This window comes from Flavobacteriales bacterium (assembly GCA_016700415.1).
Lineage (GTDB): Bacteria > Bacteroidota > Bacteroidia > Flavobacteriales_F > PHOS-HE28 > PHOS-HE28.
In genome coordinates, this window is sequence record CP065018.1 from 1,910,687 (window position 1) to 2,026,029 (window position 115,343).

Genomic DNA, 115,343 nt, shown 5'->3' on the forward strand with positions numbered 1-115,343 from the left:
GCGAGCAGCAACGCCTCGGAGCTGAACGGGAGAATGGTGGCGGCGAGAAAGCAGGCCAGAAAAAGTGCCGGCAGACCCGCATCAGCCCAACCCGTGAAAAGCTCCATCTGGCGCGAAGATGCGAAGATCGGCACGGGATCCGTTATGGAGGAGGGAAACACCACCGACATGCGCGCACTTCAACTCTTCTTCTTGGCCTCGTTCGTGCCGACATGCGCGATCGCACAAGGCAGCGGCTATCAGGGCAACCTCGGCGGCACCGTCGGGATCAGTGTGCCTACGGGCGAGTTCGCCGATACCTGGGGCAAGAACACCTTTACGTTCGGCGGTCAGTTGGCTTTTCCACTAGGTCGGCTTCCCTTCCAAGGCGGCTTCGCGTTCGACTATGGCATCATGGGCAAGAGCCTCGCCACAGTCCCTGTTTCCGACCCGGCCCTTACTGCGACCGAAGGTTCGCTCGCGGTGAGGGCCAAGATGATCAGCTACCATCCCTTGCTGCGCTTCAGCCCGTTCAAGGGAAAGGTGAGGCCCTATGTGGACGGAATGGTGGGCATGAGGCAGTTCACCACTACAAGTAAAGTCACCGTGGAAGGCCTGGAAGATCCGATCTCGCGCGAGCGCAATGCCAACGACTTCGCCTTCAGCGCCGGATGGGCGGCCGGCCTGATGGTGGGCTTGGGCGGGATCGGTTATATCGAAGCACGGGTGGAGCGTTTCAACAGTGGGAAAGCCACCTACGTCGACCCGAATTCCATCGCCGTTGACGCTGCCGGGAACATCCAATACAACACGCTGAACAGCAATACGGACGCGGTGAACGTGTTGTTGGGGATCGGGCTCAGGTTCTGACATCCGCGTTGTTCCGAAAGGCCCTCCTCAGCCTGAACTGGAGATCGATGAAGTAGTAAGACTTTGCGATCATGCCCCGTCCGGCGACATCAAACTGTTGGTAACACTGCTGAAAAGCCTTGGCCCAGCGCTCATTTCCTACCGGTGATCACTGGTAAACTTGCGCAACCAAAGCCGGGCATGGTCGACCACTCCAAGCGCATCGAGAGCGCATTGATCTCCGTATTCCACAAGGACGGCCTCGAGCCGATCGTGCGGGAACTGCACCGGCTGGACGTGCATTTGTACAGCACGGGCGGCACCCGTGCGTTCATCGAGGGCCTCGGCATTCCGGTCACTCCCGTGGAGTCCCTCACGACTTTCCCGAGCATTTTGGGAGGTCGCGTGAAGACCTTGCACCCCAAAGTCTTTGGCGGCATCCTGGCGCGACGCGGCCTAACGGCGGACGTGGCGCAGATGGAGGAGCATGCCATCCCGCCGATCGACCTGGTTATCGTGGACCTCTACCCCTTCGAGGCCACGGTGGCCGCTGGCGGAAGCGAGGAGGAGATCATCGAGAAGATCGACATCGGTGGTATTTCGTTGATCCGTGCAGCGGCGAAGAATTTTGACGACGTACTGATCGTACCTGCACAACGGCACTACGCAGAAACGCTGCGGATCCTCACCGGACAAAAAGGCGCCACCACTTTGGCCCAACGCAAGGCCTTCGCAACGCATGCCTTCGCCGAAAGCGCCCACTACGACCGGGCCATCCACGCTTGGTTCACCGGTGAAAAGGCCGATGGCCCCGCAGTCTCCGGCCAGCCCGAGCATGTGTTGCGCTACGGCGAAAACCCGCACCAACCGGCCAGTTTCATCGGCGACCTGGACGGCCTTTTCGGGCGGCTCAACGGCAAGGAGCTCAGCTACAACAACCTTTTGGACCTGGACGCCGCAGTGGAATTGGTGGACGACCTGGCCACGGTGGAAGGCGTCCCCTTCTGCATCCTGAAGCACAACAATGCGTGCGGCGCGGCCATCCGGCCCACGTTGAAGGAAGCTTGGGAAGCGGCCTTGGCGGGCGATCCCGTGAGCGCTTTCGGCGGTGTGCTCATCACCAACGTCACCATTGATCTTGCAACAGCAATAGCCATTGATGCGCTGTTCTTCGAGATCATCTGCGCACCGGATTATAAGGCAGCTGCGTTGGAGGTTCTCCGCAAGAAGAAGAACCGGATCATCTTGAAGCGGAGCGCAGCACCAAAGCCGGAGCGGAAGTTCCGCACCGCATTGAACGGAACCCTTTCCCAGGCACCGGACCGCGTGATCGACCGGGCGGAGGGCATGCAGGCGACCACCAAGAAGGTCCCCACGGCACCGGAACTCGCAGACCTCGTCTTCGCGAACATCTTGGTGAAGCACACCAAGAGCAATGCGATCGTACTGGCGAAAGGCACGCAATTGCTGGGCAGCGGCACCGGCCAGACCAGCCGGGTGGACGCACTGGAGCAGGCCATCGCCAAAGCGGGCAAATTCAATTTCGACCTGCACGGGGCGGTGATGGCGAGCGACGCCTTCTTCCCCTTCCCGGACTGCGTGGCCATCGCAGCAAATTCGGGCATTACGGCCATTGTACAACCCGGGGGCAGCATCCGTGACCAGGACAGCATCGACGTGTGCAACGAGCTTGGCATCGCCATGTGCATCACCGGCAACAGACACTTCAAACACTAACTCCCCCATGGGCTGGTTCTCCGGATTTTTCACTCAAGAGATCGCGATCGACCTCGGCACCGCCAACACCCTCATCATCCACAACGACAAGGTGGTGGTGGACGAACCGAGCATCGTGGCGAAGGACCGCACCACCGGCAAGGTGATCGCCATCGGCAGGCAGGCCCAGCAGATGCACGGGAAGACCCATGAGAACATCAAGACCGTGCGCCCGCTGAAGGACGGTGTGATCGCCGACTTCCAGGCCGCGGAGGACATGATCAAGGGCATGATCAAAATGATCAACCCGAACCGGCAGCTCTTCACGCCGAACATCCGCATGGTGATCTGCATCCCCAGCGGCATCACCGAAGTGGAAAAGCGCGCGGTGAAGGACAGTGCGGAACATGCGGGCGCCAAGGAGGTCTACCTGATCCACGAGCCCATGGCGGCGGCGATCGGCATCGGCATCGATGTGGAGGAACCGATGGGCAACATGATCATCGACATCGGCGGCGGCACCTCGGAGATCGCGGTGATCGCGCTGGGGGGCATCGTTTGCGACAAGAACATCCGCGTGGCGGGGGACGAGTTCACCAGCGACATCGAGGAGTACATGCGCCGCCAGCACAACATCCTGGTAGGCGAGCGCACGGCGGAGCAGATCAAGATCGAAGTGGGCAGCGCCCTGGTGGAGCTGGAAGATCCCCCACCGGACTACGCCGTACGCGGTCGCGACCTGATGACGGGCATCCCCAAGGAGATCACGGTGACCTATTCCGAGATCGCCCAAGCATTGGACAAGTCCATCAGCAAGATCGAGGAGGCCATCCTCAGCGCCTTGGAGAGCACGCCCCCGGAACTGAGCGCTGACATCTACCGCACGGGCATCTACCTCGCCGGCGGCGGCGCCCTGCTCCGCGGCTTGGACAAACGGATCAGCATCAAAACGAAATTGCCGGTCCACGTCAGCGAAGATCCCCTACGTGCGGTGGCGCGCGGCACCGGCATCGCGCTGCGCAACATCGACAGGTTCCAGTTCCTCATGCGGGAATAACGGCGATGCACGCATCGCCGATACCCTGCGTTACCAGCGCGGACAGGGCGATGCGAACCCCCTGAGAGCACCATGCGCGACCTTTTCCGCTTCCTCTTCCGTCAGCGCAACAACTTGCTTTTCCTGGCCCTGATGGGGATCTCCATCTCCTTGTTGATCAATGGGAACATGCATCAGCGCGCCCAGGCGATCAGCAGCAGCAATGCGGCCGTGGGCCAGATCTATGCGTGGAGGAACGAGATCACTGAATACGCGGACCTGCGTGCCGTGAACCAACAGTTGGCCCAAGCCTTGGCTTCCGAGCGCAACAAGGCCCACGATGTGCCCGCACACCCGGACAGTTCCCGAGCGGTGAGCGATAGCGCGCGGGCACAGCATTACCGGTTCATCACCGCACAGGTGATCAACAGCACCACGCAGAAGGAACGGAACTACATCACCTTGGGCAGCGGCGCATTGGCGGGGATCAGACCGGACATGGGCGTGGTGGGCATGAACGGGCTGGTCGGCATCGTCCGGGACGTCAGCCCGCATTTCGCGCTCGTCACCAGCGTGCTCGGCAATGAGTTCCGCACCAGCGTTCAGCTGAAGAACACGGGCCATTTCGGCCTGCTCGCCTGGGACACCAGCGATCCCGCCACGGCCTCGCTGACGGATGTGGCCAACCACGTGCCGGTGGCACCGGGCGACACGGTGGTGACCCGCGGCGGTGATGGCATCTTCCCGACGGGCATGCCCGTGGGCACTGTGACGGAGGTGGAGGACGACCCCGGAAGCAACTACCACGACATCAAGATCCACCTGAGCGAGGACCTCACGCGCACGGCCTATGTCCACGTGGTGACCGACCTGCTGAAGGCCGAGCGCGACACCCTACAAGCCAAGGTCATGCAGCCATGATCAACATCGTCACCCGGAATATCACGCGTTTCGTGCTGCTGATCCTCTTGCAGGCACTGGTGATCGATCATTTGGACCTGGCCCACGGCTGGGTGGTGCCCTACCTGTATGTGTTGTTCATCATCTCACTGCCGTTCGACACACCGCCTTGGGCCACCTTGGTCCTTGGCTTCGTGCTCGGCATGGTGATGGACTTCTTCAGCAGCACACCGGGCATGCATGCAAGTGCGTGCGTGCTGATGGCCTTCACCCGCCTGCTGATGCTGCGGATCCTCGTTCCCCGAGATGGGTACGACCCCGGAAAACGGCCTATCGTCCAGCACATGGGCCTCACGTGGTGGATCACTTTCGCCGGCGTGCTGATCCTCGTACACCATCTGTGGCTTTTCTTCGTTGAAGTGTACCGCTTCGATGATTTCTTCACCACTCTTCTCAGAGCCCTGATGAGTGCTATCGCCACGCTCGTGCTGTGCCTTCTGGCCCAAGCGCTCACCTCGCGCGAGATCCGGCCGCGATGAATTTCGATGAACGCAAGTATGTGCTGATCGCGGCGGTGGTCTTCATCTGCATTGTCTTCATACTTCGCCTGTTCTGGATCCAGGTGGTGGACGATAGTTGGACGGCCCGTGCAGCGGACATCAGTGAGCGCAAAGTCACCGTGTTCCCCTCCCGGGGTCTCATCTACGACCGCCATGGCGAATTGCTGGTCGCCAACACGCCGGTATATGACATCATGGTGGTCCCCCGCGAGGTGAAGGACCTGGACACACTGGGGCTTTCCACCTTGCTCAACGTCCCGATGGACCAAGTGCGTGAACGGCTTCACAAGGCGCGGGATTACTCGGTATGGAAACCCAGTGAGTTCGAGCGGCAGATCACCTCCAAGCAATATGCGGCGGTCTCGGTCCATCTCTATAAATACCCGGGCTTCTACGGGCAAAGCCGGACCTTGCGCACCTATCCGCCACACCTCGGGGCCCACATGTTGGGCTATCTCAGCGAGGTGAACGCCCGCAAAGTGGAGCAGGACCCCTACTACAAGCCCGGCGACGTGATCGGCGTAGGCGGGCTGGAGAGCTATTACGAGGAGGATCTGCGTGGAAAACGCGGCGTCAAATACGTGGTCGTGGATGTGCACAACAACGTCCAAGGACCATTTAAAGGCGGCCAGTTCGACACCTTGGCCTATGCTGGAAAGAACCTGTATACGAGCATTGATGCGAAAATGCAGGCGCTGGGCGAGCGGTTGATGCGGAATAAAAAGGGCAGCATCGTCGCATTGGACCCCAAGACCGGAGAGGTGCTGGCCTTGGTAAGCTCTCCCTCCTACGACCCGGAGCTGCTTGTGGGCCGTGTGCGGAACACCAACTACCGCATGTTGCAGAAGGATTCCCTGGTCCCCTTGTTCGACCGGGCGTTGCAGGCCCAATATCCGCCCGGCTCCATCTTCAAGCTAGTGCAGTCGGCCATCGCCTTGCAGGAAGGCGTGATCACCCTGAACACCGGCTTTCCCTGCAACAAGGCGCTGGTGGGTTGCCACAACCATCCCAATGCCCGCAATATCGAAGAGGCGGTACAAATGTCCTGCAACCCATACTTCTACCAAGTGTTCAAGCGGGAGGTCGAACAAGGGAAAAGCCCGGACCGGTTCAAGGATGCCGCTATGGGCATGGCTGAATGGAAACCCTTCATGGAGAGCTTCGGGCTGGGCCATCCCCTCGCTTTGGACCTTCCTGCCGTGAAGGGGGGCAGCATCCCGGGGGTGGCCTACTACAACAAGATGTACGGCGAGCTGGGCTGGGCGTTCAGCACCATTTATTCGCTCAGCATCGGGCAGGGCGAAGTGCTGGTGGTGCCGATGCAGATGGCCAACATTGCGTCGATATTCGCCAACCGGGGCTTCTACTACGACCCGCACGTGGTCCGTGCCATCGGCCGCTTGGACAGCCTGAAGACCGGGATCGAGCGCCATCACACCATGGTCGACGACAAATGGTTCCCACCGATCGTGGAGGGCATGCGGCGTGTGGTGAACGAAGCCGGTGGAACGGCGAGATCGGCACGCATCCCCGGCATCACCGTGTGCGGCAAGACCGGCACCGCGCAGAACCCGCACGGCAAGGACCATGCGGTCTTCATCGCTTTCGCCCCGATGGACGACCCGAAGATCGCGATCGCCGTGTACGTGGAAAATTCAGGCTTCGGCGGCACTTGGGCCGCTCCGATAGCGAGCCTCTGCATGGAGCAGTACCTCACCGATACCATCACACGGCCTGACGTGATGCAACGGATGCTCGATGCCGACCTTATCGCCACCGAGGGTAATTACAAGAAATTCGTGAGCAAGCGCCGCAAGCAATGAACCGCCGGGAGAACGTCGTGCGCAACATCGATCTCCCCTTGGTGGTGATCTATTTAGTGCTGATGGTGCTGGGCTGGGCCAACATCTACAGCGCGGCTTATGATCCGGCGCACGCCAACCTCTTCGACCGTTCCCGGGAATACGGTGCCCAGAGCGTGTGGATCTGCATCTCCCTGCTGATCGGGGCCGGCATGCTGATGGTGCGCGGGGATTTCATCCGTGGCCTGGCCTACCCCGTCTATGGTTTTGTGCTGTTGCTCCTGATCCTTGTGCTGCTGGTGGGCAGGGAGGTCAACGGGGCGAAGGCCTGGTTCGGGGTTGGCGGCTTCGGCATTCAGCCTGCCGAGTTCAGCAAATTCGCCACCTCATTGGCCCTGTCCAAGTACTTAAGCGGGCTGAAAACCTTGAAGGAGATGCGCTCCCGCGTGATCGCGGCGGCGCTCATTCTGCTCCCCGTGGCCTTCATCATGTTGCAGCCGGACACCGGTACCGCCTTGGTGAGCGGCGCCTTCGTTCTCGTGCTCTACCGCGAGGGGCTGTCCGGCAACATCCTGCTGATCGCCATCATGGCGGCCATACTCGCCATGCTCTCCCTGATCATGAAGGAAAGCACGTATGCCATCCCATTCACGCAGAACGTTCTGCACGGCCAATATTTCCTCGTGTTGCTCATCGCCGTGTTCTGCCTGCTGGCTTTCTTCGTTGTCCGCAAATTCGTCCTCAAGCACCGCAGGAAACGGATCCATGCCTATCTCCTTTTCATTTTCCTGGGTTCCGCGGCCTTTATCAGCAGCGTGGACCAGATCATTGACCACATGCCCCAGCACCAACAGACCCGGATCAAAGTGTTGTTAGGCCTGGAATATGACCCGAGAGGATATGGCTACAACGTGGAGCAGAGCAAAACAGCGATAGGAAGCGGAGGCCTGCTGGGCAAAGGCTATCTGGAGGGGACTTTTACGAAGTACAAGTACGTGCCCATGCAGAGCACGGATTTCATTTTCTGCACGGTCGGCGAGGAATGGGGCTTCGTGGGGACCACCCTGCTGGTGATCCTGTTCGGCGCGCTCATACTGCGTTGCATCCAGCTCGCGGACAGGCAGCGGTCGAAGTTCACACGCATCTACGCCTATTGCGTGGCCAGCATCTTCTTCCTGCACCTGATGATCAATGTGGGCATGGCCATCGGCCTCGCGCCGGTGATCGGCATCCCCTTGCCATTCTTTAGCTATGGTGGCAGCTCCTTGATCGGCTTCACACTGCTATTGTCCACTCTTGTACGATTGGACGCGGAACGGCTGGTGCAGTTGCGTTGAACACATTTTGGTCCGCTATTCAACAGGAAGGGGGAGCCGCAGCTCCCCCTTCCTCGAACCGGTCAAGACCGGTATCAATAGAACTTCGAGCGGTTGTCCTTCACATCCGCAGCCTCCTTCAACGCATTGAAGACCTGGCCCGCGGCCCGGTTCCGCACCCGGTCCGTGAGCGCCTTGGGATCTTCCGCGCCTTCCGGCATCGCGCCTGCGGCCGTCAGCTTGTTCATGTGCGCGACATAGACGGCCATGTCGCCTTTCAATGGAGCACTGGTGGCTGCGCTGTCCAAACCGAAGATCTCGCCTATCACCGCGATATCGCTGTATCCTCCGGAAATGGTGTTCGAACTGAAGGGCATGTCCCCTGAGCTCTGCACACTGCCGTTCAATTCCGTTGCCAAAGCCTGCAGATCGGTCTTGCCCTTCATCTTCTCCGCGATCGCGTCCGCCTTTTTCTCTTTCCGCACTTCCGTTGTGAAGGTTTCCCGGACATCGTTCAGTTTCGGCGCGCCTTCCTCGCGGATCCCGGTGAGGGAGCAGATCACATAGCTATCCCCACTGGTGAGGGGTTCGCTGCTCTTTGCGTCCGCGGCGGCATGGTCCACCCAACGCACTACCTCGTCAGCCTCCTGCAGGCCGGGCACGAAACGCTGGTCCGCGCGCAGCTCGGGCACCGGAGTGTAGGTATGGCCATTCTCCTCTGCCGCCTTGCGGAAAGAGGTCGTATCGGGGTTGTTCAGGGAGAACTCGTTCGCGGTCTTCCAAGCGGCCTTCATCGCCTGGATCGGGGCGATCTTCCGGTCGATGGTCAACACTCGGCGCTCCTTGCGGCTGCGTTGCCCCAGCACCTCCACGATGTGGTAGCCATAATCCGTCTTGGCAATGGTGATGGCACCGGACTTCTCATCGAAGCTGGCCTTGGTGAACTGCGGCACCATGCGGGTCCGGTCAAACCACTCATAGACACCGCCGGTGCTCTTGCTTCCGGGGTCGTCGGAGAATTTGGTGACCAGGGTCTCGAACTTGCTGCGATCTTTTTTCACTACGGCCAAAATGCTGTCCGCCCGTTGCTTGATGGTGGCCTCGTCCTCGGGGCTCTTGCCTTGGGTACTGAGCAGGATGTGGCGTACACGGGCCTCTTCCACGTCCGCCAGCTCAGCCACCTTCACCAACTTCCACATGTTTCCTTCCCTGAACGGACCCACGACCACACCGGTATCGGCATGGATGATGAGCGAATCGTTCAACGGGTCGGCCGTGCCGTCCTTGTACGGTGCGGGTACAGGATTCTTGGAATCGGCATAGGCCATCACCAAAGTACTGTCGGCCTTGGTGCCGAGCGTGGCCACGAAGTCCGCCTTCAGGTCCATCATGCCCGCACGGGCATTGTCAATGTCCTCCTGTTCGGGGGTGGCATTGAAGCGCACATAGCCGAAGCTGCGTGATGCCGTCTGGCGGTATTTACGCTCGTCCTTGTGCGCATCGTAGAAACGACGGAGCTCCGTATCGCTCACGGGATACAGGCTGTCCGGCTCACTCTCCAGGCGTTGGGCCACGAACTGGAAATCCGCCTTGGTGTTCTTCGCTGCCCAGTCATCCTGCACCTGCGCACTGTTCACAAAGCAGCTCTTCTTCACCAGATCGTTATACTTGGCATAGATGCGCTGGGGCACGAAGGTGCGCTTCTGCATATCGAACAAGGCGAGGTTGTTCTCCTGCACATACTTGAAGTATTGCCGCAGACGGTCTTTGTCCAATTCGCCGGTCTGCGGGTCCTTGAAGCTCTGGTTGTTCTTGAAATCGGGCAGGACGTTATTGCCGAAGCGGATATCGTCGTATTCCTCCCGGCTGATGGAATTGCCGAATCCGGCCCCCTGCGCCTCCACCATCAAGGTGTGCTCGCGGAGAATGTCGTTCCAAACCCCGTTACGGACCTGCTCCTGCAGTTGGTTGTCCACCGTGGTCCCGTTCTGGCGATAAAGGTCGATCTGCTGGTCCACCCGGGTGGAGAACTCCTGCATGCTCACCTCATTCCCGGCGACGCTTCCCACGTTGCGTTCTTGCCCGCCGGAGCGGTTGCCGATGAAATCACCGACCACGAACAGCACCAACGCACCGCCCACAATGATCCCCAGAAGCGTTCCACGCTCACGGATCTTTCCAATTACTGCCATTTACTTGATCTTAAAAGGGTGGCAAATATAGGCGGGTGGGCGCTTCGCCGGGCGATAAGGCCCGGAATCCCCGGAAGGAGGCCGGTTCCGGGACGGGGCCCTTTCACGGGATCCCGCACTTCAACTGCATTTCCTCCTGTTCGCCGAACCTGAAGAAGTGCGTTATACACCGTTGGAGGTGGACACCTCATCGGCGATCGGAATAGGAGGTTATTGCTTTTGTTCCTCCTTGGGCGGCGCACCCTCCGTGAAGCCTTCCTCCACGTCCTTCACCAGCAGGTTCACCAGGTCGATCCGGCCGTGTGATACGTTCGTGACAGTGAAACGGAAGGGCCCGTCGTCCACGATCTCACCCGGCTCGGGCACGGTGCCGGTGCGGTGCATGATGTAGCCCGCCAGCGTGTCGTATTCCTCGCTTTCCGGCAGGTTGAGCCCGTACTCCTCGGCCAGGTGCTCCACCTCCAAGCGCGCACTGAACACGAATTCAGTGGGACCTATGCGTTCCTCCACTGAATCCTCATCGTCGTGCTCATCCTCAATGTCCCCCACGATGGTCTCCACCACGTCCTCGATGGTGAGCATGCCTGCCGTGCCGCCGAATTCGTCCACGACCACCGCGATGTGGGTTCGTTCCTTCGTGAAAAGCTTAAGCACCTCGTCGGCCGGCATAGTGCCGGGAATGAAGTTCACCGGGCGCAGCACCGCGCGGATGCTGCGAGGCCTTTTGAACATCTCATAGCTGTGTACATAGCCGATGATGTTGTCGATGCCGTCCTTATGGATGAGCAGCTTAGTGAGCCCCGTGGCCAGAAATCGCTTGCTCAGTTCCGCGATCGGCTCCTCCACGTCCAGTGCTTCGATCTCCGCACGGGGCACCATCACATCGCGCACCTTGGTGTTGCTCAGCTCCAGCGTATTGCGGAAATATTCCACCTCGGCGTCCACCTCCTTGTCCGAGGACGTGGGCTCGCTCACCTCCTGTAGAAAGGCATCGAGGTCGATGCGCCCAAAGCCTGCCTTGCCCAAATTGGGCTTCACCCCGAAAAGGCGCAGGATCCCTTCGCTGATCGTGGTAAGCAGCACCGTGGGCAGCCAGAGGACCATATAAATGAGCCCGAGGGGCAACGCAAAAACGCTGAGCACGCCGTTGGGATCGAGGCGGAAGAGGGCTTTGGGCAGGAATTCGCTCACCACCAAAATAAGCAGGGTGCTCAGGATCGTCTGCATCACCAGTACAAAGCCTTCATGCGGATATAGCGCACGCAGGCCGGGTTCCAGCAGATGGGCCATCACGATACCGTAGGCCACCAATGCGATGGTATTGCCCACGAGCAACGCACTGATCACCCGGGCGGGCTTTTCCATCAAGGAAGCGACGATCTTGGCCCAGAGCGCGCCTTGTTTCCGCTGTAGCTCGATGTAGAGCTTGTTGCTGCTCACCAACGCGATCTCCAAGCCGGAGCACAGGGCGGATGTGACCATGGCCAATAGCAACATGGTCAGGTCAGGGGCGTTCAACATCGGGCCCCTGAACTTAGAAACAATTCCGCGGTGCGACCGCGCCAACTATCACCGTCCATCAGGCTCCTCTTCGATGCGTCGCTGCTCCGTCCAACGGGCCATCCTGCCGCGCATGAAGCGCCTATAACCGAACATGGCGGAGCACACGGCCGGGAAGAGCAGCCAGACCTTGCCGGCCTCCCAACCATGGACATATAGCACATATGCCGCCCAGCCTGCGGTGAGCACCGCCAAGACCAGCCAGAACATCTCCATGAAACGCGCGATCCTTTCCATCAATTGGTCTGGTTCATTGGTGCCAAGGTATCGCTCCGGTCGATGAAAAGCGTACCGGTGATCTTCCGGATGGTGTACCGGCTGAAATCCTGTGCCGCGTCCAAGCCTTGCCCATAGATGATATCCCGCGCCCGGGTGACCTTCACGGGCCGGTCCGTGTACACCCGGCCACTGTCCCGGCTCCAGATCAATTGCTCGGTTTCGAGCCTTTCTCCCTTCGCATTGATGAAGACCACCTGTTCCTCCACCACCATGCGGTTCCGTTCCTGCTGGATCTCGCCCCGGCGCGCCGTCAGTTGGCTACCCGCATTCCCTGTAGTATCGAAGAAGGTGAGTTCAACGCCATCGGTCATCTCCGTGCGGGGGTGTTCACCGTTGAATTCGGAGATGGTGCCCGCCCTCACCCGGTTACGCACGACCCCGCTGTCGGAGTAGAGGTATTCCGCACCGGTGGTGATCCGGTCCGGGCCATTGGCCGGCACTTCTATGGCGGCCACGCGGTCCAGATCGTTCTTGCAGGCCAGGAACAAGCAAGTTGTCGCGCAAAGCAGGAGTCCCCTCCAAGGCGTCATTGGATCTTGGGGGCCGTGAACCAACGTTCGCCCCGCCACGGGGTGAACGCCAATCCGACCCAGAGCGCGGCATAGCGTTCTTGGACCAGACCATTGTCCGTGGAACCGCGTTTTCCGAATTCCCCTCCCACATGCACCCAACTGTTCGTTTGCATCGCGTTCAGGGGAAAGGAGATGCCGACCGTTGCGGCATCTCCGGACAAGCCCAGCCCGCGGACCTCCTGCGGTGCATCGGTATGCCGATAGCCCATGCGGTACACCGCACGGTGCAGGATATTCCCCTCCACGGCAGGTTGAAAGCGCACCGCGGCGGCGGAGGTGAGCGCACTTCGCAAGGCAGCGGGCAGACCGTACCCCGGAACATCAACTCGTACAGCGCTCCAGTCCTGTTGCTTCACTTCCGCGGTGAAGGCCCATCGTGCGTTCTGAACGCCAAAGCCGAGGCCGAACGCAACCGGAAGGTCAACTTGGCCTTTTACCCCTTGATCATTGGCGGTGGTATCGCGCACATGCTCGATGTTCGAGTTCACGGTATATGTGGTGACCAAGTTTGTATACCTGGCCGAGAAATTGGTCGGCAGGTTGACGGAGGCACCGACCGACCAACGCCAATTATCCGCATCCTTCACCTTCTTCTTGGTGAGGTCGCCCTGCCAGAGCAGGCTGGCATCCGCCGTGGGTGCGCGCAGGACCAGGGAGGTGAAAGCCCTTGTGTTGTAATACCCCGCGTTCGGGTCATACACGGCATCCCGGGTCTGTTCAATGCTTCCGAAGACGAAGTTGAAATCGGCGCCAAAGCGGACTTGCATGCCCCTATTACCCACGGAATCGGCCCGCTGGCCATGGAGGGTGCGCCCGAGTCCGACGAAAGCACGGTCGAGCCCACCGCTTCCCTTGTATTCATATTTCACGTCCCCACCGTCGAAGGCCACCTCACGGGCGGTGGAATAGCTCACGTCGCTGAAGGGTGTTAGCCCCATGGCCAGACCCCATTTCCCATTTGCAAAAGGAACGCCGATGCTGAACCCCGTGAAATTCGCGTCATTGCCGGAAGCGCTTTTCACCGAAGAGGAGGAACGGGTGGAACGAAAGGCGATGCCGGCCTCGAAGACCGGTCTCGCGAGCGCCGAATAGCTTGCCGGGTTTCCCAGCAACACGCTATACGGCTCGGTAATGGCAAGACCGGTCCCGGCCATCAGAGCCTGCGAGACCTGTCCTGTCGGCAGGAGGTCTCCGAACCCATAGGCGCTGTATGGGGAATCACCGTTACCCTGAGCGGAAGCCGTGGCAAGGCCGAGGTCAAGGACCAACAACAGGGCTGCGGTCCGGATGAAAGTGCGAAAGTGCATGTAGGCCGATAAGTGTCAACGTAGGGTGCGCAAAGATGCCGCTTTTCAGCGCCCTGGCGAACCGAAGTGCGTCACCACCGGTGAGCACAACGGCCAAGCCGGGGTGTTGTTGCCTGAGAACAGCGATGTGGCCCTGCAATTCCATGAGCAGGCCATGATGAACGCCTGCTGCAAGGCTGGATGCGGTATCCGTGCCCAAAAGTGGCGGATCCTCCTCCGGTCCCACCTCGGGAAGCCTTGCGCTGTACGTATGCATGGCCCGTGCCCTCATGCGCATGCCCGGGGAGATGATGCCGCCTTGGTGCACGGCCAGTTCGTCCACCAGGTCGTAGGTGATACAGGTGCCGAGGTCGATGACCACTACGGACCGCCGGGGAAAGAGCAAGGCCGCACCGGCAATATTCGCCAAGCGGTCCACACCTATGGCAGCAGCTGCGGCGTACAGGCTTCGAACGGGTGACGGGGAGTTGCCGGCGATCTCCACGACGGGTGCTATGCGGCTGAGTGCTGCCAAGAACTTTTCATCCGGGGCCGCGACCGATCCGATCGCGATCTGGCCGGGCGGCCCTTCCGTTATGAACCGTTCCACTGCAGCGATATCGCCATGAGAGGCCACGGTCCGGGCAGTGACCTTCCCGGCCGCAAAAAGTCCCATCTTCATGCGGGAGTTCCCCACATCGATCACCAGTTCGTACGGCAGATGCTTGACCATGGGTCCGACCAGCTATATTTGCCGCCCCTCAGCGCGGTTCCAGCCCGCAAAGATGGCAACGATCTCCTTGGTGCCTTAGCTCAGCTGGTAGAGCAATGGATTGAAAATCCATGTGTCCCCAGTTCGATTCTGGGAGGCACCACAGACGCGAAGCCCCCGGCCCCCCGGGGGCTTCGCCCGTTTTTTGACCTATGGATTGTCCCGCAACCATTGCCGGACCCACTCCAAGTGCTCCTGCTTCGTCGGCTCACGCAGAGCGCGTGATGTTTTGGTGAAGTAGGAGTGCTTGGAGATGAACTCCTCCTGAAGAAGGTTCCACTCCCTTCTTGTGGAAAGTGTTCCGTGGGCTTTCATCTCATTGAACAGCAGATCACCCACGAAGAAAAAATCCCTGCGACCGAGATAGTCCAGATCTGCATCGCAAAGGATCTCGCTCAACCGGCCCATTGGTTTCTGAGGGATCTTCGTGGCCATGATCATCGCGCAGATCTCCTTGATCTGATGCGCATTGTATCCGTAACCGGGCAAGTTTTCCTGTGCGACCACGCATCCACCGTGCTCATGGCTTTCCGGCTCAACAAGAAAACCCGAATCATGGTACAAAGCTGCGGTCTTCAGCAGCTCCAAGGACTCCCCCCCGACCCCTTCTTCCTCAGCGATCGTGATGGTCGAGGCGTACACATCCAAGGTGTGCTCAAACGAATGGTATGTGCGATCGATCGGCAGCCCGACACGCAATTCCGCGAGAATGAAGGCCTTAGCCGCTTGGTGGTCCATCAATAAAACCTGAGTGCAATGTAAGTCCCTCCGAAGAATCTCATTAAAATACCTTCAATGGATCATTTTCATCCTTCTGATCGACCCCAAGTGGATCATATGGATCGTTCGGAGATCGAAGATCCGGTCCTAATGTAGCGCATAGAAAGGGGACCGGGGCCGGGACGGGGTTCCTGTGTGGACTTCGGGGAGTTCAGGTCGGAAACCATTCGCGCGGCCAACACATATTTTTGGCCCATGGCCCGCCACGCCCCCCGCACGCCGGTGCTGCTCTTCGGATTTCTGGCCTTCTACATCCTGTTGCAGTCGGTCTGGTGGATGTGGCTCCTACTGAGCAAGGACAGGGACATCATCGCCCTTCAGCAGCAATTGATCTCTGAGGGGATGATCCCACATTTACCGGTGCGGTTGCCAAAGCATACGCTGATGATGGTGATGGGCGAAGGACTGGTCTTCCTGATCCTCTTGTTGCTGGCCCTGTGGGTCACTTTCCGCACCCTGCGCCAAGAGCTGTCGCTCGCCCGTCAACAGCGCGATTTTCTCATGTCGGCAAGCCACGAACTGCGTACCCCAATCGCTGCGCTGAAACTGCATCTCCAGACCCTTCAACGACAGGACCTGGACGCCGGGCGGCGCGAGACGCTTTCACACAATGCACGCCATGACGTTGAGCGCCTTCACCTGCTCGCCGAACGGATCCTGTTGGCCAGCCGTTTGGAGGAACATGCGGTGCAGCCTCAACTGGACCTGGTGGACCTGGCCAAGGAATCACGCCTGTTGATCGAAGAGGCCCGGGCGACGTATGGCCGCGACCATCCGATCGAAGCACGGCTTCCGGATGCGGCAGTATTGCGTACCGATGCCGCTGCCTTCCGATCCGTATTGGACAACCTTTTGGAGAACGCCTGCAAATATGCCCCCCATGGCTCACCGGTGACCGTGGAAATAAAATCCTTGGACCATGCCACACAGCTTCGAGTAAGCGATGGGGGTCCGGGGATCGCCGATGTGGACCGGCAGCGCATCTTCCAGAAATTTGTCCGTGGCGGCAATGAGGAGGTCCGCGCGACCAAGGGCACGGGTTTAGGACTGTTCATCGTTGGCCGCCTGATGAAGGGGCTTGGCGGTCACGTGGAATTCGCTCCCGTCCTTCCGCACGGATCTACCTTCACGGCCACATTCCCGAACCGCGCATGACCGAGAGCAAGGCCGCATTGATCATTCTGGACGGCTGGGGCATCGGTGCCGGGGACGGTACCGACGCCATTGCACAGGCCGACACACCGTTCATCGACAGTCTCTTTCGCACAGCGCCCCACGCCCGCCTGCGCACCGATGGTGAACATGTGGGACTCCCTCCCGGCCAGATGGGGAACAGCGAAGTAGGGCACCTGAACATCGGCGCGGGCCGGGTGGTGTACCAGGACCTGGTCCGGATCGATCTCTCGATCGCCGATGGATCTCTGGGGAAAAATGCCGTGCTCCAAGAGGCGTTCACTGCTGCTTCGGCACCCGGCAGGAGACTCCATCTGCTTGGGCTGGTCGGCAACGGCGGGGTACATGCATCAAGCGCTCATCTGGTCGCGCTCTGCAAACTGGCGGCTACCGCCGGACTGAAGGACATCTTCATCCATGCCATCACGGACGGGCGCGACACGGATCCCCGGAGCGGCCTTGGCTTCATCCAACAGTTGGAGCAGGATATTGCCGGCACACCGGCACGGATAGCGTCGATCTGCGGCCGCTACTATGCCATGGACCGTGACAAGCGCTGGGAGCGCATCAAAAAAGCCTACGACCTGTTGGTGCAAGGCCGGGGCGATCGTGCGCCGAGCGCCAGCTGGGCCATCGAAGCGAGCTACGCAAAAGGCATCACCGACGAGTTCATCGAGCCGTGCGCGATCGTAGGCACGGACCAGCGGCCGTTGACGCACATCCACCCGGACGATGTGGTGATCTGCTTCAACTTCCGGACCGACAGGTGCCGTGAGATCACGGAAGCACTGACCCAACAGGCTTTCCCGGAACAGGACATGAGCCCCTTGCCGCTTCACTATGTGACCATGACCCAATATGACCACCGCTTCAAGGGGGTGAAGGTGCTCTTCAGAAAGGATGACCTGGCGATGACCCTGGGAGAAGTGGTCTCAAAGGCCGGGGGTGCCCAGGTACGTCTAGCGGAGACCGAGAAGTATCCGCACGTCACGTTCTTTTTCAGCGGAGGGCGCGAGCAGCCTTTCATTGGTGAACGCCGGACCGTGGTGCCCTCGCCCAAGGTGGCCACCTATGACCTACAGCCTGAGATGAGCGCTGAAGGCGTGACCCAGGCCGCCGTGGCCGAAGTGAAGGCCGGCGATGCACGCCTGATGGTGTTGAATTTTGCCAACCCGGACATGGTGGGCCATACCGGCGTGTTCCCTGCGATCGTGAAAGCCGTTGAGACCGCCGATAGCTGTACCCAACGTGTGGTGGAGGCCGGTCGGGCCAAGGGCTGGTCCTTCGTCATCATCGCCGATCATGGCAATGCGGACAAGGCCGTGAACCCGGACGGGTCGCCGAACACAGCGCACACGCTCAATCCGGTCCCTGTCTTCGTGCTCACCGACCGGACGGTCCAGGTACACGACGGCATCCTGGCCGATGTGGCGCCCACATTACTGGATCTGATGGAGATCGAGCAGCCCAAGGAAATGACCGGGCGGAGCTTGATCGGGTAGAGCCTTCGTCCGATCAATTCCTCTGTTTTCAGCGGTTCCTTCAAAAGAGGCCCGGCAACGGAGGTCTACTTGCTCCCCAGCACTTGCAGGTGTCCGTGGTAATCCTTGTCCAATACGCGGATGGCATAAAAGTAGACGCCGTCGTTCAGGTCGGTCGCGGAGAAATTGTTCCGATAGTTGTGGGTGTTCAGCACTTGCTTGCCCCAGCGGTCCCAGATCTGCACCTGATTATCCCGTCCCTCTATGCCCTCCACCACGAACTTGTCATTGTGCCCATCTCCGTTCGGGGTGATCACATTGGGGATAATGACCTGACAGCCATCATCCACATGGATATCCATACTTACGGTCTTGGGGCATTGATCGGTGGCTGACACCGTGTACGTACCGCTTTCCATGCCTGGCACATAGATGTGGTCGGAGTACAAGGCATCACCCCATACCATGGATGTGCTTCCAAAACCACCGCTCACGCTGGCGTAAATGGGAACCGAATCCTGATCGCAGTGCAGCAGGACGGGTGATGGGCTATTGATCTCCATGGGCGTGTAATCCAGAATCGCCAAGATCACGGAGTTGATGAGCGAATCACCACAAGCATTCACCATGAACACGTTCATGATGACGGTCTCCACGCCTTCGGTGATACCGTCCTCCATGGCTTCAAAAGGAAGCACGACCGAATCCTGACCGGCGGGTATGACCGCAGGGTTGGGCATTGGACCAAAATCCACGCCGGGCGTGGCGGTGCCGGTAAAGAAATAGTCAATGGTAAAAGTACTGTCCGTGCCGGCCGGGCGATAGATGGTGAAATGGCCGCCCAAGCATCCCTCCGCAGCTGTGCCATCCCCGTTGAGGGTGCTGGCGGTCAACGTTGGGAGCACATTGGACTGGAAGCTTCCGGCCTGAAGGAACACGGCGGAGTTATAACCGCTGTCGCCGGCATCCCCGATGGCCAGCTTGATGTGGTATGTCTCCCCACAGGTCACCCCTGCTTCGGCCCGCAGCACGGTGGTGAAACCGTTGAGGGCGATCGTGGTCCCATTGGCATTGCTAACATAATAGGCTTGGTTTGCCGGTGTGCAGCTCGCGTTCTCGGACCCGTGGATGTTGGCGATGCTCACCGGAAGAGCGGTCCCCGGGACCAAGGCGATGTTGACGGCATTGTCGGTGTACGGTCCAGTAATCCCGGGGCCGCTCAGGAAGAAGCCGAAGACATCATTAAAGTTAGGGCTGCAATTGAAGTTGGGGTATTCTTCTGAACCGAAAACGTAGTTGAATTTCAGCGAATCGCCGCTGGGAATGAAATCGAATTCGAGCACGGCCTTATCATAGATGGTGTTGCCCGGGCTTGTGATCGCCAAGAGGTCCGGATCGGAGCCTGTGTCCAAAGGATCACTACCGAAATCGGAAGCCGGACCCGGTACGGAGGTGGCCAACCCCGAAGAAAGGATCAAGCCTGCGTTCAACCCAAGGTTCGTTGAATTCCCGTTGGTGAATGAACCGGAGCCGTCCTGTGGCACGGTCACGGCCACACCGTTGTACGTGACATTGGAAATGACCACGCCCCCCCCTACCAAGACGTTCTGAACAAGCGCGGCCGGGGTCATGGCCGTGTTCACGTTCAGCTGTGCCATTGCCGGAACCACAGCAGTTCCGGCCAGGAATAGGACCAGGTCACGCATCATGAAGGATCGATCGAATGTCATCTGCCGTTGGTACCGCGCACCAAGGTAACATATCCGTACTTCTCGTTGGCTTCGTAATAGTGGCCCTTTGCCCGGTATTTGTACACGTACACACCGGTTGTCGCATCCGTGCCCCCGTTGACCTTTCCGTCCCATGGTGTGTTGATGTCCTCAGTTTCGAACACCACATGGCCCCATCGGTCAAAGATGGTCATCTGGAATTCGCTTACCGAGGAGTATACCGGGAAGAAGACATCATTGATCCCATCACCGTCCGGCGTGAAGGCATTTGGGAAGAAGAGCGTTCCCGGAGGCTTGATCAGCAGGCTGTCCACCGCTTTGCACCCTTCCTCGCTCACCGTGTGCAGGGTGACCCAGTGGTCCTCCAGGTCGGTGTAACTGTGGGTCACCGAGGTGGCCTTCACATGGGTGCCGTCCCCCAGGTCCCAGATCATCACGGGCACGAAGTACGGGTAGGTGGAGGCTTGGAACAGCCAATCGTCCTGGCCTAGGTTAGAGATCAGGATCTGCGCCGTGGGGTGTTGAACGGTCACGTTGGTGACCGCACTGATGAACTCCCCGCAACGATCGAACACGTCCACCGTGAAGGTGGCGTCCTGATCGCCGGTGTACTTCAGTTGGGGGTCGCTCCATCCCCAGCCCTCCCAATCAATGGTATGCACTCCGGATCCGCCGGTGATATTGGCCCACAGGGTGATGGAATCCCCGGCACAAATGGTGCTGTCCGGGGTGAGGTCGACCAAGAACGGCGCATAGTGTGGGATGAAGGTGGTGAACAAGCTGTCCGCTACATAGCCGCACTGATCATGCACGCTCAGGGTGTATGAGGCATTCGCGGGCACGCCCACCAACAGGGTGTCCGCCGTGCTCAAGACCGCGCCGGTGTCATTCGCCCAAGAGAAGCTGTACACCCCGTTGCCGCCGGTTACATCCCGTGGGAACAGCAGAACCGAATCGCCGGTACAGAACACGGTGCTGTCCCAGGACAGGATCTGGATATCTGGTAAAGGTGCAGTGCTCACCAGCACGGAATCAGAGGCCAAATGCAAGCAGCCGTCAATCGCGGTGACCACATACCAGATGGGATCGCTGGCAGGGACGTTGAGGGTCGTCCCGATCCCGGCCAATGTGCCGTTCTGGGTCCAGGCATAGTTGTAGGCCCCGTTGCCACCGACGGTATTTACCACGCTGATATCCGCGTTGCCTAGGCAAGGTATGGCGGTGTCCGGGCTAGCAGTGACGACTATCGGCGCATACGCCGGAATGAACACGGTTATGCTGTCCTGCACCGGCAACACACTGCACGTATCGGTCACCGTCACGTAAAAGGTCGTAGTGGTTTCCACGGAGACATTGATCGTCGGGGTGATCTCCCCGGTGTTCCAGAGATAGTGGTACTCACCTGCGCCGGCGGAAACCACCGGGCCGATGTCATAGGATTGGCCACAAGCGCCGTTCACATCATTGGTGACCACTTGCAAGGGAGGATATTGATCAATATAGAAAACGTAGTTGTTGACCACTTGGGTCCCGCTGCAAACGATGTTCTGGGTAATGTTGATCGTCAGCGTCTCGATACCGTCGGCATCATAGGGTACGGTAAGCGGAATAGTGATCACCGTGTCCCCGGGCTGGTAGATGAGCTGTGTGGGGATGGGCGGGTAGTAGTCCACCCCGGAGGTCGCCGTACCGCCGATCACGACATCCACGGTGTCCACGTTAGTGGTATCCCCCATCCGGAAGAAATTGAAGGGAATGATGCCGCAGCCCTCGAACATGGTGGTATCGTTCACGCCGATAATTACATTGCCGGTGGTCAGTGACGGCACGATCTGACCGGTGCTCGTAAAGCTGCCCGCTTCCAGGAACACCCCGGAATCGAAACCCGAATCCCCTGCATCGCAAATAGCCAATTTGATGTGGTAGGACTGTCCGCATTGCACCTGCGCCCGTGCCTGCAGGATCGTGGTAAAACCATTATAAACCACCGTGGTACCGCTCTGGTTGTCCACATAGTATTGGGCATTGGCCGGAGCGCAGCTTGCATTCTGGTCCCCATGGATGTTCGCGATGCTGACGGGAAGTGTCGTTCCCGGCACCACCGCGATATTCATGGCATTGTTGGTAAAGGGCCCGGTAATTCCGGGACCGCTGATGAAGAACCCGAACACATCGTTGTACTGGGGCGAGCAGTTGAAGGAGGAATACTCCTCCGATCCGAACACGTAGTTGAATTTCACCGAATCGCCGGTGGGGATGAAGTCGAACTCCAACACGGCGCGGTCGTTGCTCTCCGGGAAGGTGGGGTTGAGCGCGGAAATGATGGACAACAGGTCGGGATCGGACCCCGTGCCGTTGTCGTCGCTGGAAAAGTCGCTGGCGGGCGCGGCTATGCTGCTGGCGAGACCGGACGACAGGATGATCCCGGCATCAAGGCCCAGATTGGAACTTACCGTGGTGAAGGAGCCACTACCGTCCTGCGCGGTGCCTACCGCGACCCCGTTGTAGGTGATGTTGCTCACGGACACACCTCCCCCCAGCAGGACATTCTGGACCAGCTGCGTCGGGGTCATGCTGGAACTCACGTTCAATTGGGCCTGCACTAGACCGAAGGACAGTGATAGGGCGGCGAAAAAGGCGGCACGTATGTTCATAGCTGGATGGTCGTGTTGGGCAAGATAAGGCTGCTTCCGTGATGACCCGAAAGCAGCCCCACCGGTTGCCTCAGTCCCGTTCCGGGGCAACATTTCTTCACGGAAAGGCCCAATAGCCGCCTCCTATCTTTGGCGCGATCATTAAAATCCATCAGCACTATGGCATCCGTGGAAGAGCATATCGAGACCAACAAGGACCGATTCCTCAATGAACTCCTCGACCTGCTAAGGATACCGAGCGTGAGCGCCGACCCCAAGTACAAGGCCGACGTGGCCCGGTGTGCCGAGAAGGTGAAGACGCGCATGGAGGAGGCCGGGCTGGAGAAAGTGGAGGTCTGCCCCACCAAGGGCCACCCCATCGTCTATGGTGAAAAGATCATCGACCCGGCCAAGCCCACCGTGCTGGTCTACGGCCATTATGATGTGCAACCGCCCGACCCGTTGGACCTGTGGGACAGCCCGCCCTTCGAGCCGGTGGTGAAGGACGGCGTGATCTACGCCCGCGGCAGCGCTGATGACAAGGGCCAGTTCTACATGCACGTGAAGGCGGTGGAGGCCATGGTAAAGACCGGCAACCTGCCCTGCAACGTGAAGATGATGATCGAGGGCGAGGAGGAGGTGGGATCGAGCAACCTCGGCACTTTCGTGAAGGAGAACAAGGAGAAATTGGCCGCGGACGTGGTGTTGATCAGTGACACATCGATGATCGCCAACGACGTGCCCAGCATCAACACGGGCCTGCGTGGACTGGCCTACCTGGAAGTGGAAGTGGTCGGCCCGAACAGGGACCTGCACAGCGGCGTTTACGGCGGCGCGGTGGCCAATCCCATCCATGTGCTCTGCGAAATGATCGCCAGCCTGCACGATGAGGACCAACGCATCAACATTCCGGGTTTTTATGAAGCGGTGCAGGAACTCAGCGACGCTGAGCGGAAGGAACTGGCCAAAGCGCCCTTCGACGAAAAGGAATACATGAATGAACTTGGCGTGAAGGCGGTCCGCGGTGAGAAAGGCTACACCACGGCAGAGCGCTGCACCATACGGCCCACGCTGGACGTGAACGGCATCTGGGGCGGCTACATCGGTGAGGGCGCCAAGACCGTGCTCGCCTCCAAGGCCAGCGCCAAGATCAGTATGCGCTTGGTGCCAAACCAGAAGAGCGCCGCCATCACCAAGCTCTTCAGCGACCATTTCAAGAAGATCGCACCGCCCTACGTCACCGTCACCGTGAACCCCCACCACGGCGGCGAAGCGGCGGTAACGCCCACCGACAGCATCGCTTACAAAGCGGCGAGCAAGGCCATGGAGGAGGCCTTTGGCAAAAAGCCGATCCCCACGCGCGGCGGCGGCAGCATCCCCATCGTGGCGCTCTTCGAGGAGGAACTGGGGCTGAAGACCATCCTCTTCGGCTTCGGCCTGGACAGCGACAACATCCACAGCCCGAACGAGCATTACGGTGTGTTCAACTACATGAAGGGCATTACCACCATTCCGAAGTTCTACCGGAATTTCGCGGAAATGAGCAAGTGAAGGGAAGAGAAACCACAGAGACACCGAGGCACAGAGGCATTGGGTGACTGATAGGCCGCTGAGGCGCAGAGACGCGGAGAACTGTGATCAGTGATCGGACGGCGCCAACTGCTACTGCCAACTGCAACACTGTTGCTCTCGTTTCAGCTTTCAGGTTTCCACTTTCAAGTTCCGGCTCTCAAGTTTTCAAAATGGCAAACCATCTTCTCGCCCTCCTCTCCATAGCTCTCCTCACCGGCTGCGTGCGTTACAGCGAAGTGGAGATCGTAGGCGTTCAGGATGTACAGGTCACCCGCTTTGATGCGACCGGCCTGTCGGCCACCGTCACCGTGGAGGTCAACAACCCGAACAATTACCGCATCTCGGTGACGGACCCCGACGTTGACCTGTACATCAATGATGTCGCCATGGGCAAGGCCACCTTGGACAGCATGGTCACATTGGACCCAGCTAGCACCCGTACCTATGTCCTCCCGCTGCATGCCGCCTTCACCAATGGGCAAGCTGGCATGCTCCCCCTGCTAATGACGGTCGCGCTCACCGGCTCCGTGAAGTTGGGCCTCAAAGGCACGGCCGTTGGCAAGGCAGGAATGCTGCGGAAGCGCTTTCCTGTCGAGGTGGAACAGCGGGTCGACTTTCGCTGATCGCGGTCACTTCAGTTCACCTCCAAGCGCGACTCGTTCCACGGAGGTGATCACCATGTACCCGAACATTCCTTCGGCAAGCCCATAGACAACGTCCCCATGGCCTGAGGTAGCCATTGCAACGCGGTCTTTTTCCGGATCGTTCCCGAAGTCGTCAGGCCAGGGCGAATGCGGCGGTAGCGCCCGGTGCTCCTGCCAGAACGCGTGCAGGTCGAAGCCCCGTCCGGCATGCACAAGCATTTTCTGTTCCGGGCCGTGAACAAAGAAGTTCAACATCAGGCAGCCACAAAAGAGCATCGGCCCTACAGCCAGCAGGTTCAGCCAGAACCAGTCCAAGCGGTCCATCCCGAAGCGCTTTACCACCCAGCGCCGTGGCAGGAGGTTGCCCGCAAAGGCGAAGAGGGCAAGCCAACGAAAAAGCTCGGTGAAGGAGATCAGCGTGCGCTGGCCGACGGTCCAGAACAGCACGATCAATGTGAGCACGCCCACGGCCATCATCGTCGACGGCCATTGCGGCTCCGGCGGCCCGGCATCAACGGTACGTTGTTGACGAGCACGCGCGCCCGGCGGCCTCAATCGCCATCCTTCCCCGCTACTTTTATCCATTCATGCGCATCCTGATACGGGCATCGCGCGCCCTACCGTTCTACTTATACCTGCTTCCGGGCTGCGGCACCGGGCAATCACCCGTGAAAGATACCATGCACGCCCATACCAACCGGCTGATCCACGAGACCAGCCCCTACCTGCTTCAGCATGCGCACAATCCCGTGGACTGGTTCCCTTGGGGCGATGAGGCGTTCGCCAAGGCCAAGGCGGAGAACAAACCGGTACTGGTGAGCATCGGATACAGCAGTTGCCACTGGTGCCACGTGATGGAGCACGAGAGCTTCGAGGATGAAAGCGTTGCGAAACTGATGAATGACCGCTTCGTCTGCATCAAGGTGGACCGCGAGGAGCGCCCGGACATCGACCAGGTGTACATGGCCGCCGTGCAGCTGATGACCGGCAAAGGCGGCTGGCCATTGAACTGCTTCACCCTGCCGGACGGACGGCCCATGTACGGCGGCACTTATTTCCCGAAAGAGCAATGGGCACAAGTGCTCGATCAGCTCGCCGACACGTGGAAGAGCGACCCTGAAAAAGTGAAGGAGTACGCCGAAAAGCTCCATGCCGGCGTGCAGCAGAGCGAGCTGGTGGCCTTGAACACGGCACCACCGGACTTCACGCGCAAGGACGCCGAAGACCTTGCGGCGGGGTTCGCCCAGCACTTTGACACCACCTGGGGCGGCCCGGACCGTGCGCCGAAATTCCCGCTGCCCAACAACTACGAGTTCCTCTTGCGCTACGCGATCACCACCGGCGACAAGGCCATCACCAAGCAAGTGCGCCTCACCTTGGACAAAATGACCGAGGGCGGCATCTTCGACCAAGCGGGCGGCGGCTTTGCGCGCTACAGCACGGACGAACGCTGGAAGGCGCCGCACTTCGAGAAGATGCTGTATGACAACGCGCAGCTCATTTCGCTATACAGCCATGCGTACCAAGCATTTCATGAAGAGGCCTACCGCGACATCGTGGAGCGCACCATCGCCTGGGCGGAGCGGGAGATGCGATCGCCGGACGGGGCGTTCTACAGCGCATTGGACGCGGATTCCGAAGGCGAGGAAGGGCGCTACTACGTATGGACGAAGGAGGAGCTGGCCACAGCGCTGGGCGATGACACGGACTTCGCCACGGACTACTACAACGTGGGCGGCGACGGGCTTTGGGAGCACGGCCGCAACATCCTGCTGCGCAATGAAAGCGACGCGGAATTCGCGGACCGGAAAGGGATGACCTTCGGGGAATTGCGTGCAACGGTGGAACGCGTGAACTCGAAGCTGCTGGCCGCACGGGAGAAGCGCGTGCATCCAGGGCTTGATGACAAGGCGCTCACCTCTTGGAACGCGATGATGGTGACCGGCCTCTGTGATGCCTACAATGCCTTCGGCGATAGCGCGCACCTTCAACAGGCCGAACAGACCATGCGCCTGCTGCTGAAGCAATGCCGTCGCGAGGACGGCGGGCTTTGGCACAGCTTCACCAAAGGCAAGGCCAGCATCAACGGCTACTTGGAGGATTACAGCTTCACCATAGAAGCCTTGACAACGCTCTACCAGACCACCTTCGATGAAACATGGCTGAAGGAGGCGCACACCTTGGCGGAATACGCCATCGCGCACTTCCACGACGGCACGAGCGGCATGTTCTGGTTCACCAGCAACATCGACCCGCCATTGATCACGCGGCGCATGGAGGTGAACGACAATGTGATCCCCGCATCCAACTCCAGCATGGCCAAGGCGCTCTTCACCTTGGGGCACCTGTATGACGACCAGCGCATGCTCGCCACCAGCAAGCAACAACTGAACAACGTCCTGGATGCGATGGCGAGCTATCCCGGCGGCTATTCCAACTGGGCGCTGCTGTTGATGTAACATGTGTACCCGTGGTACGAGATCGCCATCACCGGGCCTGAGGCCTTGGCCCGCAGGCGGGAATTCGCAGCGCACTACATCTCAGGCCGGGTCTTCTTAGGCGGCACGGGAAAGAGCGATCTGCCGCTGCTGGAGGACAAATTCATGGGCGATGCCACCACCATCTTCGTCTGCGAGAACAAGGTGTGCCAATTGCCGGTGACCACGGTTGAACAAGCGCTCGAACAGGTGCGATGAAGAGAGTCCTTCTGCTTTCCTGCGCCGTTCTCACCGCAGTGATCGTACACGCCCAGATGCTCTTGGTGGAACCCGGTGCCGATGACCCCATGCTGCTGCGGTTCAATCCGGAGTTCATCGCGCGCAACCATGTCACAAGCGTGAAAGGCCAACTGTGGACCAAGCGGGACGGACGGCCGATGATGCCGCAGGACCGCTTCTTCCTTTACCGGTTCGGCGATGGCGGACGGCTCGGCTACTCGAACAACTCCTTCGGCAAGCCGGGTTCCGGCATCGACACGGCCAGTGTGATGTACAGTTACGGTACGAAGGGCGACCTGCTACAGGAACTGCACAACGACATCAATGGCTACTATGCCTTGCGCATGGAATACGACGGGAAGGGGCTTCCTGTGCATGTGACGAACGTGCGGATGGAGAACCTCAGCAGCGACCGGTATCGCTTCGTGGAAGGGACAAGCACCGTCATCAGCGACGAGCACTATGAATACGCCACGCTCAACGACACGACGTGGCGCAAAACCTACCTCAACGACCGCGGCCGGCCTTATCAGGAAGAGGCATTCACCAAGGACAAGCTCGGCTACCTGCGGGAGATCGAGATGCACAACCTCATCACCCAGCGGCGCGGGCGCACCACCTTTACCTATGACGGCAAGGGCAGGCTGGCGGAACGGGCGGAGCAGCCGGACCTCGGCCAGCAGTATTGGACCACCTGGACCTGGACCTATGACACCGCCGGCAACCCGCTTACGCGGGACCTTGTCCGAAATGGCGTCCTGATGCGGCACAGCGAATACCTCTACGCCGAGGGCACGCTCTTCATGAAGGCGATCATCACGAAGAACAATGAGACCGGCTTGATCGACATCGTGCGGTATGTGACGGAAAGGTGATGGAACTTTGTTCCGGCCACGAAGAACTTGCGACCATGAAATTCAATCCTTGGCACGATGTGGAACTCGGTGCGGACGCGCCGGACATAGTCAACGCTATCATCGAGATCCCGAAAGGCAGCAAGGCGAAATACGAGCTGGACAAGGCCAGCGGCATGCTGCGCCTGGACCGTGTGCTGTACTCCTCCGTCCACTATCCGGCGAACTACGGCTTCATACCGCGCACCTTAGGCGACGACCACGACCCGCTGGACATCCATGTGCTCTCACAGATCGACATCGAGCCTTTGTGCATCGTGCGCGCCAAGGTGATCGGCGTGATGCGCATGCTGGACAACGGTGAAGGCGACGACAAGCTGATCGCCGTGGCGGCGGATGACATCAGCGTGTCGCACATCACGGGCATCGCCGACCTTCCCGAACACCTCGGCTCGGAGATCATCCAGTTCTTCCGCGAGTACAAGCGCTTGGAGAACAAGACCGTGGAGGTGGACGAACTACAGGATGCGGGAATGGCGAAGACGATCCTGCGGAAAGCCATCGACGATTACAAGGCGGCCTATCCGCAAACCGCATGAGCGCCATTGGAACGGTGCGATGAAGGCCCTCACACGCACCGTCTGGGCATTGTCGCTCATCAGCCTGTTCACGGACACGGCCAGCGAGATGCTCTATCCGGTGATGCCGCTTTACCTGCGGCAGATCGGATTCTCCGTGGTCCTCATCGGCGTGCTCGAAGGCTTGGCCGAAGCCACCGCCGGCTTGAGCAAGGGCTATTTCGGGAAGCGCTCCGACCTGATGGGAAAGCGCGCTCCCTTCGTGCAATGGGGCTATGCGCTCAGCGCGGTGAGCAAGCCGATGATGGCGCTCTTTATCCTGCCGATGTGGGTGTTCTTCGCACGGACGTTGGACCGCCTCGGCAAAGGGATCCGCACCGGTGCGCGCGATGCCATGCTGAACGATGCCTCCACACCGGCCACCAAGGGCACGGTATTCGGTTTCCACCGCGGCATGGACACCTTGGGCGCAGCGATCGGACCCGCGCTGGCCTTGGTCTTCCTGCACTATCACCCGGATGATTATCTGCCGCTCTTCTTCATCGCTTTCATCCCGGGCGTGATCGCGGTGATCCTCTCGCTCACCTTGCGCGACCGTGCATGGAAGCCGAAAGCCATTTCCACAAAGGGCGGCTTCCTCTCCTTCCTCGGCTATTGGAAGACCGCGCCAGTTGCCTATCGCAAACTGGTGATCGGCCTGTTGTTTTTCGCGCTCTTCAACAGCACGGACATGTTCCTGATCCTGCGCGCGAAAACCGCCGGGCTCAGTGACAGCGGCACCATCGGCGTGTACATCTTCTACAATCTGGTGTATGCGCTGGCCGCGTTGCCGTTGGGCATGCTGGCGGACCGGATCGGGCTGAAGCGCATTTATATCTTGGGCCTTGCGCTGTTCGCTGCGGTGTATTTCGGCATGGCGCACGAGGCCGGGCTGATCTGGTACGGCGCGCTCTTCCTGCTCTACGGCCTCTACGCTGCGGCTACGGAAGGCATCTCGAAGGCGTGGATCGTCACGGTCGTTGACCCGTCGGACGGTGCCACGGCGATCGGCTTCTTCGCGGGCTTCCAGAGCCTCTGTGCGTTACTTGCAAGCTCGTTGACCGGATTGGTGTGGTATGCGTTCGGTGCGCAGGTCGCGTTCATCGCCACGGGAGGCATGGCAGTGCTGGTGCTGGTGTACATGGCTGTGTGGGTGCCTCCTGCACTCACGGTACGCGAGCGTTGAAGAACGGAGGCACTCGCGACCATGCCTACGGCAGGCTGGCACGCAAGCGCTGGCCGGTGGCGAATGGATCCCACAGAGCTCAGCCAAGCGCTTACTTTCGCCGCCCTTTTTCAGTTGGCGTTCATTTCCTGTTCTTCGGATCTGTGATGCTTTTGCAATATCATCCATGCGCCCCTACATCCGTCTCTTCGACTTCCAGCAGAAGGTGAATTACCGCACCGAGGTGCTTTCCGGCCTCACCGTGGCGCTGGCGTTGATCCCGGAGGCGGTGGCCTTCGCGTTGATCGCCGGCCTCTCGCCGCTCACCGGCCTGTACGCAGCCTTCGTGATGGGCCTGGTCACCAGCATCCTGGGTGGCAGGCCCGGCATGATCTCCGGGGCCACCGGCGCAGTGGCCGTTGTGATCGTGGCATTGGCGGCGAGGCATGGCGTGGAATACGTCTTCGCCGCCGTGGTGCTGGCGGGCGTACTGCAGATGCTCGCGGGACTGTTCAAGCTCGGAAAATTCATCCGGCTGGTACCGCAACCGGTGATGTACGGCTTTGTGAACGGCTTGGCGATCGTGATCTTCATGGCGCAACTCGCACAGTTCAAGACCATGGACGGTGCTTGGCTCGGCGGCTCCTCGATATGGGTAATGCTCGGACTTACCGCGCTCACCATGGGCATCATCTGGGGCCTTCCGAAGTTGACCCGGGCAGTGCCATCGTCCTTAGTTGCGATCGTAACGGTCGCGGCGCTGGTGATCGGCTTCGGCATCCACACGCGCTCCGTCGGCGACATCTCCTCCATCAGTGGCGCCTTCCCGCCTTTCCATATCGCCTCCGTGCCGTTCACATGGGAAACGTTGATGATCGTGCTTCCCTACGCGGTCATCGTCGCGGGCGTGGGCCTGATCGAAAGCCTGCTCACGTTGAACCTGATCGATGAGATCACCGGCACGCGCGGCCGCAGCAACAAGGAGTGCGTGGCTCAGGGCGCGGCCAACATGCTCAGCGGCTTCTTCAGCGGCATGGGCGGCTGCGCGATGATCGGCCAGAGCCTGATCAACATCAGCAGCGGTGCTCGGGCAAGGCTGAGCGGGATCACGGCATCGGTGATGCTCCTGGTGTTCGTGATGTTCGGCGCACCCTTGATCGAACGCCTGCCCATGGCGGCATTGGTTGGCGTAATGTTCATGGTGGCCATCGGCACCTTCGAGTGGACCAGCCTGCGCACTTTCGGCCGTATGCCGCGGCACGACGTCTTTGTGATGGTGACCGTGGCCGCCATCACCGTGGTGTTCCACAACCTTGCCGTCGCGGTACTGATCGGCGTGGTGATCTCCGCGCTGGTGTTCGCGTGGGAGAACGCCAAACGCATCCGCGCCCGCAAGCATGTGGACGAGCATGGCGTGAAGCACTATGCCATCTATGGGCCGCTCTTCTTCGGCAGCATACAAGCGTTCAATGAAAAATTCGATGTGCCGAACGACCCGGATGAGGTGGTGATCGACTTCGCCGAGAGCCGCGTGGCGGACATGAGCGCGATCGAGGCGCTGAACCGCATCACCGAGCGCTACCGTTCCGCAGGGAAGAAGGTCCACCTGCGCCACCTGAGCGATGACTGCAAGCAATTGTTGCGCAACGCCGGGGACGTGATCGACGTGAACATTGTAGAGGACCCGCGCTACAAAGTGGCGGTGGACCGGCTTGGTTGAGGTGACTTTTCCAGTAGATCCCGTCCGGCCCAGGACATTCTTATGGCGCTGTCGCCCCTGGCAAAGAGGACATAACCCTCAGTGCGTAAGACCGTTATCGGGAACCATTGCCCGCGCAGAGGCATCTTGACCTCATCGGCAGCGCGCACCAGCAAGTGCGTCACGTCGTACTTGGCCAACAAGGCGCCTTGATCGGCACGTTCCGTCCTCAGGCCGTCCATCATGGCATCCCGGTCCGCCACACGGGGAGGAAGGTCCACGTACGGGTTCGCCATGGTGCAGACCGTGGCCACGGCCTTACGCGCGGAAGGCATCAGGGGAAAGACGCTGAGGTCGTCGTCACACAGCACCACATCGTCCCATGCCAAGTCATCCTGCAGGCAATAGAACATGGCCACCAGGTCCGCGTCCTCACTGATCTTCAGGCTGAGCGCCCGCATACCATAGAGGTCCATGCGCCCTGAGTACCCGGGATAGACAATGGCGATGGGCAATACCCAGACCAGCATGGCGAACGCACGAGCACGTCCGGGGGCCATGGGTAATTTTTGTGCCATCCAAGCAATGGCCGCCCCAGCTTGCAGGACCAAGGCGGCCTTCATGTAGAAGAAGTAATGGAAGGACGGTGCGGTCCCCGGCAAATGGACACCTAGATACGCGTTCAGTATACTGACCAAATAGGCGTACAGGAACAGCGCCAGGCAGATCAGGAACCACCACAGTTCGATCCTGGGCCGGAGGATGCTCCTCCTCCACACTTCGTTCATCAGGAGTGCGACGCCGGCAAGCCCGGCGACCGTTACCCAGGTGATGTTGTAAAAGAGGAAGAGGCGTATGTGGTGCAGGGTGAGCAGCTCGTAGGTATAGAGGAACGGTGCCCGGTTGATCATTCGCATGCCGTAATCGCCGACGATATAGCGGAGCAGCGGTAGAGCGAACAGCATGAACATCACGGCAGCTCCCAGACTTAGACCCGAAACCCTCCGCACCTGTCGCCAATTCCCTTGGAGCAGAGGGATCCACAGAGCGTCCACCGTCAATATCGCGATGATCGCCACCAGGATCAAAGCGGGCGCAGCATGGGTCATGAAGATCACTCCCGACAGCGCCCCCATGCCCAGATATGCGGCCAATCGGCCGCCACGGAACGCCCTGTGGACGGCGATCAAGCCGAGGTAGAAGAAGCCCTGGACCAACGAGATGGGGATCAGCCAGGGTGTATAGGTGGGCACCGCCCATGCCGGCTCGTCACCGATCAGGAAGAACAGGTAGATCGCTGTGGCGGCCACAGCGGTCACGCCCCCCCGGAAGTACCACGCCATGATGAAGAAGCACACGGGTGCCAAGAGGTTCAACCAAGGACCTGCCTGAACGAGGAGTGTTTGCACCGGAAGACCGGTGACCTTGACCAACAGGGCCTCCAGCCCGAAGATCAGCGGTGTGTACCAAAGGTGTTCACCCTTGAACTGGGGGTCCTGTCCGTAGTGTCCCTCCAAGATGCTGTGGACATAGGAACCGTCGCGATAAAAATCCATCACGGGTCCCCATTCCAACCCATGTACGGCACGGAAGGCGGGAACTGCGGAAAGCACCAGCATGAAAAGCAGCATCAATATGGCCACGCTGCTCTCGGCCTTGCCTTGGCCTCCAAGCCTTTCGCTGATCCCTTTTGGCAGGTCGCTCATTCCATGCGCTTGAATGTGAGGACCTGGAACAGGCCCTTTCCCACCGGTGAGGCCACTTCCAGCACGGGTCCTCCCCAACCATGCACCCACCGCACCCGCCGGTCCCAAGCCGGATCGTCGAGCCGGAGTGCATGTACCTTTTCGTCCCAATGCCAAGGTCCTTCAAAACGGACGGTACCATCACTGTCCTCCAATCTCACTTGGTGGTGGGGCAGGAACCGGATCTCATCGGGCCAATCACCATGCCTTGGGAAAATTTCCGGCACGTACTCATAGTTTCCGGTGGCCTCCGCCTCCGTAATGGGCTTCGACGCCTTTGCGATAAGCAACGTCGCCACCAGCGCCAGCCCAAATGCCACAGCGACCAGACCCTTTGGACGGATGGACGCCTTTGCGGCACCTTCCTGTGCCAATAACGGCTCCGTCCTGTCATGGTCTATCTGGTGGAACGGTTTATACCGTGGGTTTGTGGCCAACGCCAGCATCGGCCGGTCCGAAGGCGTGTCGCCATAGGCGTAAATGTGTTCGTACCGTGCCGGGTCCAGGATCTTGCGCAAGCGACGCACTTTCTCCTCGCCATTGCAATTGGAGGTGGACAATTCACCGGTGTAGCGGCCGCCCCTCTCCTCCAGCCCGGTGGCGATCAGTTCCAATGCTTCCGCAGCGCACCACGGCACCAGCCAGACGTCACATGAAGCGCTGACAATGATGGTGCGATGGCCTTCCGCCACGTGCCAACGCAGGCATTCCATCGCCCCTTCACGGATCAAGACCGGCATTTTATCCTTGGCAAATCGTTCGGCGTCCCGTACCACATCGCCCGTTGCCACCCCCGCGAAAGCCGCCCTCATCAATCGCCTCTTGCCCGCGTCGGCAGGCAGTATGCGGATCCGCCCCAGCGCATGGACGACCGCTGCGGGTATCAGCATCCACAGGTACTTCCAAGGCCCCGATCGGGCCCGGATGAACGCCAGCATGGTGTCACCACGTGTTAAGGTGCCGTCCAGATCGAAGAGCGCCAGTGTGCTCACAGTTTGGTCCGTTTGAAGATGAACTCGGGCAGGTTGCGCACCACGGCCATCACGCAACGCCAGCGTCCCAACACGTACACCGTGTTCCGCTTGCGGCGCATCGCCTTGATGATGGCTGCAGCGGCCTGGTCGGCGGTGGCCGTCAACGGCGCGGGCAGGGGAAGGCCCTCGGTCATTCGCGTTCGCACAAAGCCCGGTTTTACCGTAAGCACCTGAACGCCCGACTTGAACAGGCGGTGGCGCAGTCCGCTGAGATAGGTCGTGAAGCCTGCCTTGGCGCTGCCATAGATGTAATTGCTCGCCCGCCCACGGTCGCCCGCCACGGAGGAAATGCCAACGACATGTCCTGTGCCACGGCCTTCAAGATCGGCCGCGGCAAGCTCCAGAATGCTCACCGCGCCGGCATAGTTCACCATGATGGACCGCAAGGCAAGCGCGGGGTCTTCTTGGGCTTTTATTTGGTCCGGCAGCTCACCGAAGGCGCATACCACCGACCCCGGTCTGGGGTCCAGGCCTTCGTAAAATGCGCGATGCCCCTCCGTCCGTGTGGCGTCGAACGCCAAAGGCACACACACGGCGCCGTGTTTTCGGCCGAGTTCTTCGGCCATGCCGCGCAGGCGGTCCATGTCTCGGCCGGCGAGGATCAGCATCCGGCCCTCGCGGGCGAACCGGTCGGCCATGGCGGCGGCGATGTCCGATGTGGCACCCAGGATCAGCACCGCTTTGGGATCGAAGTGGGGGGTTTCCATCTGGTTACTTTGCAAGGCCATGCGCTCGGCAAGGGAGGAGGTGAAGTGTCCCTGCCCCTCTTTGGCCACTGTACGCTGGAAACCGGATAGCCCGGCATAGGTAGCACGAAGTGTGCTGCCGGACATGCGGGCGTCCTTGGCCAAGTAGATCCGCCCGCCCGCTTCCGCTACCATCGCATCGATGCGGTCCAGCACGGCGAATACCCGCGCCGAACGCGGGATGTCCAACGCCAAAGTATAGCCTTCCATGGGGAAGCTCATGGGCGACCTGTCATTGCCGGGGCCAAAGCGCTTCAGCACTGCGAGAAAGCTGGCCACGCGCGCATTGGACAGCTCCTCGATGATCGTTCGCATGTGTGCCTCGCCCCCTTTCAGCGGGACCACTACTTGGTATTGCAGGAATCCCCGCCTGCCATAGATCCGGTTCCATTGGCCGACGGCATCAAGCGGATGGAAGTAGGGGCCGTAATGCACCATGCTTTCCCGCGCGCCGCTACCGTGCTTGCCATAGAACAGTTCGTTAAAGACCCGCACAGTTAAGTTCGAGAGCGCAAAAGCCGGGAAAAAAAAAGGTACGCCCACTTTTGCCTTTGAATGCACTTTTAATGGATCGCGCCGCAGCTTGGCGGGAAGGCGCTCCACGGGTTCGTGCTCCCCGAGCAGCAGGACGCCCCGTCCCAGCTTTTTGCCCCGGGCCAGCAGGTCGATCCAGGCCACGCTATAGGTTGCATCCGCGTGTTCCTCGAAAGCCGCGAAGAGGTCCGACAGGTTTTTGCACTTGATGCTGCGCTGGCGGATGTAGGCCGAGGTGATGCGCTTGAGGGCAATGGTGGCACTGACGATCATGCCCGTCAATCCCATCCCGCCGATCGTGGCCCAATACAATTCCCCGTTCCGCTCCGATGAGCAGATGACCATTTCACCATCGCCGGTGACGATGTGCATTTCCAGCACATGGGCGGAGAAACTTCCGTCGCAATGGTGGTTCTTGCCGTGTATGTCCGCCGCGATGGCCCCGCCCACGGTGATCAGCCGTGTGCCCGGCGAGACCGGAAGGAAAAAGCCCTCGGGCACGATCCGTAGCAGCAGCTCGTCCAACAACATGCCGGCGCCGCAGTTCACCGTGCCCCTGTCGGCGTCCAGTTCGAAGACGGGAGGCAGGGATCGCCCGTCCAACATGCGTGCGCCCAAGGAGGCGTCGCCATAACTGCGGCCGTTGCCGCGCGGGGTCCACTGGCCACCTTCCCGCAGCAGGGCCTGCACTTCCTCGGCGCTCTCCACCGCGTAGGAAGTGCTGGTGCGCACGGGATAATTGCCCCAATTGCTGAAACGTCCGTTCTCAATGTGCATAGATGATGATAGCGAATGAGATCAGCCAACCGCCGATCACCGCCTGCAATGGCCAGTCCTCAAGGACCAGTTGCGTGGGTGAACCGGTCCGATGCTTCACCAGCGCCAATTGCAGGTATCGCAGCATGCCCATGAGCACGAAGAAACCAGTGTAGTAAAGATAGGGGCTGCCGATGCGGGCCATTACTTCCGGGCTGACGGTGTACATGACATAAGCCACCAAGGTCACGGAGGCGATCAAGGACATGCTGCTGTTCACCATCTCCAGGTTATACCCTTGAATGTTCCGCCGGGTCCCGTTGCCGGCCACTGCGGCCACGATCACCTCGTCACGACGCTTGCCGAAGGCAATGAACAAGGCCAGAAGGAAGGTGAGGATCTCCAGCCACATACTGATCGGCACGTTCGCCATGGCGCCTCCCGCATGAATGCGAAAGAGGAAGCCCAAAGCGATGATCATCACGTCCAGGATCGCCCACCTCTTCAGGTACAGGCTGTAAGCCAGGTTCATCACACCATATCCCAAGGTGATCAGGCCGAACATCGGTTCCAACAGGTAGGCGCCTGCAAGACCCATGATGGCCACCACGCATGCGATCACGATCGCGGTGGAAGGTTTGATCAAGCCCGCTGCGATAGGGCGCTTGCACTTTCGAGGATGCAGTCTGTCCGCTTGCACGTCCCGCAGGTCGTTCACGATATAGATCCCGGAGGCTACCAAGGAAAATGCGGCCATGCCCAGGATCACACGTAGGAAGACGCCGGGTTCCAGGATATTCCCCGCGAAAAAGCCGGGAAGAAGCAGAAAGCCGTTCTTCACCCATTGCTTGGCGCGCAGAAGATCACGAAGAGTGCCCCATTTCATTTTTCACGGATCGAGCCGGGATACGGGCGAACAACGGGAATAGTTGCTTTTACCCAACGAGGAGGTGTTGAAGGTAGCATAAATGGCTTCCTAATGATAAAAATGCCCCGGCCGAGCCGGTGTCTCGGGCCAAGACCCGGCATAAAAGCCGTCATCTTACCTGAGGTCGGGCTCAGATCACCCCGAGTTCCTTCCCCACCTTTTCGAATGCGGCGAGCGCCTTATCGATGTGCGCGTCCGTTTGGGCCGCGTTCAATTGCACGCGGATTCGGGCGGTGTCTTTCGGGACCACGGGGAAGAAGAAGCCGATGACATAGATGCCCTCATCCAGCAGTTTGTCCGCCATCACTTGGCTGAGTTTGGCGTCGCCGAGCATCACGGGCACGATCGCCGCGCCGGAACCGCGGGTCTTGAACCCGAGCTTTTCAATGCCTGTGCGGAAGCGGTCCACGTTCTTCTCCAAGCGGTCGCGCAGATCGGTGGAACCGCTCAGCAGATCGATCACCTTGATGGACGCGCCGACAATGGCAGGTGTAAGTGAATTGCTGAAGAGATACGGACGCGAGCGTTGGCGCAGCATTTCGATGATCTCCTTCCGACCCGTGGTATAACCCCCCATGGCCCCGCCAAGCGCCTTGCCCAAGGTGCCCGTGATGATGTCCACGCGACCGGTGACACCACAATGCTCAACACTCCCGCGCCCCGTTTTGCCGATGAAGCCCGCCGCATGGCATTCGTCCACCATCACCAAGGCCTCATACTTGTCCGCTAGATCACAGATGCCTTTGAGGTCCGCGACAATGCCGTCCATGCTGAACACACCGTCAGTGACGATCACGATATGGCCGGCACCATCGGCACGGGCCATTTTCAGCTGCACTTCCAGGTCGGCCATGTCGTTGTTCGCATAACGGTAGCGCATGGCCTTGCACAGGCGCACCCCGTCGATGATGCTGGCGTGGTTCAGGGAATCGCTGATGATGGCGTCCTCCTGCCCCAGTAGTGGCTCGAACACGCCCCCGTTGGCATCAAAGCAGGCGGCGTAAAGTATTGTATCGTCGGTGCTGTGGTACTTGGCCAGCTTCTCCTCCAGTTCCTTGTGTATGTCCTGCGTACCGCAGATGAAGCGTACACTGCTCATGCCATAACCATGGGAATCCAATGTGTCGTGCGCCGCCTTCACCACCTCGGGGTCCGAGCTCAGACCGAGGTAATTGTTGGCGCAGAAGTTCAGCACTTTGCGGGAGTCCGCACCGGCCCCAGAGCCGGTGTTCACGGTGATCTCCGCGCCCTGCTCGCTGGTGATGATACGCTCACGCTTGTACAGGCCGGCCTCTTCGATGGCGGCCAGTTCCTTGATCAAATGGTCCTTCAGTTTTCCGTACATAGTGCTTTGGGTTATGGGCACCAAGAGGCAGCACCCCGTTGCGCAATGGCCGCGCGGCGAAGGTAATTCGTGGGTGGTGCGCGTCCGGCGCTTGTAACAAATGGTATTGACGAGCATCCGGCTTTCCCATTATCATTGCACCGCTTGATAAGGCTGATGCGCGCTTTCATCACCCGTTTCCCCGTGCTCTCGTTCACGGTACTGACGTTGGGCTACCAGTTCTTGATGGTTGGCTTCATGTCCTACAGGCTGCATGATGGCCTACGGATGGAGGACGACCCCGTGGCGCACATGGTGTTCCGCTTCCGAGTGTTCGGGCCGCTCGGTTTTGCCATGTTGATCTCCTATTACCTTCAAGGGTCGGACGGGCTGAAGACGCTTTTCGGCTCCTATTTCAGATGGAAGGCACCGACCCGGTTCTATGCGCTCGCAATCTCCTGGAAGTTCCTCTATTTCTACGCGGGGATCATCGTGATCACACTGCTCGGGCTTGCACCTTGGCCCGGTTGGGTCATCGAGGATTTTTTCGGCGGAACGAAGCAGGCGGCGATCAACCTGATGCACAATTTCGCCTTCATCGTCGGCATCGCATTCGTGGAGGAGACCGCCTGGATGAAGTTCTCCGTGACCCGCCTCCAAGGCCGCTTTTCCGCCTTGGCCTCCTGTGCCATCGTGGGTGTTTCATGGGGCTTGTGGTACCTGCCCATGCTGCTCTTGGGCGAAGGTGTCCCGGACGGTTTCCCCGTTCCGGTTTTCATGGCCAGCATGTTCTCGCTCACCATCCTGCTGGGCTGGATCTTCAACATGACGCGTAGCGGCACGACCCTGATGATCGCACAGATCGTGAGCAATTGCGCCTTCTTCATTGTTCCCGTGTTCCCCGCGAACGGCGGCCTGGACCCGATCTACATCAACGGCTTCGTGGTGGCCAACTGCATCGGGTCCGCACTGCTCGTGCTGATCTATGGCTGGCGCGAGCTGGGTACGCGGAAACGCGCGGTATGGGGCGAGGAACGATCGACGGCCCCCCTGCCAGTGCTTCAGCCGTTGCCCATCACCCGGGGCACCTTGAAGTAATCACTGTCCTTGAGCGGAGCGTTCCCGAGGGCTTCCTCCTTGGAGATCTCCAAGGCCGGCGTATCGGCACGCAATACATCCAGCTCCTCGTTCAGGAAGACCAGAGGCTCCACGCCCGTAGTGTCCACTTGGTTGAGGGCTTCCACAAAATCGATCACGCGCTGCATGTCGCCGAGCAAGGTGGCGCGGACGGCAGGGTCGCTCATGTCCAACCGTGCCAATTCGGCGATGCGGTCCAAGGTGGCTTCGTCGATCTTCATGATCCGGGATATTCCGCACGCAAAGGTGCCTCAATGATGTCGAACACGTGCCGGCGCAAGGCATCGATATCGGATACGGCCAGCCCCTTTGTGGGCACCGGTGGGTGGACCACCGCCCGCGCAATGCCCGGATGCCCCCTGCTCGACCACTTTTCAGGATCGCCCAGGAGCCGCCAATTATCAAGAAAGGTGATGGGCACGATGGGCACCTGCTTTTCAATGGCCAAGCGGAACGCTCCGTCCTTGAAGGTCTTCATGCGGGGCGAGCTCTGCGGTATGGTGGCCTCGGGGAAAATGCTAACGCTCACGCCAAGGTCGATGGCGCGTCCGGCCTTCATCAAGGCCCGCGCGGCTTCCGTGCGGCTGCCACGGTTCACCGCGATGTGCATGTCCTTGAAGAAGATATTGAACAAGGGCCACTTCAGGAGCTCATACTTCCCCATGAAAAGGAAATAGTCCGGTACCACATTGAAGGTATGGACGATGTCCAAATAACTGCTGTGATTGATACAGACGACGTACGGCGGCGGGGGCAACATGCCTTCCCGTTTCACGCGTATCGGCATCAGCATGAAAAAACCGAGGAAGCCGCCCCAGAAGCGCATCAACATAAAGGCCCGCGGATAACGCGATGGTTTGCGCAATAGGACCCGGAAAGGGATATAGAGCAGCACCAACGAGAGGGCGAACACGAGCATGAACCACAGCTTGAAGATCAGCCGGGGCAGGAGGAAGAGCCACTTCAGCAAGGGCCGCCGCAGGCGCTCGCCATCGGCCACCATGGGCCGGGATCGCTGTTCTTGGGAAAAGGACACGTTGAGGGCTGGCAAAAAGAAGGGCGAAGCTACCCTCTATATTCGTGCCCTCACCGTTGACATCCCCGTTTTGGGGTCGATCGTGGCCAACATGCGCGTTCTCACTGGAATACAAAGCACCGGGGTACCCCATCTGGGCAATCTTCTCGGAGCGATCCTGCCGGCCATCTCCATGGGCCGGTCGGCGGGCAATGATGCCTTCCTCTTCATCGCCGACATGCACTCCTTCACCGCGGTGCGGGACCCTCAGGTATTACGGGAGAACACATATGCCGTAGCTGCGGCCTGGTTGGCCTGCGGGCTGGACGTGGAGAACGTGACCTTCTACCGGCAAAGTGATGTGCCGGAGGTGACCGAGCTCACGTGGTACTTGGGGTGCCTCACACCCTACCCCATGCTGGCGAACGCCCACTCCTTCAAGGACAAGAGCGCCAATGTCAGCCAGGTGAACGCCGGGCTGTTCTACTATCCCGTGCTGATGGCAGCGGACATCCTGCTGTACGATACCAACATGGTGCCCGTGGGCAAAGACCAGAAACAGCACCTGGAGATCACCCGAGACATCGCCAGCACGTTCAACCGGGCGTATGGTGACGACACCTTCGTGATGCCGGAATCCCGGATCGACGAGCAGCTAATGACCGTTCCGGGCACCGACGGCCGGAAGATGAGCAAGAGCTACGGCAACACCATCAACATCTTCCTGCCTGAAAAAGAGCTGAAGAAACAGGTGATGGGGATCGTGACGGACAGCAAGGCCCTGGAGGATCCCAAGGACCCGGCTACGGACAATGTTTTTCAACTCTTCAAGATGGTGGCGGAGCCAGCGGACGTGGAGGCCATGCGTGAACAGTATTTGCGCGGCGGTTTTGGCTATGGTCACGCTAAAAAGGCACTATTGGAGGTGCTCCTCACAAGGTTTGTGAGCGAGCGCACCTCATTTCAAGAGCTAATGACGGACAAGGGACAGCTCGATGATCGATTGCGGATCGGGGCTGAAAAAGCACGGACCGTGGCCAATGCCACGTTGGATCGGGTGCGGATACGCGCAGGCTACGGATCAAAGGGATAAGGTGCTTTCACCGATCGTTGCACGGGTATTGTTGATAACACGCTCCGGCACTTGCCTGTAGTGCATGTAGCCCGGTTATTACATTGCACTGAACCCTCCGGATGCTTTTGTCCGGAACTAAAAACCCAATACCATGGCAGCAGCAGTTGAAGCCTATTGCGTGAAGTGCAAGGCAAAGCGCAACATGAAGGACGCCGAAGAAGTGACAATGGCGAACGGTCGCAGGGCCATGAAAGGCAAGTGCCCCGAGTGCGGCACGGGCATGTTCAAGATCTTGGGGAAGGCCTGATCATTCGGCGCCGCCCCTGGACCGGGGCGGCGCCAACCTTTCCTGCCAAAGCCCCATAGCCGCTTGCGATCCACCATGCACGGTATCGTTCTCGATCCCAAGCGCACCACGCGGACCCTGTTCACGGTGCTGGCCATCTTGGTGGCCCTCAGTCTGTTCACATCCTTCTGCCACCTCGTGCTGCATTGGCGCGTGGAGGCCTTGACCATGTTGGCGGACCTCGACACGGAGGCCAATTTGCCGACCCTTTATAACGTACTGCTCTTTTTCCTCGGTGCGGTGCTGTTCCTTTTGCATGGTCGCGAGGTCCCTGCAAAAGCCGCGCGCGGGTGGAAGACCATGGCCGGGGTGTTCCTCTTCCTTGGTGTTGACGAAGGATCGCAGATACATGAGAAGTTCATGCAATTCACCAAGCGCCTTCTTGCGGGTTCCGGAGGGAACACCTTGGGAGGATGGTTCCACTATGCCTGGGTGATCCCCTATGGACTGGCCGCCATCGTCTTGGCCGTGGTGCTCCTGCGTTGGATCATGGGCCTCTCGCCTTCGTTGCGGAAACGGCTCGTGGCAAGCGGCATCCTCTATGTTTTCGGGGCAGTGTTCATGGAAATGGCCGGTGGAAAGCTCATCGAAGGCCTTACCCCGGTCGATCCCGCCAATTACCCATGGATGCCCTGCCGCGTTTTCGGTGACGTGAGCGATTGCTGGATCTTCATGGACCCGCGCTACATCGCCATGTACACGGTGGAAGAAACCTGTGAAATGGCCGGATTGATCCTGTGCATCCGCGCATTGCTGATCGAACTGGCCGACCGCCGCAAGCAGCTTGTTCTGGCCATCTTGCCCACCGAAGAAGCAGCCCGCTGAACAGTGGGCTTGCAAAGCCCTGATGTCGCCTATACTGGTCCGGTCCGCATGAATTGCCTCGCTGCAATTGTGCAACGGGACCGTTCAAGCTTGATCGCGACGTGCGTGTTCAGTTCATCGCCAATGCGTAACCTTGAGAATGCCGTCTTTCGTTACATGGCCCCATTGTACGGGGCAGTTCTGAAAAAGGTAAACCGTCCCCACCAACCCACACACCTTGATGTATTCGATCGAATTCAGTTCACGAAAAGCGGCCCGTCTATTATTCACGGTGCTGGGCATTCTTGTGGTGCTTCATTTGACCGTGGCCTTCTGCCATTTGGTGTTGCACTGGAAGGTGGCAGCCTTGACCCAGCTCGTGGATCTGGACTTGGAGTCGAACGTGCCCACATTCTTCAACGCCCTTCTCTTTTTCATCGCGGCGGCCTTGTTCTATATGCATGGGAATGCCGCATTGCCCAAGATGAGAATGGGCTGGTATGTGATGACCGGCGTATTTGTTTTCCTCGGTTTCGATGAGGGTTCGCAGATCCATGAGAAATTCATGTTGTTCACTCTCCGTCTGCTCAATAATGGCAAACAGACCGGCGGCGACCTTGGTTGGTTCTACTATGCCTGGGTGATCCCGTATGGCTTGGCCGTGATCGGCCTCGGACTGGTCCTGTCCCGCTGGCTCTTCGGGCTCCGACCAGCGGTGCGGAGGAGCCTCATCCTAAGTGGCGCGGTCTATGTTTTCGGGGCCGTGTTCATGGAAATGGCGGGGGCCAAACTGGTGCGGACATTGCCCTTCCAAGATGCATCGCTTTTCCCGTGGATACCTTGTGAGGTCTATGAGGACCCCACCAGCTGCTGGATGTACATGAATGTGCGTTATATCTCCCTTTATACCTTGGAGGAAACGCTCGAAATGACGGGCTTGATCCTCTGCATCCACTATCTGTTAAAGGCCTTCGAAACAAACCGCATGAAGGTTTCCGTTCTTCTGTCACCACGGGACGAAGGAAATAGCGCTTCAGATTAGGGCACCAAGCGCCTCACGACCTTACCGGAACCCGTTCGCAGAAAAGATCGCAACGCCGTCACCCGGCGGGGAAGCTCATGTTCCGATAGTACGCTGAAAAGTGCCTGCAACACCTCATCCAGCACTTCTTCCGAGCCCCGTTCCGTCTCCAATACCAAAGCCACGGCCTCGCCCAAGCGTTCGTCCGGACAGGCCATGAAGAAGTGTGGCCAAGGGATCACCCCGGCGGTCTTCGCCTCCAACTGTTCCGGATAGATCTTCTTGCCTCCGCTGAGGATCACGTTGTCGATACGGCCTAACCAACGGAGGTGCGTGTCGTCGATCAAGTCCACCAGGTCGTTGGTGACATGCTCCTTTGTAATCAAATGCGGTGTGCGGACCACGAGGCAGCCGCGTTCATCCATGCCAAAGGTCACGCGTCCGATGGCGGTGTAGCGATCGCTCCTCTCCTTTCCGTTCAACTTCCGCAAAGCCACGTGCGTCACCGTCTCGGTGCTTCCATACCCTTGGTATACAGCGGTCTTCAAGCCTTGCAGATCTTCTTCCAACGCAGCGCTTACCGGCCCACCGCCAAGGAGGATGGTGTCGAATTGCCTTTCAACGCGGGCATGGTCCTCTTGAATGGCGCGGTGCAGTTGCAGTGGCACCATCGCTGTAAAGCGGAAGCGGTCCTTGATATCGCCGAGATTGCCCAGCACGCTGCCGCGCGGGTCCATCACATGCAGGTCGAGGCCAAGGGCCATCGCACGCACGAACATCATCTTACCGGCGATGTAGGCGCAGGGAAGGCACAACAAGGCGCGGTCTCCTTCCTTCAGGTCGAACGCTTCGGCCGTGAGACGTGCGCTGTGTACCAGATCACGGCGTGGGATGCGCATGGCCTTCGGCGTACCTGTAGTACCACTGGTACTTGCGCTGATGGACTTACCGCCCAACAAGATGAGTTCCAAGACCAAATGGTAGACCTCGTCCTTCCACGTTTCCGCCTTGCGCCGTTTGTTATTCAATTGATCGAAATACTTGTACACGCCGAGATGCTCCAACTGCTTCCCGTCCAATGTCAACGATCCGAACGCGTCTTTGATGGTCCTCGTGTGCTTTCTACGGGCGGTCATAGGGCGAGCCGTTCAAGATCCCAGGCCACTTCGGGAAGGTAGCGCAACTCGCCGCCTTTCACGGTCAACGGGGACGGGATATTGTCCGCGTAGACGCTGCCCGTGCCCAAGCCTTGTGGAACGGTCACGCCCAAAGTGGCTGTCCATTGCGCGATGGCGTTCAGTCCGATGCTGCTTTCCAGCGCCGAGGTGATCCACCAGCCGATGCTGCGTTCCTGCGCGAGGTCGATCCATTCCTGCGCTGCGGCCCATCCGCCCACCATGCTTGGCTTGATGACGATGTGTTGGGGCTTCACATGGTCCAACAGGTCTTTCTTGGCCTCGGTCGTATTCATGCCGATGAGGTCCTCGTCCAACGCGATCGGCAGCGGACTGCTCGCGCACAGCTCGGCCATCACTTCGTACAGCCCGGAAGGCACCGGTTGCTCGATGCTTTCCACTTCCAATTCCGCGAGGCGCTCCAGCACGGGCATCACCGTGCTGTTGGTGAACGCGCCATTCGCATCCACGCGTAAGGTCAGTTCCTTCGCACTGAACTCGCGGCGCACATCGGTCAGCAATCCCAATTCTTCATCGATGCCGATCGCGCCGATCTTCATCTTCATGCAGCGGTTGCCGCCGTCGATCTGCGCCTTGAACCGTTCGCGCATCGTGTCCTTGTCGCCCATCCACACCAGGCCATTGATCGGGATGCCCGCGCGCCCCAATGTGAACTCGGACGGAAACAGCACTTTGCTACCGCTCACTTGCAGGTCGCGCAGGCATTGCTCCACGGCGAAGCGCACGCTGGGCACATGGACAAGATCATCGTGCAAGCGTTGCTCCCAGTTGGACGTATCCGCGCAGAGCTCCAACAACTTGGTGCGCACATCCGCCGGGAATTCCTTGCTGTGGCCGGGGAAGAGCGCCGCTTCACCAATGCCGCGCACTTGCGGACGGTCCGTGTCCCATGCGATCAGGTACCAAACCGTGCGCACGTTGATCACACCCTTGCTAGTACCCAGCGGAAAGCGCGGGGTGAGGGTGAGTTCGTTCCAAGTAGCTTGGATCATAATAGTTGGCTGCGGCGGCGATGAGACGCGGAGCAACGAGGTTCTCCGGGTTGCTCCTATGCTGCCAAGACCAACCCCAAAGAAAAGAGCAATGCGGTTACGAGCGTCGTTAGGGCAAGGATCTTCATATGTGGATCCAATGCCCGTGGCTCCTTGTTCTTCAGCACGAAGCGCAAGTGGCGGTCCAGCGCGATGAAGGAGATGACGAACAGGTACTGCCACCACGTGTGGAAATGCGTGGCGTTGAAGAGCACCAAGCAGGCAAAACCGATCAGAACCAAGGCCGCATGATATCCCTTCGCGCGTTCCGCACCCATCCGCACGGCCAACGTTCGCTTTCCGTTGGCCGCATCTCCATGGATGTCGCGCATGTTGTTGAGGTTGAGCATAGCGGTGGACAATAGCCCGATGCCGAATGCCGGCAGGAGGACCGACGGCGCAAATGATCCCGTGTGCAGGTAGAAGGTACCGACCACGCCCACGATGCCGAAGAAGAGCAGCACGCTGATATCACCGAAGCCCGCATAGCCGTACGGATTGCTGCCGAAGGTGTACTTCACCGCCGCACCGATGGCCAGCAGGCCGATCAATAAAAAAACCAGTGTTGTGACCGAAAGTCCCAAGGCTATAACGATCAACGCGATACCTGAAACGAATGCCAGCAGCCCGCAGATCCACATGGCTCGTTTCATGGCAGCAGTGGAGATCGCACCGCTTTGCACCGCGCGCTGCGGGCCTACGCGCACCTCGTTGTCGGTGCCGTGCAGGTGATCCCCGAGGTCGTTCGCCAAATTGCTCAGCACCTGCAACAACACCGCAGTGACCAGCGCAAGAGCGAACACCGGCCAGCGGAAAGCGTGATGGAATGCGGCCAACGCACTGCCCGTGATGATGCTGCTCATTGCCAAGGGCAAGGTTCGCAAGCGGAAGGCGTGGAGCCAGTACTTCATCGCTTATACCCTTTCAATTTGGAAGGAATGGCCGAAAGCTACATGGTAGGCTGTAATTCGATCGAAGTCATGATCGTCCGTTATTACGTAACTTCACATTCCAATACGTGATTCCATGACAGTCAAGCTCACCCTTTCCGTTCCGCCGAAGTTCAAGCGGACCGCAACGATGCTCAGCCGACGGCGCAAGAAGAGCATTTCCGCCCTCTTTGTGGAATTGCTCGAACGAGAGGCCGAAAAGGACAAGGACCAATATGCCGAGATCCGGGGCATTTGGAAGGATCGCGACATCACTGCCGAAGAGATCCGCGAGCGCGCATGGAAACGGTCCTGATCGACACCAGCATCCTTGTCGGCCTTGCCCGGAATGAAGCAAAAGCTGATGCCGCGCTCTCTCGTGTGAATGATGCCCTCCAAGTGATCTGCGACGTGGTGCTCTCCGAAATGCTGGATGGCGCACGGAACGAGGCTGAGCACGACCGGATCTTTTTGTATCTCAACAAAAATTTCGAGATCCTTCCGTTGACGATGGAAGTGTCCGTCCGCTTTCGGGAAATTCTCAGATCAAAGGGCAAGGACAGAGGCAAGAACCTTGCAGACTACCTCATCGCCGCTATCGCGATCGCACACGATATTCCTCTCCTCACTTTGAACACGAAGCACTTCAAGGGCATCAAGGGGCTACAACTCGCCTAAGCGCAATACAAATTCTTATCGCACCAAGGCTTCTTTGTGCTCTTCGTGTCCTTTGTGGTAGAAATCCTCACGGAAACTTCGGGAACTTCTTGAAATCCGGTTCGCGCTTTTCCATGAAGGCGTTTCGTCCCTCCTGCGCCTCGTCCATCAGATAGTACATCAGCGTGGCGTCGCCGGCGAATTCCATCAATCCGCGTTGGCCGTCGAGCTCGGCGTTGAGGCCGCGCTTGATCATCCGCAGGGCCATCGGGCTGCGCTGCATCATGATCCGGCACCATTCCACCGTGGTGTCCTCCAACTCGGCGAGCGGCACCACCTTGTTCACCATGCCCATGTCCTCGGCCTCCTTGGCGGTGTATTGGTTGCAGAGGAACCAGATCTCGCGGGCCTTCTTCTGGCCGACGTGCCGCGCGAGGTAACTGCTGCCGAAGCCGGCGTCAAAGCTGCCCACCTTCGGGCCGGTCTGCCCGAAGCGCGCATTGTCCGAAGCGATGGTGAGGTCGCACACCACGTGCAGCACATGCCCGCCACCGATGGCATAGCCGTTCACCATGGCCACCACGGGCTTGGGGATCTCGCGGATGCGGCGGTGCATGTCGAGGATGTTCAGGCGCGGCACGCCGTCAGCACCGATGTAGCCGCCGCGCCCCTTCACATTCTGGTCACCGCCGCTACAGAAAGCCTTGTCACCTTCCCCGGTGAGCACCACCACGCCCACCTCGTTCATTTCGCGGCAGATATCCATGGCCTCGAGCATCTCCATGGTGGTCTCCGGGCGGAAGGCGTTGTAGACCTCGGGCCTGTTGATGGTGATCTTGGCGATGCCTGCGAAGAACTCGAAGCGGATGTCGGTGTATTCTTTTATCGGGGTCCAAGTACGGGACATGATTTGTTGGTTTTTCACCACAGAGGCACGGAGGGCACAGAGGGGATGTGAGCTGCCGGGGATCGGTGGTCAGTGAACTTTGAACGGAGGCCTCCGTCGCGGCTACGCCTGACAACGGACAACTGACAACTAACAACTTGACGCACCCTCATGCGGACCGCAGTTGTTCAAAGTACGCACGCAGCACCTTCGGGGAAACAAGCGCATCTGTGGTGATGTATAGCACGGCGGCTTTGTCGTGCGGCTTGTACAGCTCATCGAGCGCGGACTTCAGGGATGCTTCGTCGCTGGCGGAATAGCACGGTAGTCCGAAGCTCTTCACCATTGCTGAAATGTCGCGCTGGTGCGGGGATTCGAACCACGGGAGCAGTGCTGGGTCTCGGTCCGGGCCTTCAATGTAGCGGAAGATGTTGCCACCACCGTTGTCGATCACGATGACCTTCAGCTCCGGGGAAAGGTGGTTGTTCCAAAAAGCGTTGCTGTCGTAGCAGAAGGCCACGTCGCCAGTGATGAGCGTGGTGGGCTTGCCCGTTGCGAAGGCGGCACCCACGGCAGTGCTGGTACAGCCGTCGATGCCGCTGGTGCCCCGGTTGCTGAAAAAGCGTTGGCCTCGTGCGCGGTCGAAGAGTTGCGCATAGCGTGCTGCGGTGCTGTTGGCCAAATGAATATCACTGCCTTCAGGAATGCGCCCCAACAGCATTTCGAAGACCATGAGGTCGCAGAAGGGCGTCGCCTTGAGAATGCGCTGATGGACCTCGCGCATCCGTGCATCCACCATGCGCCATGCTTCGCCGTAGAGGCTTTCATTGCCTTTCACCTGGCCCTCCAGTTGTGCGAGGAAGATGTGCGGCTCCACTGCAATGTCGTGCGTGAGGCTTTGATAGGTATCGTGGTATCGCTCCCCGGCGTCGACGTGCCAATGCTGTTCGGGCTTCCATTTCCGCAGCAGTCCCTTGATCCGCTTGCTGACGATGGCGCCACCGAAGGTGATCAGCACATCGGGCTTCAGGTCGGCCTCATTGCTCGCGTTCACGCCTTCGATCGCGCGGTCGATGCAGGTGATGAAGGCGCTGTCATCCAAATTCGAGGTAGCCTCGGTGAGAACTGTGAATTGCGGCAATGCGGCCAGCTGTCGCAATTGGGCCTTCATGCCCTCGCTCCACACGCCCTGACCCACGATCACCATCACCTTCAAGCTGGTGGAGAGCTGTTGGACTCGCCAACCCTTGTCGGGTAACAGGAAGGACCCCACCGGCATGGGCGCGATCAAGCGAGCTTCCTCTTTCACTTCCGTCGTGCCGTACAGCGGCTCATTGAAAGGCACGTTCACCTGCACGGGGCCGGGCACAGGAAGCAGCGTGGCATCGATCGCCTCATTGATCAAGCGCCCGCAATGCCATTGCGAAAGTTCATCCGCGTTCCGTGGAAGTTGCACGCTCTTCTTCAAATGTGGCCCGAGCACATCACGCTGTCGGACGGTCTGTCCTTCACCTTGATCGATCCATTCCTCGGGCCGGTCGGCGGAGATCACGAGCAGGGGGATGCGCTGATAGAACGCTTCGGCGATCGCCGGACCGTAGTTGAGCACCGCGCTTCCGCTGGTGCAGATCAACACCACCGGCTGATGGCTCTGCTGTGCCAAGCCCAAGGCGAAGAAGGCCGCGCTGCGCTCGTCGATCACCTGCAGGCATTGGATCTCAGGTCGTTTGCTGAAGGCGATCACTAATGGTGCATTGCGCGAACCGGGGCTTATTACTGCATGGCGTACGCCTTTCGCGGCACAGAGCCGCGCAAGTTCAGCGGCGGCGAAATGATCGGAGGTGACCATCGCTCAAGTTGCCGCACGTGTGGGTTCAAGCAGGCGCAACCACGTGTCCGCCTTGCGCACGGTCTCCGTCCATTCCATCTCGGGATCGCTACCGGCGGTGATGCCCGCACCCAGATGGAGTTGCACCTTGCCGGAGCGGACCTGCATGCAACGCAGGTTCACGAAAAGCTCGGTGGGACCTTCGGCATTCCACGGGCCCCAAAAGCCGGCGTAAAGCAAACGGTCGTGCCGCTCATGTTCTCCAATGAATGCGCGGGCCGCCTCCGTTGGTGCCCCGCAGACGGCAGGCGTGGGATGCAGTTCGAGCACCAGATCGCCCAGCAGCGTTTCGCCGAGGTCGCCCTCCAGCACGGTGCGCAAATGCGCCACTGGCCCGGCCTGGATCACTTCCGGCCCGCGTACCACGATGTTGCCTACATCCTTCCGGACAAAAGCCCGGTGTACATGGCGTGTCACTTGGTCTTGCTCGTCAAGCTCCTTCGCGCCCCAAGCAGAAATACGTTCGGGCACCTTGTCGCTGGGCCGCGTTGCCGCGATAGCGTCCACGCGCACGTGGTCCTCCTCCTCATGTACCAAGCGTTCCGGCGATGCGCCCATCCATAGCCCGTGTTCAGGAGTGCAGGCCATAGCGACGAAGGTCTCCCCGCTTGCTTCCATGGCACGGGTGAAAAGCTCCGGAAGGAGGTCCGCTTCTAGCTCTGCATCCATCACGCGGGAAAGCACCACTTTGTCGATGCCGCGCGAGGTGCAGGCCTGCTTGGCCGCCGCCACCGCCTGGATAAAGTCCGCCTTGGCCGTGGCCGGGGCCGGTGTTTGCGGTGGCACAGGGCTGCCTTCGCATTCCCCCAGTCGGGAGATGTCCGGATCGATCTCGGGGAACATCAATTCGATGTCCGCACGAATGAAGGGCACGTGTTCACGGTCCAGATTGAACGGTGCGATAAGGAAGACCTGATTGAGTTCCAAGAGCAGCGTTCCGTCGACGGTCTCGAGGTCCGGCGTGCGTTGCGCCCAGATCTGGACCGGCTGACCGGGCGTGCGGAAGGCCGCGAACGTGAGGCGCTCGGCGATACATTGGGCCAAGGCCTTTTTCAGAACCGTATGTTGGCTCATGGCTTTTTGGTGATCACCACATTGGTAAGCCGGCACACGGCAATGAGTTCACCGGCGTCGTTGTGTACGCGGATATCCCAAACATGCGTGGTGCGTCCCTTGTGCAGCAGCGTGCCCGTGGCGGTGACCTGGCCGGAACGCACGCTTTTCAAGTGGTTGGCGTTGACCTCGATGCCCATCACCGCGTACTTCTCACGGTCCACCAACAAGGCCGAGCCCATACTACCTACAGTTTCCGCCAAGGCAGCGGTAGCACCGCCATGCAGGTGGCCCATGGCCTGCACCGTGCGATGGTCTACGGGCATGGTGGCCGCGAAAGTGCCCGGTGCACTGGCGATGAAGGTGATGCCCAGACCGTCCACCATGGTGTTCTTCCTTTTGGAATTGGCCCATGCCAACAGTTCCTCGTCAAACATGCCGCGAAAGTAGCCTTGACCGATCTTTGCGGCACGATGGATGAAGAACGCAAGAAACGCTTGCTCCTGGTGGAGGATGAGGAGACACTCCGTTCCACCTTGCGGATGAACTTCGAGTTGGAAGGCTATGACGTGACCACGGCGGTGCGCGGCGGCGAGGCCTTGGAGCGTATCCGGGGCGCCCGCTTCGACGGCATCGTGCTGGACGTGATGCTGCCGGACGTGGACGGATTCACCATCTGCGAGACCATCCGGTTGGAGGGCGACCGCACGCCGGTGCTCTTTCTTACGGCCCGTACCACCTCTGCGGACCGGGTGCGCGGCCTGCGCGCCGGTGAAGATTTCCTCGGAAAACCCTTCGACCTGCAAGAGCTGCTGCTCCGGGTGGAAAAACTGGTGTCCCGGGCAACGGATACCGGCGCGACCGGCCCCTCACGCTACAGCTTCGGGAGCAATGTGGTGGATTTCGACACGTATGAGATCACTGGGCAACGGGGCCTTCAAAAGCGGATCACGCAACGCGAGATGATGCTCCTTCGCCTGCTCACCGACCGGGCCGGGGAGGTGGTGTCGCGAGAGGAGATCCTACAGAAGGTCTGGGGCTACGATGTCTTCCCCACCACTCGGACGATCGATAATTTCATCGTTTCCTTCCGAAAATATTTTGAAGATAACCCACACAGGCCCAAGCACTTTCGCTCAATCCGGGGGGTGGGTTACTCATTTACGCCATGATCTTTTCAACACGGAGGCAACCCCCTACCACCACAAGCGTCTTATTCCCAGATCCAAGGTTCTTCCTTGATCTGGTTCCTAATCCTTGCAGGTTTACCGCGCAGGGGCCCCATCCGGGCCCCTGTTCGGTTTTTAGGGGGACCGTAGTGACGGCGCAGGCTGGAACTTACGTGTCGCCGGCCAGGCAATACGAGCAGTACTTGCTCTGGGGGTCATGCTCGATCGGTACTGTGGGGTCCATCATCTGCCGGACCGCTTCAGTGAGCAGCTCATCGATCGCGAGCAATGCCTCCCGCGTGACCGTCGTTCCCTCTGGCAGTTGCATCAATAAGGGCTTACTGCTGGCCGCGCGCTGAAGCGGTAAAATTCCGGTCTGCACAGCGGCCACCTCCGGGTGCTCCTGAAGATAGAGCCAGGCATAAACCAGCAACTGCGCGGCATATCGCTTCTTCCCGAGGAGCGCGTCCAGCGTCATTTCCTTTACGGACAGATCGGCGGGATCCACCTTACCGGACTTGAGGTCCAGGATGCGCACCAGGCCGTCCCGTTGATCCACGCGGTCCAAGCGGCCTTTCATCAGCACCGGCGAACCGATCGCCTGAGCGGCCCTACCTAAAGCGTGTGTCAGGCCGACCTCCAGTTCAAGCGGGGTGATCACCGCCCCTTCACCGACGGCATCGGCCTCATTCCGCAGGAAGCGTTGCGCGGCATGCACGGCCATTCGCACTTGCAACAACGGCTGTCCTTGGCCCAGTTGATCCCCCCCCACCTGCTTCTTCAGTTCGGCCACGATCATCGCTTCGATGTCCGTGGCCGCCTGCAACAAGGGCCCGGTCTGTAAAGGCTTTCCCAGCAACGGCCGGTAGACCGCTTCCATGGAAGCGTGCAGCGCATCCCCAAGCACATTTGGGGCGATGCGCACATCGATCTCCTCGCTTTCCTTCAGCTTCAGGACATGCTTAAAATGGAAGTCCAATGGGCAGCGCAGCCAATCGCCCAAGGCGGATGGGGACAATCCTTTCTCCAGCTTCTCCCGCAGGGCCTTCAGCACGGCATCATTCTTCACCACGCTCACGCCGGACGTGTGGACCTCTGGCATAAGGATGCGTGCATCGAAGGCTTCCATCCGCTCTTCCTTTCCCTTGAAAAGCTCATGTTGAAGTTGTAGGATGAAGCGGCTCGGGCCGGTGGGATCGGCGCCTTCGGGCCAGACCAGAACGGTCTCCCGGGCACGCTGCAGCATGCGTAAAAAATTGTAGGCTTGCACCGCTTCGTTGCCATCGCGCAAGGGCATGCCGTGGGCGCGGCGCAGTTCGAAGGGAATGAAGGAGCGCTCAGCCCCTCCCGAAGGCAACGAACCCTCCTGTGCCCCCAGCACGATCACGCGCTCCGGGTCCAATGCACGGGCCTCCAGCATCCCCATTATTTGTACGCCGGCCAAGGGTTCGCCGAAGAGCCCGATGCGGGCCCCGCCCAACAAGCGGTGGAACAGGGCCGAATACGCCTTCAGGTCCAGCTCATGCGCGTACCCGTCCAGCAACAAATGGATGCGGCGCAACACCAGCGAGGCCTGATAGATCTGTTCCGTGGCCAGCTCGTCACCGGCCATGGCGTGCATGGCCCACGAAAGTGCATGTGCGGTGACCACCGGCATCCCGACCCGAACGTCCGTCACTTCGGTGAAGACATTGGCGGCATCCGGAAACAGCCCCGAGCGTTGGAAAGCGTCTTGCATGAACGGTGCGGGAACGAATGCACGATGGGAACTTCTGATCGCAGTTGAGATCTGCGCCACGGCCGCCGCCACGGCGCCTTGCCTCAGGAACGGATGCCCCAGAAAGCGCTCCACATCGGCATGGAAGAAGCCCGCACCTGGGCGCGTGCCGGCATGCAGGCGGTTGAGAGCATCGAGATAAGAACCGATGGGCAGTTGAGCCACCGGCAGTCCCATGGTGATGTTCAGCGGGCCGAGGTCCGGCGGAAGTGCCTCCAACAGGGGCTGCAGCAGGCTTTCATCGGCGAGGACCACGGCGGTTCGGGCGCGGTCCTCGGCACTGGCCTTCTTCAGCAGCTCGGCGGCGCACCATGCCTGGGAAACATCGTTCGGAGCGCGCACGGTTTGCAAGTGAAGATCTCCTTCGGCCAAGTTGTTCCCGATGGGAATGATGCCCGGTCCGAAGGTGCCGATCGCCTTGCGCAGATGCTGTCCAGCCTCCTGTTCCTTCCGATCGAAATAGTAGTGGTCCGCATCCCAGGCCAAACGGGCCGACCCCGTGCTTTGGAAGTGTCGCAGCACGGTTTCTTGTGCGGGTGTCAACGCGTTAAGACCGGCGAACCAGACGGCATTCCATTGGTTCTTCACTTCACTTGCGCTGGCTGCCGCTGTACGTTCGATCAGTCCCGTGGTGCCGGTCATTTGTTCCAGTAGGCGTGCGTTCAGCGCGGCATGGAGCTTACCGACCATGGCCCAGAAACGCACCATACGCTGCTGGCCTTGGCTCAATGGGTTGTCGTTGAAGGTCCATTCGATCTCCTCCCAGGAACGCAGATCACGGTAGTAGCTCTCAAGGGGAACAAGGTGTGCATCGGCCTCGCTGATATCGGCCAAGGTGGTACCGGCCCACTGTAGAAAATCACCGAATGTTTGAGCCTTCTCACCCTCGACCATGCGGTAGGCCTCGTAGCCTTCGAAAAGCAGCTCTTCAGGCGCCAAAGGACGCAGCCCGGACAGCTCCTCCATGAAGGTGCCGATGGTGAAGATCTGCGGGCTCCATAGCGGCTGCCCTGCTTCCTCGCTCACCCATTTCCGCAGGTACAGACCGGCCCGCTGGCTGGGCAGCACCACCGCCACATCGCGCAGCGCAGCGCCATGCTCGGCCAGAAGGGCCTTAGCGACTTGTTGAAGAAATGCGGTCATTGATGGAACGCTGATGATCGCTGATAGTTAAGATGGGCACTGATGATCACGACATCCCCGACCCTGACCTTCCCTCGGTCCATTCCGGTCAAAGGTCTTTGTGTCCTTCGTGTACTTCGCGGTAGAAACTTCTGGTCATCCTCATCGATCTTTGCGCAAAGTAGCCCCCATGGACGAAATCCGCTTTCCCTTGTACCGGCGCTCTTCGAACGGCCTTAACTGGTACCGGATCGACTCGGCTACGGAGTTCACGGAGGTTCAACAAGTGGGCAATCGATATGTGTCCCACCGGGTGAAGGCGATGATCTACCCGGAAAAAGTGCGGGTGATGGAGCTGATCGCGGCGGATGATGGACACGTGGTACTCTGTGATGAGGATGCGTTCGAAAGCGTCCTGGACAGGTCCAAAATGTGACCAAGTCCCGACCGACCTCCCTGATGGCGGACATTCTTCCCCGGCACAGGCAGCGCATTCGATGCCCCGGACGTCCTTACATTGAACCCGTAACCATCGGGCCGATCATTCATGGCTTATAACCCACCTTCTTGCTGGTTGCGTGCTTGGGGCAGTTGTGCCGCGATGACCCTAAACATTTGCCTTTTGGCCCAATCCGGCTATTTCGAACCGTTCAACAGCCACTCGCGCAAAGCCTATGTCGCTTCCAATAGTCCAGATCGGATCTACAGCTTGACTTTCGATTCCACGTCGGTGGTCGGAACGGATTCGGTGTATTGGCATTTTGGCCAATTGAATGAGGGTTCCTTGAATATTTCCCTGGATTGTCCGGGTTGGGGGCCTCCGTACTGCTTTCCCACCGACCTTCCCGAATGGTCCGGCAGCTTGTTCCGGAACAACGGGCACGGCAACTATGACCTGCGGAATTCAGCTGGGGATACGCTCCATTTCCATTTTGCGTTGGGGCCGGGTGATACCAGTGCCTTTTTTCAGGACCAGAGCCAACGTTTTGCGATCGTCCTGGAATCCTTGGACACTGCGACCGTGCTTGGCATCCAGGATTCCGTGCGCACTTATCGGATCATGCACACCGACCTTTCGGGTACTGTCATTCCCTCGTTGCTGAACGACCAGCCCCTATGCATTGGCAAGGTTCTCGGACTCGTCAATTTCTTTCAGATCGACTTGTTCCCTGAGGTGCTTCGTCCATTGGAAATGATAGGCAACAAGAACCCTGATGCGGGTTTCCACCAGATCACCGATGCCATGTTGTACGACTTTCACCCGGGGGATGTGGTGCAGACGCGTTCCAGCTTTTATCAGCCGGGCGGTCCGCCGTTTAACAATTACGACGTGTACGCCACGACTTTTTATTTGGCCCGTACGGACACTCCCGACTCCGTGATCTATGCCGTGGATCTGGAATCATTCAGCGCTATCACTGGCGCTCATTCCACCGGTTCCTCCATCAGGAAGTACAGCAAGAACCATGTGCTTTGGGAGATCCCCTTCGAGCGCTTCAGCAACGGATACCACCACAACCTCCATTTGGCTGATCATTGTGGTCTGGCACTTTGGACCATGGAGTACTCGCCTGCTCTTTATCTGGCCTATTGTGCAGAAGGAAATTGCTGGGGCTCGTTTGACTCCAACGGCCCCCTACCGGATGAACACCATGTGGAGGTGCTCGGACTCGGCACGTACCTGTCCAGTTCCATACTGAGCTACCCTCAGCCCAGCGGTTTCAGTTCGACCCATTCCATCCCCTACTTTATGAAGAACGGTGTGGAATGCGGCACGGAACATACCGTAGGGATCGACGAACTGGAAACTCCGCCGACGATGCTGATTTTTCCAAACCCCGGACAAACAACGGTACAGATCCGATCGCTGCAACCGCTCGTGCGGCTACGTCTGTTCAGCAGTGTAGGAACTATGGCATTGGACCTGATCCCTGCTGCTGATGGCCTCCTGGATATCAGCGGCTTGGCCTCTGGAACCTACTTGATGGACGCATCCTTGATCGGTGGCGGCAAGGCACACCGCGTGTTCATCAAGGAGTAGAGGTGGCTCCTTTTCAGGAGCCGGGCTTAGGCGTATTCTCGATCGGGATCGATCCATTCAGATTGCCTGACTTTGACAACCGGGGCAACCTGAAACCCTATCTTGGGGTCTTCAAACCGCATGCGCACTACCCTGCTCACCCTTTTCCTGGCTTGTTCACTGCACGGCTTCGCCACGCACATCCTGGGCGGGGAGATGTACTACACCTCTCTCGGCAACGACGATTACCAAGTGACCCTGCGCCTTTACCGGGATTGCGGGCCTGCCAACACCAACAATACCGCGCTGGACGCTCAGGCTGCCATCGGCATTTTCAACAGCGCCGGTGTATTGGTGAACACCGTGCATTTCAACCTGCCGGCGGAAACGACCGTGCCGGTGGTGGTGAGCAATCCTTGCCTGACCATCCCGCCGAGCATCTGCACCAAGCAAGGCATCTACACCGGCGTGATCCACCTGCCCTCTGGCACCGGAGGATACACCTTGGCCTATCAGCGTTGCTGCCGGTCCCCTGCCGTGATCAACCTGAGCAACAACCCCAGCTCACAAGGCATGACCTGCACGGTGCAGGTGCCGGACCCGGACGTGACGGGGCCGAACAGCTCACCGGCCTTCGAGAACGACCCGCCCATGGTGCTCTGCTTGGACCAGACCATGACGCTCGACCAACTGGCGGTGGACCCGGACGGCGATTCGCTGGTCTATGCCATGTGCGCACCACTGCAGGGCGGGGACAATACGATCAACATCATGCCCGACCCGCCGGCCGCTCCGCCATACCAGCCGGTGGTCTGGGCCCCGGGCTACTCCACCTCGAACCAATTGAATTCCAACCCGCCGGTCATCTTCGGTTCCAGCGATGGCCTGTTGACGCTTCACCCCACCACGCTCGGCAATTTCGCCGTCAGCTTGAGCGTGACCGAATACCGCGATGGTGTCGCCATCAGCCAAGTGATCCGCGACTTCCGCTTTCTGGTGGTGAATTGTGCACAAGCCATTGTCTCCGACTTCCAGGACCAACAGAGCACCTGTGACGGCCTTTCCGTACTAATGACCAACCAGAGCACGGGGGCGAACTTCTACCACTGGGATTTCGGCGTTCCCGGCACCACTGCGGACACCTCGAACGCGGTGAACCCAGCCTTCACCTACCCCGCGCCCGGGAGCTACACCATCACGTTGATCGCCAATCCGGGCTGGCCTTGTGGGGACACCTCCTACAGCACCTACAACGTCCACGACCCCGTGCAGGTGGAATTCACTGCGCCGCCCACCTTGTGTACCGATCAGCTACCGGTGCAGGTAACGGCCTTCGGGAACTTCACCGCTTCGGCGAACGTGCAATGGGATTTCGGCACCGGCGTATCGCCCGACCCGAACGTGGCCACCACCACCGTCGGTTTTTCCACCTTGGGGAGCCACGCGGTCTCGGTTTCCGTGGACGACGGCGGCTGTACCGATCTCTTCACCGACACGATCCGCGTATTTCCCTTGCCCGTGCCCCTGTTCACTTCGGACACGAACGGATGCGTGCCGTTCGGCCCCCAATTCACCAACAGCTCCACCGCTTGGACGCCACTGTACTACAACTGGCAGTTCGGTGACGGGGACAACAGCACGGACAGCCTACCCGACCATCACTACACCGTGCCAGGCATTTATGATGTCACCTTGTCGGTCTCCACGGATTCCGGCTGTGTGGCCACCCGCACGCTTACCCTTCCGGGCCTGGTATCTGTCTGGCCACAACCCACGGCATGGGCCACGGCCATTCCTTCGGTCACAACGGTGCTCGATCCGGAAGTGACCTTCACGGACTATTCCACGGATGCGGAGCACTGGGATTTCACGGTGGAGGGCATCCACTACGATACCACGAACTTCACGCACACCTTCAGCGATGCGGGCTGGTACACCGCCTACCTCACGGTGACGAGCGGCGTGGGCTGCATGGACACCACCTCGATGCGCATCTTTATCGGCGACCATCTGTTCTTCGCCCCTACGGCCTTCAGCCCGAACGGCGACGGCATCAACGAGGTGTGGACACCCAGCGTGATCGGGGCGCGGGAATACCAGCTCGACATTTTCGACCGCTGGGGCCATTCCGTGTTCAGCACCACCGACCCCTCGAAAGGCTGGGACGGTAAGAACAGCTTGCCGGGGATGTATTCCTACAAGGCGTGGCTCACGGAGTACGGGCCGTTGGAGAAGGAGTACAACGGGAGCTTCGTGCTGATCCGGTAAACCGGCTGGAATAGAACGCTGATGACGCTGAAAGAGCGGATCCACACAGCTAATGCTAGTGTGGGTCAGTCTTCTTCATTCAACACCATGTCCACGTGCGGAATGCCGTCCCAGAGGTAATCGGCGCCGGTTCTTACGTAGCCGAGGTCCATGTAGAATTGTTGCAGGTGCGTTTGTGCCGCGATTGCGGAACGCGTGCTGCCATAGCGTTCACGCAGCACTTCAAATGCTTCCTGCATCACGCGCTTTCCGAGGCCGGTGCCGCGATGCTCCTTGTCCACTACCACGCGACCGACATGCGGTATGCCATCAGTGCTCGGCGGAAGGATCCTTGCATACGCGACCAACGCTCCGTCAGCTTGCCGACCAACCACATGCAAGGCATCGGGATCTTCGCCGTCCACCTCGGGATAGGGGCAGTTCTGCTCCACAACGAAGACGTCTATACGAAGCTTCACGATGTCGTGAAAAAGCTGTGCATCCAGTTCGGAAAAATCGAACACCGACCATTGGAGTTGTTGCACACTGCTCATGCTTCCACCGGCACCAGCATGCCGTCGCTTACGTAGAGCAAGTAGCCTTCCACCGGCTTTCCCTCTATAACGTGAAGTAATTCGGTGTAGGCCCGTACTTGATCCGCATGCTTCTCGGAAGGCGCGCCGGTCTTGATGTCCAGTACACGGAACACATCACCTTCGCGCACTACGCGGTCCGGTCGCACGGCATGGCCCTCAGCATTGAGCAACGTGGATTCGGTATGCACTTCCAAGCCTTCGCGGAAGAAGGGCGCCAGCTCCGGCTTGGCCAAGAGCGCTTCCAATTGCTTCGCGATGGCAGCTGTGACGTCCGGGCTCAGGCCCCAGCTGGTACTTTCCATGGCCACGGCTTCCGGCAGGTCAGCAGGTGTGTGCACGCGGGCCAGCATGGCATGCACGGCGCGTCCGTGGCTGCGATACGGGTCGGGGTCGGCAGGGTCCCAGCCTTCCGGTGCCTCGCGACGAAGGGCCAATTCGCGCTCGCCCTGCGGAGCAGCGGAGGAAAGTTCGAAAGCTGCCGGTTCCTTTGGCAGGGCACCTCTCCGCTCCTTCTCGATCCGCGGGCCACGCATGCCAGCGCTCCACCTGGTGCCCGCTTCCAAGCCCAAGTGCTCGCGCAATGCCTTCGCCAGAAAGTCGTTCACACCTCCTGCAACACTGACGTAGAGCCTTTGTTCAGGACGGGTAAGCGCCACGTAAAGCACGTCGAGTTGATCGAGCTTTGTGAGCCGGTCCTCCTCCATCAGTTCCGGAATACCGAGGTCGGTCAACGCCGAGACCTTCTTCACCAATGCGCTGGGCGGGCCTTCCAATGCGGGTTCCGGCGTGATCCAGGTCCGTTCGCCGTTTCCGCCGCGCGAGCTCTTGCCCGCTTCGGGCACGATCACCACGGGGAACTGCAGGCCTTTTGCCTTGTGGACCGTCATCACTTGGATCGCATCCAGCCCGGGCGTGCCGCCCACGGAGCGACCGCTGGCAGTGCGGTCCCAATGCTCCAAAAAGCCGGGCAGATCGTCGCCGCCCGTCTTGGAGAATGCATGGGCCTCGTTCACCAGACCCATGATGAAGACGTCCGTTGCGGGATCATGTGCGAGCGCCTCGGCGATGCGACAGACCAAGGTGACCAAGGGCAATCTCGCACTGATGCGCGGATGTTCGGAACGCCAGTGTCGGAGTAACTCCTGGGGCTTCTGGCCTTCGGGGAAGGGGTCCACCGTTTCCGCCTTCGCCCGCACCGAAGCAATGGACTGCGCGGCAAGGGCGGCGTTCTCGTCCACCGGTCGCTGCAGCCATGCCAATACATGCACCACCGCGCAGGCAACGGGGTTCGCACCGAGGGTAAGGCCGTCGGGGGATACCACCTCCCAGCCCTGTTGGGCCAAGTGGTCGCTGGCCGTGGCACCTTGTGCTTTGGTACGCACCAGCACGGCGATGTCGCCTAAGCGGAAGTCGTCGGCAAGGCTGTCGCTAACCGCTTTCACCATCAGATCCCATGGCCCGTCTTCCTCGGCTTCCTTACCAGTGGCATAGCAGCTCACCTCCACGTAGCCTTCATCCTCGCGCACCATGGCCTGCTCATGGCGGTCGTACACGTTGCGTTCCTGTTCGTCCAACTCCAACTTCAGTCTGCCGGCCACATCATTATTGAAGGTGATGATGCTCCTTGCCGAGCGGTGGTTCGAAGCCAACGGCTCCACCGGCACGTGCGCACGAATTAATGCCGACTCGAACGCATCGCCCCGCGCCAATAATTCTTTCCTGAAAATTTTCGGAAAGGCGACGAACTGCCGCGCCTCGCCATTGCGCCAGCGGTAGATGGCCTGCTTTGCATCGCCGACCAATAGCACGGAGCCGCCCGTGGAAAGCGCGTTCTCCACCAAAGGCAACAGCGCGTGCCATTGCATCAGGCTGGTGTCCTGGAACTCGTCGATCAGAAAATGCTGATACTTCTCGCCCAAGCGCTCATACAGGAAAGGCGCGGGTTCGTCCTGCACGATGGCCATCACCTTACGGGTGAGGTCGCTAAAGAAAGAGATGCCTTCCTCCCGTTTCAATTCCTCCAAGCGCTGATCAATGGAATTGAGGCTGGCTGTGGCCAACAGGTCGTGCGTGATGGCTTCGACGATGAAATAGTCGCGCATCTCCGTATCGCGCAGCGCCTCCACCGTTCCGATGGTCGTGCGGAACAGGGAGGCAAGGTTTTCGATCGCGCTGATCGCGGACGGCGTGGCAGACCCGGAATGCCATTTGTCGCTTTCCAAGGTTTTTATCACATTCTTACCCATGTCGAACGGGCCATCGAAGTCACGCAGCTTCCTCAAGTAACTGATGAAGCCGCCCTTTCCGTTGGCGAGATCCTTATCGGTGAGCGCGGCACGTTCAATGGCATCGCAGGCATCGGCACCAAGCTTCCGCATGCGCTCGCGGAACTCCTTGGTACGCTGGCGCAAGCGTTTGTACAGTTCGAGGAACTGCTCGCTGTCCATTTCGCGCAGTGTGGCCAGATGCTCCAGCGCGTTCTCCTTAGTGAGCTGCGCAGAAAGCTCGAGCAACGGCTTGTCCGGACGCCAGGAGCTTTCGTCCTCCAGCAATTGCTCACAGGTGGCCACGAGCACCTTGGTGAGCGCGGCGTCACGACCGGCCTCCTCCAACAACAGGTCCACGGCCTTGGCGCGGTAGTACTGTTCCTCGGTGGTCATGCGGAGCTCATGGTCCAGCTGCAGGTCGCGGGAAAAGGGCATCACCACGCGGCGTGTGAAGGCATCGATGGTGCTGATGGCCACCTGCGACCAGTGGTGAAGCATGTGCGTAAGCATCGCTTTCGCACGGCGGTGCAGTTCCTCGGCTGTGATGCCCGCTTCGGCCATCACACTGTCGCGCACGTCGGCCTTGGCGCCGTCCATTGGTTTCTCCGAGGCTAGAGCTTCGAGGTACACCAGCACGCGCTCGCGCATCTCAGCCGCGGCCTTGTTGGTGAAGGTGAGTGCGAGGATGTGTGAGTAGGCCGCAGGATCAGGACCGTGCAGGGAGAGCAGCAGGTAGTGCTTCACCAAGGCGTGTGTCTTGCCGGCACCGGCGGAACTGTGTAGGACCTTGAACATGGATGGCCGAAGTTAGGATGTCGCAAAGACCTCCCCTGCAGTCGATGTTGGGCGGTTGCGGGCTGGAGCCCGGCGGACATTACCAAGTCGCGCGCAACGCCACCATCACGTTCCGGCCCGGTGCGCTCACGCCGCTGGCAAAGACCCGGTAGTTCCGGTCCAGGATATTCTCCACCCCGGCCTGAACGGAAAGGATCCGCGAAAGGGAAAACTCACCGCGCACATTCAACGTCCACCACGCGGGCATTCCGTCCGGTGTGGCACTGCTCAAGTTGTCCTCACCACTGCCGCTGTAATCGGCCAACCGTTTCCATCCGTTGTACAATGCGTAGATCTCCGCATGGATCCGCTTGGCGGAATAATCCACTGCCGTGCGCCCGTACACTGGCGGAATATGGTCCAGCGGCGTGGCAGAGCTGTCCGTGTGCAACCGCCCATAGGTACAGGTGATGCCGCTTTTGAGCGACCAGCGTGCGGTGAACTTGGCAGCAATTTGGGTACTGCCGCCGCTGATGGTCGCCCTGCCCGCGTTGGTCATGGTCGTCACCCGGCTCATCATGCCGTCGTACAGGATGCTGTCGCGTCCGTTCGCTGTGGAGGGCGCCACCACCAGCGCATCGGTGTACCACGTGTGGAAGGCCTGCGCATCGAGGGTGTAACGTTCCGCGAAAGTCTTGCTGATGCCCACCTCCGTGTTCAGCGTGCGCTCCGGACGCAGGCCGGGGTTGGGCACGATCACTTGGCCCGGTGTGCTGTCGAACACTTTTCCGAGGTCGTCCACGTTGGGCGCGCGGAAGCCGGTGCTCGCCAAGGCCGTGACGCGCCATGCTTTTCCCGGCGACCACACCGCGCCCGCCCGCCAATTGAAGGCCGTGTTGTCCTGGGCCACCGTGCCGTTGAGGAACTGGAAGTCCTCCGCGTCGCTGAAGGTGCTGCGCAGGCCCACATGCGAGAGCCGCACCCCTTCGCTCAGCAGCCATCGGCGGTTCAGCTCCACGGTGTGCGTGAGATAGGCCGCGGCATGCGTCATCGTGCTGCTGCCCGGATAGCGCGTACCGAGATAAGAAACAGCACCCGTTACGATGTACTCCGAAAAAGCCGAGGAGGTCACTGCGTCGCGCGTCAGTTCCAACCCGTAGCGCAGCTCGTGCTTGGCGATGCGCTTCTCAAAGTCGGCGTTGAGGCCGAAAATGGTCACTTCCTCGGTGCGGTTCTTCAGGGAATTGCTGCCGAAATTCCTGTTGTGGCGGCTCTGCACCACGCGCTGGCCGTTGGCGGTGATCTGGCTTTGGTCGAAGAATCCGTTCCCTTCCAACTCCAGCGTATAGGCGGCCAACAGCCGCTGTTGTGGACCGTAGTACCATTCGGCGCTGGCGGGAACGATCGCCCCGGCGCTGTCAGTGGAGTAAAGGGATAGGCGGTCGTAGCGCGGCACATCACTGCTGGTGCTCATCTGCAGGTTCAACTGGTGCGTGGTACGTGTGCCGCTGCGGAAGCGCAGCTTCTCCAGCAGGTCCAACTGTTGGTAGCCGGTGCCGGTCTGCACGTCCGGGTCCGGGTTGGGAACGGCCACATCGGCACCATCAATGCGTTCCACGGTGAACGGCTTTTTCCCAAAGTCCGGATACGCGGAAAGGCGCTGTTGCCCTTGGCGGAGGTCCCCGAAATCGCTGGCGGTGATGCTCGTGAAGCTGGAGAGCTTATGACCGCCCAAGCTGATGTCCGCGTGGGCGGTGCGCTCGTCGTTGGCCGTGCTGTAGCGCGCATAGGCCCCACCGTGGAAGAGGCGTGTTCCCGCGCTGTCGGAAAAAGGCGTACTGCGCGTCATCAGGTGTACCACGCCGCCCAAGGCATCGCTGCCGTAGACCACGGAGGCCGGGCCGCTGATCACCTCGATGCGTTCCAACGCGTTGGGGTCCATCGTCATGATGTCCTGCAAATGGCCCGCGCGGTAGATGGCGTTGTTCATGCGCACGCCGTCCACCACCAACAGCACGCGGCTGGCCTCGAAGCCGCGGATCACGGGGCTGCCGCCGCCCATCTGGCTCTTCTGCACGAAGACCGTACCGCTGTTCTGCAACAGGTCGCCGGTGCTTTGCGGGGCATCGAAGGCGATCTCCTTGCGCGCAAGCACGTCGATCTGTTCAGGCACATCCTGCCGGGGTTCCTTGAAGCGGCTGGCGGAAAAAACGAAGGCGTCCAGTTCGGTGGTGCGCGGCCACAGCAATAGCGGACCATCCAACTTCCGCAAGGCCGACGCACGGATCCGCAAAGGCTCGTAACTGATATGCTCCACGCGGACCAAGGCACTGTCCGGGAAACCGGCAAGGCCCACACTGCCGGTGCTATCGGTGGCGGCCTGCCGTGCCGGGGCCTTGGAGGAAAGCACCGCGCCGATCACCGGCTGGCGGCTTGTGCCGTCCAAGACCTGCAAGGCTTGCGCCGAGGCAGGCGATGCCATCAACAGGCAGCTGAACAAGGCGAGAAGTGCAATTCGTACGTCCATCAACTGATCAGCTCGTCCTCTTCCCGAGGGAATATCGGGGCCGCAAATCTATCGCACCACCACCAAACGCACCGCCTGCCCCGCGACGTGGCCAACGAGTCGGCGTCCAAGGTCAATTGATGACCACCTTCGCCAAATGCTGTTCCTTCCCGTGTGATACAATTAGCGTATAGATGCCACGAAGCCCGTTCACGTCGATCGTTTGGACACGTCCTTTCATGCTTCCTGTAAATGCAATCTTACCAAGTGTGTCCACAAATCGGATTTGAGAAATGTCAGTCCTTTCCGCTTGTTCCAGTTCGATGGTCATCTTCCCTTCATTGGGGTTCGGATAGACCTTCACGCCTGTGTCACGTTCATGTTCGGCCTCCTCTCCTAACCCGCCACCTGTTGAGGTGATCTCCATTTTGGGGTGGAAGCTGTTGTCCGGCCCATCACAGGGATGAATGAAAAGATGCGACCCAGGAACCAGGTGAACACGCGAATTCCCGTTGGCCGAAACATGGACTGCATTACCCGCTCTTCCGGTAAAATCGGAAAGACCGATGTCCCCTGCATCCGCTACGATGGAGACGTTATTGGACGCCTCTTGAAAGGTGCTTGAAAGACCGGCCGCATTGGCCGTCGTGAAATACAGATCGGTGTTCAAGGGGCACGCGAGCGATGACTCCCAGATCCCCCGTCCATAAGTGGATGCCCTCAATTTATTCGAGGCATAGTTGATCTCCAGCCCCGTGACGATACAGGCTGGAAACTCATCATTGAAGCAGACCCAACCCGTGTTCTGCGGATCGGTGATGTTATCCGAATTGTAGAGCGACCGGTTCGTATAGAACACGCCCACATCCGTACCCACGTAGAGGCCGTCGGTCGACCCCGTCTCATACACGATCGTATTGATCGGCAATGGCGTCAGCCCAAGGGAATAATCCGTCCACGTGGCACCGCCGTCCGATGTGTAGTATACTCGGCTTGATCCATTGTATGGTTCAGCCAGATTCCCATAGGAACCTACAGCACCGAACGAAACCCAGACGCGATCGACGTGGGCGGGGTCGACCACAATGCCACTGATGGCATACCAATTCACAGGAAGATCGTTGGTAATATCCGCCCATGAAGCTCCGCCATCCAACGTTTTCCAAATTTTCTTTTTAATCAGATTGTCGACATCCCACGTGGGGTTTTCAAATCCGAAGTAGATCACGTCCGGATCTGATGGAGAGATCGCAAACGCGCTACACCCTGAACCCGCTCCGACACCTTGAGCCGTAAAATCAGAAAGCGGGGTCCATGAATTACTGCTTGGGTTGTACCGGAACAGATCATGAAAGCCGATGTACATGTTGTTCTCATGGTCTATCACCAATGGCTGGTCCCTCACATTCCATATATCCGGCGAAATTTGAAGTCCCATATTGAAATTATCCGAGTTACCTGAATTCCCCCATGGTGGCTGAGGCTGCGACACATTCCAAGTTTGCCCACCGTCATTCGTTTTTCCCAAATAGTTCCCACCATTTAGTGTTGAAGGAAGCCCCCAGCCGATTTTCTCACCGATTGCATTCAAGGGATTTTCTCGATCAATGGCCATTCTGTATGCATCTCCCACTATCAAGTTTATCCAACTACCATTCTCATGCGTGGAGAACCCATTGTCCTGTGCCCCGGCCACGATTCTCTCCGGCACTTTTTCCGAGCCGGCAAGTCCGTAGAATTGGCCGACCGCCAAGCCGCTGCCATTGACGTTCCTCCAATGCACCTTATTATTTGGTGGCGGATCTGTGGAGGTCGAATAAAGTACCCCACCGTCCGTTCCAGCCAGCAGTATGTCATTCAATCCATCGGAACTGGCTTGGAACAATTGCAGGGCACGTATATCCGCATGTGTGGAAGTTCCATTATAGGTGCCATTGTATTCTGTTATCTTGAAGAAACTTGTGCCACCATTTGTCGATTTATAGACTTTGCGGCCAATCGACTCCCCATCGTTTTTACCATCTGCCGTATACATTATATTCGTATTTTCATCGGACACAATAAATAGTGGTCCATAATTATTTGTCACAGTATGTAAAAACCAAGTTATTCCGCCATCTGTTGACTGATCGATCCTGGAATCCACACTTGACCTGTAAAGGGCATATAACATGCTATTTGTTGCAGCTAGATAAACAGGATAGCGATTATGTGGGTGATGGAACAAAGAAGCGCTTAGATTCTCGGTTAGCTGGGACCACGTAGAGGTGCTATTGACCCAGCGCCAAAGCCCCCCTTTGAAAAGATCATCATTATCATCAAACCGAGTCGTGGTAACAACGATATTACCTGGGTCCAGCGGGTCTATCACAAGGTTCGCAATATCCAGGGCATCGTTAGCAATTGCAGCGTTCAGCCCCATCGAAGGCCATGTATCCCCTCCGTCCGTGGTTTTGAAAACTTCCTTACCGGTGAAAGCATATATCGTATTGTGGTCCACCGGTGACATCACCAACTTTTTCACGGCAGTGATCTCATTGACAAAGGGGTTGTAATTCACCCCGGTAAAATCCCAAGTCGGGAGCGGGTCCATACCGTTGGAGGTTTTCAATACGCCTACGCCGAAGCCTACATTGCCGGTGTAAAAGCCTGTTGCAATGTAGATGATGTCCGAATTGGATGGGTCTATCAAGATATCGCCAATCCCAAGCCCAGGAAGGTGGGATTGATCGGTGATGTTCTGCCAAACGGGGTCTGCTGCATCAATATCGTTGGTCCTCCATAGCCCACCATTGGGGGCACCGGCATAGACCACGGAAGCGTTGTTGGGATCCCTTGCCACCGCATTGATCCAGCCCATTTCTTGGCGCTCCAGTTGAACGGGACCCAGCAAGCCCCAGCTCGCCGGATAGGAGGATGGACTGGTACATGGCTTCGTTTGGACCAGCGATTTCATAACATCCACATAGTGGCTGAACTTGCCTGTCTTGGCTCCGTCCATCGCGTCGCCCATCCGGCTGCTCCAGAACCATTTCCAGCGTGCGAACAGAACGCCGGCACTCTCCTCGGAGGTATCCGTTGGCGCGGCCTTCAGAGCAGAATCTACCTCGGCTACGATGTTGTAGTAGTTGGCTTGGGGATTACCGATCCGCTTCATATAATCTTGGGCTTCCTGTGCTTGACAAGGAAATTGGCCGAACACCACGAATGCAACTAAGACTCCTGAAATTTTCATTGCTTGAGGATTTTGGTCTGATAAAGAAACTTACCATCCTTATGCACCCGGAGGAAATACAGTCCCTTGGATAGACTGGACATATCAAGCTTTTTTTTCGCATAAGATACGGGAAACCGAAGCAGCTCCCTTCCAAGCAGATCAACAACGGAAACCTCCAATGGAAGGTTAACGGAATTGATACTGAATTCCACATGATTCACGAATGGATTGGGCGAGATATGGAATATACCTTTTCGTATTTCCGTGGCACCTCCAAGAGCTGTTGGCAATTCACCGCAAGGTGCAAGGTATGGACCGCCACAAAGCCCTGTATAGATGATATTCTCATTTACGGAAAAACAACTTAACCCAATTCCATATGAAGCCGGAACAGTATAACATGCTGTTAGGCCATTTGTGGAACCAATCCCTTCAATTATCGAAGTCTCATGACATGGGTCGTCGGTTAGGAAATTTATTTTCTTGCGGTAGTTGCCCCCAATTTGAATCGAGTCAACAGATTCAACTGTCAATGTCATTCCCCCGCAAAGGCCAAGTCCTCCGTAAAGCCCCTTGAGCGTATCTCCCAATTCAAGGGTAAAGTCATAGAGCAGGGTATCCGATGCCATGCCAAGCTGCCGCCAATAGACTTTATGAGCGGTCGTATCATCGCGAAGGAAGCCCGCCCCGAGGTCCATGGGGGCTTCACAACATCCACCAGTGTAGATCACAGATTCCTCCAAGATACTTTTGTAGGTAAAGCCGTCAATCAATGTATCTTCGCCGTAGTAGTTCTTGATGTACATACCTGTTCCACAACTTATGTCGGTGCATCCGGAGACCATCCCCCACACGGCATTGCTATCCGGGAAGGGGTGGTAAACGTTGAACTGGGCGCTGGCTTGGGAAGCCCCGGCGAAGGCAGCTGCGCATAGCAGCGAACATCTGAACAAGCCCAAAAGGGAATGGCGGAAACTCCGGAGGAATGATGATTTTTTCATGGCTTACCGTTGAGACGCTTCAAGTGCCTCCATCCGCTGCTCCAAGGCCCGGTATTTCCCTCCAACCGGAGAATGTACAGCCCCCGCTCTCGCATGTGTTCCGCCCGTTCCACAACTATACACCCCGTCCCATGGCCGGGTCACTTGTGAGCGCGGGGTTTTCTGTGTGTCCATTAGCTAATCAGCTAATCTATCTCATCCGCTAATCTACCTCACCACCACCAACCGTACCGCCTGCCTGCCCCGCTCCGTGGCCACCACCGCCGTGTAAACGCCGGGCGGTTGCGCGGTGAGGTCAATGGTGTTGCCGCCGCCTTGCCATACTTGTTGGCCGGTGGAGGTGTAGACTGCAATGGTATTGGCCAGTGGCAATAGGCCGAGAGTGAATTGACCTGTGGATGGGTTGGGTGTGATGAAGGCCGTCTTTGCCGAATGCAATTCCTCTATACCAACGGGTAATAGCGAGCAATCACACGGAATACCCGGAAGGCCGGGGTGGCCAAATTGGCCGGAATAGACATAATTGTCTTGCACACGCAAACAATTCAGTTCATCAAATCCACCACTAACATTCAGCATGATGATCGGTCCGTATGACCCCCCAATACCGTTTTGCCAAAATATTTGGAAGGCATTTTCAGGATTTACCGCAGGTGCACTTTGAGCATGAATAAATCTCCGCGTGACTGAAACGCCATTATTCTCCAGCGTACTGATTGAATCCACGATCACAGACTGGAGCCAATAGAAAGAATTAACCTCCCATGAGATCATGGTTAACACATCATGCACGGTGTCCCCAACGTTTGCACTTATGTCGACCGCGAGATATTCCTGCATGGAGTCCAAAAGCATCACATATCCCTTGCCTGAAGTATCGGACCGCACATAAAAGCGTTGCACCAGATTCGGGTTTTCAAACCATCCGTAGGTAGCGTATTCCAAAATTCGCTTATATGTTTGGCCAAGAACCACTGTATCGGGGTCTGCACCCATGATCAATTGTACGCGTACGAAATCCGAATTATTAAAATCGGAAAAACACCATGATGCTGAGGAGTCAGGATAGGTTTGGGCCATGCATGAATGAGCCGTCATGCAGAACAACAATGTGTTCAACAGTTTCTTTAGTGCTGCACTCATTGTAGAATGATTTTGCCTGTCTTTTGCACACCCTTGCACTCCACCACCACCATGAACAGCCCATGCAGGCCGATGGCGTCAAAACGTTGTTCCGGTCCTTGCATTACTGAGGAAATGGCCAAGTTGCCGGTGGGGCCGTAGACCCGTACCGTCGCTGTTCCATTTTCCGGGATAAGATCAGTATGGATGGTGAAGAAGCCGGTTGCGGGGTTGGGAGTAAGGAAGGCCGTCTTGGCCGAATGCAATTCATCAACACCGACAGGTAACAACGAGCAGTCACAAGGAATACCCGGAAGGCCCGGGTTGCCGGACTGTTCGGAATAGACGTAGGTATCATGTAGCCTTAAACAATCTGGATTTGTATTGCCATATATCATTTCCAGTTGTAATAGAGGGCCGGTCGAACCTCCAATTCCTGACTGCCAAAACATGTAATAACCAACATATGGGACAAGTGGCTCCCAGCCAATTGCATGTATAAAAAGACGATTGACAGTGATTCCATTGTTTTCCAATAATAGAACAGAATCCACGACCACGGTCCTGATCTCATAGTCTGGATCAGGCCCCCAAGTATAGGATGTTAGCACATTAGGGATCGTATCTCCCGCATTCGCGGCGACATCAACCGCAAGATACTCCTGCATGGAATCGAGCAGCATGACGTAGCCCTTGCCCGAGGTATCGGATCGCACATAAAATCGCTGAACCAGTTCCGAATTATCAAACGAACCGTTCATGGTGTATTCCAATATGCGCTTATAGGTCTGGCCAGCAATCACCGTGTCCGGATCAGGTCCCAAGATCATTTGAATGCGTGTGAACTCTGAATTATTAAAATCGGAAAAGCACCATGATGCGGAGGAGTCGGGATAGGCTTGGGCCATGCATGAATGAGCCGTGATGCAGAACAACAATGTGTTCAACAGTTTCTTTAGCGCTGCCCCCGCTCTCGCAAGTGTTCCAGCCGCTCCGCAGCTATGCTCCTCATCCAATGGCTGGGTCACTTGTGAGCGCGGGGTGTTCAAAGTCATTTGATGGTTTGATCCGACACTGGAACAATCAAAAATAGCGTAACCAATTGCAATTGCGAAAACGTTATTGCGCTCTTCGGACGTTCGGCAACAGGATCATGGATGCTGGATCCTCACCCTCCGCACAGTTCTACCGTCCGCACTCGGTACAAGTGAGTGATGGAGGTTCTTTGAACACGGACCTCTGAAGTTAGGTGGTGTCCGGACGTTGAGATCGGGTATGGACCCATGAACCCGGACCGCGTTGGATCATCGTAATTTCGTACGGCGGGAGCTGAACATCCATACAGCCCGAACCTACGACCTCATGCCCCGATCCCTGCACTTGTTCATCGGCCTCCCACTGGCCGCCATCCTGATCCTCCCGGCCTGCACTAAGGACCCGGAAGTTCCAGGACCGGTGCTGCACTACACACCGGTGAAGCTCACGGTAAAGCCCGTCTGGAACGGTGCGCCGTTCAACCCCGCGACCCATTATCAAACACCTGTTGGAAACCAAGTGACGGTGAGCTTGGTGAAATTCTATCTCTCCTACTTCACCGTGGTCGAAAATGGTGCGGAGGACCGGCTCTTCGACGCAGACCTGTTCGACGTGACCAACGGGCCATTGACGCGCGTGCTGTCCATGACCGCCAGTGATCCGCATGAGCTCAGATTCGGCCTGGGTCTTCCACCGGCGATCAATCACATCGACATTGCCACCATCCCGCCGAACGCGCCCACCGGCAACAACAGCGGCATGTATTGGACTTGGGCGTCGATGTACCGCTTTGTGCTCTTCGAGGGGCATTTCGATACCGACCTGACGAACACCGGTGATCTCCCCTACAACTTCTCCCTCCATACCGGGCTGGACACGTGCTATCGTGAGCGTTCCATTCCGATCAACCTGCAACCCGGTGCTGACGATACCGCGCGACTGACCATACTGTTGGACGTTTCGCGGTTCTTCACGAACGGCACCGACACCTTGGACCTGACCCAGGGCGCATCGTGGCACGGCGAAGTGGACAACCTCGGCCTGGCCCTGAAGTTGGCGAATTTGCAAAGCGCCGCGTTCAGCGTGGAATGAGATGAGACCGACGTTGTGGATGGCCGCCCTGTTGCTGGTGATACTGGCTATTGTCGCTTGCACCAAGGATGAAGCGACCATGGCGGTTGCCGATGCTCCGTTCATACTTCAACTGCCACCTGGCGCACCCGCACCTCCCGTTCCTGCGGACAATCCGCTCACGCTGGCTTCGGTGAAGCTTGGCAAAGCTTTGTTCTTCGATGAGCGCCTTTCACTGGGCCGCGGCATTTCCTGTGCCTCGTGCCATCAACCGGGCCGGGCCTTCAGCGATACCGTGGCCTTGAGCATTGGCGTGGGAGGCCTCACCGGTTTCCGCAACGCGCCGACCTTGGCCAATGTGGCCTATCCTCCGTTGTTGATGCGCGATGGCGGTGCACCGTCGCTGGAACAGCAGGTACTGATCCCGTTGCTGGACACGGTGGAGATGGATGCCACAGTGGATGCGGTGGTCGCGGCGCTGGGCGATGTGGAGCCTTATCGCTCCGGTAGCATGGCCGCTTACGGCAGGCCCTTCGACCTGTTCGTGCTCACTGCGGCATTGGCCTCCTATGAGCGCACCTTGATCAGCGGGCATTCACGCTTCGACCGCTTTTTCTACCAAAACGATTCAAGCGCACTGACAGCGGAGGAGCAACGTGGATGGGCGATCTTCAACGACGAACGCGGGAAATGCTCCGCCTGCCATTCGGGCTTCGACCTCAGCGACCACGATTTTCACAACATCGGGACGTCGTTGGACCATACGAGCGACGCAGGACGGCAACGCCTCACTTTGCACCCCGGCGACCGCGGCAAGTTCAAGACGCCCACGTTGCGCAACATCGCACTCACCGCGCCGTATATGCACGACGGCAGCATGGCGACCTTGGTGGAAGCGGTCGAACACTTCAACAGCGGCGGCCTTGCCGACCCGAACAAGGACCCGTTGCTGGAACCGTTGCAGCTAAGCAACCAAGAGAAAGCAGATCTCGTCGCCTTTTTACGGACGCTCACGGATGAGCGACCTTTGGACACCGTGGAATGAACCGATCCGCCCTCATACACTTCGCATTGGCGATCGCCGTGATCACCTTGGCAGGATGCCGCCGTGACAAACCTGAGCCGACGCCGACCGCGATCGGCACGCCCTATCATCTTGAGATCCCCAGCAATCTGCCGCCGATGGACATCCCGGCTGACAATCCGATGACCGTGGAGGGCGTGGGCTTGGGCCGCTTCCTGTTCTACGATGAGCGACTGAGCGGTGACAACGGCATGAGCTGTGCGACTTGCCACGCCCCAGCGTTGGCGTTCACGGACGGTAAAGCAGTTTCCAAGGGCATTGACAGCATCGCCGGTAACCGGAGCGCCATGCCGTTGATCAACTTGGGGTACGGGCAATTCTTCTTCTGGGACGGCAGAGCGGCCAGCTTGGAGCAACAGATCCTCCAGCCGGTGACGAACCCGATCGAGATGCACGAGACTTGGCCCAGCGCAATGAGCAAGCTACAAGCCGATGCGGCTTACCCGACGCTCTTCGCGAACACATTCGGGACCGACCAGGTCGATTCGCTGTTGGTGGCCAAGGCCATTGCCCAGTTCATCCGTACCATGATCAGTGGCAACAGTCCGTTCGACAAGTTCCGTAGGGGTGAAGACTTCTTGTCGACTGACGCCCAAGTGGGCTTCGACCTGTTCAAGAAAGAAGGTGGAGCCATCGGCCAGATCATACCCGTGGCAGGCAGCTCTCCGGTGGTGGGCCAAGGCGGTGCGGACTGCTTCCATTGCCACACCGAAGCCGCAGGGCTTTTCACCGATGAGCAGTTCCACAACAACGGGCTGGACACCGTGTTCGCGGACGCCGGACGTGCCGGTGTGACGAACAACCCTGCGGACATGGCGAAGTTCAAGACGCCGACGCTGCGGAACATCATGGTGACGGCGCCCTACATGCATGATGGCCGCTTTGCCACTATCGACCAGGTGTTGGACCACTACAATTCCGGTGGCCATGCCTCATCCACGGTGGACCCGTTCATGAAGTTCACGGACCCGGAAATGCAATTGGGGCTGGACCCCACGAAGCGCCAGCAGATCATCACCTTTCTCAACTCATTGACGGATGATGAATTCCTGACGAACCCGGCATTCACTGACCCGGGACCGCCGCACTTGTAGCGTACATTGTTGCCTCGGTCCTCCAAGCCGGAGACCGCTGTGGGGTTGATGATGGCGCTGCAAGCGCCTACCTCGCGGGTACCGCGCTACAAGCGCGGACCGACTGAATTTGAAAAAGGATCCTATGGCTCAGGGTCCCCTGCGGGAGACCGCTGAGCGAACCAATGCACCACCCAAGCCCCCTGACATTCACGCTGCCTTTTCCGCCGCGTTCGGCCTCCAGATCCCGCAGTGCATGCGGTCGTTGAGCACTTCCGGCTTGAAGATGCTTGTGCCTAACAGCATGCGCGCGCATTCCTGCACCCCTTCCGTAATACTTGGGTGGGGATGCATGAGCGAAGCCAGCTCGCGGATGCCCATGCCGGAGCTCATCATCAGGGCCACGGCCTGTATGGCGCTGCTGGCATGCTCGCCCACTGCACGCATGCCCAGCACGGTCATGTCATCATCGTCCGTGACGATCAATTTAAAGAAGCCGTTCGTTCGCCGCATGGCGATGGCCCTTGCAAGGCAGGAGTAATCGATGCGGGCCGTGCGGTGCGCGATATTCCGCTTCCTGCAATCCTGTTCGTTCAATCCGACGCCGGCCACCTCGGGGTCGAGGAACATGATCGTGCTCACGTTCGCATGGCTGAGCGCATTCCGGTGTACGTCCCAAATGCGTTCCACGGCATGCCTGCCTTCGAGCTCACCGATGTTGACCAGCATATTGGTGCCCATGGCATCACCGACCACATGGATGTGAGGCTGTGAGGTGGTCGTTTCCGACAGCAACACATTCCCTTTATCATCCAGATCCACGCCGGCAAGATCAAGGCCTAAGCTCTCCACGTTCGCCACGCGGCCCACGGACAGCAGTGCTTTCTCCACGGCCACTTCCTCCGTGCCACCATTTTCATAGCGCAAGAGGTAGCGTACGGCATCCGGTTCAGCAGCGATCCGCTGAAGCTGGGCCTGGTGATGGATGACAACACCTTTACGCTCGAGGTTCCGTGCGACAAGCTCGGAGACATCCTCATCCTCGAACGGAAGTATCCGCGGCGCCCGGTCGATCAGATGCACTTTGGTCGATCCGAAGTTGCTGAAGATGGTGGCGAACTCGCAGCCCACCACGCCGGCACCGATGATGACGATGCTCTTGGGGAGTTCCTCGATGCCGAAGATGCCATCGCTGGAAAGGATCTTGCGTTCATCCACCGCGATCCCGGGCAGGCTTCTCGGTCGGCTTCCAGTGGCGATGATGAAGTGGTCCGCTGAAATGCAAGTGGACGTGCCTTCGCGCGTCACCAGCAGGTTATGCGGGTCCACAAAAGCTGCACTCCCCCGGATGTGTTTGAACATGCGGCCCGCTTCGCCGGGTCGTGCGGCCAGCATTTGCATGTGGCACGAGAAGAGGTATTTGCGTTCGAACTGCGCTTCGTTGAGCGCCTTGGAGATCTCCTCCCAGGAAAGCCGAAAGGGTTCCTTGCCCCTGCCGAGCAGCACTTCGTTCGCGGTGGCCACGCGGTGGCTCAGCTCCCACAAGGTCTTAGAGGCAAGCGCCCCGTTGTAGATCCCGGTGCCACCGATGCGGTCACGCTCGATGAGGGCCACCCGCTTACCGAGGTCGATGGCGCGCATGGCCGCGGCATAACCCGCAGGTCCGCCACCGATGACGCAGAGGTCGAAGTTGCCCATGTTCCCGTGGTCCAGGTTTTATCCGCCCTGATACGGCGGTCCGCTCGATTTGTTCGACACGTCCGGAAACCGGCCATCGACCGATCAATGCTGCTGAACGGCCCGCTCGGCCTCTTCGTCAGATCTTTTCCCGGCTTTGGTATCCAAACCGGTCGTGCCCGCGTACAGATGCACGATGAGATCCCCCATGACCATCCGAAGATCGTTGCTATTCCCGGCCTGCATTGCACTATCGGTCGCCTCCATGGCGCAGTGCCCGCAGTTGTTCGACAGCCAAGGGAACCCCAGCGACGCACCGGTCTGGATCAGCTGCTCGGGAGGCAATTTCACGTTGCTCGTGGCTTCAAGCACCGCCACCGGGGCTTACACGATCGACTGGGGCGACGGAAGCGCCGTGCAGAGCGGCGCAGGATTGGCGCCACCTCAAACCGTAAGCCATGTGTATGCCGCCGCCGTGGCCGTGTACACGGTCAATTTCACGGATATCGCCAGTGGATGCGTGGTCACCGGCACGGTGACGATGGAGCAGAGCACCAGTGCCTCGATCCAGATCCCCGTGGGCGGCCTCACCCAGGTCTGCGCACCGCAGAACGTGGACTTCATCAACAGCAGCACCAACACCTCGCCCAATACGGTCTTCCAATGGAACTTCGGTGACGGCACCACATGGGTCACCTACGACTATACGAACCTGGGCCAGGTCCTGTCGCACACCTACCTGCCCGGCACCGTGGGCTGCGAGACGACCGTGCGGCTCAGCGCCGAGAACGCTTGCAACACCTTGCAGGGCGGCCCCAGCATCGCCACGTTCAACCCGATCCGGGTCTGGGACATCGACACGGCGAACATCTCCCCCAGCGCCACTTTGCTCTGCTGGCCGGACAATGAGGTGACCTACCTCAACACCACCAACAGGAACTGCCTTACCCAAGGCAACATCTTCCAGCGTTACGAATCCTGGAACTTCGGTGATTACTGGGGTGCAGGCCACGACTCCATCATTGACTGGACCCCTTGGCCGCCGACCTTTCCGCACACCATCGCCTACCCGGCCATCGGCACCTACGAGGTGATGATGCTGGACAGCAACTATTGCGGGATCGACACCGCATATGTGACGATCAACATCGTGCCACCACCCTCTGTGACCTTGACGGCCAACCCCACGCCGGTATGCGCCGGCCACCCGGTACACTTCAATGAGACCACCATTGGAGGTGCCAACTACTTCCAGTGGGACTTTGACGACGGCAACGGATTCAACTGGACCTCGGCGGGGGATCAGGACCACACGTTCAACACCCAAGGCACTTACGACGTGCGCTACGCCGCAAGTATTCAAGGCGCCACGGCGGGCTGCGCGGACACGGCCATGGCTACCGTGACGGTACTGCCGAGCCCCACGGCACAATTCACCCTGGACGAGCACGCCGCCTGCACCTCCCTCACTACTGACCCGACCAACACCAGCATCAACGCGGCGAACTACCTGTGGGACTTCGGCGACGGCACCACGGATACACAGCCAGACCCGCCCCCGCACACGTATCCCACGGAAGGCGACTATGTGATCACCCTCACCGCCTCGAACAATCAGGGCTGCGACAACACCGCGACCGATACCGTGCATGTCTATGGCGTACCCCAGCCGGTGATCGGTGCACAGAACGTTTGTGAAGGAGCACCCGCGCAGTTCGCCGACCTTACGGTGACCGCCCCGGGGAACCCGGTCCAGCAATGGCTTTGGGACTTCGGCGATGGTAGCACCGACACGGTTCAAGCGCCTGAACACCTCTATGCCGGAGGTGCCACGTACACCGTGACGCTCACGGTCACCACACCTTACTGTTCCGGCACAGGCACCTCCACGATCACGGTGGAACCGAAACCGGTGGCCGCGATCAGTGCCGATCCGTTGAGCGGCTGCTCCCCGATGGACGTGACCTTCACCAATGCGAGCACGGGCGCCACGAACTATGTATGGTACTTCGGCGACGGCGGAAACAGCAATGCTTCCGACCCGGTGCATACCTACCTGAACCCGGGGACCGTGGACAGTGTGTATACCGCCCGCTTAGTGGCCAGCACGGCCTCCGGATGCAGCGATACGGTGAACACCGTCATCACCGTGGCCCCCACCGTACTGTCCATGTTCACCCATGATGCACTCCCGGGGTGCGCGCCGTTGGACGTGAATTTCACCAACAACAGCACCGGCGCAACGAACTTCCAATGGGACTTCGGCGACGGCACGACCAGCACGGTCAATTCACCTTCGCACACCTACGTCAACCAAACAGGAGTGCTCCAAGTGCTGACGGTGACGCTCGCGGTGAGCAACTGGGCGGGATGCAGCAGTACGAGTCAGCAGAGCATCACGGTGTACCCCGCACCCAACTTCACCTTCAGTGCACAGCCGGACAGCGGATGCACGCCTTTGCTCGTGGTATTTCCTTCGGTGATCGGGGCGGTGAGCTACCAATGGAACTTCGGTGATGGAAGTACCGGCGGAGGCCCCACACCGCAGCACACGTACATCAACAGCACGGACAGCATGCTCCACTTCAACGTGAGCTTGGTGGCCACGAACGCCTTCGGATGCGTCGACAGTACTTCAGGCGTGATCGTCGTCTATCCCTCGCCGGTGGCGGCATTCACCATCGCATCCACGTCAGGATGCCATCCGCTGACCACCACCTTGACCAATACTTCCCAAGGTGCCAGCGCGTACCATTGGTCATACGGCGACGGGCAAACTTCCGATACACTGGCCTCCGTTCATGGGCACAGCTGGTACAATTACCAAGGACCCGGAGCAAGCTCAAACCCGGTGTCCCTCACGGCGATCTCCGATGAGGGCTGCACGAATACGGCCACGGCCACGGTACAAGTTTTCCCCCAGGTCCATGCGGCTTTCGTAGCGGACAGCGCTGGATGTTCACCGCTAAACCCGCACTTCGTGAACCTGAGCACGGGCGCGGGCAGCTACCTCTGGACCTTCGGTGATGGAGGTGGTAGCGCCTCCACGAACCCGGCACATCTGTACTCGCAAAGCGGCTTGGCGGACACCTTGTTCCATCCCGTCCTGATCGCCAACTCCTCCTTCGGCTGCAGCGACACGGCAACGACCACGGTGCTGGTACACCCGGCACCGATCGCACAGTTCACCGCCGCGCCGGCCACGGGTTGCGCACCGGTCACGATCAACTTCCAGGACCTGACCATCGGCGCGGCCTCCATGATCTGGCAGTTCGGCGACGGCACGTTCCAGAACGCGATGCCGGGCAACATTTCGCACGACTACGTGAACAATGGGACCGGCCTGGTGCAGTATCCGGTACACCTCACCGCAACCTCTCCTTTCGGGTGTACGGACACCAGCACCGTTCCTGTAACCGTGTATCCGGCCATCGAGGCCCTTTTCCAACTGCCTGCGGAAGCCTGTTCCCCGGCAGTGGTCAACCTTACGGATGAAAGCACAGGGACCACGCAAGCGCTCTGGAACATGGGCGACGGCGTGACCCTTGTGGGCACTGACATCACGCATACCTACGTGAACCCGGGCACTACGGACATCACCTACACCGTGACCCTGACGGCCACCTCCGCCTACGGATGCACGCGAACCCTCCAGCACGACATCGTCATCCACCCCGCACCCTCGGCCTCTTTCATCGCCACGCCTTTCAGCCAAGTATTTCCGGACGCCACGGTAACGTTCAACAACACCACGCCGAACGGCCAATGGGGCTACTCGTGGTCCATGGGGGACGGCAGCAACTCAACGGCGGAAGACCCCGCAGCGTACACCTACTCCACATGGGGAACGTACACGGTCCTGCTCACGGTGAGCACCGGCATGTGTACCGACACCGCAAGCCAACAGGTCACTATCGTCCCGCCCTTGCCGACGGCCTCCTTCATCGGCAGCGGTGAAGGCTGTGCACCTCTTACCATATCGTTCATGAACACATCCCTGCTTGCACAGGGCTATCAATGGCAGTTCGGGGACGGCGCAACGAGCATCGCGGAAAACCCGGTGCATGAGTACTACACGCCGGGCACCTACACAGTATCGCTTACCGCGTTCGGCATGAACGGGGGCACCAGTACCATGGTGAAGTTGGACTCCGTGATCGTGCATCCTTCGGCCATGGCCTTCTTCACCCTTCAGCCCGCCGAAGTGGTGGCTCCGACACAGCCCCTGTTCACGTATAACCTCAGCACCAATTCCTCCAGTTATGTCTGGGACTTCGGTGACGGGAGCTTCAGCAATGACGCGGCACCGGTCCACTACTATCAGACCCCGGGTGTCTTTGACATCTCGCTGATCGCGAACAACGTTTGGAATTGCCCGGACACTTTCAGCATACCGGGGGCGGTGACGGCCATCGCGGGCGGTGAGATCACCTTCCCCAATGCGTTCACCCCGGGTAACAACGGACCCACGGACGGCGTATACGATCCGAACAGCTTCGATAATGACATTTTCCATCCGCTGAGCAAAGGGGTCCAGGAATACAAACTACAGGTCTTCAACCGATGGGGAGAACTGTTGTTCGAGACGGCGGACATCAACACAGGCTGGGACGGATACTACCGCGGACACTTGTCGAAACAGGATGTATACGTCTGGAAGGCCTACGCCAAGTTCGTGACAGGAGATGAGAAACGCATGACCGGAGACCTTACACTATTACGATGAAGAAATCGCAAATACTGCTCCCCATATTGCTCATGGCCATTTCGCTCAGCGGAACGGTTCAGGCACAACGCGGGTACAGCCGCGCCCAGTACAACATGCTGGACGAGGCACGTACACTGATGGAGGCCGGGCAATGGACCGACGCCTACCGGATCTATAAGCGCCTGGTGAACGTGGACACGACATTCGCGGAGACCTATTACGGCATCGGGATGTGCGAGGCCAACATGCCGGACAAGCGTGACCTCGCTCCCGCCCATTTCGAGGTGGCCGCACGTTATGGCAGCATTGAGGGCACGTACCAACTGGCGCTCGCACGGCACCGCCAACAGCGTTTCGCGGAGGAGATCACGTTGCTGGACCACTATCGCAATGAGACCGGCCGGGACGTGCCAAACCAGGAGGTGGACCGGCAGATCGACATAGCGAACACAGCACGGGACCTCACAGCGGACCCCGTGCACCTGCGGATACGGAACATGGGCGCGTCCATCAACTCTCCCGCACACGACTATTGCCCGCTGGTGACCGCCGACGGGAGCACGATCTACTTCACCAGCAGAAGGCCCGGATCCATGGGCGGCCAGCGGGATGAGAGCGGTCAGTATTTTGAGGACATCTACACGGCCCAGCGGATGGACGACATCTGGACACGCGCCATCAACATCCAGGCGCCGGTGAACTCCGCTATGCAGGACGCGACCGTAGGCCTCAGTCCGGACGGCAATGAAATGATCATCTACCGGGCCAGCGACCTGGTGCCGGATGGAGACCTCTTCCTCACCCAACGGGCGCAAGGCGTGTGGAGCACGCCCGAGCGCATGACGGACCAGATCAACAGCAAGGCCCATGAACCCAGCGCGACCATTTCCCCGGACGGCTCGGAGATCTATTTCTCCAGCGACCGCCCCGGCGGATTTGGAGGCCGGGACCTCTATCGCATCCGGCGCCTGCCTAACGGACAATGGAGCCTGCCGCTGAACCTCGGCCCAAAGATCAACACGCCTTATGACGAGGACGCACCATTCCTGCACAGTGATGGCACCACGCTCTTCTTCAGCAGCAACGGGCACAAGACCATGGGCGGCTTCGACATCTTCAAGGCCGCACTGCTGGACCCGGACATGAACGGATGGGGAGAGCCGGAGAACATGGGCTTCCCGCTCAATACCGTGAACGACGACATCTACTTCTGCCTCAGCGAGGATGGCCGTACAGGCTATTTCAGCTCCGAGCGGGCAGGCGGTCTTGGGGGCCAGGACATCTATGAGGTGGTCTTCCCCACCAGCCAAGTGGAGTACCTTTTGGTGCGCGGCGTGGTCACCGACGGCAACGAGGCACCCTTAAAGGCGCGGATCATCCTCACGCGATCAGGTGACGACGAGGTATTCGGTATCTACAACACCAATCCAAGCACCGGACGGTACGTCATGGCGGTCCGCCCCGGCCGTGATTACCATGTAGAGGTAAGCTCCGAGGGCTTCGCGCCTTGGATTTACGACTTCCATGCCGGTGATGATGACACCACCGGGGAGATGATCCTTGATGTTCCCTTGACCCACAACGAACGAACCGCCGGCGCAACCCCTCAACACTGAGCACATGCGCGCCCGGTACGGCTTTTCAACTGTAGCGATGCTCTGCATCCTGGGCCAGGTCACGGCCCAGGATCCGCATTTCACACAGTTCTATGCCGCACCCACTTACCTGAGCCCGGCCTTCGCGGGCACCACGATACAGAACCGCTTCGCGCTCCAGTTCCGCGACCAATGGCCGTCCATACCCGGCGCCTTCGTGAGCTACAACTTGGCCGCAGATCAGTATTTGGCCAACCTCAATAGCGGCATCGGCATCATCGCCACGCGCGACCAGGCCGGCAGCGGGGCCTTGAGCTCCACGAGCTTCGCGCTCCAATATGCCTATGAGATACGCCTGAAACACAAAGTATTCCTGCGGCCTGCACTACAGCTTGGCTACGCCAGCCGTTCGGTGGACTATTCCAAGCTCGTGTTCAACGACCAGCTCGCGCGCGGAGGGGAGGTCGCGACCTATGAATACTACGATGGACGCAAGAAGGGGTACTCCGACATCGGCTCCGGCCTGTTGTTCTTCACACCGAAAATGTGGTTCGGCGTGTCGCTCCAGCACATGAACCAGCCCAACCAATCCCTATTGGAAAGCGAGGCTGTGCTGCCCCGTCAGCTGAACATGCACGGTGGTTATCGTTTTAAGCTGCGTTCGGGCGGCATGGTGCGGAAAGATCCACAGTCCATCGTTGCCGCGTTCAACTATCGGGCACAAGGAAAGTTCGACCAGCTGGACATCGGTGCCTACTACGAACGCGATCCCATCTTCGCCGGTCTTTGGTACCGCGGCCTGCCCGTGAAATCCTACAAAGCCGGCTATGCGAACAACGATGCCATCGCCGTGCTCGTCGGGTTCAAGGTGGGCGATTGGCGCTTTGGCTACAGCTATGACATCACCATTTCCCGCCTCGCGTTGAACAGTGGCGGAGCCCACGAGATCACGACCATCTTCGAGCTGGCGGACAAGCGTAAGAAGCGCTCGATGGCCCGCAGGCGTGTGGTGCCCTGTGCGAAGTTTTGAAGTTGCACTTCACACCTCGTTAATGAGGATCGAAGCATTGAAGAACGCCGCTCCTCTATAACCAACACTTTTTCAACTTTCCTTCAGCCGCACCACATACTCCGCATTCAGCACATCATGCATAGCCCAGAATGCCGGTGCCGTCCGTCCGTTCAAATGCTCCACCAAGATGTCGAGATGCGAATGCCAACCGCCTGAAACACCAAGCAGGTCCTTGCGATCCGGGAGGCGATGATGCGTGAGTATCAGCAGCACATCCTTGCCCATTTCCGATAGCTCAAAAACCACCTCCGACATGGCTTCCGCTCGCGCACCCCATGAGAAACCCAGTAAGTTGGGCGGCTCGCAGCGTGTGATCTTGGCCACCATTTTGTGGCCTTGGGCATACTTCTCCGGCGTTTCGCTGGGGGCTGCATCCAAAGTGCTGTGCAGCCAGAACAGTTCCGTCTTGCCGCCGACGTGCAGGTCCATGGCCCCGCTGGCCAACCATTTGCTGCGCTTCTCCGATTCGGTCAGGTAGGCCCAAACGCGCTCGATCGGGCCGGGCAGCAGACGTTCGAAGCGGATGGTATTCGGTGCTGTGATCTTTCCGTAGGTATCCATGTGTTCGAGTGTTGTTTTTTGGTTGATCATTTCGTGTTCTCATCTTCTTCGTGGAGCAGGCGCTCCAAGGCGTCCAATCGCGATCCCCAGAAAGCGCGCGTATCGTCCATCCATTTCGCGGCCGCGTCCAAGGGTTGCGCCCGGTAGCTGAGGAAGTGCTCACGCCCCACTTTGCGTCGCTTCACCAGCTTGGCTCGTTCCAGCACGAGGATGTGCTTGCTCACCGCGTTCAGCGACATCTTGAACGGCAGTGCTACTTCCGTTACGCGAGCTTCCCCTTTGGATAGCCGCTGCAGGATCGCCCGGCGCGTGGGGTCGGCCAGCGCGAGAAGTGTTCGGTCAAGTGTTTGAGGCGCGGCCATCATTTCAGTTTACTCTTCTTGCTTTTCGACGCATCCGGCTGTCCTTTCCCCGTGGATATCAACTTCCTAAGGCTCGAACCAATGTAGTAGTCCCAACCCTTCGAGCAGTCATCTATACATTCCAATCCGGCAAGGCCCACGTGCGTCATGGTCATTCGGGTGCCTGCCTTGGTGGGTGCGATCTCGAAGACGATATCGGTGCCTTCCCATTCCGCAGTGTCTTTCACGAAGTTCAAATAGCACTTGGTAACATGCCAGACGGCCCGCTTCCCTGGTTTCGCTTCCGCGATGCGTTGTGTGGTCCTGTGGATGTCACCGAAGGTGACAGTGAAAACATCATCGACAGCCGTCGACTTCCCTTCAGTGTTCTCGGTCCACCATTCCGTAACACGTGTTATGGCGTCGTAGACGTCATGTGGCGTGGCCTTCACGGTAAAGGTGCTGATGTAGTCCTTCTGTTCCATTCGTTGATCATTCAGGGTACAAATATATTCAACCTTTTGGTTGAATGTAATATCACGACAAAAAAGATGAAGTCGAATTCCCTCCCCGACCCGGCTGTTCCCTTACTTGAACTCGTCGCTTCCCGGGTCGTTGTCCGTGTGGCTGAAACCATGTACAGCATCGCCACTGCAACCACCCGGTTCTCCGCGAATGATGACGGATGCAGAGATAGGACCATTCAGCGTTATCCTTGTGATATGGTCCGCTGTGCTTTGATCCATCGTGCTCGTCGGCTCGTGCTCTGCTTGACGGTCGCATTTGCGAGTGCCTTGACGCAGCCAGTCCACGCACAGGTCGAGGACAGTGTGATCGCGCACGTCAGATCACTTATGGCCGACAGGGCTTATGCCAGCGCATACCACCTGCTCGAGAAGCACGACCCGGATCATGTCAGCGCAACTGCGGCCGTTTTAAGAACGGATATCGTGTTGCAGGGCTTCACCAAGAGCATCGGCCACCAGGTATTCGGGCTTAAAGACCTCGGACCTGACGAGGACTTGATCGACTTGCGGAACAGTGACGGGACCTTTGACATGGTGAGTTGGCCTGCCAATGAAGAGCTGACCGAATTGCTGAGAATACATTCGGAAGATACCGGGCTCCACAGGGCATTGGCCGATTTCCTCTTCGATGCGGGATCGAAGTACGGTGACAATTGGGTGATGCCGGGCGACAGCATATATGCCTTGGTCGCGGAGCATTACCGATCCGTGAACGACCACGGCGCCGGGGATGCGGCGAGCTGGTACCGACAAGGATTCGCATGGTTGATGCTCGACCGGTCCGATAGCGCGGTGGGGCCACTGACAACAGCCGTTCGACTGGATCCGGGCAACGCGGAAGGACACTACAACCTCGCGTATGCCAGCATGCAACTGGACCAACGCGATAGGGCCCTTCGTGAAGCGCAGGCCGCCTATGAGATCTATACCGATGGATCGGCACGATCTGATGCTGCTCGGTTAACGGGGATCATGTATGAAGAGAAGGAGCTTTTGGACAGCGCGCGCTACTGGTTGGACCTTGCCGATAAAAACGAACCTGATAACTATTACACCTTACGCGCTTTGTTGAACAATGCCATCCAGGCGCATCGGGACAGCGAAGCATCGATCCGTCAGCAATTCTTCTCCATTGCCCCCGAGAACACCTCAACATATGAGGTCTTGGACAAGCTCTACACTACCAACGACTCCACATTGATCGCCTTCTATCGTCCCTGTATCGATGCTGCGGACAACTCACCACTGGCGACTGCGAACCTCCACTTCTTTCTAGGGCGCATGCTATTGGACTCGGACAAGGCTGCCGCAAAAAAGGAACTTGTGGCAGCACGCGCACAATTCGCCGAACTTCTACCTGAAGACCACGAGGTTTTCGATGTGATCGATACGCTATTGTCGCGGTAGCACCAGTGCTTGGCTAGCCTCGTCCAATGTGGAACAAGAGCGACCGGATCATTCACCAGTTCCAACAGCATCTGGTCGGAGACGTGAGTGAAATGTCGGGCGTACTCCTCGCGGGTCATGGTGCCGAAAGTATAGGGGGCCCTTTAATCACCAACCAAGCAACGCCAACAATTTGAACACGTAGCCGCCTGTGGCGACCAAGGTCAACGCCCATGTGGCGGACATCACCAAAAGAACTCCTTGAAGAAACAAACGGCTGTCCGCGGACCAGAACGGAAGCATCAACAGCAAACCGACCAAGACCACGACGTATGGGAAAGGACGGTATTTATCATCCTCGCGCTCCACTTCCATCCAACTGTATAAAGTGCCATGTTTCCGGTAGTTAAGCACGGAACCCAAGATGGGCGTTACGTGCAGATCAAAACTGTCCAAGAGCGCGAACCGTTCGGTCGTGCGCTGCGTCCAGATGTAACTTCCGTCCTCCATGATCACAGCGGACCAGGAAAGCTCGGTGCCTCCCCGCTCCCTGAACCCGTGCTCTTTCACGACTCGGACCGGACTGGTGACGTTGCGAGCGGGCAGCCGTGCTTCTGCAATAGCGAACAAACCTGCAGCGATCAGCAACAGGTTGATTTTGAAAAAGAGATATTGATCTGCTGACTGCTTGACCGGCCTCATCCCAGAGCTAACAACGGTAGTTCCTGTCGAATTCGCATGAACGACCTGAATGGAACAGTGGACCGTTCTACAAACACATCCAACGGATCATCCCTGGATCGCCATCGTAATGGGATCAGCCTTAGTACCCTCCTCCTCCACCTTGCCCGCGCTCGATCGGATGCCAGGTGGTCTTCACCTCCTGCGTGTCGAGGATCATGTAGGGCGCGCGGCTTTCCTCCTGCATCCAGTCCTTCAGCTTTGGCACCACCAAACGCTTCATGTTCGTGGCGGCTTCGGTATCCAACATCTGCTTCTCCTCCTTCGTGGGGTCCGCACATACCACGGCATTGATGTCCATGTGCGTCACCAGCGGCTTGAGCAGTTCGCTGCGTAGGCCGGTGATGAGATTCACCACGCCGCCGGGGAGATCGCTGGTGGCCAGCACTTCCGCGAAGGTGACGGCGGGTAACGGATGCTCTTCGCTGGCCACTACCACCGCGGTGTTGCCGCCTGCGATGATCGGTGCCACGGTGCTCACCAAGCCGATGAGGCCGGAAGTTCCCGGCGCCATCAGGCCCACCACGCCGGTGGGCTCGTACACGCTGAAGTTAAAGTGCGAGCTGTTGGTGGGGTTCACACTGCTGAAGATCGCCTGATACTTGTCGCACCAGCCGGCGTAGTAGATCCAGCAATCGATGGCGGCGCTCACTTCGGCTTCTGCTTGCTTCTTCGTGGCACCTTGCAACATCAGTTCATGCACGAACTGTGCGCTGCGGCCTTCAAGCATTTCGCCGATGCGGTAGAGGATCTGCCCTCTGTTGAACGCACTCCGGTTGGACCAATCACCCATGGCTTTCCGCGCCGCGACGACGCTTTCACGGATGTCTTTGCGACTTCCCCGGCAGATGTTCGCCAACGGCTTGCCGTCAGCGCCTTTGGGCTGGTAATAGCGACCGCTCTCGGTGCGCGGGAACTTGCCGCCGATGAAGATCTTGTAGGTCTTCATAACGGGCAAACGCTCCGTTTTGGTGGCGCTGCCGTTGGTGGCGTGGCCGTTTAGGGAAGGCTTTTCAACCTTGGCTGAGGTGGAGGAAGGCTTGGTCGCGGTCTTGGCCATGGAAAATGGGGTTCGTACGCGAAGTTACGGCAGTGAGGGGAAGTGTTTAATTGTGGCGCATCCGCCATAGTTGGGATGTGATGCACAGAACCCTACCAAACTCAACGGCACAAGCAGGGGCGCGTTCGCTAGAGTAAAGCTGTTCCGAAAATCCATTACCGTTCGAAAATCCTCCTCTCACTTCAAATGATCGAGGTTCCGGATCAAGATGCTCCCGCGCTCCATGTGGACCAAGTCCTGCTTTTGCAGGTCACTGAGCACGGTGGTCACCGTTTGACGCGACGTGGCCGTGAGGTCCGCGATGTCCTGGTGGGTCAGAGAATGGTCGAGCTGCACCTCGTCGCCGACCTTGCGGCCGTGCGCCGTTGCCATGTTGCGCAACAAGGCGATGATGCGCGAGCGTGAATCTTTGAAGACCAGGTTCTCCAACCGTCTTTCCAGACCGATCATGCGTTGGCCGATGAGGCGGGTGAAGGCCATGTGAAGGCGCGGGTCGCGGCCCAGCATCAACTGCGCATCGGCCAAGTCCATGGAGCAGATGACCACATCATCGTCCAACGCAACGGCGCGGTCATGGCGCTTTTCCTCACCCGCGATCGCCAACTCGCCGAAGACCTCACCGGGGAACAGCACCGCCTTCACGATCTCCTTTCCTTCCTCGCTGGTGGTTGCGATCTTCACGCGGCCCTTTTTCAGGAAGTAGATCGCGTTGCTGGGCTGATCGGCGAAGAAGATCTGCTGGTCCTTCACGGCACCGGTCATCCGCGTCCGTTCCATCACGCGGTGCATTTCCTCCATGGACATGCCCTGCAGGATGTTCATCTGTTCCAGGTACCAGAGCTTGGTTTCAGCGGCCGCCATGTGTGTGTGTTGATCGGTGAAGTTCGTCAAAACAGAAAGAGCCCTTATCGGACCCTTCCTGTTCATGTAGATCATCACTGGTCACTCTTTCATTTCCATGGACCCTTTGCACGTGGCATCGCAGACATGGCCTTGCTCGCCGTGCGCGTAAACGTGTTCACCATTCTTGCAGGCGGCGGTGCATACATGTTCTTTCAGCATGGCGTCGCCCTCATGCATTTTCATGCATTCGGCGGAACAAGCGTGGCCCTTCTCGCCATGGGCATACACATGGTTACCGTCCTTGCAGGCATCGGTACACACATGGTCCTTCAGCAATGCTTGCTCCATGGCAGGCTTCATTTCCGTTGTGGATGTGTTCTGGGCAGTGGCGTTGCCGAGGCAGAGCGCAGTGATCGAGATCATTAGCAGGGTTCTCATGTTCTGTGTTGTTGTGTTCAGTTCCTCAATTGAAGGAATGTTGAAGGACCGGCTTTACCAGCAGGGCCACCACGATGCCGAACACCACGTGGCCAATAATGCTGCCCACCATCATCATCACCATGCTGCCTTCCATTGGTGGCATTCCGCCCATCATTGCACCCATCACCGCCATCATTATTTGGGCGAAAACGAAGACGGCCATACCGAACACCGCACCGCGCATTACCGGACTGGCGATGCCTTTCACAAGGTTCTGGAAGAACAGGGCATAGGCCATAGCGAAGACGATCCCGATCATAAAGTGCATCATCCAGCCTACGATAGTGGGCACGCCCATCATCATGGAAAGCATGGCGGGCGGGCTCATTTTCGGGAAGCCCATCATCGGGGCCACCCTGGTTACGAGTGTCATTGCTCCAGTACCGGCGAGCCGGCGAGAAGCGCTTGTTGGATCTTGGCTTTCATTTTTTGTTTGTGTTGGTTTTCGATGCAAAGCACCGGAGATCCAAGAAGCGCGTGTGTCCGTTGCCGGACATGGATGCGGATTTGTGTGCGGATGATACCACGTGGGTATGCGCGCTGGGCCAATGCTTATCGGAACGATGGACAACGGGCTCGAGCATCAGCGTGGTGGGTAATACCATTTGGAAATTTCTTGAGGGTGATCTTCCGATCACGCTAACGCCATTAGGAGTTCCCTGTAAGCCCGTCAAGTACGAAGTCTACATACGCGTCCAGCTCGACAAGCAATTGCTCGCCAGCTCCTTTGGAGCGCGGTTCACGAATTATGCAGACAGTAGCGACGAAGTGATCGCTATCCGCTTATCTTGGCGTGATCGAACGAGAAACCATGGCACGACACGTTACCGGAATAGGCGGATTCTTCTTCCGCGCAGACGACCACAAGGCACTCGCCAGCTGGTACAACAAACACTTCGGCATCAACGACGAAGCGAACGGCTGGATCTGGCAACAGGATGCCGGACCCACGGTGTTCTCGCCCTTCAAGCGGGATACCGACTATTTCGGAAACGACAAGCAGCAGTTCATGCTGAACCTACGCGTGCAGGACATGGATGGCCTGGTCAAGAAACTCGAGGCCGACGGCGTGCGCATCGACCCCAAGCGCATGGACGCGGACTACGGCCGCTTCGCGTGGGTGTATGATCCGGAAGGGAACAAGATCGAGTTGTGGGAGCCGAAGTGATCTCAGTTGGCAGGGGCACGTTGATCGAATTCCGGGATGGTCCGGATCTCCAAAGCTCATTGAGCAAGTCTTCCACCGGACGGCCTTTGAGCTTACCGGCCTTCACCAGCTTCATCTGTTCCACCGCCTCGCGCACACTATCACGCACTTCGTTCTTCTCGTTGCTGACCTCGGAACTCTTCACGAAAGGCAGGCTACGCAACAGTTCCATCAGGAACTCAGCCTTACTGTCCTTTACTTCGATGACGAGTTTCATAGTGCTTCAAAGATAAGATGCTTTACGGCACGAACCTATACGCTTAAGCCAAGGCGCGTGCCATCTCACGCACCTCCTCCCAAGTGTAGCTCTTGCCTTCGCCGCGCTTGTATTCCTCGTAGCGCTCCTGCACAATGTTGTACTGCTCGTCGGTGAGGCCGTCCTCTTCCACATGCGCTTCCTTCTTGAACAGCGATGCGATCTTCTTCAAGAGACCTTCATCCTGCGTGCGCAGCAAGCGCTCGACCAATTGAAGCTTGAGGGATCCGGTGGACATGGTGTTAACTGTTCAGCGAAGTTAGGGAAGAGCGGTGGGAAGGGCACGAGCAGGGACGCTCGCGCCAGATTGAGGGATGTAGTGCCGATAGACGCTGGCGAAGGGCATGCGGAAGACCCGAGTGTTCTCCATGGTATCGGATATTGAACGCCACTAGAAAGACATTCATGCAATCGTGTAAGCTTCCCCGGCACGAGCGCAGACGCTCGCGCCAGAGTGGGGCCGCCTCAGAAAACGGACCTATTCCGCATCCGATCAAACAACCACCCCCAAAGTTGAGCGGTAATAAGGAGACTGGGTATGATGAAAACGAAACTAAAGTCGGTACTCAGCTCAACCATGTCCTTTGAAACGAACCAGTCATGCAGGGCAGAACCGAGGAAGGCTTGCATGAGCGCGACGGAGATGATGAAAGTAATTCGGAACGCTAGATCGTGACGACTTGAATACTTCCGGATCGCCATGAGGAAGGAAGCAACGACCAAGACAAGACCGATGACATTCCCTTCCATGCCAAGACCTGTAGCGCTCAGATTGAGTCCGGCAAAATTCAGGGCGAACAAAGAACGAGGCATGGCACAGCGAAAGATCCTACCCCAATACTTTGCAATACCACGGCTCTGGTCCATCACAGTTCTCCAAAATCAACTTGCCGCATTTCGCATGAGGGATAGAAGCGGCTAGTCCACAGGCAGGCACGAGCTCGGATGCTCGCGCCAATGTGAGGGAAGGGTAAGTTCTGATGCACGTTAAATCAGCCTTCTCCGAAGAAGTCGCTGTCGATGCGCTTTACGGTATAGCTACGTTCCGGTGTAACGCCCAGATCATGGTCGATCATCAGTTGGGTCAATTCCTCTCCATCAATCAAGACGATCTTGGTCTCGTTACGCGGCACATATTCACGTGCTTCCTTGCTGAAAGATGAGGTGGTGATGAAGATTCCCTTCTTAGCTCCTTGACCTGCCAAAGCACCGACGAATTTCTGGATTTCCGGACGACCGACCGTGTTGCCAGTCTGCCATTTCTTGGCTTGGATGTATATGATGTCGAGGCCGAGCCGGTCCTCCTTGATCGTACCGTCAATCCCCTCGTCGCCTCCCTTGGCCAATGCACGGCCCGCGTCTTTCACCGACCCACCGTAGCCCATTTTCACTAGCAACTGCACCACAAGGCGCTCGAAATCCATCCATGACAGTGCGTGTACTTTGGAGAGCAGTTCATCGGCAAGTGTTGCGGTGATCTGCTCGTAGGCATCGTCCAGGATCTCCTCAGGGGTTTGAGTGCTTGTGTCAGTAGAGGATCCCGTTTCCTTTAGCGGGGTCTGATGCTTGACGTCTGGAATTCGACAAACTCCGGAAAGCGTTTCAAGTAGTTTATCGAAATATGGTCTATCCCGCTATGGAGAACCTCACGTCCTCGGTCGCTTATGTTCACTGTGGCGCGCTCTGGAGAGTTCAGAAGGTAGGCTTTGCGTAGATACGTGCTTGCCCCGATCACGCGGTTGTAGAACCGGGCTTGCCGCCCGCTAGGAAGTAATTCATTGCGTTCCTCTTCGCTAAGATTGAAATGGTCGCCTAATGCGGGTACGAGGTCTTTCAGCTTATGATCCTGGTGGTCGTCAACCTGACGGAGTAACGGGACCATAATGCTTTGAAAATCGGGAACGGCCATATGTTGAAGCTTAGGTAGGGCTGAAAGGTCGGTGTTGTTGGGTGAACCCGCGTGAGGGATAGAAGCGGAAAGCCCACAGGCGGCTGAGGTACGAAGCCGCCGAGGACTTGCAGCGGATAGCCCGACGGCGCTGCATTTGAGCGCCGGCACGCCCACACCTCGATTTCGCTCGGCGTTCGACGTGCAGGCATTCGACGTGCAACGTCAATTCAAATTCAAGTACGTCCCCAACCCATGCACACCACCTTCTCTTCCATACCCACTTTCCTTATACCCACCGAACGGTGAAGTCGGATCGAACTTGTTGAAGGTGTTGGCCCAGATGACGCCGGCGCGGAGCTTGGTGGTCATGTTGAAGATCTTGCTGCCTTTGTCCGTCCACACGCCGGCGCTGAGGCCGTAGGGGGTGTTGTTGGCCTTTTGCAGCACTTCGTCCATGGTGCGGAAGGTTTGCACAGCGAGGACGGGGCCGAAGATCTCTTCCTGTGAGATGCGCGCGCTTTGGGCTACGTTGGTGAAGAGCGTGGGGCGGCACCAGAAGCCTTTGCCGGGCAGGTCGCAGGTGGGCTGGTACATGTCGCTGCCTTCTTCTTGGCCGATCTTGATGTACTTGTTGATGGTGCCGAGCTGCTCTTTGCTGTTGATGGCGCCGATGTCGGTGTTCTTGTCCAGCGGGTCGCCCACAACGAGGCTCTTCATGCGGTGCTTGAGCTTGCGCACCACTTCGTCGTACACGGCTTCTTCCACGTAGAGGCGGCTGCTACGCAGCAGCACGTGGCCTTGGTTGAAGTAGATGCCGTTGACGATGCCTTCCACGGCCTGGTCGATGGTGGCGTCGGCGAAGATGATGTTGGCTGCTTTTCCGCCGAGCTCGAGCGTGAGCTTTTTGCCGCTGCCGGCGGTGCTGCGCTGGATGAGCTTGCCCACGTTGGTGCTGCCGGTGAAGGCGACCTTGTTGACATCGGGATGGTTCACCACCGCAGCGCCCGTGGCCCCCGCGCCGGTGACGATGTTGACGACGCCTTCGGGGAGATCGGCCTCTTGGATGATCTCGGCGAGTGTGAGCGCGGTGAGCGGTGTGGTCTCGGCGGGCTTCAGCACCACGGTGTTGCCGCAGGCCAACGCTGGCGCGAGTTTCCACGAGGCCATCAGGAGCGGGAAGTTCCACGGGATCACCTGGCCGGCCACGCCGAGCGGGCTGGTCTGCTTACCGGGGAAGGCGTAAGGAATTTTGTCGGCCCAGCCGGCGTAGTAGAAGAAGTGCGCGGCGGCGAGCGGGATGTCGATGTCGCGGCTTTCGCGGATGGCCTTGCCGCCGTCCATGGTCTCGATGACGGCGAGTTCGCGGGCCTTTTCCTGCATCAGCCGCGCGATGCGGAAGATGTACTTGGCGCGTTCGCTGGCGGGCATTTTGCCCCATGGCCCTTCGAAGGCTTTGCGGGCGGCCTTCACGGCAGAGTCCACATCGGCGGCGTTGGCCTCGGCGATGCGCGCGAGTTTCTGCTCGGTGGCCGGGTTGATGGTGTCGAAGTATTTGCCGCTCTTGGGCTTCACCCACTTGCCGCCGATGAAGAGTTCGTACTGCTCCTTCAGTTTGAAGTGGTCCTTGCTTTCAGGAGCGGGGGCGAGTGCCCAATCGATGGTTTTCTTCTTTGCCATGGGTTTCAAAAGTAGTTCTTGCTCACGGCAGCATGAGCACGGTAGCTTCCTGGTCGTCCAGGAATTCGGTGATACGATCAACGTATTGAAGCACGAGCAAGTTCACGAATGCCGTTGTTCGATTACCGACCCGCAGCCAGATCACCTTGGGCGGTGCACCTTGCATGAAACTTCGCTGCTCAAAATCCGAATCCTTGGTGATGATGGCAAAGCCGTTCACCTTGGCATGCTCCCAGATAACGAGATCATCGGTATTCCCAAGCCCGATGTCATAGACGTGCGACGTACCGGGAAAGACAGTCTGCCATGCCACCGCAAGACCGGGCGACAAATTCTCGTCGATCAACAATTTCACAAGGAAGGAGGAATAGTGCGCAACATGCGTTCACGATCGGCGGCGAAGGACAAACAGGCGCGGATATCTTCTTCGGTGATGTATGGGAAGTCCTTCAACACTTCCGCATGTGACATGCCCGAGGCCAAGTACTCCAACACATCCGTAACGGTCATCCGTGTGCCCTTGATGCAGGGTTTCCCGCTTCGCCGATCAGGATTGATGGTAATACGGTCGCGGTAGTCCATCTCAGTTGGTTTCATCATGCACGAGCTTTCAAGGCATACACCGCCCGTAACTGGATCTTTTTCAAGTGGGGGTAGCTCTCCAAGATCATCGTTTCCGTCCAACCGTTCTCCATTAGTTCGAGCACCAACTCCACGGAAATCCGTGTTCCCTTGATCACGGGCTTTCCGCGAAGAACAGTTTTATCGCTGGTGATATAAGGCTGCCGATCCATTTAACAAAGCTAATGAAGTTCACGGTCGCCCGCTCACGACCCACATTCAATGGTGGAGAAAGTCCATGCTCTACAACGCCCCAACATCGATCTTGAACAACTCCGCCGCGTTCTTCCACAGGATCATCTCCTTGCGGTCTTCCGGCAGGTCCAGCTGCTTGATGAAGTTGAGGTAGGAACCCATGTTGGAGATGGGCCAGTCCGTGCCGTAAAGCAAGTAGCGCGGGTTGCCTGCATAGGTGATCATCTCCTCCAGTTCCTTCTTCATGAACTTCTCGAACTTGTCGCTGAAGTCACCGAGCACGAGGCCGGAGAAATCGGCGTAGACGTTGTTGTTCTTGTACACCACTTCCATGCAGTCCTTGATCCAGGGGTTGCCCACGTGGCAGATCACGATCTTCATGTCGGGATGATCCACGGCTACATCGTCGATGTGGAGCGGGTGCGAATACTTCACCCTCCCCGTGGGTGCATAGGTATCGCCGGAATGGAACATGACCGGTACGTCGAATTCGGTGGCCATCTCGTAGATGACGCGCATACGTGTGTCACTCGGGTAAAAGGGCTCGTACCCCGGATAGAGCTTGAGGCCCTTGATGAGGCCCGCACGGAGGTAGTCACCGATCTCGCGCAGGTCGTTGTGGTCGTAGTGCAGGTAGCTGATGCCCGCCACCACGCCAAGGTTCTTCCGGTCTTTGATGGCCTCCACGACCTTCTTCGTGCTGGGGCGGTGCTCGTTCACTTTGTACGAGGTAAGCACCAAGGAATAGCCCACCTTGTTCTCGGCCATGGCGGCGACAAGGCGGTCCAGGCATTCTTCCAAGGAGGCCACGCGGTCCTCGTGGTAATTGTTGATGTGGGTGTGTACGTCGATGATCATGGGTTGCTCAGCGGGCATCGGCCTTGGTAGTGCGCGGGATGCCTTCCGGGCAAAGGAACGCAGGGGGGAATTAGTTCCCTCAAAGTCTTCCGGGTATTCGTCCCGGAACGATCCATCGCGTCCATCCGCTGCCTACCTTATAGCGGCGCGATCGACAAGTTCACCGTCGATCGCGCTCATCCATGAGCGACCAACGCACCATCGTCCACCTCGACCTCGACAGCTTTTTCGTGAGCGTGGAGCGGCTGAAGAACCCGCAGCTGGTGGGCAAGCCCGTACTGGTGGGCTCCGACAGCGACCGCGGCGTGGTGGCCTCGTGCAGCTATGAGGCGCGGCGCTTCGGCGTGCGCAGCGCCATGCCTATGCGCACGGCCAAGCAACTCTGTCCGGAGGCCATCATCCTGCGCGGCGACAGCGGTGCGTACATGCGGAAGAGCGACGAGGTCACCGAGATCATCCGCGAGCGCGTGCCGCTTTTCGAGAAGACCAGTGTGGATGAATTCTACGTGGACCTCACCGGCACCGAGCGCTTCTTCGGCGCGCTGAAACTCGCCAGCGAACTCAGGCAATACATCGCCAAGGAGACCGGCCTGCCCAACAGCTTCGGGCTGAGCGTGAACAAGACGGTGAGCAAGGTGGCCACCAACACCGCCAAGCCCAACGGCCAGCGCGAGGTGGAACGCGGCACCGAAAAGCCCTTCCTCGCGCCGATGCCGATCGAGAGCATCCCCGGCGTGGGCGGCAAGACGGCGCACCTGCTGCGCAGCATGGGCGTGGCGCGCATCCACACCATGCAGGAGCTGCCGATCGACCTGATGCAACGCCTGCTGGGCGAGCACGGGCCGGTGCTGTGGCGCAAAGCGAACGGCATCGACGATAGCCCGGTGACCGCTTGGCACGAGCGCAAAAGCATCAGCACCGAACGCACCTTCGAGCGCGACACCATCGACATGGTGAAGCTGCGCGGACTGCTCACCGCCATGGCGGAAAGTCTCGCCTTCCAGCTGCGCAAGGGCGACAAGCTCACCAGCTGCATCGCCGTGAAGATCCGCTACGCCGACATGAACACGCACTCGCGCCAGCTCCGCATCGGCTACACCGCGTGCGACCACATCATCCTGCCCACGGTCCACGAGCTCTTCCGCACGCTGTACGACCGTCGCCAACGCATCCGCTTGGTAGGCGTGCGCTTCAGCCACCTCGTCGGCGGCGGCCACCAGATGGACGCCTTCACCGACACGCAAGAGGCCATGAGCCTCTACCAAGCCATGGACAAAGTGCGCAAGCGCTTCGGCGACCGCATGGTGATGCGTGCCGCCGGCATGGCCGCCAAAAGCATTGGAAGAATGGACAATCCGTTTGATGGGCAGGCCCCGGTGCTGCTGGCGAACCGGCGGACGTAGGGGCGATGCATGCATCGCCCCTACGTTCACGTCCACCTTACCTTGTTCTCCGATCCACCACCCCATGGAAAAGCAAAGCGCCATCAAAGTCTTCGAGGAAAAACAAGTGCGTACCGTTTGGGATGCCGACCAAGAAAAGTGGTTCTTCTCCATTATCGATGTGATCGCGGCATTGACCGGCAGCCCGCGGCCAAGAAAGTATTGGAATGCCTTGAAAACCAAGCTACAAGAGGAAGGCAGTGAACTGTCCCATATTTTGGGACAGTTGAAATTGCCAGCGGAGGACGGCAAGATGCGCATGACCGATGTCGCCGACACTGAACAGCTCTTCCGTCCCGCTCGCCTTTTCGTCTTCGCAGCCTTTGCCATTTCCACAATGGGCAGTTTCGCCCAAACCAAGGAAACCGTCCCGTTCACCGATCTCTTCACCATCCGTGTCGACACCGCCGGAGGAGAAGCCTACCTCAACGTGGGGCCCGACAGCATACCGGGCAACTCCCAGCTCAACGCGCGTTGCACAGCACTGTGGCATTATCACTCGTACCTCTTCGATAATTACGCCAAGGTGTATGATGAGGACCAACAACTACTGGCGCTCCTCCCCGACACCGTGGCCATGCGGACCAAATTCCACACCTTACTCGATGCGGACACGGCCTTCCAGCATCTCTACATGCGTTCGATCGATCACGTCACCGTAGCTCCCTTACCCTTGGACAGCGCAATGTGGATCGCATCGCATTTCTTCTATCTCCACCGAGTGAATGGAAGACCCTCCGTACAAATCTGCACTGGTGTCAATAAGGTCAAGGAAATGTCCGAAGATCCGGACCAGCCACAGTATGCGGCCTTCTGCTACATGGTGATCCGAGGAATGGAAGACCCCTACGCTCTGCTCAGTCAAGTCATTGAACCATACAGAGCCGAACTGAAGGATAACCCTTCGGATGAGCGGTTGAGCGAACTGGAAAATACCGTGTACGATGCAATTACAAGATCACCGGAGCTTCGCAAAGCAGTGCTCGACACATACGCGCAGAAAGCCGAATACCTGAATTTCAAGTTGCAGCAGTGAGCGTATGGGCGATGCATGCATCGCCCATACGCTCACTGCTCCCCATACCGCGGATCCGGCTTCCACGGCAATTTCTCCACCCACTGCGTACGCAGGCTCACATGGCCGAACTCCTCCTCCACCACACCGGTGAGCCGGTATACGCCGCGCCCGCGGAACGGGAAGCGCGCCGCCACGGAAGGGAATTGTGTGCTGTCCCAGAGGTCGCCTGCGGTATCGATGAAGGAGCCGAAGGTCATCCGTTGGCCGCGCTGCGTATCGGTGGCCTTCACATGCACCATGTAGCCGAGCATCAGCACCCGCTTCCCGATGTGCTGATGCATCTCGCTTTTGAGGATAGTGATCGGTGAATGGCCGTTGGTGAATGGGGCAGATCGCGTATTGTTCTTCCATTCACCATTCACCGATGACCATTCACCGTATTCCACCAACGTGAACGGATCGCACAACGGAAAGCCCAGCAGGTCCAGTTCATCGTAAGCATCGGCCAGCGGAAAGTGATGCAGTTCCGGCAGCATCGGCTCTTCCACTTTCGTGATGAACAGGTCCGCCATCGCGGCAGCATTCACCGGCCCGACGTGCAGCAGGGCGAGGTCCCACAACAGTTGCGGCTTGCTTCTTCCGGTGAAGCGCAGGGCACCCACACGGATGAGAATGCGCGCTTGTTCCAAGGGAAGTGGCACGCGATGTAAAAGATCCGGCAGGTCGGCAAAAGGTCCATTGCGCTGACGATCGTGGAGGATGAGTTGTACGGTCTCGTCGGTGAGGCTTTTGATGTTGGCGAGGCCGAGGTAGATGCGGGGGGGAAGGGTGTGTGAGTGCGAGGTTGAGGGAGGCAATGGGAGTAAGGGAGGTGAAGGAGGTAAGGGAGGTAAGGGAGGCGAGGGAAGTGACGCGGTCACCGTTCTACATTCTACATTTTTCATTTTACATTTTTCATTCCTATCAGGGCTGCCTAGCGTACACAGCTCCCCGCTCGAATTCACACACGGCGCTTCGATCACCGCGCCTTTCCGCTTCGCTTCGTGCAGATAAAATTCGGTGCTGTAGAATCCGCCAAAGTTGTTCGCCACGCCCACGAGAAATTCCATCGGATGGTGCGCCTTCAGATAAAGGCTCTGGTAGCTCTCCACGGCGTAGCTGGCGCTGTGCCCTTTTGCAAAGCTGAAGCTGGCGAAGCTTTCGATCTGCCGCCAGATCTCCTCAGCCTGTCCGGCGGGATAGCCGCGTGCCTTGCAGTTGGAGAAAAACTTCTGTTCCACCGCCTTGAACTCGGGTCGTTCGCGGAAGCGTGCCGTCATGCCGCGCCGCAGCAGGTCCGCTTCCTCCAGATCGAGGCCCGCATAGAGGTGCGCTACTTTCAGCACGTCCTCTTGGTACACCATCACGCCGTACGTCTCGGGCATGATGGCGAGGAGTTCCTTCGGCGCTTGCTTCAGGCGTTCGGGGTTGTTGTGCCGCAGCAGGTATTCGCGCATCATGCCGCTCTCGGCCACGCCCGGCCGGATGATGCTACTGGCCGCCACCAGCGTGAGGTAGTCTTCCACCTGCAGCTTCCGCAGCAGCATGCGCATGGCCGGGCTCTCCACATAAAAGCAGCCCACGGTATCGCCCGTGCGCAGGATCTCTTTGATCGCCGGGTCTTGTTTGAAACGCGGGATGTCGTGGATGTCGATGCGAGGCGCGGAGGGTGAATGTGGGCCGCGGAGCATGCCTTCGGCAGCCAGGGTGCGCGGACCTGCCTGCCGGTCAGGCAGGGGCGCGGAGAAGAGTGAGCCGTTCGCGTCGCGGCCAAGCCTGACAACTGACAACTGACAACTGGCAACTGACGCACGGGCCTCCACCAACTCCACCGCATCCCGGATGTGCCCCAGTCCGCGCTGGCTCAGCAGGTCGAATTTGTGCAGACCAAGATCCTCCGCTTCCAGCATGCTGAACTGCGTGACGGGAAAACCCTTCGGTGGCCGGTGCAGCGCGGTGTAGCAGGTAATGGGCGTCTCGCTGACCAGCACGCCGCCCGCGTGGATACCGAACTGGTGTGGCATGCCAAGCAGGTGGTTCCCATAGCGGATCACCACCTGCGCGATCCGGTCCAGGTCGCCGCGCGCTCCTTGGGGCAGGCTTCGGTAGTCGCGGTAATGCTCGCGCACGCTCGCAGCCAGCGCGTCGATCTCCGCAGGCGGAAGGCCCAACGCCTTGCCCAACTGCCGGATGGCACCGCGCCATTGGAAGGTGGTGTAGGTGGCAAGCTGTGCCACATGGTGATGCCCGCCCTTCCCCTGGCCAAAACGGGAGAACACGTACTTGTACACTTCGTCGCGGTCCTTCCAACTGAAGTCGATGTCGAAGTCCGGCGGCTTTTTGCGCGCTGTGCTGAGGAAGCGCTCGAAGTAGAGGTCCAGCTCGATCGGGTCCACGTCGGTGATGCCGAGGCAGTAGGCGACCATGCTGTTCGCGCCGCTACCCCGGCCCACATGGAAAAAGCCCTTGCTGCGGGCGAAGCGCACGATGTCCTGGTTGATGAGGAAGTAGCTGATGAAGCCCATGCGCTCGATCACGTCCAGCTCGTGCTCCATGCGCGCGATCACCTTCTGTGAAGCGTTCGGATAGCGGTAGCGCAAGCCTTCCAGCGTGTCGCGGTGCAGCTTTTCGCGATCACGTGTGATGCTTTCGCCGAAGACCTTCAGCGTCTTGTCCGTGCTGTCGAAAGCGATGGTACATTGCTCCAGCAGTCGTTCGGCATTTTCCACCAGTGCAGGATGATCGCGGTAGAGCTGGCACACTTCTTCTTCACTGCGGAAGACCTCGTCCGGCGCCGCGAGCTCTTCCGCAGGCAACATGCTCACCAGCGTGTTCTTCGCCATGGTGCGCAGCAGGCGGTGCGTGTTGTAGTCGCGCTTGTTGCGAAAAGTGACGGGCAGCAATGCGACGAGGTCCTGCGGCCGTTTCGCCCACGGACTGAAAGGAAGCCGCGTGAGTTCGGACGGCTTGATACCGATGCGCTCATTCGGTTTCAGCATGCGCGGCGATGTGTTGAAGGGCAGGATGAAAAAGGCATCTGAAAGTTCAGGTGGTTCTTCCGGCAATGCTTCGCCATCGAGCAGGTGCGGGCTCAGCAGCTCGTTCAGTTGTTGGAACCCGTCGTTGTTCTTGGCCAGACCGATATACAGCAGTCGTGGCCCTTGGCGGAATTCAATGCCCGCGACCGGCCGGATGCCGTGACCTTCCGCAAGGCGCACGAAGTCCGGAACCCCGGCGGTGCTGTGGATGTCGGTGAGCGCGAGGGTGCGTACGCCCGCCTTGTGCGCCTCCTCCAAGAGCGCCTCGGGCTTCATCACCCCGTACTTGAAACTGAACCAGCTATGCGCGTTGAGAAACATGATCGACGATTTTATTGGCGATCTTGTGACGCATAATGTAGCAGTTTTTGTGTCCTCAGGTCCGATACATATCGGACCCCTGCGGGAGATCGCTGAGGGAGCTAGTCCCATCAACGTCTCACGAAGTGGACGTTGCATGCATCTGCATTCTTCGTGCCCTCATGATCTCCATCGGGAGATCGCTGAAGGGACTAACCCCAGCGCCCCGTTACTTTGCAGCAATGGCCAACGCACAAGACCATCCCCTCCAGCTTACCAATACCCTCACGCGGAAGAAGGAGAACTTCATCCCACTTGACCCTCCGCATGTCGGCCTGTATGTCTGTGGGCCTACGGTATACAGCGATGTCCACCTCGGCAACGTGAGGAGCTTCCTCACCTTCGACATCCTCTTCCGCTGGCTCGGCTACCTCGGCTACACCGTGCGCTACGTGCGCAACATCACCGACGTGGGGCACCTCGTGGACGACATCGACGAGGGCGAGGACAAGATCGCGAAGCGTGCCCGCATGGAACGGCTGGAGCCGATGGAGATCGTGCAGAAGTACACCAACGGCTTCCACGATGTGATGCGGCTCTTCAACATCCTCCCGCCGAGCATCGAACCAACGGCAACCGGCCACTTGATCGAGCAGATCGTGATGATCGAACGCATCATCGCCAACGGCTATGCCTACGTCGTGAACGGCTCGGTGTATTTCGATGTGCCGAAGTATGCGGAAACACATGCCTATGGCGAGCTGAGCGGCCGGAAGATCGAGGACCAGATGGCCAACACGCGCGGTACCGAAGGCCAGGAGGAAAAGCGCAGTCCGCTGGATTTCGCGCTGTGGAAGAAGGCCGAGAAAGACCACCTGATGCACTGGCCTTCCCCATGGGGTGAAGGCTTCCCCGGCTGGCACTTGGAGTGCAGCGTGATGAGCACGAAATACCTCGGCCTCACCTTCGATATCCACGGCGGCGGCATGGACCTGAAGTTCCCGCACCACGAGTGCGAGATCGCGCAAAGCGTTGCAGCCGATGGCGTGGCACCGGTGCGTTACTGGATGCACGGTAACATGCTCACCGTGGAAGGCCGGAAGATGGCCAAGAGCGAGGGCAATGGCTTCACGCCGGAAGAACTTGTGACCGGCGACCACAAACTGTTGGAGCGCGGCTACTCGCCCATGACCGTGCGCTTCTTCATGCTGCAATGCCACTATGCCAGCACGCTGGACTTCAGCAACGCCGCCTTGCAGGCCGGGGAAAAGGGCCTGCAACGATTGATGGCCGCGAACGATATCCTCGCCAAGTTGAAGCCCGGGACAGAAGGCACCTCATTCGAGGTGGACGCGTTGGTGACAGCCTGCAACGCCGCCATGAACGACGACCTGAACACGCCGGTGATGATCGCGCACTTGTTCGATGGCGCACGCGCGATAAACGGTGCGAACGATGGCAACGTGGCTCTTTCACAAGCGGACATCGATCAGCTAAAGAAGCTCTTCAGCGACATGCTCTTCACCGTGCTCGGCTTGCAGCCGGAAGCCGAAGCGAAAGCCGGTGATGGCCTCAGCGATGGGCTGATGAACGTATTGCTCACCATGCGTGCCGACGCGAAGAACCGCAAGGATTTCGCAGCGAGCGACCTGATCCGCGACAAACTCACCGAGCTGGGCGTAACGGTGAAGGACACGAAGGACGGGCCGGTGTGGGAGAAAGTGTGAGCTTTTCACCACAGAGGCACGGAGAAGAGGTGATCGGAGTTTCTGGTACAGGGTATCGAGTACGGGGTACCGAGTACAGGGTACAATGCCAAGCGTGCTGCATTGTACCCAATACCCTGTACCCTATACCCTGTACCTTTTTGCATTCCTCTGTGTCCTCCGTGCCTCCGTGGTGAACTTCTTACCCCGATCTTTACCCCCATGCAATGCCTTTCCTACCGCGTCCTCGGCCTTGGCCTGATCGCGCTCTTTCTCGCCGCCTGCCAACCGGAGACCGCACCTACCAGCACCACGGTCGAGCCGAACCTTCCCGCGCTTCCCCCTGTACCCTTGTTCAATGGCGACAGCGCCTATGCCTTCGTGGCCAAGCAGGTGGCCTTCGGGCCGCGCGTTCCCGGTAGCGCCGCGCACAAAGCCTGCGGCGATTGGATGGTGGAAAAGCTGAAGAGCTACGGTGCCACAGTGATCGAGCAGAACGCCATGGTCACCATCTATAGCGGGCAGCAGGTGCCCATGCGCAACATCATCGCCAGTTGGCAGCCGGAGAAGAAGGACCGCATATTGCTCTTCACGCACTGGGATTCGCGTCCCTTTGCGGATCAGGATTCCGTGCGCCGCAACGAGCCCATCGACGGCGCGAACGATGCGGGCAGCGGCACCGGCGTGCTGTTGGAGATCGCGCGGCAATTGGCGGAACATCCCACCCAGCCCGGGATCGACCTGTTCTTCAACGACGTGGAGGACATGGGCGCGCCGCGCGAGGCCATGGGCGGCGACCAACGCGACTCCGAGGATTCATGGTGCCTCGGCACGCAGTACTGGACCAAGAACCCGCACGTGCCGAACTACAAAGCCCGCTATGGGATCCTGCTCGATATGGTGGGGTCGAAAGATGCCGTCTTCCCCAAGGAAGGATACAGCATGCGCTACGCCTCCGGCATAGTGAACAAGGTTTGGAAGGCCGCCGCAGCCGCGGGCCATGGCGACCGCTTCCTCAGCGAGACGCGCAACTTCGTGGGTGTGGACGATCATGTCTACGTGAACGAGAACATGAACATCCCCAGTATCGACATCATCGCGTACAATCCGGCCACCGGTGGCTTCCCCGCAACGTGGCACACCCACGCGGACAACCTGGCCAACATCGACAAGGAAAGCCTCCAGGCCGTGGGCGCCACCGTGGCGCAGACCGTCTGGACGGAGCGCAAGTGAGGCATCAGGCCCGGGGCCTGAAAAAAATAGTATGCCCTCCTATCGTGATCTCATGATGGAGTCAGGGCTATCGGGTCTTAATTTCTCGCGCCTATCGGCGCTTCGCACAGCATGCAAGGAACCACGGATACACACGGATGTACACGGATGAGGGACAGCATAGAGCAATGGATCCCTAAGCATGCGCTCATCGACCTTGGGGCTTGGATCCGTGTTGATCCGTGTCCATCCGTGGTAAAGAACACGCGATCTTAAGCGCCCTGCGGGCGCTCAAGACCCGATAGCCCTGCATGATGGAGTACACTTCATGTCGATCCTGTCCTACATTCGATCTTCCAGATCCATCCTGATGAAAAAATTCTTCTCCCTCATTCTGTTCCTGCCCACCCTCGTTCACGGCCAGGCCTTGGTCGCCACATCGCCCGAGGATCGCACCGCGCTGCTGGAGGACTATACGGGCATCCATTGTGTGAACTGCCCAGACGGACATGTCATCATGGCTTCCATCGCCGCAGCTAATCCGGGACTGGTCTCCTTGGTGGGCATCCATGCCGGCGGCTTTGCCGTGCCCAGCGGAACGGAACCCGACTTCCGCACTCCGGAAGGCAATGCGCTGAACTCCTTCTACGGGGTTTCCGGCTATCCATCAGGGGTGATCAACCGGCATGCCTTCACTGGTGGTACCGTCCGGAACCGTGGCTATTGGGTGAGCGATGTGGCGGAGATCCTCGCGCTCCCCAGCCCCGTCAACGTGGGCGTGGAAAGCAGCTACGACGCGGGCAGCCAGCAACTAACGGTCCATGTGCAGCTGTACTACACCAGCGACAGCCCCGGAGGAGATGACCATATTTCAGTGTTGGTCACCGAAGATCATATCATAGGTCCCCAAACGGGAGGTTCGGTCCCCTACGACCACATGCATGTGCTTCGGGACTACCTCACCGACATCTGGGGCGAGGCCGTGAGCACCACTACCACGGGCACCGCCGTGGATCGCACATACACCATGACCGTTCCGGCGGCATGGAACATCGCCAACTGCGAGGTCACCGCCTTCGTGGGTGAATACCAGAGCGACGTGTACCAGGCCCGGACCGTTGCGGCGGACGGGGGACAGACACTGGTCGCGGGTTCGCTCGGCGAAGTCACCGATCCGTATCAGGGCGGAGCAAGCGCGTCCACATCGACCTTTACTACCGGCCTGTTCAACCAAGTGGGCAACAGCGCTGATTACATGATCAACCTCACCAGCACCGATGCCCCGGCCTCTTGGGGGACCGCCGTGCAGGTGGACGGGAACCCGGTCGCCAACGGGGCCACGTTCACAGCGGGCGATGGCGCCACGGCCCAGATCGCCGTACAGATCACCCCGGACGCCACGCCCGGCGTCGGCAACTACCTGATCACCATCACCTCCGTCGACTTCCCCGATGCCGCGTTGATGCAGCAGGAGGTCCATGTGATCAGCGGTGTGCATGACCTGATCGTGACCAACCCGGAGGCCGAGCCTTGGAAGGCGCTTTACACGGCGTCCATGGTGCAGGCCGGAGAACTCGCATTCGCCCATGCCACGCGCGAACAGTTCACCAAATTCGGCCAGGCCAATGCCCTCGGCGGTGTGCTCAACGTGTATCGCAATGTGAGCTGGACCTTCCCCAGCCTGACCAATGACGAGGTGGCGGTGCTCACGGACTTCATGGACAACGGGGGCAACCTGATGATCGCCGGGCAGGACATCGGCTGGGACCAGAGCGGTGCAACCGGCTCTTATGGCACGCCCACCACACAGGCATTCTACGCCAGCCACATGCTCGCAACCTTCTTCGCGGACGGCAGCACCTCGAACAGCGTGGTGGATTTCACCGACGCGGACCCCGTGTTCGGAGGGCTTCCGAACGCGACAGTAGCCGATGTATTCGCCGGTAACACCTATCCGGACCAGATCACCCCGATCACCCCAGCCACGGGCATCCTTACATACAACACCGGTTCGCTCATTGGTGGCCTTCGCGCGCAGACGGCCAACTACAAACTGGTGTATTTCGGCGTGGGGCCCGAGCAGATGGCCGATGCCGCCACCGGCCGGATGATGATCCAACTGAGCCACGACTGGTTCTACGGGACCGTGGGCGTATCGGAATTCGATGCCGCCATCGGATCCATGGGCCAGGCTTATCCCGTGCCCGCCGACGGGCAGCTCACTATTCCCGTGAGCGGCCTGCAGCACAATGCCACCTTGGAGGTCTTCGATGCCACGGGCCGTTCCGTGTTCGAGCAGAACACCTCGAACAACGGAGGCAAGATCGTCCTCAACACCAGCGGGCTTTCCGATGGTGTGTACAGCTACCGGCTCCGCACGGCCAACTCCACAGGTACCGCCAGGTCCTTTGTGGTTTCACATTAACCTCAAACCATCCTTCAGTAAAAGGCCTTCCGCATGGAGGGCCTTTTACTTGCAAGTCCCACGGGGGCATCAACTCGATACCCTGTGTTGGGACGATGAACCACCTTTTATGAGGAAAATCATGGGAAGATCCCAAATTCTTTTTAGACTTGTAGGGCCATCCAACCCGGCGTTAACGACATTTGACACGAACCCGGTCCGATCGCTTTCCGTCAACAGCAAGCAACCTTTTCCCCTTCTCCCGTCTACCCACAACAATCCGCACGCACTTGCCGGTCCACTCGTTCCCGAACTGTTCGTACCGGACCCACGCCTTCGACCCGATCCCTTGTAAGCCAACACCACCCTTCCTTGAAACCCTAAAACCCAAACACATGAATCATTCAAACCCATCAACACCACAGCGGCGAACGTCGCGGTGGCGCAATGGACTGCTCGGCATGGCTGCCGCGCTGTTCATGGCACCTGCGGCGAATGCCCAGGTGACAGGCTATACTTTCGCTACAGGTAGCGACCCTTATGTGGCACTTGCCGGTGCAACGACCTTCTCCATCAATGGTGGTGGGGGAACGGCCGATGACGGATATTCAGCGCTCCAGCCGATCGGCTTCTCCTTCAATTTCGGAGGAACCGCGTTCACGCAGTTCTCGATGCATTCGAACGGCTGGCTCCGTTTTGGCGCTACTGCGTCTGCAACGGACTACTCTCCGATGGACAACGGGACCATGAACGACCTTGTGGTCTTCAACGCTCGGGACCTGAACAATTCAGGTGCGGTGTACAGTTACTTGCTCACCGGATCACCCGGCAGTTACATCTGTAAGATCCAAGCGAACAACTTCTACCGCTATAACACCGCCGCGCATCTCGGCAACGCCCAAGTTTGGCTGTATGAAGCCACCGGAGCGATTGAGATCCGTTATGGCACATATGCCGCTACTTGGACTAGCGGAATTGCCCAAGTTGGTATTCGCACCACGACTACCGATGTACGGAAAGTTGTTTCCGCTACATGGGCTGGCGTAACCTCTGGTAGTACGGACGGTGCTGGTAACACAGCGGGGATCACGCAGGCAACCACCAACCAAGTGGTGAGCGGCACCCTGTTCACCTTTACCCCTCCCGTCGTATGCACCGGTACACCGGATCCCGGTACTGTGCCTTCGTCAGCCTCTGCTTGTAGCGGAAACACAGTGACCTTAACTGCTACTGGACTTACCGCCGGAACGAACATCACCTACCAATGGGAGGAATCTCCTGATGGGATCGGTAGCTGGGCCGACGTAGTTGTTGGTACCGGTGGTACTACTGCTTCGTACACTACGGATGCCATTGTCGGCACGCGTTACTTCCGTATTCGTACCGATTGTTCTACGGGGCCTAATTCGAACAACTCGAACGTGGCTACGGTATCCGTGACCACAGGTGGCATTGATGAGGACTTCAGCAGTGGCACCATCATCGGCAATTGCTGGAGCCAATCTGGCACCGGTTCCGCTGTGAACCTCCGCTATGTTGCAACAAGTGCATATGGGACCGGAACAGGTTCTATTATGTGGGACTACTACTCCCAGAGCGGAACGACGTTAACGTTGATCTACACAAGCCCTGTGATCACCGCGATCGGAAGTGGAATGCAGCTTGAATTCGATGTTGCTGCACCCCAGTACAATGCTACTTCCATTGATTCCATTTACCTCGAGCAGTCGAGCAATGGTGGCACCACTTGGTCGGTCGTAGTTGCAGGCTCGAATGAGGTGGGAAGCACCTTCAATACGTTGCCAGCTTCTACCACGGAATACAACACCCCCGCAAGCGGCGACTGGCAGGCTCGTGCATTCCCGCTTACTGCTGGCACCAACCGCGTTCGCTTCCGTGGTGTTTCCAAGTTCGGTAACAACATCCATATCGATAACATTGCACTTGGTGCAGCACCTACTTGCCAAGCCCCAACGGCAGTTGGCGCCAGCAACTTGACCGGTACAACTGCCCAGATCGGATGGACCTGCACAAGCTGCACGGGCACTTTCATTGTTGAGTACGGTGCCACTGGATTCACACCTGGCACAGCTGGTACCGCCGGTGCTGGTGGAACCATCTGGACCGGTGGCCCTGTTGCCAGCAGCCCGGTAACCATTACCGGCTTGACCCCAGTTACCGGTTACACCGTGTACGTGCGTGAAGTATGCCCCGGACCGGACTACAGTCCGAACAGTTTCGCGACGAACTTCACTACGCCTTGCGCGACTTACACGCCGGACTACACACAGGACTTCACGGCTTACGTTCCTTCTTGCTGGTCAGAAGCGACAGGCCCCATTACCGGACCTACCACATTCGGATCTTCCGGATGGAGTTCCGGCTCGTTCGGTTACGTTGGCTCACCTAGTGCCAAAGTGGAGATCTATTCCACCGGTGGCAAAGAGTGGTTACTTACCCCGATCTTCGACCTCTCCGCAGGCGGTTACGAACTGAACTTCGATGTGGCTCTTACCGCTTGGCTTTCTTCTTCAGCCGATGTCATCGAAGCGGATGATGCAGTGTACCTGATGCAGTCCATCGACGGTGGAACAACGTGGACCACGATCAATACGTGGAACAATGGCAACTCGCCTTCGAACACGGGAGACAATACCACGATCAACGTTTCCGCAGTGACCAGCTCCACCACACAGTTCGCCTTCTTCATGTTGGAAGGTGCTACTTCCGGTGGTGACAAGGACTTCTATGTGGACAACTTCCAAGTGCGGACACCTCCTGCCTGCGCTGCCCCAAGCGCACTGACTGCGATCAATGCAACCACCACCGGTGCGGATCTGGGCTGGACGGAGAACGGTACAGCAACTGCTTGGGACCTGGAGATCGGCGCTGCCGGCTTTACACCAAGCGGAACACCTACGGACAACGTATCGTCCAACCCCTCCACATGGACTGGTGGAGTAGCTAGTACGGCCTACGATTTCTACGTACGCGCCGATTGTGGCGGCCCTGGCGTGAGCATTTGGGTCGGACCGTTCACCTTCAACACCACCTGTGCTGCGGTGAACGTGCCTTACACCCAGGACTTCGAAAGCGCAACAACACCGGCCATGCCTGCGTGCATGTCCGTAGAGGACCTGAACGGTTTCAACACCTGGATCACCGCATCGTCGACCACGTTGGGTCCGGTGAGCAAAGTTGCACGTTACCCGTACACCTACTCGGCGGATGCTGATGATTGGATGTACAGCCCGGGGATCAACTTGGTGGGCAGCACGCCGTATACCCTTAGCTACACCTATGGCGCCAACGGCTATGACGAATCGCTGGAGGTGTACTACGGAACTTCCGCATCGGCAGCCGCAATGACGAACTTGGTGGTGGACAACGGCACGTTCGATGATGCTCCTCACACCGTTTCCTACACCATCACTCCGGCTTCTACCGGCGTGTACTACTTCGGCTGGCATGCCTACTCCATTTCCGCAGCCAATGGAATCTGGAGGTGGACAACATCAGCTTGATCGTAACGCCTGCTTGCCCTGATCCGAGCGCACTCAGCGCGACCAGCTTGACCTCTTCGGGTGCAAACCTAGGTTGGACGGAGAATGGAAGCGCCACGGCATGGGATCTGGAGATCGGCACGACCGGTTTCACACCCAGCGGAACGCCTACGGACAATGCTGGCACCAACCCATACACATGGGCAGCCGGTACGCCGAATACAGGCTATGAATTCTACGTACGTGCCGATTGCGGCATGGACCTGAGCGCTTGGGTCGGACCTTACGGCTTCACCACGCTAGCTGTGCCTCCGGCCAATGACAACTGTGGTGGTGCGTACGGGCTGACCGTGAACCCGGACCTCGCTTGCGGCACGGTCACTGCCGGTACGATCGCTGCTGCCACGGCATCGCCCGAGAGTGCCGCAGCATGCTCTGGCACGGAAGACGATGATGTGTGGTTCTCGTTCGTGGCGACAGCCACTTCACACACCATCAGTATCATCAATATCACAGGTAGTACGACAGACCTCTACCACAGCGTGTGGGAAGGTGGTTGCGGATCGCTCACCTTGGTACCTGGTACCTGTAGTGACCCCAATTCCAGTACCCCAAGTGGTCTGTCCATCGGTAACACGTACTTCTTGCGTGTCTACAGCTGGACTTCGACCCCAGGGCAGACCTCGAGCTTCGATGTCTGCATCGGTACACCTCCTCCGCCACCTGCGAACGACCTGTGCGCGAACGCGATCCCAGTGGGTGCGAACTCAGTGACCCCGGGCACGACCGTTCTCGGCACGACCACCGGCAACCCCGGCTACTGCGACTATAGCCTGAGCACGGCACCGGGCGTATGGTACACCGTGCAAGGGATCAACGGCATGATGACCGCCGACGTCTGCGGCGCCGGCTGGGACACCCGGATCGGCATCTTCACCGGCAGTTGCGGCGCATTGACCTGCCTGCAGGGCGACGATGACGGCTGCGGGTTGCAAAGCACCACCACTTGGCTGGGCCTGATCGGCACCACCTACTACATCTATGTCACCGGCTACTCGACCAATACCGGTACGTTCAACCTGACGCTGAGCAGCGTGCCCGGCAACTCCGTGGTGGTGGCCATCAACACCGATGCCAGCCCGAGCGAGATCGGGTGGGAGCTCACCGATGCGAGCAATATCACGATCGCCACCGGTGGACCTTCCGCTATCAGCGGTTTGGACCAGCAAACCGTCCTCTTGGACGCGCTGCCTGCCTCCGCCTGCTACGGCTTCACGCTGACGGACAGCTACGGTGACGGCATCATCGGCGGCAACTGGCAGCTCAAGACCATGGACGGCAAGGTACTGGTGGGCGATGATTTCGATGGCGGAGGTAATTCGCCTTCCCTCACCCCGGCCTACGCACCTTACACGGAGCACACTTTCTGCCTGCCTCCGGGCCCGGCCAATATCGCGAACAAGTCCTGCGGGATCCTCAACTTCAGCATGAACAGCTACGTGTATTGCCGCAACGTGGCCGGAGCGGGCAACTACCAGTTCGAGTTCTCCAACCCCGATGCAGGCTACATCCGCCGCATCGCGGTGAACACCAACAAGGTGCGCTTCAACCAGATGAACACCAGCCCGCTGACACCTGGCGTGAAGTACTTCGTCCGTGTCCGCACCAACGACGCCGGCCCCTTGGCCAGCGCCCACTTCGGCGCGGGTTGCGAAGTGGCCATATCGTCGACGGTGCCTTGTACGGAGCTGATCAGCGCTCCCACCTACGGGCATTCCTGCGACGAGAACCGCACCTTCAACACCAACAACAGCTTCATCTATGCCACGCCGGTGGTGGGTGCGACGGAGTACCAGTTCCGCATCTTTATCCCCAGCGAGGGCTATGATGAGACCTTTATCCGCAGCACCTACATCCTGCAGTTGAAGTGGAACAACCATCCTCCGATGGTGAACGGCTCCACATACAACGTGCAAGTGAACGTGAAAGTCGGCGCCACCTACAGCGGCTTCTGCGGCAATACCTGCACGATCACCATCGACAACGCCCCCCGCCCGGATGCCAGCATGGAGCAGGCCAATGGAACAGCGACGATGTGGCCGAACCCGGTGCGTGAAAGTCAGGTCAACCTGAGCATCGACGGTATCCAGGACGCGGACCAACAGATCACCGTGGACATCCAGGACATCTACGGCAAGCAGGTCTTCGCCAAGGCGTTCGGGAACAGCGGTGAGCGATTCACCACCATCCTCGACCTGCCGGGCGACATCGCCAGCGGGGTCTATATGGTCAACATCACCGTCAACGGGAAGAAGACCGTCCAGCGGTTGAGCATCATCAAGTAGACGGCAGGTCCCGGCTGCCTCCTCGATGGAGGCGCTGGACCGAAAGTCTGCGCAGAACGCAAAAGCCCCTCCGGCAACGGGGGGGCTTTTTGCATCCGCCCCGTTCACACGGAGACGGCCATAAACACCTTTCCATCATGGGAAAACGGCGACCTATCGAAAATAAAATACCAAGTACGGTCCCAACCTCCTACTTTGCTGCCTCCATCAGGAACACCGAACTCCACAAAACATGATATTGACTTCACTAAAGCTCCGCTCGCTTCAGATCTCCTTTCTGTTCCTTGCATTTTTCGTCGCATCCGGGCCGCTCCAGGCCCAGGACGTCATCCCTACATCCGTGGATGTGCAACTGATAGAAGGAGCGTCTTCGAACCAGCTCTTGGTCCAGATAAAAACACACAGCACTGCGGGTTTCGGCGGAGTTCTGAGCGCACTCACCTTGACCATCCGCTATGACAACGCATCCGGTGCGGCATTGGGCGGCGGAGCAACCTTCTGCAACGGTTGGAGCGCGTTCACTCCTTCCCCGGTGGTCGTGGACGGCGGGATCGCCTACCGCACCTATAA

The 115,343-nt window shown here is 58.8% G+C and carries 92 protein-coding genes, 1 tRNA gene and 2 pseudogenes (2 of these 95 running past the window's edge); 44 read left to right on the forward strand and 51 right to left on the reverse strand.

What is annotated here, in order from left to right:
* A protein-coding gene (locus tag IPP95_08030) for a DedA family protein (protein ID QQS74139.1) crosses the window boundary here: on the reverse strand, positions 1 to 107 show its beginning. 346 nt of this gene lie to the left of the window's left edge; the window shows 107 of its 453 coding nt (coding positions 1-107); the start codon lies at positions 105 to 107; its stop codon lies off the left edge, out of view.
* Here IPP95_08030 and IPP95_08035 point away from each other — a divergent pair.
* The 7 genes from IPP95_08035 to IPP95_08065 all read left to right on the forward strand — a co-directional run bounded on the left by IPP95_08035 (position 94) and on the right by IPP95_08065 (position 8,179).
* Positions 94 to 849: a hypothetical protein gene (locus IPP95_08035; GenBank protein ID QQS74140.1), complete on the forward strand. Its 756-nt coding sequence runs from the start codon at positions 94 to 96 to the stop codon at positions 847 to 849. The genes IPP95_08030 and IPP95_08035 overlap by 14 nt on opposite strands.
* Before the next feature lie 180 nt (positions 850 to 1,029).
* The gene (gene purH / locus IPP95_08040; protein ID QQS74141.1) at positions 1,030 to 2,565 is read left to right on the forward strand and encodes a bifunctional phosphoribosylaminoimidazolecarboxamide formyltransferase/IMP cyclohydrolase; all 1,536 of its coding nucleotides are present in this window, start codon (positions 1,030 to 1,032) and stop codon (positions 2,563 to 2,565) included.
* A gap of 7 nt (positions 2,566 to 2,572) precedes the next feature.
* Complete coding sequence (locus tag IPP95_08045) at positions 2,573 to 3,601, forward strand: rod shape-determining protein (protein QQS74142.1); 1,029 nt, start codon at positions 2,573 to 2,575, stop codon at positions 3,599 to 3,601.
* Positions 3,602 to 3,673: 72 nt separating this feature from the next.
* Entirely contained in the window at positions 3,674 to 4,501 is an 828-nt protein-coding gene (mreC, locus tag IPP95_08050; protein ID QQS74143.1) for a rod shape-determining protein MreC, read from the forward strand.
* Complete coding sequence (gene mreD / locus IPP95_08055) at positions 4,498 to 5,019, forward strand: rod shape-determining protein MreD (protein ID QQS74144.1); 522 nt, start codon at positions 4,498 to 4,500, stop codon at positions 5,017 to 5,019. Before mreC ends, mreD begins: the two co-directional genes overlap by 4 nt.
* Positions 5,016 to 6,863, forward strand: a complete 1,848-nt coding sequence (mrdA, locus tag IPP95_08060) for a penicillin-binding protein 2 (protein ID QQS74145.1) — start codon at positions 5,016 to 5,018, stop codon at positions 6,861 to 6,863. Before mreD ends, mrdA begins: the two co-directional genes overlap by 4 nt.
* Positions 6,860 to 8,179, forward strand: coding sequence for a rod shape-determining protein RodA (locus IPP95_08065; protein QQS74146.1), 1,320 nt, complete (start codon positions 6,860 to 6,862; stop codon positions 8,177 to 8,179). Before mrdA ends, IPP95_08065 begins: the two co-directional genes overlap by 4 nt.
* 74 nt (positions 8,180 to 8,253) lie before the next feature.
* On the opposite strand, the gene IPP95_08070 is transcribed toward IPP95_08065, so the two are convergent.
* From IPP95_08070 to IPP95_08095, 6 genes are all read right to left on the reverse strand, one after another.
* The gene (locus IPP95_08070; protein QQS74147.1) at positions 8,254 to 10,350 is read right to left on the reverse strand and encodes a peptidylprolyl isomerase; all 2,097 of its coding nucleotides are present in this window, start codon (positions 10,348 to 10,350) and stop codon (positions 8,254 to 8,256) included.
* 210 nt (positions 10,351 to 10,560) lie between these two features.
* Positions 10,561 to 11,871, reverse strand: a complete 1,311-nt coding sequence (locus tag IPP95_08075) for an HlyC/CorC family transporter (GenBank protein QQS74148.1) — start codon at positions 11,869 to 11,871, stop codon at positions 10,561 to 10,563.
* Positions 11,872 to 11,919: 48 nt separating this feature from the next.
* Positions 11,920 to 12,147, reverse strand: coding sequence for a hypothetical protein (locus IPP95_08080; GenBank protein ID QQS74149.1), 228 nt, complete (start codon positions 12,145 to 12,147; stop codon positions 11,920 to 11,922).
* Complete coding sequence (lptC, locus tag IPP95_08085; protein QQS74150.1) at positions 12,147 to 12,677, reverse strand: LPS export ABC transporter periplasmic protein LptC; 531 nt, start codon at positions 12,675 to 12,677, stop codon at positions 12,147 to 12,149. Before lptC ends, IPP95_08080 begins: the two co-directional genes overlap by 1 nt.
* 38 nt (positions 12,678 to 12,715) lie before the next feature.
* Complete coding sequence (locus tag IPP95_08090; GenBank protein ID QQS74151.1) at positions 12,716 to 14,068, reverse strand: hypothetical protein; 1,353 nt, start codon at positions 14,066 to 14,068, stop codon at positions 12,716 to 12,718.
* Positions 14,019 to 14,780, reverse strand: a complete 762-nt coding sequence (locus IPP95_08095; protein QQS74152.1) for a type III pantothenate kinase — start codon at positions 14,778 to 14,780, stop codon at positions 14,019 to 14,021. Before IPP95_08095 ends, IPP95_08090 begins: the two co-directional genes overlap by 50 nt.
* Before the next feature lie 69 nt (positions 14,781 to 14,849).
* On the opposite strand from IPP95_08095, the gene IPP95_08100 reads away from it, so the two are divergent.
* Positions 14,850 to 14,922, forward strand: a tRNA-Phe gene (locus IPP95_08100).
* A 47-nt stretch (positions 14,923 to 14,969) separates the two neighbouring features.
* Here IPP95_08100 and IPP95_08105 read toward each other — a convergent pair.
* Positions 14,970 to 15,557 carry an HD domain-containing protein gene (locus IPP95_08105; GenBank protein ID QQS71165.1) on the reverse strand — a complete coding sequence of 196 codons (588 nt, stop codon included), beginning with the start codon at positions 15,555 to 15,557 and terminating at the stop codon, positions 14,970 to 14,972.
* Between the two features lie 237 nt (positions 15,558 to 15,794).
* On the opposite strand from IPP95_08105, the gene IPP95_08110 reads away from it, so the two are divergent.
* Together IPP95_08110 and IPP95_08115 are read left to right on the forward strand one after the other, a co-directional pair.
* Positions 15,795 to 16,754 (forward strand): HAMP domain-containing histidine kinase, encoded by a 960-nt coding sequence (locus IPP95_08110; GenBank protein ID QQS71166.1) that lies wholly within the window; start codon positions 15,795 to 15,797, stop codon positions 16,752 to 16,754.
* The gene (locus IPP95_08115; protein ID QQS71167.1) at positions 16,751 to 18,274 is read left to right on the forward strand and encodes a 2,3-bisphosphoglycerate-independent phosphoglycerate mutase; all 1,524 of its coding nucleotides are present in this window, start codon (positions 16,751 to 16,753) and stop codon (positions 18,272 to 18,274) included. Before IPP95_08110 ends, IPP95_08115 begins: the two co-directional genes overlap by 4 nt.
* Positions 18,275 to 18,339: 65 nt before the next feature.
* Here IPP95_08115 and IPP95_08120 read toward each other — a convergent pair whose 3' ends face one another.
* Together IPP95_08120 and IPP95_08125 are read right to left on the reverse strand one after the other, a co-directional pair.
* Positions 18,340 to 19,983, reverse strand: coding sequence for a choice-of-anchor L domain-containing protein (locus IPP95_08120; GenBank protein ID QQS71168.1), 1,644 nt, complete (start codon positions 19,981 to 19,983; stop codon positions 18,340 to 18,342).
* Entirely contained in the window at positions 19,980 to 22,637 is a 2,658-nt protein-coding gene (locus tag IPP95_08125) for a choice-of-anchor L domain-containing protein (protein ID QQS71169.1), read from the reverse strand. The genes IPP95_08120 and IPP95_08125 overlap by 4 nt, the downstream gene beginning before the upstream one ends.
* 159 nt (positions 22,638 to 22,796) lie before the next feature.
* Here IPP95_08125 and IPP95_08130 point away from each other — a divergent pair, with 159 nt between their 5' ends.
* Entirely contained in the window at positions 22,797 to 24,167 is a 1,371-nt protein-coding gene (locus tag IPP95_08130) for a dipeptidase (protein QQS71170.1), read from the forward strand.
* Positions 24,168 to 24,358: 191 nt separating this feature from the next.
* On the forward strand, positions 24,359 to 24,811 hold the full coding sequence (locus IPP95_08135) for an LEA type 2 family protein (GenBank protein QQS71171.1): 453 nt from the start codon (positions 24,359 to 24,361) through the stop codon (positions 24,809 to 24,811).
* Positions 24,812 to 24,817: 6 nt separating this feature from the next.
* Here IPP95_08135 and IPP95_08140 read toward each other — a convergent pair whose 3' ends face one another.
* Positions 24,818 to 25,417, reverse strand: a complete 600-nt coding sequence (locus IPP95_08140; GenBank protein QQS71172.1) for a hypothetical protein — start codon at positions 25,415 to 25,417, stop codon at positions 24,818 to 24,820.
* Between the two features lie 95 nt (positions 25,418 to 25,512).
* Between IPP95_08140 and IPP95_08145 the strand changes: the two are divergent.
* The 5 genes and pseudogenes from IPP95_08145 (at position 25,513) to IPP95_08165 (ending at position 31,905) form a co-directional block, all read left to right on the forward strand.
* A pseudogene (locus tag IPP95_08145) lies at positions 25,513 to 27,528 on the forward strand (thioredoxin domain-containing protein).
* A complete protein-coding gene (locus IPP95_08150; protein ID QQS71173.1) occupies positions 27,525 to 28,424 on the forward strand; it encodes a hypothetical protein in 900 nt (299 codons plus the stop codon). Before IPP95_08145 ends, IPP95_08150 begins: the two are co-directional and overlap by 4 nt.
* Positions 28,425 to 28,459: 35 nt before the next feature.
* The gene (locus IPP95_08155; protein QQS71174.1) at positions 28,460 to 29,002 is read left to right on the forward strand and encodes an inorganic diphosphatase; all 543 of its coding nucleotides are present in this window, start codon (positions 28,460 to 28,462) and stop codon (positions 29,000 to 29,002) included.
* 19 nt (positions 29,003 to 29,021) lie between these two features.
* A complete protein-coding gene (locus IPP95_08160) occupies positions 29,022 to 30,206 on the forward strand; it encodes an MFS transporter (protein ID QQS71175.1) in 1,185 nt (394 codons plus the stop codon).
* Between the two features lie 166 nt (positions 30,207 to 30,372).
* Positions 30,373 to 31,905 (forward strand): SulP family inorganic anion transporter, encoded by a 1,533-nt coding sequence (locus tag IPP95_08165; GenBank protein QQS71176.1) that lies wholly within the window; start codon positions 30,373 to 30,375, stop codon positions 31,903 to 31,905.
* Here the strand turns inward: IPP95_08165 and IPP95_08170 are convergent.
* The 5 genes from IPP95_08170 to kbl form a co-directional block, all read right to left on the reverse strand.
* Positions 31,875 to 33,590, reverse strand: a complete 1,716-nt coding sequence (locus IPP95_08170) for a hypothetical protein (protein ID QQS71177.1) — start codon at positions 33,588 to 33,590, stop codon at positions 31,875 to 31,877. The genes IPP95_08165 and IPP95_08170 overlap by 31 nt on opposite strands.
* A complete protein-coding gene (locus IPP95_08175; GenBank protein ID QQS71178.1) occupies positions 33,587 to 34,621 on the reverse strand; it encodes an HAD-IB family hydrolase in 1,035 nt (344 codons plus the stop codon). The genes IPP95_08170 and IPP95_08175 overlap by 4 nt, the downstream gene beginning before the upstream one ends.
* Positions 34,618 to 36,720, reverse strand: coding sequence for an SDR family oxidoreductase (locus tag IPP95_08180; protein QQS71179.1), 2,103 nt, complete (start codon positions 36,718 to 36,720; stop codon positions 34,618 to 34,620). The genes IPP95_08175 and IPP95_08180 overlap by 4 nt, the downstream gene beginning before the upstream one ends.
* The gene (locus IPP95_08185; protein QQS71180.1) at positions 36,710 to 37,585 is read right to left on the reverse strand and encodes a decaprenyl-phosphate phosphoribosyltransferase; all 876 of its coding nucleotides are present in this window, start codon (positions 37,583 to 37,585) and stop codon (positions 36,710 to 36,712) included. The genes IPP95_08180 and IPP95_08185 overlap by 11 nt, the downstream gene beginning before the upstream one ends.
* Before the next feature lie 172 nt (positions 37,586 to 37,757).
* On the reverse strand, positions 37,758 to 38,972 hold the full coding sequence (kbl, locus tag IPP95_08190; GenBank protein QQS71181.1) for a glycine C-acetyltransferase: 1,215 nt from the start codon (positions 38,970 to 38,972) through the stop codon (positions 37,758 to 37,760).
* Positions 38,973 to 39,128: 156 nt separating this feature from the next.
* Here kbl and IPP95_08195 point away from each other — a divergent pair, with 156 nt between their 5' ends.
* Positions 39,129 to 40,049 carry a CPBP family intramembrane metalloprotease gene (locus IPP95_08195; protein QQS71182.1) on the forward strand — a complete coding sequence of 307 codons (921 nt, stop codon included), beginning with the start codon at positions 39,129 to 39,131 and terminating at the stop codon, positions 40,047 to 40,049.
* Here the strand turns inward: IPP95_08195 and gatC are convergent.
* Positions 40,013 to 40,309, reverse strand: coding sequence for an Asp-tRNA(Asn)/Glu-tRNA(Gln) amidotransferase subunit GatC (gatC, locus tag IPP95_08200; protein QQS71183.1), 297 nt, complete (start codon positions 40,307 to 40,309; stop codon positions 40,013 to 40,015). The genes IPP95_08195 and gatC overlap by 37 nt on opposite strands.
* Complete coding sequence (locus IPP95_08205; GenBank protein ID QQS71184.1) at positions 40,306 to 41,124, reverse strand: 1-acyl-sn-glycerol-3-phosphate acyltransferase; 819 nt, start codon at positions 41,122 to 41,124, stop codon at positions 40,306 to 40,308. Before IPP95_08205 ends, gatC begins: the two co-directional genes overlap by 4 nt.
* Positions 41,125 to 41,215: 91 nt before the next feature.
* On the opposite strand from IPP95_08205, the gene trpS reads away from it, so the two are divergent.
* The 4 genes from trpS to IPP95_08225 all read left to right on the forward strand — a co-directional run bounded on the left by trpS (position 41,216) and on the right by IPP95_08225 (position 44,370).
* Complete coding sequence (gene trpS / locus IPP95_08210) at positions 41,216 to 42,196, forward strand: tryptophan--tRNA ligase (protein ID QQS71185.1); 981 nt, start codon at positions 41,216 to 41,218, stop codon at positions 42,194 to 42,196.
* A gap of 133 nt (positions 42,197 to 42,329) precedes the next feature.
* Positions 42,330 to 42,485 carry a hypothetical protein gene (locus IPP95_08215; protein QQS71186.1) on the forward strand — a complete coding sequence of 52 codons (156 nt, stop codon included), beginning with the start codon at positions 42,330 to 42,332 and terminating at the stop codon, positions 42,483 to 42,485.
* Positions 42,486 to 42,560: 75 nt separating this feature from the next.
* The gene (locus tag IPP95_08220) at positions 42,561 to 43,349 is read left to right on the forward strand and encodes a hypothetical protein (GenBank protein QQS71187.1); all 789 of its coding nucleotides are present in this window, start codon (positions 42,561 to 42,563) and stop codon (positions 43,347 to 43,349) included.
* A 220-nt stretch (positions 43,350 to 43,569) separates the two neighbouring features.
* Entirely contained in the window at positions 43,570 to 44,370 is an 801-nt protein-coding gene (locus IPP95_08225; GenBank protein QQS71188.1) for a hypothetical protein, read from the forward strand.
* On the opposite strand, the gene IPP95_08230 is transcribed toward IPP95_08225, so the two are convergent.
* Genes IPP95_08230 through IPP95_08240 form a run of 3 tightly spaced genes read right to left on the reverse strand, consistent with a single transcriptional unit; the run spans position 44,367 to position 47,487 of the window.
* On the reverse strand, positions 44,367 to 45,485 hold the full coding sequence (locus tag IPP95_08230; protein QQS71189.1) for an AMP-binding protein: 1,119 nt from the start codon (positions 45,483 to 45,485) through the stop codon (positions 44,367 to 44,369). The two genes, IPP95_08225 and IPP95_08230, sit on opposite strands and share 4 nt — an antisense overlap.
* The gene (locus IPP95_08235) at positions 45,482 to 46,537 is read right to left on the reverse strand and encodes an o-succinylbenzoate synthase (protein ID QQS71190.1); all 1,056 of its coding nucleotides are present in this window, start codon (positions 46,535 to 46,537) and stop codon (positions 45,482 to 45,484) included. Before IPP95_08235 ends, IPP95_08230 begins: the two co-directional genes overlap by 4 nt.
* Before the next feature lie 56 nt (positions 46,538 to 46,593).
* On the reverse strand, positions 46,594 to 47,487 hold the full coding sequence (locus IPP95_08240) for a 1,4-dihydroxy-2-naphthoate polyprenyltransferase (GenBank protein QQS71191.1): 894 nt from the start codon (positions 47,485 to 47,487) through the stop codon (positions 46,594 to 46,596).
* Between the two features lie 115 nt (positions 47,488 to 47,602).
* Between IPP95_08240 and IPP95_08245 the strand changes: the two genes are divergently transcribed.
* Both IPP95_08245 and IPP95_08250 read left to right on the forward strand, forming a co-directional pair.
* On the forward strand, positions 47,603 to 47,821 hold the full coding sequence (locus tag IPP95_08245) for a hypothetical protein (protein QQS71192.1): 219 nt from the start codon (positions 47,603 to 47,605) through the stop codon (positions 47,819 to 47,821).
* Complete coding sequence (locus tag IPP95_08250) at positions 47,806 to 48,183, forward strand: PIN domain-containing protein (GenBank protein ID QQS71193.1); 378 nt, start codon at positions 47,806 to 47,808, stop codon at positions 48,181 to 48,183. Before IPP95_08245 ends, IPP95_08250 begins: the two co-directional genes overlap by 16 nt.
* A gap of 67 nt (positions 48,184 to 48,250) precedes the next feature.
* On the opposite strand, the gene menB is transcribed toward IPP95_08250, so the two are convergent.
* From menB to IPP95_08270, 4 genes are all read right to left on the reverse strand, one after another.
* A complete protein-coding gene (gene menB / locus IPP95_08255; protein ID QQS71194.1) occupies positions 48,251 to 49,069 on the reverse strand; it encodes a 1,4-dihydroxy-2-naphthoyl-CoA synthase in 819 nt (272 codons plus the stop codon).
* A gap of 148 nt (positions 49,070 to 49,217) precedes the next feature.
* Entirely contained in the window at positions 49,218 to 50,897 is a 1,680-nt protein-coding gene (gene menD, locus IPP95_08260) for a 2-succinyl-5-enolpyruvyl-6-hydroxy-3-cyclohexene-1-carboxylic-acid synthase (protein QQS71195.1), read from the reverse strand.
* 3 nt (positions 50,898 to 50,900) lie between these two features.
* Positions 50,901 to 52,010: a chorismate-binding protein gene (locus IPP95_08265; GenBank protein QQS71196.1), complete on the reverse strand. Its 1,110-nt coding sequence runs from the start codon at positions 52,008 to 52,010 to the stop codon at positions 50,901 to 50,903.
* The gene (locus tag IPP95_08270; GenBank protein ID QQS71197.1) at positions 52,007 to 52,426 is read right to left on the reverse strand and encodes a hotdog fold thioesterase; all 420 of its coding nucleotides are present in this window, start codon (positions 52,424 to 52,426) and stop codon (positions 52,007 to 52,009) included. The genes IPP95_08265 and IPP95_08270 overlap by 4 nt, the downstream gene beginning before the upstream one ends.
* Positions 52,427 to 52,462: 36 nt before the next feature.
* Here IPP95_08270 and IPP95_08275 point away from each other — a divergent pair, with 36 nt between their 5' ends.
* Positions 52,463 to 53,161, forward strand: a complete 699-nt coding sequence (locus tag IPP95_08275; protein QQS71198.1) for a response regulator transcription factor — start codon at positions 52,463 to 52,465, stop codon at positions 53,159 to 53,161.
* A gap of 166 nt (positions 53,162 to 53,327) precedes the next feature.
* Here IPP95_08275 and IPP95_08280 read toward each other — a convergent pair whose 3' ends face one another.
* Complete coding sequence (locus tag IPP95_08280; protein ID QQS71199.1) at positions 53,328 to 56,078, reverse strand: PD-(D/E)XK nuclease family protein; 2,751 nt, start codon at positions 56,076 to 56,078, stop codon at positions 53,328 to 53,330.
* 169 nt (positions 56,079 to 56,247) lie between these two features.
* On the opposite strand from IPP95_08280, the gene IPP95_08285 reads away from it, so the two are divergent.
* From IPP95_08285 to IPP95_08295, 3 genes are all read left to right on the forward strand, one after another.
* Positions 56,248 to 56,493: a hypothetical protein gene (locus IPP95_08285; protein QQS71200.1), complete on the forward strand. Its 246-nt coding sequence runs from the start codon at positions 56,248 to 56,250 to the stop codon at positions 56,491 to 56,493.
* A 186-nt stretch (positions 56,494 to 56,679) separates the two neighbouring features.
* Positions 56,680 to 58,098, forward strand: coding sequence for a T9SS type A sorting domain-containing protein (locus IPP95_08290; protein ID QQS71201.1), 1,419 nt, complete (start codon positions 56,680 to 56,682; stop codon positions 58,096 to 58,098).
* 120 nt (positions 58,099 to 58,218) lie between these two features.
* Positions 58,219 to 60,345, forward strand: a complete 2,127-nt coding sequence (locus IPP95_08295; protein QQS71202.1) for a gliding motility-associated C-terminal domain-containing protein — start codon at positions 58,219 to 58,221, stop codon at positions 60,343 to 60,345.
* A 65-nt stretch (positions 60,346 to 60,410) separates the two neighbouring features.
* Here IPP95_08295 and IPP95_08300 read toward each other — a convergent pair whose 3' ends face one another.
* The 7 genes from IPP95_08300 to IPP95_08330 all read right to left on the reverse strand — a co-directional run bounded on the left by IPP95_08300 (position 60,411) and on the right by IPP95_08330 (position 72,715).
* A complete protein-coding gene (locus IPP95_08300; protein QQS71203.1) occupies positions 60,411 to 60,878 on the reverse strand; it encodes a GNAT family N-acetyltransferase in 468 nt (155 codons plus the stop codon).
* Positions 60,875 to 63,982: a UvrD-helicase domain-containing protein gene (locus tag IPP95_08305; GenBank protein QQS71204.1), complete on the reverse strand. Its 3,108-nt coding sequence runs from the start codon at positions 63,980 to 63,982 to the stop codon at positions 60,875 to 60,877. The genes IPP95_08300 and IPP95_08305 overlap by 4 nt, the downstream gene beginning before the upstream one ends.
* A gap of 79 nt (positions 63,983 to 64,061) precedes the next feature.
* Complete coding sequence (locus IPP95_08310; protein ID QQS71205.1) at positions 64,062 to 66,488, reverse strand: TonB-dependent receptor; 2,427 nt, start codon at positions 66,486 to 66,488, stop codon at positions 64,062 to 64,064.
* 112 nt (positions 66,489 to 66,600) lie between these two features.
* A complete protein-coding gene (locus IPP95_08315) occupies positions 66,601 to 69,702 on the reverse strand; it encodes a T9SS type A sorting domain-containing protein (GenBank protein QQS71206.1) in 3,102 nt (1,033 codons plus the stop codon).
* Positions 69,699 to 70,685 carry a T9SS type A sorting domain-containing protein gene (locus tag IPP95_08320; GenBank protein ID QQS71207.1) on the reverse strand — a complete coding sequence of 329 codons (987 nt, stop codon included), beginning with the start codon at positions 70,683 to 70,685 and terminating at the stop codon, positions 69,699 to 69,701. Before IPP95_08320 ends, IPP95_08315 begins: the two co-directional genes overlap by 4 nt.
* A 207-nt stretch (positions 70,686 to 70,892) precedes the next feature.
* Positions 70,893 to 71,828 carry a T9SS type A sorting domain-containing protein gene (locus IPP95_08325; GenBank protein QQS71208.1) on the reverse strand — a complete coding sequence of 312 codons (936 nt, stop codon included), beginning with the start codon at positions 71,826 to 71,828 and terminating at the stop codon, positions 70,893 to 70,895.
* Positions 71,825 to 72,715 (reverse strand): T9SS type A sorting domain-containing protein, encoded by an 891-nt coding sequence (locus IPP95_08330; protein ID QQS71209.1) that lies wholly within the window; start codon positions 72,713 to 72,715, stop codon positions 71,825 to 71,827. Before IPP95_08330 ends, IPP95_08325 begins: the two co-directional genes overlap by 4 nt.
* Before the next feature lie 454 nt (positions 72,716 to 73,169).
* Here IPP95_08330 and IPP95_08335 point away from each other — a divergent pair, with 454 nt between their 5' ends.
* Genes IPP95_08335 through IPP95_08345 form a run of 3 tightly spaced genes read left to right on the forward strand, consistent with a single transcriptional unit; the run spans position 73,170 to position 76,091 of the window.
* Complete coding sequence (locus IPP95_08335) at positions 73,170 to 73,934, forward strand: hypothetical protein (protein ID QQS71210.1); 765 nt, start codon at positions 73,170 to 73,172, stop codon at positions 73,932 to 73,934.
* A 1-nt stretch (position 73,935) separates the two neighbouring features.
* Positions 73,936 to 74,958, forward strand: coding sequence for a c-type cytochrome (locus IPP95_08340; GenBank protein ID QQS71211.1), 1,023 nt, complete (start codon positions 73,936 to 73,938; stop codon positions 74,956 to 74,958).
* Positions 74,955 to 76,091 carry a cytochrome-c peroxidase gene (locus IPP95_08345; protein QQS71212.1) on the forward strand — a complete coding sequence of 379 codons (1,137 nt, stop codon included), beginning with the start codon at positions 74,955 to 74,957 and terminating at the stop codon, positions 76,089 to 76,091. Before IPP95_08340 ends, IPP95_08345 begins: the two co-directional genes overlap by 4 nt.
* A 189-nt stretch (positions 76,092 to 76,280) precedes the next feature.
* Here IPP95_08345 and IPP95_08350 read toward each other — a convergent pair whose 3' ends face one another.
* Positions 76,281 to 77,768 (reverse strand): NAD(P)/FAD-dependent oxidoreductase, encoded by a 1,488-nt coding sequence (locus IPP95_08350; protein ID QQS71213.1) that lies wholly within the window; start codon positions 77,766 to 77,768, stop codon positions 76,281 to 76,283.
* 187 nt (positions 77,769 to 77,955) lie between these two features.
* Here IPP95_08350 and IPP95_08355 point away from each other — a divergent pair, with 187 nt between their 5' ends.
* From IPP95_08355 to IPP95_08365, 3 genes are read left to right on the forward strand one after another with little or no spacing between them, the layout of a single operon-like run.
* On the forward strand, positions 77,956 to 82,473 hold the full coding sequence (locus IPP95_08355; GenBank protein QQS71214.1) for a PKD domain-containing protein: 4,518 nt from the start codon (positions 77,956 to 77,958) through the stop codon (positions 82,471 to 82,473).
* Positions 82,470 to 84,071, forward strand: a complete 1,602-nt coding sequence (locus IPP95_08360) for a PD40 domain-containing protein (GenBank protein ID QQS71215.1) — start codon at positions 82,470 to 82,472, stop codon at positions 84,069 to 84,071. Before IPP95_08355 ends, IPP95_08360 begins: the two co-directional genes overlap by 4 nt.
* A 4-nt stretch (positions 84,072 to 84,075) precedes the next feature.
* A complete protein-coding gene (locus IPP95_08365) occupies positions 84,076 to 85,080 on the forward strand; it encodes a type IX secretion system membrane protein PorP/SprF (protein ID QQS71216.1) in 1,005 nt (334 codons plus the stop codon).
* A 72-nt stretch (positions 85,081 to 85,152) separates the two neighbouring features.
* Here the strand turns inward: IPP95_08365 and IPP95_08370 are convergent, their stop codons facing one another.
* The 3 genes from IPP95_08370 to IPP95_08380 are packed head-to-tail and all read right to left on the reverse strand — an operon-like array spanning position 85,153 to position 86,509.
* Entirely contained in the window at positions 85,153 to 85,683 is a 531-nt protein-coding gene (locus tag IPP95_08370; GenBank protein ID QQS71217.1) for an SRPBCC family protein, read from the reverse strand.
* A gap of 26 nt (positions 85,684 to 85,709) precedes the next feature.
* Complete coding sequence (locus IPP95_08375) at positions 85,710 to 86,048, reverse strand: winged helix-turn-helix transcriptional regulator (GenBank protein ID QQS71218.1); 339 nt, start codon at positions 86,046 to 86,048, stop codon at positions 85,710 to 85,712.
* A complete protein-coding gene (locus IPP95_08380) occupies positions 86,045 to 86,509 on the reverse strand; it encodes an SRPBCC domain-containing protein (protein QQS71219.1) in 465 nt (154 codons plus the stop codon). The genes IPP95_08375 and IPP95_08380 overlap by 4 nt, the downstream gene beginning before the upstream one ends.
* Positions 86,510 to 86,818: 309 nt before the next feature.
* On the opposite strand from IPP95_08380, the gene IPP95_08385 reads away from it, so the two are divergent.
* A complete protein-coding gene (locus IPP95_08385; protein ID QQS71220.1) occupies positions 86,819 to 87,958 on the forward strand; it encodes a hypothetical protein in 1,140 nt (379 codons plus the stop codon).
* A gap of 147 nt (positions 87,959 to 88,105) precedes the next feature.
* Here IPP95_08385 and IPP95_08390 read toward each other — a convergent pair whose 3' ends face one another.
* From IPP95_08390 to IPP95_08410, 5 genes are all read right to left on the reverse strand, one after another.
* Complete coding sequence (locus tag IPP95_08390; protein QQS71221.1) at positions 88,106 to 88,507, reverse strand: hypothetical protein; 402 nt, start codon at positions 88,505 to 88,507, stop codon at positions 88,106 to 88,108.
* A 253-nt stretch (positions 88,508 to 88,760) separates the two neighbouring features.
* Positions 88,761 to 89,738: an aldehyde dehydrogenase family protein gene (locus IPP95_08395; protein ID QQS71222.1), complete on the reverse strand. Its 978-nt coding sequence runs from the start codon at positions 89,736 to 89,738 to the stop codon at positions 88,761 to 88,763.
* Positions 89,739 to 89,915: 177 nt separating this feature from the next.
* The gene (locus IPP95_08400; GenBank protein ID QQS71223.1) at positions 89,916 to 90,599 is read right to left on the reverse strand and encodes a Crp/Fnr family transcriptional regulator; all 684 of its coding nucleotides are present in this window, start codon (positions 90,597 to 90,599) and stop codon (positions 89,916 to 89,918) included.
* Positions 90,600 to 90,680: 81 nt separating this feature from the next.
* On the reverse strand, positions 90,681 to 91,019 hold the full coding sequence (locus IPP95_08405; GenBank protein ID QQS71224.1) for a hypothetical protein: 339 nt from the start codon (positions 91,017 to 91,019) through the stop codon (positions 90,681 to 90,683).
* A gap of 25 nt (positions 91,020 to 91,044) precedes the next feature.
* The gene (locus tag IPP95_08410) at positions 91,045 to 91,434 is read right to left on the reverse strand and encodes a hypothetical protein (protein QQS71225.1); all 390 of its coding nucleotides are present in this window, start codon (positions 91,432 to 91,434) and stop codon (positions 91,045 to 91,047) included.
* Between the two features lie 438 nt (positions 91,435 to 91,872).
* On the opposite strand from IPP95_08410, the gene IPP95_08415 reads away from it, so the two are divergent.
* Positions 91,873 to 92,229, forward strand: a complete 357-nt coding sequence (locus IPP95_08415; protein QQS71226.1) for a VOC family protein — start codon at positions 91,873 to 91,875, stop codon at positions 92,227 to 92,229.
* Positions 92,230 to 92,528: 299 nt separating this feature from the next.
* Here IPP95_08415 and IPP95_08420 read toward each other — a convergent pair whose 3' ends face one another.
* From IPP95_08420 to IPP95_08455, 8 genes and pseudogenes are all read right to left on the reverse strand, one after another.
* A complete protein-coding gene (locus IPP95_08420; GenBank protein QQS71227.1) occupies positions 92,529 to 92,762 on the reverse strand; it encodes a hypothetical protein in 234 nt (77 codons plus the stop codon).
* A 227-nt stretch (positions 92,763 to 92,989) separates the two neighbouring features.
* The gene (locus IPP95_08425; protein QQS71228.1) at positions 92,990 to 93,391 is read right to left on the reverse strand and encodes a hypothetical protein; all 402 of its coding nucleotides are present in this window, start codon (positions 93,389 to 93,391) and stop codon (positions 92,990 to 92,992) included.
* Between the two features lie 125 nt (positions 93,392 to 93,516).
* Positions 93,517 to 94,433, reverse strand: a pseudogene (locus IPP95_08430) (restriction endonuclease).
* Positions 94,434 to 94,637: 204 nt separating this feature from the next.
* Positions 94,638 to 96,092, reverse strand: coding sequence for an aldehyde dehydrogenase family protein (locus IPP95_08435; GenBank protein QQS71229.1), 1,455 nt, complete (start codon positions 96,090 to 96,092; stop codon positions 94,638 to 94,640).
* 22 nt (positions 96,093 to 96,114) lie between these two features.
* Positions 96,115 to 96,447: a DUF5615 family PIN-like protein gene (locus tag IPP95_08440; protein ID QQS71230.1), complete on the reverse strand. Its 333-nt coding sequence runs from the start codon at positions 96,445 to 96,447 to the stop codon at positions 96,115 to 96,117.
* Entirely contained in the window at positions 96,444 to 96,674 is a 231-nt protein-coding gene (locus IPP95_08445; protein ID QQS74227.1) for a DUF433 domain-containing protein, read from the reverse strand. Before IPP95_08445 ends, IPP95_08440 begins: the two co-directional genes overlap by 4 nt.
* A gap of 14 nt (positions 96,675 to 96,688) precedes the next feature.
* Positions 96,689 to 96,886 carry a DUF433 domain-containing protein gene (locus tag IPP95_08450; GenBank protein QQS71231.1) on the reverse strand — a complete coding sequence of 66 codons (198 nt, stop codon included), beginning with the start codon at positions 96,884 to 96,886 and terminating at the stop codon, positions 96,689 to 96,691.
* A gap of 70 nt (positions 96,887 to 96,956) precedes the next feature.
* Entirely contained in the window at positions 96,957 to 97,766 is an 810-nt protein-coding gene (locus IPP95_08455; GenBank protein ID QQS74228.1) for an amidohydrolase, read from the reverse strand.
* A 182-nt stretch (positions 97,767 to 97,948) separates the two neighbouring features.
* Between IPP95_08455 and dinB the strand changes: the two genes are divergently transcribed.
* Together dinB and IPP95_08465 are read left to right on the forward strand one after the other, a co-directional pair.
* Positions 97,949 to 99,169, forward strand: a complete 1,221-nt coding sequence (gene dinB, locus IPP95_08460; protein QQS71232.1) for a DNA polymerase IV — start codon at positions 97,949 to 97,951, stop codon at positions 99,167 to 99,169.
* 64 nt (positions 99,170 to 99,233) lie between these two features.
* Positions 99,234 to 100,244 carry a hypothetical protein gene (locus IPP95_08465; protein QQS71233.1) on the forward strand — a complete coding sequence of 337 codons (1,011 nt, stop codon included), beginning with the start codon at positions 99,234 to 99,236 and terminating at the stop codon, positions 100,242 to 100,244.
* Between the two features lie 32 nt (positions 100,245 to 100,276).
* Here IPP95_08465 and IPP95_08470 read toward each other — a convergent pair whose 3' ends face one another.
* Complete coding sequence (locus IPP95_08470; protein ID QQS71234.1) at positions 100,277 to 103,624, reverse strand: DNA polymerase III subunit alpha; 3,348 nt, start codon at positions 103,622 to 103,624, stop codon at positions 100,277 to 100,279.
* 221 nt (positions 103,625 to 103,845) lie between these two features.
* Here IPP95_08470 and IPP95_08475 point away from each other — a divergent pair, with 221 nt between their 5' ends.
* The 6 genes from IPP95_08475 to IPP95_08500 form a co-directional block, all read left to right on the forward strand.
* Positions 103,846 to 105,330 carry a cysteine--tRNA ligase gene (locus IPP95_08475; protein QQS71235.1) on the forward strand — a complete coding sequence of 495 codons (1,485 nt, stop codon included), beginning with the start codon at positions 103,846 to 103,848 and terminating at the stop codon, positions 105,328 to 105,330.
* Positions 105,331 to 105,531: 201 nt separating this feature from the next.
* On the forward strand, positions 105,532 to 106,542 hold the full coding sequence (locus IPP95_08480; GenBank protein ID QQS71236.1) for a M28 family peptidase: 1,011 nt from the start codon (positions 105,532 to 105,534) through the stop codon (positions 106,540 to 106,542).
* A 349-nt stretch (positions 106,543 to 106,891) separates the two neighbouring features.
* Positions 106,892 to 108,946 carry an Omp28-related outer membrane protein gene (locus IPP95_08485; GenBank protein ID QQS71237.1) on the forward strand — a complete coding sequence of 685 codons (2,055 nt, stop codon included), beginning with the start codon at positions 106,892 to 106,894 and terminating at the stop codon, positions 108,944 to 108,946.
* A gap of 440 nt (positions 108,947 to 109,386) precedes the next feature.
* Positions 109,387 to 112,449 carry a hypothetical protein gene (locus IPP95_08490; protein ID QQS71238.1) on the forward strand — a complete coding sequence of 1,021 codons (3,063 nt, stop codon included), beginning with the start codon at positions 109,387 to 109,389 and terminating at the stop codon, positions 112,447 to 112,449.
* Positions 112,431 to 114,773 (forward strand): T9SS type A sorting domain-containing protein, encoded by a 2,343-nt coding sequence (locus IPP95_08495; GenBank protein ID QQS71239.1) that lies wholly within the window; start codon positions 112,431 to 112,433, stop codon positions 114,771 to 114,773. The genes IPP95_08490 and IPP95_08495 overlap by 19 nt, the downstream gene beginning before the upstream one ends.
* Before the next feature lie 232 nt (positions 114,774 to 115,005).
* On the forward strand, positions 115,006 to 115,343 hold the 5' portion of the coding sequence (locus tag IPP95_08500; GenBank protein ID QQS71240.1) for a T9SS type A sorting domain-containing protein. Its footprint extends 5,035 nt past the window's final position; 338 of the gene's 5,373 nt are visible here — the first part of the coding sequence; it begins with the start codon at positions 115,006 to 115,008; its stop codon lies beyond the right edge, outside the window.

Excerpts from the sequence above, each read along its gene's own strand:
- IPP95_08115 (QQS71167.1), top strand. The coding sequence starts at position 16,751 with ATGACCGAGAGCAAGGCCGCATTGATCATTCTGGACGGCTGGGGCATC.
- IPP95_08280 (QQS71199.1), bottom strand. The coding sequence starts at position 56,078 with ATGACCGCATTTCTTCAACAAGTCGCTAAGGCCCTTCTGGCCGAGCAT.
- IPP95_08160 (QQS71175.1), top strand. The coding sequence starts at position 29,022 with ATGAAGGCCCTCACACGCACCGTCTGGGCATTGTCGCTCATCAGCCTG.
- IPP95_08240 (QQS71191.1), bottom strand. The coding sequence starts at position 47,487 with ATGAAGTACTGGCTCCACGCCTTCCGCTTGCGAACCTTGCCCTTGGCA.
- IPP95_08220 (QQS71187.1), top strand. The coding sequence starts at position 42,561 with ATGCACGGTATCGTTCTCGATCCCAAGCGCACCACGCGGACCCTGTTC.
- IPP95_08450 (QQS71231.1), bottom strand. The coding sequence starts at position 96,886 with ATGGATCGGCAGCCTTATATCACCAGCGATAAAACTGTTCTTCGCGGA.
- IPP95_08225 (QQS71188.1), top strand. The coding sequence starts at position 43,570 with ATGTATTCGATCGAATTCAGTTCACGAAAAGCGGCCCGTCTATTATTC.
- IPP95_08075 (QQS74148.1), bottom strand. The coding sequence starts at position 11,871 with ATGTTGAACGCCCCTGACCTGACCATGTTGCTATTGGCCATGGTCACA.
- IPP95_08105 (QQS71165.1), bottom strand. The coding sequence starts at position 15,557 with ATGGACCACCAAGCGGCTAAGGCCTTCATTCTCGCGGAATTGCGTGTC.
- IPP95_08360 (QQS71215.1), top strand. The coding sequence starts at position 82,470 with ATGAAGAAATCGCAAATACTGCTCCCCATATTGCTCATGGCCATTTCG.
- IPP95_08370 (QQS71217.1), bottom strand. The coding sequence starts at position 85,683 with ATGGATACCTACGGAAAGATCACAGCACCGAATACCATCCGCTTCGAA.
- mrdA (QQS74145.1), top strand. The coding sequence starts at position 5,016 with ATGAATTTCGATGAACGCAAGTATGTGCTGATCGCGGCGGTGGTCTTC.
- menD (QQS71195.1), bottom strand. The coding sequence starts at position 50,897 with ATGGTCACCTCCGATCATTTCGCCGCCGCTGAACTTGCGCGGCTCTGT.
- IPP95_08090 (QQS74151.1), bottom strand. The coding sequence starts at position 14,068 with ATGCACTTTCGCACTTTCATCCGGACCGCAGCCCTGTTGTTGGTCCTT.
- IPP95_08465 (QQS71233.1), top strand. The coding sequence starts at position 99,234 with ATGGAAAAGCAAAGCGCCATCAAAGTCTTCGAGGAAAAACAAGTGCGT.
- mreD (QQS74144.1), top strand. The coding sequence starts at position 4,498 with ATGATCAACATCGTCACCCGGAATATCACGCGTTTCGTGCTGCTGATC.
- IPP95_08445 (QQS74227.1), bottom strand. The coding sequence starts at position 96,674 with ATGGACTACCGCGACCGTATTACCATCAATCCTGATCGGCGAAGCGGG.
- IPP95_08065 (QQS74146.1), top strand. The coding sequence starts at position 6,860 with ATGAACCGCCGGGAGAACGTCGTGCGCAACATCGATCTCCCCTTGGTG.
- IPP95_08420 (QQS71227.1), bottom strand. The coding sequence starts at position 92,762 with ATGTCCACCGGATCCCTCAAGCTTCAATTGGTCGAGCGCTTGCTGCGC.
- IPP95_08285 (QQS71200.1), top strand. The coding sequence starts at position 56,248 with ATGGACGAAATCCGCTTTCCCTTGTACCGGCGCTCTTCGAACGGCCTT.
- IPP95_08230 (QQS71189.1), bottom strand. The coding sequence starts at position 45,485 with ATGACCGCCCGTAGAAAGCACACGAGGACCATCAAAGACGCGTTCGGA.
- menB (QQS71194.1), bottom strand. The coding sequence starts at position 49,069 with ATGTCCCGTACTTGGACCCCGATAAAAGAATACACCGACATCCGCTTC.
- IPP95_08410 (QQS71225.1), bottom strand. The coding sequence starts at position 91,434 with ATGACACTCGTAACCAGGGTGGCCCCGATGATGGGCTTCCCGAAAATG.
- IPP95_08155 (QQS71174.1), top strand. The coding sequence starts at position 28,460 with ATGAAATTCAATCCTTGGCACGATGTGGAACTCGGTGCGGACGCGCCG.
- IPP95_08330 (QQS71209.1), bottom strand. The coding sequence starts at position 72,715 with ATGGCCCAAGCCTATCCCGACTCCTCCGCATCATGGTGCTTTTCCGAT.
- trpS (QQS71185.1), top strand. The coding sequence starts at position 41,216 with ATGCGCGTTCTCACTGGAATACAAAGCACCGGGGTACCCCATCTGGGC.
- IPP95_08165 (QQS71176.1), top strand. The coding sequence starts at position 30,373 with ATGCGCCCCTACATCCGTCTCTTCGACTTCCAGCAGAAGGTGAATTAC.
- IPP95_08195 (QQS71182.1), top strand. The coding sequence starts at position 39,129 with ATGCGCGCTTTCATCACCCGTTTCCCCGTGCTCTCGTTCACGGTACTG.
- IPP95_08265 (QQS71196.1), bottom strand. The coding sequence starts at position 52,010 with ATGAGCCAACATACGGTTCTGAAAAAGGCCTTGGCCCAATGTATCGCC.
- IPP95_08325 (QQS71208.1), bottom strand. The coding sequence starts at position 71,828 with ATGAGTGCAGCACTAAAGAAACTGTTGAACACATTGTTGTTCTGCATG.
- IPP95_08380 (QQS71219.1), bottom strand. The coding sequence starts at position 86,509 with ATGGAACAGAAGGACTACATCAGCACCTTTACCGTGAAGGCCACGCCA.
- IPP95_08135 (QQS71171.1), top strand. The coding sequence starts at position 24,359 with ATGGCAAACCATCTTCTCGCCCTCCTCTCCATAGCTCTCCTCACCGGC.
- IPP95_08415 (QQS71226.1), top strand. The coding sequence starts at position 91,873 with ATGGCACGACACGTTACCGGAATAGGCGGATTCTTCTTCCGCGCAGAC.
- IPP95_08365 (QQS71216.1), top strand. The coding sequence starts at position 84,076 with ATGCGCGCCCGGTACGGCTTTTCAACTGTAGCGATGCTCTGCATCCTG.
- gatC (QQS71183.1), bottom strand. The coding sequence starts at position 40,309 with ATGAAGATCGACGAAGCCACCTTGGACCGCATCGCCGAATTGGCACGG.
- IPP95_08425 (QQS71228.1), bottom strand. The coding sequence starts at position 93,391 with ATGGACCAGAGCCGTGGTATTGCAAAGTATTGGGGTAGGATCTTTCGC.
- IPP95_08435 (QQS71229.1), bottom strand. The coding sequence starts at position 96,092 with ATGGCAAAGAAGAAAACCATCGATTGGGCACTCGCCCCCGCTCCTGAA.
- IPP95_08095 (QQS74152.1), bottom strand. The coding sequence starts at position 14,780 with ATGGTCAAGCATCTGCCGTACGAACTGGTGATCGATGTGGGGAACTCC.
- IPP95_08400 (QQS71223.1), bottom strand. The coding sequence starts at position 90,599 with ATGGCGGCCGCTGAAACCAAGCTCTGGTACCTGGAACAGATGAACATC.
- IPP95_08140 (QQS71172.1), bottom strand. The coding sequence starts at position 25,417 with ATGGATAAAAGTAGCGGGGAAGGATGGCGATTGAGGCCGCCGGGCGCG.
- IPP95_08375 (QQS71218.1), bottom strand. The coding sequence starts at position 86,048 with ATGATGGCCGCGCCTCAAACACTTGACCGAACACTTCTCGCGCTGGCC.
- IPP95_08335 (QQS71210.1), top strand. The coding sequence starts at position 73,170 with ATGCCCCGATCCCTGCACTTGTTCATCGGCCTCCCACTGGCCGCCATC.
- IPP95_08070 (QQS74147.1), bottom strand. The coding sequence starts at position 10,350 with ATGGCAGTAATTGGAAAGATCCGTGAGCGTGGAACGCTTCTGGGGATC.
- IPP95_08485 (QQS71237.1), top strand. The coding sequence starts at position 106,892 with ATGAAAAAATTCTTCTCCCTCATTCTGTTCCTGCCCACCCTCGTTCAC.
- IPP95_08350 (QQS71213.1), bottom strand. The coding sequence starts at position 77,768 with ATGGGCAACTTCGACCTCTGCGTCATCGGTGGCGGACCTGCGGGTTAT.
- IPP95_08150 (QQS71173.1), top strand. The coding sequence starts at position 27,525 with ATGAAGAGAGTCCTTCTGCTTTCCTGCGCCGTTCTCACCGCAGTGATC.
- mreC (QQS74143.1), top strand. The coding sequence starts at position 3,674 with ATGCGCGACCTTTTCCGCTTCCTCTTCCGTCAGCGCAACAACTTGCTT.
- purH (QQS74141.1), top strand. The coding sequence starts at position 1,030 with ATGGTCGACCACTCCAAGCGCATCGAGAGCGCATTGATCTCCGTATTC.
- IPP95_08045 (QQS74142.1), top strand. The coding sequence starts at position 2,573 with ATGGGCTGGTTCTCCGGATTTTTCACTCAAGAGATCGCGATCGACCTC.
- IPP95_08405 (QQS71224.1), bottom strand. The coding sequence starts at position 91,019 with ATGAGAACCCTGCTAATGATCTCGATCACTGCGCTCTGCCTCGGCAAC.
- dinB (QQS71232.1), top strand. The coding sequence starts at position 97,949 with ATGAGCGACCAACGCACCATCGTCCACCTCGACCTCGACAGCTTTTTC.
- IPP95_08340 (QQS71211.1), top strand. The coding sequence starts at position 73,936 with ATGAGACCGACGTTGTGGATGGCCGCCCTGTTGCTGGTGATACTGGCT.
- IPP95_08455 (QQS74228.1), bottom strand. The coding sequence starts at position 97,766 with ATGATCATCGACGTACACACCCACATCAACAATTACCACGAGGACCGC.
- IPP95_08130 (QQS71170.1), top strand. The coding sequence starts at position 22,797 with ATGGCATCCGTGGAAGAGCATATCGAGACCAACAAGGACCGATTCCTC.
- IPP95_08080 (QQS74149.1), bottom strand. The coding sequence starts at position 12,147 with ATGGAAAGGATCGCGCGTTTCATGGAGATGTTCTGGCTGGTCTTGGCG.
- IPP95_08395 (QQS71222.1), bottom strand. The coding sequence starts at position 89,738 with ATGGCCAAGACCGCGACCAAGCCTTCCTCCACCTCAGCCAAGGTTGAA.
- IPP95_08305 (QQS71204.1), bottom strand. The coding sequence starts at position 63,982 with ATGTTCAAGGTCCTACACAGTTCCGCCGGTGCCGGCAAGACACACGCC.
- IPP95_08250 (QQS71193.1), top strand. The coding sequence starts at position 47,806 with ATGGAAACGGTCCTGATCGACACCAGCATCCTTGTCGGCCTTGCCCGG.
- IPP95_08125 (QQS71169.1), bottom strand. The coding sequence starts at position 22,637 with ATGAACATACGTGCCGCCTTTTTCGCCGCCCTATCACTGTCCTTCGGT.
- IPP95_08180 (QQS71179.1), bottom strand. The coding sequence starts at position 36,720 with ATGCACATTGAGAACGGACGTTTCAGCAATTGGGGCAATTATCCCGTG.
- IPP95_08345 (QQS71212.1), top strand. The coding sequence starts at position 74,955 with ATGAACCGATCCGCCCTCATACACTTCGCATTGGCGATCGCCGTGATC.
- IPP95_08215 (QQS71186.1), top strand. The coding sequence starts at position 42,330 with ATGGCAGCAGCAGTTGAAGCCTATTGCGTGAAGTGCAAGGCAAAGCGC.
- IPP95_08320 (QQS71207.1), bottom strand. The coding sequence starts at position 70,685 with ATGAAAAAATCATCATTCCTCCGGAGTTTCCGCCATTCCCTTTTGGGC.
- IPP95_08185 (QQS71180.1), bottom strand. The coding sequence starts at position 37,585 with ATGAAATGGGGCACTCTTCGTGATCTTCTGCGCGCCAAGCAATGGGTG.
- IPP95_08480 (QQS71236.1), top strand. The coding sequence starts at position 105,532 with ATGCAATGCCTTTCCTACCGCGTCCTCGGCCTTGGCCTGATCGCGCTC.
- IPP95_08110 (QQS71166.1), top strand. The coding sequence starts at position 15,795 with ATGGCCCGCCACGCCCCCCGCACGCCGGTGCTGCTCTTCGGATTTCTG.
- IPP95_08170 (QQS71177.1), bottom strand. The coding sequence starts at position 33,590 with ATGAGCGACCTGCCAAAAGGGATCAGCGAAAGGCTTGGAGGCCAAGGC.
- IPP95_08235 (QQS71190.1), bottom strand. The coding sequence starts at position 46,537 with ATGATCCAAGCTACTTGGAACGAACTCACCCTCACCCCGCGCTTTCCG.
- IPP95_08355 (QQS71214.1), top strand. The coding sequence starts at position 77,956 with ATGACCATCCGAAGATCGTTGCTATTCCCGGCCTGCATTGCACTATCG.
- IPP95_08300 (QQS71203.1), bottom strand. The coding sequence starts at position 60,878 with ATGAGCAGTGTGCAACAACTCCAATGGTCGGTGTTCGATTTTTCCGAA.
- IPP95_08120 (QQS71168.1), bottom strand. The coding sequence starts at position 19,983 with ATGACATTCGATCGATCCTTCATGATGCGTGACCTGGTCCTATTCCTG.
- IPP95_08245 (QQS71192.1), top strand. The coding sequence starts at position 47,603 with ATGACAGTCAAGCTCACCCTTTCCGTTCCGCCGAAGTTCAAGCGGACC.
- IPP95_08470 (QQS71234.1), bottom strand. The coding sequence starts at position 103,624 with ATGTTTCTCAACGCGCATAGCTGGTTCAGTTTCAAGTACGGGGTGATG.
- IPP95_08315 (QQS71206.1), bottom strand. The coding sequence starts at position 69,702 with ATGAAAATTTCAGGAGTCTTAGTTGCATTCGTGGTGTTCGGCCAATTT.
- IPP95_08275 (QQS71198.1), top strand. The coding sequence starts at position 52,463 with ATGGATGAAGAACGCAAGAAACGCTTGCTCCTGGTGGAGGATGAGGAG.
- IPP95_08295 (QQS71202.1), top strand. The coding sequence starts at position 58,219 with ATGCGCACTACCCTGCTCACCCTTTTCCTGGCTTGTTCACTGCACGGC.
- IPP95_08270 (QQS71197.1), bottom strand. The coding sequence starts at position 52,426 with ATGTTTGACGAGGAACTGTTGGCATGGGCCAATTCCAAAAGGAAGAAC.
- IPP95_08310 (QQS71205.1), bottom strand. The coding sequence starts at position 66,488 with ATGGACGTACGAATTGCACTTCTCGCCTTGTTCAGCTGCCTGTTGATG.
- IPP95_08490 (QQS71238.1), top strand. The coding sequence starts at position 109,387 with ATGGCTGCCGCGCTGTTCATGGCACCTGCGGCGAATGCCCAGGTGACA.
- IPP95_08475 (QQS71235.1), top strand. The coding sequence starts at position 103,846 with ATGGCCAACGCACAAGACCATCCCCTCCAGCTTACCAATACCCTCACG.
- kbl (QQS71181.1), bottom strand. The coding sequence starts at position 38,972 with ATGTACGGAAAACTGAAGGACCATTTGATCAAGGAACTGGCCGCCATC.